A 115,343-nucleotide genomic window follows, 5' to 3' on the forward strand; every position below is an offset into this window, starting at 1 on the left:
TGCCGTCTCGATACCCTGTGGAATACTGCCTGCAATTCCTAGTGCTGTGCTTGCTTTTAGTAATCGGCGCCGTGTGATTTCATCCATTATTCATATCATTATTATTGACTATTTACCGGTCCCCCCGGACAATTCGATTCTAGCCGAAATCACGGCCAGGTTACTGGCCGTGATCCGGCTTGAGGAATCTGATACCGCTTCCGATGTCGCTTACTACGACGAACCCACGTGCCCGAACCGCTGTCCAAAATGACGATCCATCTGGATCGTAGCGATACCGTTGCTCAGGGGTTGATGGATCCGTGATATCGAACACCGTTGCTCCCCCGTCGTACCATGAGGTGTACAGCCGATTTGCCGTGACATCGAAGTTGTGCGATGTCTTCCCGAAGATGCCTTCGTTGACATCCGGTGGCTCAACCTCCGCGACCTGTTTTGGTGCATCGAAGTCAGTTACATCGAAGACCTTGATCTTACCCGACTCGATAATGTACGTCTCAGCACCGACATAGACGTGATCTCCGTCGGGCGATGGTTGGACATAGTGGGCATTGCCGGGCGGACCATAGATTCGATCATTGACATTCCCGCTAGTTCCTTGATCAGCACCTGGTGCCTCACCAAATGCGCTGACTTCCACAGGGTCGGTTGGATCACTCACATCGAGGACGCGCGTCCCAGCGTCCCAGTACGCGAGGTAGGCGTAGCCGTCCTGGGCGTAAACATCATGGACGAAGTTCGTCGGCGAATCGAGTTCGGGATGTGCATCTTCAACTCGCCATTCAGAAAGAAGAGTCGGATCAGTTGGGTCGCTGATATCCACTATGAGAAGTGCACTATCATCGAACGGCGCCTCCTTGCAGATATAGGCAACGCCATCCACGAGGTGGGCGTTGTGAACTCCAGCCGGGAGCACTTGGAATGTGCCCTGATACTGAGGATCGGTCGGGTCACTGACGTCGTAGAAATGTGTCCCAATCTCACTGTCTGGAACCGTGTTCCCGCCGTTGCCATCGTGATCGTGTTCCTCGCTTCCCTGACTACATACCGCAAGGACATCGTTTTCCACTTTCACGTCTGCGATACCGACGCCCGGTGCGTGCATATCGACGACTTTCTCGGGGCGGTTCGGGTTTCGCCAGTCGATAACAGCGAAGCCATCGCCGGTGGCGACGTATGCCCACGTGTTCTGTGTGACGACTTCTTGTGCACCGGCAACGTCCACTTCGCTGAACAGGCGCATGGTGTCTGTCTTGGAAGTACGATTCCGGCCTTTTGCGACCGCTGAACCGGCGCTGGCGAGGGTAGCTGTACCGGCTCCGAGGTACTTCAAAACTGTTCGTCGAGACGGAGTCATTATTACTGACCCTCCATTCCTGGTTCATTCGGTCGCTCACTACCATCGAATGCTGGCGGTTCTCCCCTTCCGCGATCTGCGTGTAAGAAGACAACACCTCCGCCAATGTCGCCAGCGACGGTGAAGCCACGACTTCGAACGGCCGTCCAGAATGACGATCCTTCAGCAGCGTAATGGCCGAGTTCGGTTGGCTCACTGGGGTCGGTGATATCATGGACTGTGACGCCGCCGTTGTACCACGATGCGTGCAATCGGTTGTTGGTCACGTCGAAGTTGTGTGATGTCCGGAAGACATCGATTTCGGGGGGCTCAATCCGTGCCACCTGTTCTGGCATTTCGTAGTCGGAAACATCGAACACCCTGATTCCACCGTAGTCGTCGTTATCCGGATTCTCCACAAAGCCGCCAGGGAATGTCTCTGCCCCGACGTACACGTGTTGGCCATCAGGTGATGGCTGGACGTAATGAGCGTTTCCAGGTAGCGTGAGATAGCGTTCAGACCGAGTGGAATCTGGCAGTGGTGTGTCGGCTCCAGGGGCGTCGCCAAACTGTGAGACTAATGTTGGGTTCGCTGGGTCGCTAACGTCGGCAATGACGACACCTGCGTCCCAGAACACTTGATACAGGAGGTCATCTTGGACATAGATATCGTGACATGGGTTGACGCCAGCCGCTGCAAAATCGGGGAAATGGTCCGAAAGTCGGAATTCTCCGACTTTTTCCGGGCTCATTGGATCGCTAACGTCGACAATGTCAGTCCGGGCTTCGCTAAAGGGCGCCTCATCGGATTCATTGATCGTCAGATAGGCGTACCCATCAGCCAAGAAATTATTATGAACGGAATGGCCCGCATTATGGAACGCCACCTCTTGTGGATCAGCTGGGTCATTAATATCCACCAGCGTCACTCCCGGCCCACCGTTGCTCGCTAAACTAGCGAGGTCACCATCGACTTTGACATCGAGGATGCCTCCTGCCGGCTCGTTCGCGTCAAGGGTTGCAACGAGTTCGGGTCGGCGTGGATTGCGTCCGTCGACAACCGCCATTCCCGATCCAGTCGCAGCATAGACATAATTTTCCTGTGTGACAACCTCCAACGTCCCGTTTACAGCCTGTTCGCTGAACAGGCGCAATCCTTCGGAATGGTTTTCGCTACCACCACCTGGAGAGGGATGTGCACTGGCAGTTCCGAGGATACCAGACGCTGCGAGGCCGCCGGTTACTTTCAGCATTGTACGCCGCGTTGATTGTCTCGTTGGTTTTCGTGTCATTGATTGAAATTGTCATTTGGTAATGGTTACTTCGAGCGGGCTGGTGTCACTTTGAACACGTAAAGACCGGTCTGCATGTCACTCGTGACTACGAGATCGCGCTCTTCGCTGTAATCGGCTCCCCAGGCCATTGGGGGCTCACCGACGAAGCCAGCACCGTCAGCCTGGTCTGCCTTGTCATCGGTTCGGTACTGATCCGTCGGCGTCGGGTCGGTCGGATCACTGATGTCATAGACAACAGTGCCTTCGTGATAGTCGCCGCTGACCAGCAACGAGTTGCTGCCTTTCGAAATGACCGTGTGGTTATGGGTGGTCCAGTCGAACAGTTCCTCATTTTCGTCCATCACTTGGGCATTCGGTGAATGGGTAAACCCGATATGCTGTGGGTTTTCGACGGATCCGTCTCCCCAGCCAATGTCAAGAATGTGTTTGCCGCCGGGAATCCCAAATCCAATCTCATCGCCGAGGATGACGAGATCACGCTCGGGATCGTGGCTCGCGTAGTGACAACTCTCGAATCCAGCTGTGCCGATTTCAGTGTAATTCGGGCGTCCCGCATAATCGAATCGCCCGGCTTCTGTCGGACTCAGTGGATCGCTGATGTCCAGCGCGACATAGCCAGTGAATCCACCGCCAATAAACGCACAATGGAGGAGGTCACGGCCAGCGTCTACGACAATGTCGTGACAGTCGCCGCCGATATGAACCATTGCTGCCTCTTCTACGTTCGAGGGATCGCTGGTGTTCCACACGCCGACACCGTCATGTTCGGTCGTGTAGAGCACGTCACCTTCCGGATGCGCATCGACGTTGTGCGTCGAGCCAGCAGGGATACGATCTATCTGGACAGGATTCTCGGGAGTTCCCTCTCCGTAGCCGTAGTCGATAACGTCAACACCGTTTTCTTCTCCGTTTTCCCGACCCCGATAGTAGAGCCCGTTTCGGCGGTCGAATTCAACATCTGCGTGGGTGACATCATCAGTCGTCGGAAACTCGTGTACTTCCGTTGGATTCGTTGGATTACTGATGTCGACGAGGAATGAGCCACCGGGAGAGGAGAAGTGGCCAACAAGCGCGTACTGACCGTCCGCCCGAATGTCTTCTTCTGCGTAGCCACCACCGGGATCCGACAATAGCGAATGACCCATCTTGCGGATGCGTCCTTTTTTAGGTGGCCCCGCCCAGTCGGGCTTCGCGCTTGCAGCACTTGTTCCTCCAATGGTTGCGGCTGCACCAAGCAGTTTTAGTAACGTTCTCCGTTTATTGTTTGTCATTATCTACTCTTCAGATTAACAATTATGTTATTCACATTTATTATTTTCTAGGTTAAAGTGATACATACTAACATTACTTGAATATTTAAGCAATTTGTTTAAAGTCTCTCGAACCAGTGTTCGGCTCTTCAGCGCTTGATGGCACTGGCTGGGACGTGAACAGCCTCGATTATATGTAGGGTTCTCTCAAAATCGGAGCTAGACTGTGGCCATAGTACAGAATTGTGTTTTCTACTATTACGGGGGTACAAAAATATCCGCAAGGAGACTATCTATTGACTCCTCAGGTTGCACTTGGCTCGCTCGATTCAATCGTCAAGATGGTACTGCCATGAGGTGTGACTCTACAGAAACCACAATAGACTACTCGAGGACACGAGCGTACTGCTTACCCTGTTTTGACAGGACCCTCATTTATACACTACTTCGATCTCCCTTCTTTCCGACCACAGACGCGGTGGCCGGTAGAATCTCTCCCCCTCTCGCCGGTTTCGAGCCGATAGACGCCGATACAACTACCGTACTTACGAGTAACCGTACCACGTCCGTCCCGAACTGTGTCAATTCGGGACGTCCAGTTCCGTTTGTATGGGGTATCGTGTTAGAGTCGTGTCCCTCTCGGGTGTGTTTTCGTCCCGACCACGCTACTCTCCGGCAACCCCGTCTGTGGTCGGGTTATCGTCAGCGTCGGTGCTCGTGATCTCACCGGGAAGTTCCACATCGGCCTTGAGCACGAGACGCGTCTTTTGGTAGCTTAGTCCGTCTTTGGATCGCTGGCGTTTGACTTTCCCGAGGCGATTCTTCGAGAGTTCGTGCATCGCGTCCATCGTCCGCCGAGCGAGTTCCTGTGAGTATTTCTTACTCACCCCGGACTCTTTCAGACGAATCCACTCGGCGAGGTCTGAAGCATCGAGGTAGGCACGGATCTCTCCACTGTCCTTCGACCAAAGTGAATACCGACCAGCCTCATCGCGTTCACGCCACACCTTCCCTGCGAGTTCGTCGGGTTTGCGATTCGTGACGGACGCCAGCATCTCGTCGTCATAGCGGGCGAGTCGTTGCAGTGGGAGGAGATCCGCAGTCGAGTGAGCGACGGCACCCCCGCGACCGAGCGCATCGTCCTCACCGGGGAGTCGGAAGTAGGTATTACCGTCGTCTTTCGTAATACGGTCATGTTTATTTCTATCACAACCAATATAAATTTTTTAATATCTAACCAAGGTGCAAACTGCAATTTTTGCTGAATTATGAAGAGTATTAATCCTAATTGTCTTTATATTCTCATGAAGCAACGGCTCTAACTGCAGTGCGGAACCACGAGAATTCCGTTCTATCCATAATCCCGTGTATTAGATGCTAGTACAATATATTTTATCTATAAAAAACAGAATATCGCGTAAGAAGAGGCTATTCGCCGCTGATAGCGTGCCGGAGTTTCTCCGTAGAGAGGTTTCGCCCAGAAACAGGTACGACCACGGTGCTGTCGGAAACGTCCATCTCACGTATTGCACCGAGTGCAGCGGCCGAGGCTCCCTCTACTATCAGTCGCTCGTCGGTGAGCATATCTCCGATTGTTTGTTGAATGGTAGTCTCGCTCACGAGTCGCATATCGGTGAGACGCTCGCGCATGATCTTCATAGGGAGTGCAAACGGAACTCGTGAAGCAATACCTTCGGCCATTGTTGTGACTCGTTCGCCCGGGTCAAGATGCCCTTCGTGGAAGGCACGGTAGGTAGCATCCGCGGCTTCCGATTGGACGCCGATGACTTCCGCACCGCCGATTGCACCGATAGTGAGACAATAGCCTGCAACACTACTTCCACCTCCTACAGGACAAACGACCGTGTCCACTTCGGGAAGATTTTCAAATACCTCTATTCCGGCGGTTCCGACACCAGCAATGAGATCCGGTTCATTTGCCGAGTGAACGTACCGATATCCTTTCTGGGCTGCTTGCTTCTCGGCCCACTCCCGAGCGTCGTCATAGTCGTCTCCATGTTTGATTACAGTTGCCCCCAGCGTTTCCATCGCCGCGACTTTTTCTGGGTTTGGATCTTCTGGAACGGCGATTGTCACTGGGACGTCAAACTCCCGACCAGCATAGGCGACGGATTGACCGTGATTTCCTGTCGAAGCAGCGATGAGGCCAGTATCGTAGAATTCGTTGCTAAGCCGTTGACCGAGAGTTACGCCACCGCGAACTTTGAATGCACCCGTTGGGAGCGTATCTTCACGTTTTAGATACACATCCGCGTCCGTCTCGTTGGAGAGCATTTCGCTCCGGACGAGCGGAGTTCGTGGGAGATATCGACTTACAACGCTCCGAGCCTTGTATACGTCCGCGGGTGTCGGCGGTGTGAGGTCGTGGTATGGAAAGACAGTCGTTGCATCTGGGGATTCAATAGGCTCGTATTTTGTCATAGTTTGTTATTGGCTTTGTATTATGTATTAAATACATACAAATAATTTCAGGTGAATCATAGCGTGCACCGCGCTGTGTATTTCCCGCTGTTGTATCGCACTCTATATTCCTATTTTCTATAACCAGATAGGAAAACTCACTACCTTACATGAACGGGCAATTCCCAATCAAAATTTTATCCGACAATATAATTATAATAATTATATTATTTATATAGAGATAAAAAATCCACTTCTACTTTACGAAGGTGATTTAAGCCCTATTAGATGGGAAAATTTGTCTACACTCACGGATACAGAAATCTCACGGGATAAGTGTAGTATCCTCTGCTGAGCCAATTCGAGAACTTTCCTCTGCGCTCTTTTCGTCGCCTGTGTTTGGTATTACGAGGATTCGATTAGTGTCGTAGTCGACCTACAAGGGAATAACACACACGAGAGTCATTCCGCTATCAGCGTAGCGCCATATTCAAAGGTGGCCTGTTCGAAGGGATCGCAGTATCCCTTATGAATAGCTAATACAAAGTAACTTCATGCTTCTCAAGATTATATCAATAGCTACGGTGGCCACAAATTCCATAAGAATTTTGTGGCGCTCTTGCAGTCTGATCAAAATTTTCATTGCTACCTTGATCGACCAACACATATTTACTGGACAAAATGCCATGAGATGGCATGGCACACGCAGGTGAAGATACTGGACGTATTGACCCCCATTCATCACAGTTGACGTTACGTATCTGGCATCCTAATTGCTGGACCCTTCAAACAACGGCAGCAACTGACGCGGGTCTTATTGCACACGGAGTATATCATACTGGAGGCGTGACGAACGCACGCTGTACCGCGTATGCTGACTCTCGAAAGCAAATCAATAGTCTGATAGACGAGATCAAGTCGTCACCGCTTACAACTGAGATCCAGCGTGTGCAGGAATATTTCAATCTGCGTGCTCGGGGAAATGCTGCCGCGGGAAACACCACTGAAGAACTCCTTGTCAAGTATGAAAGCTGTAACAGCATTCATGATGCGTTCATTAAACGTGGATTTATTCCAGAAGAAGAAATTCGCGTCCACGACGGTAGGGAGTATTGGACAGTAATCATTACGCAAGATCGTGCAGAAATCAGCCGTCGACTCGACGAGATACGCTCAGAGATGAACGCTGAAATAACAATTGAGGGAATGAAGTCACCAGACACTCATACTCAAAATAGTTCCCCGGCAGTAGAACTTTCCGAGCGCCAGCGCGAAGTGTTCGAACTCGCACAGCGGCGGGGGTATTACTCGTGGCCACGAGAAACGTCCGCAAGTGAACTTGCCGACGAAATCGACATCTCGAAGACTACCCTCCTCGAACATCTCCGGAAGGCCGAGGTAAAGCTGCTAGGCTCGGTCTGACCCTCGTCAGTCGAAGTTCGAACAATTCCATATTGAAACAGTTGTATCAACACTCATGCCTTGGTTCTCTGTTTGTCTCAAATACGACAGTAGTCGACTTTCTAGAGTGAGAACGAACCCGTAGAAAACCGAAATTATGGTAACAGAGGTAGTTTACTATGCTCGTCGTGCGGTATTTCGATTACTGGATGTAACGGTCACATTTGAGCCTAACGTCTGGTTACATAGTCATGGTGTGTTCACCATCCGAATGGCCTCATACTCTACACCAGCCACCAAAGGTTTTCATAAAATTTTAGACTAACCTACGGATTAGAACTCAGGTATTCGGTGAGATAGATCACCCACGACGAACCAACGCGCATTCGAGACGACGTCAAGCAGCAGTCACTGATCATCCACCACAACAGGGTATAGGTGGGCGATCTACTTGACTAAATTTGTTTTGAGATGGACACCAAAATTGAAGTCGAGAAGCTTTCGTAGGTTGACCGCTTCGTGATTACTGATTCACGTCCTCAGCTGACTCTCAGTTCGCCAGTGCGGGGATTTCATCCTCGCCTAGTAGAACGTACTCTTGTGGCTCCATGAATCCACGGCACGGAATTTCACTACAATATTTAGTGTTTCAAAATAGCGTATCTCGAACACCTCCAGAAAGATGGAGCTGAACTTCTCAACAGTGTTTTGTGCGCCTGTTCCGAGCGACGGATTGCGCGAGTATCCGCTCATGGGAGGGTGTAGTTATACTGTGAGACGGAGACGTACTTATAGTATGGATCACGTCACAACGCTCGCATGTACGCTCTGTGGAGAAACATATGATCCTGAACAGATAATCTATACTTGTCCGAACCACAAAGGGGTAAAGGGGATTCTGGAGGTTGAGTATGACTATGACGTTGTCCTTGACCAATTCGATGCAAATCTCGACGGAAAGATTACTGACCAGTGGAAGTACCGCGCCTTCCTCCCTGTCAGCGAGAATGACGAGGTGGTCAGCCTTGGCGAAGGCGGCACCGACCTACTTGACACACCCCGTCTCGGCGCGGAACTCGGTGTCGAGATGCGAGTCAAAGATGACGGCCGGAACCCGACAGGCGTACTGAAGGATCGCGCTACTAGCGTCGCGGTCACAAAAGCGAAGGCCGCCAACAGGGATGTCATCACCTGTGCTTCAACCGGCAACGCAGCGGCGTCACTAGGTGGTTACGCTGCCTGTAGCGGTCTCGCATGCCGAATATTCGTGCCTGAAAACGCCCCAGAAGAGAAGCTCGCTCAACCGCTTGTCTACGGTGCCGACGTGTTAGGAGTCGATGGAAGTTACGACGAGGCATACGACCTCTCACTCGAAGTGAGTGATGAGTTTGGCTGGTATAATCGTAACGCCGCCATCAATCCATTTCAGGTCGAAGGCAAACGAACCGTCGGCCATGAACTTGCTGAACAAACCCGCGGCAACTGCCCCGACTGGGTGGTGTTCTCGATGGGTGACGGCTGTACGATATACGGCGGCTGGAAAGGATTTAGGGAGTTCTACGATCTTGACTTCGTTGATAATACACCAAAGATGCTCGGCGTTCAAGCCAAAGGGGCCTCGGCCATCCACGACGTATTCCACAACCACGATGATACAGCGGCCGTCGCTCATACGCTAGCCGACAGCATTGCAGTTAGTCGTCCGCGAAATACGGTCAAGGCGTGCAAGGCTCTTGAAGAGAGTGGTGGCGACTCGGTTCTCGTAAGCGACGAAGCGATTCTAGAGGCGGCAGTGACTCTCGGACATACTGAAGGGATCTACGCCGAGCCAGCCGGTGCCGCGCCTATTGCTGGCATTCGCCAAGCCCGGGAAGCAGGCATCATCAAAGAGGGAGAATCCGTTGTAGCCGTCGTCACGGGCAACGGCCTGAAGGACACCAAGAGCGCTATGCGTGCAACTAGAGAGATCAAGAGAATCAACGCAAACCTTGAAGACGTGGTTTCGCTCTACAACAGCTAATTCATCCCTTGTGGGGCCGAACAGATTATCACCCAAACAAGTCGGGTCAGATTTGTCTGTTCTACTAAGCGGCAGATTGGAGCGCTTGTCAGGAGTATTCGTCCGTTGACTTGCTGGCCTCAACAACCGGAATGCTGTAGACGATAACAAGTTCTCTCCGTCTAAAAGTCGGAGTAAGTTCTTGTAGGTCTCATTTTCACGGATTCTGTTGAAATCAAACAGCACGCGGTTAGCGATATATACCTCATCGATGCGCCCGTCTGCAACCGCCATGCACTGTTGCGTGCTGAAACTCGATACTGTCATCCTATTCTCCCATACGAAAGCTGCCAAAAATCACGTCCTCCCATAGGAGGGCACAGATTGAATGGCCAACACACGAGTCAACATGTATGAAACAAACGGTCAATTCCGAACGATTGCGCCACCGATTTGAGATTTTCAACGAGATCGGTGCGACTGAACGTGGCGGCGTGAACCGTCCGTCGCTCTCGGAGGCAAATCAGGAAGCGCGTGACCAGCTTGTCAAGTGGTTTACGGACACAGGCTTAGATGTGGCGATCGACGAAATGGGTAACGTGTTCGGTCGGCGCGACGGTACGGATGACTCGCTCGCCCCCGTGTTGGTCGGATCGCACATCGACAGCCAGTACAACGGCGGACGGTTCGACGGAGTCGTCGGTGTTCTCGGCGCGCTTGAAGTCACCGAAACACTAAACGACCAGGGCGTCGATACCAAGCGTCCGATCGAGATCGTCGCGTGGAGCAACGAGGAAGGTGTGCGTTTTCAGCCAGATATGCTGGGAAGCGGAGTATTCGCTGACATCTTCGACCTGGATTACGCTCGCTCGCGGGAGGACAAGGACGGTCGCACGTTCGGGGATGAATTGCGGCGCATCGGCTATGATGGCGAAAGGTCGTGTAAACCTCGTGACCTTCACTGCTACTTCGAGCTGCACGTCGAGCAAGGCCCATACCTCCACGAGATAGGGCGGAGTGTCAGCGTTGTTGAGGGTGTGTACGGTTTCTCGTGGATGAACGTTGTGTTCGAGGGGAGCGCCGATCACGCTGGCCCAACGCCCATGAACCTGCGCTATGACGCATTGGTCGCGACCAGTGATGTTGTTGAGTCGGTTCGGCGCATTGCTGGAACGGAGGGCGAAGACCTCGTCGGTACAGTCGGATCGCTCGACGTTTTCCCCAATTCTATTAACGTCATCCCCGAGCGCGTCGAGTTCACAATTGACTTCCGATCGTATGACAATGATGTGGTCGACGCAGCCGTCGAGCGAGTTCAACGCGAAATAGAGTGGGCCGCCGAACGAGAAGGAGTGGACTGGGAGTTCGAGGAGATCATGCGCGTGGATGCCGACCCCTTCGCCGATGAATGTATCGAGACAGTTGAGCGGGCAGCACGGGCGGTTGTTGGTGAAGATGACTATATACGCCTCGTTAGCGGTGCTGGCCATGATGCGAACTACCTGAACACAATTTGCCCGACGAGTATGATATTCGTCCCAAGCGTCGATGGTATCAGCCACGTTGAAGAAGAATACACTGAGTGGGAGGACATCGTGGCTGGTGTGAACGTCCTCTACAACGCAGTGCTAGAGAAGGCTAATGAGTAGGCTACGGTGGGCAATCCGCGGTTCGTAACTCCCTCTTATTATCGGGGGCGTGTTTTTCGTTCTGCTCAATAAATACCGCGTATGACTATTGACCTTCTCTTAGAGAGAGCGAAAATAGTGGACGGTACGGGCGCCCCATGGTTTCGCGGTGCGGTCGGCGTTACGGACGATGAAATCTCACACATAGTCCGCGAAGTTGATCATGATCTCGACGCCGACGAGATTATCAATCTTGAGGGCGCGGTGGTTGCGCCCGGTTTCATCGACACTCACAGCCACTCTGATATCGAACTGTTCGAGGATCCCACGCTCGCACCCAAACTCCGACAAGGGATTACGACTGAGATTCTGGGACAGGACGGTTTTTCAATGGCGCCGATGCACCGCGACGGCGGCGCCGAAGAATGGCAGAAACAACTCGGCGCGCTCGCTGGGCGCTCTGATAGGGAATGGACATGGGGTTCGACTGGAGATTACCTCGACGCGGTTGAGGAGAACGGCGTCGCTCCGAACGTCGCGATGTTGGTGGGTCACGGCACGGTACGATACAACGTGCTGGGGATGTCTGACCGCGCCCCTACCGAGGGAGAACTAAACGAAATGGCCGACTTGGTGACCGCCGCACTCGACAATGGTGCTATTGGCCTCTCAACGGGTCTCATTTACACGCCCTGTACGTACGCCTCCACCCATGAAGTCCAGACGCTTGCGTCCCAACTCGCTCCGTACGGACGCCCGTTCGTAGCACACATCCGAAGTGAAGGTCGGTGGATTTGGGAGGCGCTAGACGAATTCATCGATATCGGTGCCGAGGAAGACGTTCCGCTTCATCTCTCGCATTTCAAGATGGGTGGGCCGGTTCAGCACGGCAAAACGGAGCGGGCGTTCGGTATCATCGAGGCTGCCCGTGAGCGGGGAGTGGATTTCACTGCCGAGCAGTATCCCTATACCGCGGGGAGCACTATGCTCTCGGCGGTGTTACCGCCGTGGGTTCACGCCGAAGGCCCTGAAGGGATCCTCGAATACTTGCAGGATGAGGACGCTTGTGATCGGATCCGAAAGGACATCGAAGAGTGGCGTATCGACGGCTGGGAGAACATCGGCGCGCTCTCGGGATGGAATAACGTGGTCATCGCTAACGTACCAAGTGAAGAAAACAACCAATACGAGGGGATGAGCGTCATCGAAATTGCGGCTGACCGCGGCACCGATGCGATAACAGCCATTGCCGAACTACTGGTTGAGGAGAATCTAGGCGTGAGCATGACGCTTCACATGCTCGACGAGGACGACGTGCAAGACATCCTCAGATACGAACGAGTCTGTATCGGGTCGGATGGCCTATTCGGCGGTAAGCCCCATCCCCGCGTCTACGGCACCTATCCCAGAATCCTCGGCAAGTACGTTCGTGAAGAAAACGTTATGACATTGGAAGAAGCAATCCGGAAAATGACCTCGCTCCCGGCCCGCGCGATGGGTTTGGACGAAAAAGGAATCATCAAACGCGGCATGGACGCCGATCTCGTTGTCTTCCAGCCCGAGGTCGTTGAAAGTCGCGCGACGTTCGAAAATCCCTCTCGCCATCCGAAAGGTATTGATCACGTTCTCGTTAATGGTGAATTCGCGGTACGAGACAAGGAGACAACTGATGATCTGCCCGGGAAGGCGGTCACGAAGTAGCCGGTCGGGCGAGAACTCGAGCAGTCAAAATCGTCTCTCAGAGCAAATTAGTGTTTAGGAAAGCGGATTCTATCTAATTGCCTTAGGCTGCGTTTTCTTCTACTGCCTCACCCAAATCGACAGTACCGCCGAAACGGAATATCATTGTAATCTGTTATGCCCGAATTACATCACCGGGAGTTGCGCTGGTGGTCTCGCTGTCCCTGACTACGAACTCACCGTTAACAATCACGTGTTGGACACCACGTGGATGCTGTCGCGGACGGTCATACGTTGCAGTATCGGTGATAAATGCGGGATCGAACACCACGAGGTCAGCATCCATGCCGGGTCGGATTACTCCCTTCGAGTCGAGATCCATAACTCGTGCAGGCAGTGAAGTCATCTTTCGGATCGCCTCCTCAAGCAAGAGGACCCCCTCCTCACGGACGTACTTGCCGAGGACGCGAGGGTACGTGCCGTATGTTCGCGGATGCGGTTCGGTCCCGAACAGACCATCGGTGGCGATACCCACTCGCTCGTACTGCATGATTTTACGCACATCGTCCTCATTCAATGTGTGTAAAATCATCGAGGGTGTGAGGTTCTCATCGTACAGCAGATCACAAACCGTCTCGACTGGGTTCTGGTCGAGCTCGTCGGCGATAGCGGCGACGCTTGCGCCTTCGTAGTCCGTCCATATGTCTGTGTTGAGGTTCCGAACGTCGATATTTTCCCAGCCAGTGCGGGGTCCCTGATTCTCCCAGCTGTCGATACGCCACTCTTCGATGTCCTTTCGGATACGCTCCCGACTCTTGTCATCGGCGAGATATTCAAGCGCTCTGTCTGGCCCGTCGGCGTGAACCCATGGTGGCAGAACCGCTGAGAGGAGCGTGTTACCGGCGAGATACGGATATTGCTCGGCGGTGATGTCGACGCCGCGATCGCGCGCCGACTCAAGCAGATGGTTTGCGCGGTCAGCGTGCCCCTTTTTCGCGCCTCCAATGACCTTATAGTGTGAGAGATGAAGCGGAACGTCTTCCTCGGCACCGATATCGATGAATTCATCGAGTGCTTTCCACATCTCGTTCCCTTCGCTTCGAATGTGCGCCACGAACGGACGTCCGTACGGAGCGAGTTGGGCGGCCAGCGTCTGAACCTCATGGGTAGAGGCGTTCACCTGCGGCGAATACACCAGTCCGGTTGAGAAACCAATGGCACCGTCGTTGAGCGCGGCGGTCACCAAGTCGGCCATTTCGTTTAGTTCTGCTTCGTTAGGAGTGCAGTTAGACATCCCCAGCACGTTGTATCGTACCGTGCCGTGACCCACCAGCATCGCGACGTTCGGAGCGACGCCGTTCTCCTCAACCGCGTCGAGATATGAGGCGGTATCGTCCCACGACCAGTCAAGCGTCACGTCGCCGGCGAGACCCGAGAGGTGGCGTTGCCATTCTTCGGCACCGCCGTCGCGGTGCATCGGCGCCATTGAAAAACCGTCCTGTCCCAGAATCTCAGTCGTAATCCCTTGGTGTACCTTTGGTGCAAGTAAGGGGCTTTCGAATAACTGAAGGTCGGAATGACTATGAGTGTCGATGAAACCGGGCGCAACTACTTTGCCCTTGACATCAATTATTTTTTGTGCTTTCACGTCACCCGTGTCGCCCCGGACGATACTCGATATTTTGCCGTTCCGCACCGTTACGCTCCCGCGGAACCACGGTGCTCCCGTCCCGTCCACGATGTGGGCGTTCTTTAGTAGTAGGTCGATATTCATTGGGATACCTCGAAGAACGTCGTTTGTGTCTTTCGCATATGCCTTTTATTCGCGTAGGGTATGTTAACAACACACCTTCTCATTCGAGGTATTCGTTGGTACGCAACAATGATCTGAAAAGAAATTAGCTCAGTCCCAACTGAGCATGAACGGGTGTTACTTTAAAGAGGTTTAGTTGGTACTTGTTCACATGACAGACAAAACCGTTCTCGTGGGGAACTTCGCTCATGAAACAAACACGTTCGTAACTTCTAAGACTGGCAGAGATTTGTTTAAGGAGCGCCGCGAGTACTTCGGCGACGAGATCCCCAAAAAGCTCCAGGGAACTAATACGCAAGTTGGCGGTGTCATCGATGTAGCCGAAAACAACTCCGTGGAACTGATTCATACGGTCGCGGCCACTGCGACACCGAGTGGGCTCGTCGAAGCCGACATCTATGAGTTTTATTGTGAGCAGATTCTCGACGGAGTTCGAGAGCACGCCGCCGACCTAGATGGCGTGATGTTGTGTCTTCATGGCGCTATGGTGCCCGAAGGACTGGATGACGGCGAGGGACCGTTGATTTCGAGCGTACGAGAAATCATCGGTGAGGAGGTTCCCATCGCGGTGACGCTTGATCTCCACGGAAACATCACCGACGAAATGGTTTCTAAGTCAGATGTGCTCATTGGCTTTGAGTCATACCCTCATACGGATATGGCCGACACCGGTCGCACTGGGATGCGTGAACTCATCCGGACGATTCAGAGCGACATTGACCCAGTGAGCCACATCGAGCGCCCGCCCGTTCTCGCTATGGGACCCAAGCAAAATACCCGGGAGGGACCGATGGCAGATGTAATGGCGAAAGCCCGTGAGTACGAGGAGCGCGACAACATCGTGAAGGTTAGTGTCTTTCCTGGTTTTCACCAGGCCGACATCCCTTCAATGGGATGGTCAATTCCGGTCATCGCCGACTCCAATTCCGATGCGGCACGGGAGGTCTCACGCGAACTCGCCGAGTATATTTGGGATCGCCGCGAAGACTTTGTCAGCGACTATCCTGAACCACCGGAGGCCGTCGCAGAGGCAAAGCGGCTTGCCGCCGATCTTGACCCAGACGACGGCTTCGTCCTGATGGCCGACGTGGGTGATAACCCCGGTGGCGGCGGTGCGGCGGACGGTACGACGGTTCTCCGTGAGATGATCGACCAAGAACTTACGAATGCTGGGTTCGCTATTGTTCGCGACCCGGAAACGGTAGCTCAATGCGTCGATGCGGGTGTCGGCGAGCGCACGAATGTGAATCTCGGGGGCAAGACCGACGACTTCCATGGCGACCCCATCGCCGATCTCAACGTATACGTGAAAGCCGTCACCGATGGTGAGTTCCGCAACACCGGACCGATGGGAACCGGCGGCGAGAATCACCTCGGTCGGACAGTGCTTATTGAGTGCGGCCAGGACGATGGCGTCAGCGTCATTATGACTGAGAACCGGATGCAACCTCTTGACGCTGAAATTTGGCGGCACGTGGGTATCCAGCCCGAACGCCTCAACGTATTGGTTGTCAAGTCCACGAACCACTACCGGGCTGACTACGAGCCAATGTGCTCGACAAACATACCTATCAACAGCATTGGTCTCGTAGCGATGGACCCACGAAAGTACGAGTTCGAGCGGATTCCGCGGCCTCAGTTCCCGCTTGACAAGATGACAGATGAAATGTACCCAAACTGGTGAATTTCGGAAGAAACGATGATCAAGTTCAGTAGATTGGCAGTCTTTTCTACTTCTATCTACCTAGATTGATATGTCAGACAAAAATTATGCGGAGAAATGTTCTAACCTGCTTGGGGTCGTTGACCGAAACATCCGCGCATTGTCACAGTATTTCCTTTCTGACAATGTGGGGGAATGTCGCTGAAACGACTACATCTTTAGAGGCGACTGAGAAGCCTCTTACAATTCTGCGATTGCTATTGTCGATGATCGCTTTCAGTGGATTATGTTCTCGGAATATGACTCTGCAACACGGTTTAAAAGTGAATCGCAGTTTTTCTACCGTGTTACTTCGGCGTACGTATTCCGAATAATATAACTAATAAAAGTTCCCATGAGGAGGAGTGTCATCGCCAACAGCGCGAACAGGAATGTTTTGCGTAGCCCAGACAAATATAGCGATCGCTGAATAAGGACGGCGTTGTACCATCCGACGAGCGCTGGAAAAGTGTAGACAACGAACCCGGTGACGAAGGCTATAAGCGACGCGGCAAAGACAACGAGCAGGCGATCGAGCATCGACCGAGTGATGTAATCGATATATGCGCCGAGGAGAATGACACCTACCAGAGTGTACCGAGGAAGCGGAAGCGATGAAATAGGGTAGATAAGTATATACCCGATCCAACAGCCGGTGATGAATCCTACGAGAAGTGCGATGAATGCACTTCTGCGACGTCCCGTGAGCAGGTGGTTCCGCGTGACGTCGTCGCCCACGTCAGTCGCTTTCCGCGTTATGGCTGACCTCTTTGTCGGGTTCCTCGTTGAGGCTTACCTTTCGGTGGGGATTCTGTTTTACGTCGTCGCGCACGTCTTCGCGCTCGCGTAGTTGCTGTTCGAACTTCTTGGCATCGTCGGACTCGTAGTAGGCGTGACACGCGACATCGCGGGGCTCGCCCTCATACTCAACTTCACAGAGAGGTGGATCGATATAGTCGCAGATGGCTTCACGCTCGGGACATCGACCCTTAAACCGGCAGCCAGACGGGAGATTTATCGGATCGGGAATAGATCCCTGAATCTCGACGTGCTCGCGCTCGCGAAAGGGGTCAGGCTCGGGAGCTGCCCCGAGCAGCGCCTTTGCGTAGGGGTGCGTTGGGGTTTGGATGACCGTCTCGGTCTCCCCGAACTCAATAATGCGACCTAGATACATGATGCCGATACGGTCGCACACTTGTCGAAGTAGAGATAAGTCATGGCTAATGAACAGGATGGTAAGGTCGAGTTCCTCGTTGAGCCGTTGGAGCAGGCTCAGCACGCCCGCTCGGATCGACACATCAAGCATCGAAACTGGTTCGTCGGCCAGCAGGAAGTCGGGTTCGAGCACCAGAGCTCGCGCGATGGCGACCCGCTGTTTTTCGCCACCTGACAGTTGATGAGGGTAGTTTTCCAGATATGCCTCGACCGGTTCGAGTTCGGCGCGTTCGAGCGCCTCAACCACCCGAATATACCGCTCGTCGGGGTCACCGATGCCGTGAATCTTGAGGGGTTCGACCACAGTATCATACACTGTCATTCGGGGATTGAGGCTTTCAAAGGGATCTTGGAAGATTATCTGAACGTTCCTGCGGAACTCCTGTAGTTCTGCTCCAGTGATGTCGGTCACCTCTTTGCCTTCGAACCGAATCGTACCATCGGTCGGTTCGAGGAGTCGGATGAGCGTCTTGCCTGTCGTGGTCTTTCCACATCCAGACTCGCCAGCAAGGCCGACAATTTCACCCCGCTCTATTTTGAGGTCGATGCCGTCTACCGCACGGACATATTCGGGTTCGCCGAATAGGCTATCGAAAAGTCCCTGTTGCTGGCCGAAATACTGTTTCAGCCCTTCACATTCCATAATAATGTTACGATCAGTCATGAGTCATTCCTCCAGTAGCCGCTGATTCCTTGCCAGTGTCCTGCAGTTGCGCCCACGTTTCCCGTTCTTTCGCATCCTGTCGCATCTGTTCGACGCGTTCGTGATGATAGCACGCCGAGAAGTGGTCGTCGCCCACCGACTCTAACGGCGGATGCTGCGTCGCACATTCTTGACTGGCGAACGGACACCGCTGCATGAACCGACAGCCGCTTGGGAGGTCCACAATAGACGGCGGACTACCGGGGATGGAAATAAGGTCTTGTTGCTTTCCTCGGAGTGATGGGAACGCGTTCTGTAGCCCGAGGGTGTAGGGATTGTACGGACTCGCGAAAATTTCTCTAAGATCGCCGTACTCCATCAATTTTCCCGAATACATCACGCCCAGTCGATTGCATGTTTCGGCGATGACGCTGATATCGTGAGAAATAATGACAACTGAAATACCGAGTTGGTCTCGAAGCTCTTTAAGCCGCTTGAGAATTTGATCTTGGACGATTACGTCGAGCGCAGTTGTCGGTTCGTCGGCGATTATAAGATCAGGGTCAAGTGCGAGCGACATCGCGATATATGCCCGCTGTTTCATCCCTCCAGAAAACTGGTGAGGGTAATCATCCATTCGATCAGGATCGAGACCGACGATTGTGAAGAGTTCGGCTACGCGCTCTCGCGCCTCGGCTGTCGATGTGTCCCGATGGGCCTGAATCGCCTCGATTATCTGTGAGGAAATACGATGGACAGGGTTGAGCGCATTCATCGCGCCCTGACTGATGAGTGAGATGTTCTCCCAGCGAAGGGCGTCCATCTCACGCTTGTCGAGGTTGTTGAGTTCGACACCCCGAAATTGAATTGATCCAGAGGCAACCTCACCGTTCTGTGGTAGGAGACCAAGGATAGCTTGAGCCACAGTCGATTTCCCACAGCCAGATTCACCGACGAGACCGAAGATTTCGTCCTCGCCGATTTCAAAGCTGATTCCATCAACTGCGGTAAGATATCCGTCGCTTGTCCGATAGTTCACGACGGCGTCCTTGACCGCCAACAGCGGTGCATCTTCGTCGAAGTTCGAGTTTGATTGATTCATTTACTGCTCCTGAAGCTGTGGGTTGACAACTTCCTCGTAGCCCCGTCCCACGAGGTAGGCTCCTGTCACAACGAGCGTAATAGACAGTCCTGGTGGAATCACCCACCACCACGCGGTACCGAACGACTGGGTGACGAACGCCCGCTGAAGCATCACGCCCCACGAGGGAACCGACGGGTCGCCGAATCCGAGGAAGGCGATGCTTGCCTGCGCGACGATAGAGTATCCCACTGCGATGGCAGCGTAGAGCGCCGACAGCGGGATAACGTTCGGGAGAATGTGGACTGTCATGATGCGGAAGTCGCTTGCTCCCGCAGCCCGCGCGGCCTCGACATACGGGCGCTCGCGCACCGTCAACACTTCAGACCGGATGACACGGGCGGTTGAAAGCCAGTACAGAAGGGCAATGCCAAGGATGATGTTCCACACACTCGCGCCAAGTACCGTCACTAGAACGATAACGAACGGGATGAATGGAAGGCCATAGAGGATGTCCACGGATCGCATCACCACTTCGTCGACCCAGCCGCCATAATACCCCGCAATAACACCGATAGTCGTTCCGATAACTGCGACCATGAACGCACCCAGTAGACCGACGAACATTGCGATCCGAGCACCCAGCAACAGTTGTGAAAGCACATCATGGGCGGCCTCAGTCGTCCCAAGCGGGTTAGCCAGCGTTGGCGGCTGGAGACTAGCCCATGACCCGTCTGCAGCGTAAATGCGCTCATACGGCGCGTACGGCACGATGTAGGGTGCTGCCAAGGCGACCAGAATGTAGAAGGTGATGATAATTAGACCCGCAACTGCCATCTTTGACTGGACAAAGACACTGGCTTGCTCGCGGGCAGTTCGGCGGAGGTTCTGGAGAAATCGCCGCCATCCTTTCTTAGTCTCAATGCGTTTCTGTGTCGATCGTGAAGTTTCCTCATTCATCTTAGGTTCCTCCAAGTTCAACCCGTGGATCAAGGTACGTATATGCGATGTCGGCTATGAAGTTCATCGTGATCACGATAAAAGACATAAGTGCGAACGCGCCTTGCGCGACTGGGTAATCGCTCCGAAGCGCTGCTTGTACCATCTCACGGCCGAGGCCAGGCCAAGAGAATACAGTCTCGATAAGCACCTGTCCACCGACTGCGAATCCGACCGCAATGGCGAACGCCGTTACCACTGGAAGAATCGCATTCCGAACCGCGTGCTGGAACAAGATGCGTCGATTCGTCAGTCCCTTGGCACGCGCTGTGTCGATGTAATCTTCCGAAAGTACTTCGAGCAGATTATTTCGCATTAGCAGGAGTGGTAGTCCGGTATAGTAGGTACACAGTGTGAAGACCGGGAGTGCGAGGTGATAGAGGAAGTCGACACTCAGGAATTTATCGGCAGTCCCTGAGTAATTCGCGGTGACTCCGCGCATCCCACCGAGCGGGAACATTCCTAATTCGAACGAAAATATATAAAGGACAATCATTCCGGTCCAGAATACAGGTGTTGAACGGAGCAAGAGAACAACCAGCATGCCAGCGCGCTCTTTGGTCGTTCCGCGGATCCACCCAAGTTGGGCGCCGAAGTAAATGCCGAAAGCGTACGAAATAGTGAACGCAGTCAACATTAGTGCCATTGTGTTGATGAACCGGTCGCCAATGATGCTGGTCACTGGTCGGCTATAATAGAATGATTGGCCGAAGTCTAACTGGACAACCTGAGCCATGTACAAGAGATACTGTTTCCAGAGTGGTTCGTTGAGTCCGAACTCCTCTATGACGCGACGTTGAGCTTCTGGCGACATACGTGGACTCATGATTGCTGACATTGGTCCACCAGGTACCATCCGGAAGAGGAAGAACAGGATAGTGACCACTGTAAATAGTGACACCACCATCAGTGCTAAGCGTCGAGCGACGTATCGTTTATTGACCATTTTTATTTTTAGATTATATTAATGGAGGAATTGTGGAATACGTTAGCTATGCACCAGTTTTCCCTTCAGGATAGTAGAGATTTCCGTCATTGTCCCACACATACCCGGCATCTTTTAGGATTTCAATGGCTCCATTAACACCGTTCTCAAAGTACGGCGTGTCGGGATTATGCCAGAAGTTAAGGGTTTCATTGATCGGTGAATGTGCCTTGTTGCCAAAGCCGTCGTTGAGTTCCTCTATAATGACTGTTTGGGCACCAGTGATGAGCGCATTTGCAGCTTGTCGGAACGCAACGTCATCGAACGGTGGCTTTTTGGTATTGACCCACGTCGCCTGTCGGCAGTCGTCGGAGTTTTCAACAAGCGTGAGGTGTCCGCTATTTTTGACTGCGTCTTGGAGCGATGCAGGACTACCGAACCAGTAGTCAAGCAAGTCGTAGTCACCGTTTCGCATTGCTTCGAGTTCGGCGTCGCGAGTTGAAAGTGGCCGCTGGATGCGGGTATCGATATTTGGTGCAGCGAACGAATGATTTTTGAATGCAGGCATCTCAAAGCGTGAACCTTGATCCCAGTTGCCCCACTGGAACGGACCACTTCCCACAACAGGTGTGCCATTGGTTATTGACACCTTCCATGGTTCGGACTCATTGCCTGTCTCAGAGAGTATTTTCTCCCAATAATGCTGGGGCAGGATTGGCGTTAACCCAAGCGTGATCGCGATGTATGGTGCGTACGGTTCGGTTAGATTGAATCGAACCGAATGGTTACCGGTTTTCTCGACGCTCTCGGTCGTGTCGACCACATAGTTGACGTAGGCTGGTGGCTCAGTCTCTAAGATGAGGTTAAATGTGTACACTACGTCATCGGCGGTCACCGATTCACCGTCGTGGAATGTCATACCCTGCTTAAGATTCACGTTGAGCGTGGTATCGTCGGCCCATTCGAAGTCCTTCGCAGCCCACGGCTTCATTTGTTGCTTGGGGTCTGCTCGGAATAGGAAATCATGCATAAACCGAGTTGGCGTCCAATTTCTACTCGGACCGACCGCGTTGATGTGGAGCGGGTTCAGCTGATCCGAGGGATCCCAATTATTAGTGACAATAGTTTTACCCTTATTATTCTTAGGTTTGATTTGGGTATAATTCCATATATTGCGTAACCCCGTGACGTTCACTACAATTGAATCTTCCTCAAATCGGTCACTGTTGTAGGCGTACGGGTAGACATTGTAGAGATACTGATTCTCAACTCGCTGCTCACCCAAAATTTTCTGGGCCTCATGAACCAGTTTTTGTCGAGCATCTTTGTCAGTCTCTTTTCGCTGATTTCTGGCGACCTCGTTATAGCGGTCGTGGTTGAATCCGTAGTCGTTTTCCGCTCCTCCTTTGGCAAAGCGGTTGATGAGGATAGTATCAGGATCCCCGTTGTTTGCGCACCAGTTGTAGGTGGTTAGATGGAAATCTCCCTTGTCCTCACGAGAGGTAAGCACCGTGATTTCGACCGCATCGGTCACGACGTTCGCGCCAAGTTGTTCCCGAAACCGCTTGTCCACTAGGCGATTTGCTTGATAACGTGCGGGGTGGTACTGTTCAGTATTGCTAACATGATTGATTTTGCCAATTTTTCGCTCCTGAGGCAAGTTTTCTTCTATCTTCTTATTAGCGGAATTACCGCTTCCGTTTGGATTATTTTGGTTTGCACAGCCGGCTATACTCAGGGTAGCAATAGACGCTCCAGCAGCGCCCATTTGTCGCATGAATTCACGACGTTCTGTCTCCATGTCTAACCTTTTCGAATTTTATAGCTTATAGACACCCCCTATCTATGTGGGGGGTTAACACAACACTTCTCGATAGTCCAAAATTTTGTGACTGAGTGAAATTTTCTTCATGACTCAGACTATATATGCATTCAGAATAGTCATGTTCGTGCCGAGGCCTTCAACCGCCTCGTTATGCTTTTTAAGCGCCTCTCCCGCCCGCTCGAAGTGTGGCTGGGGATTCCCACATACTGCCTCCCTTCCATTGGCCTCCAACGTATCGAGGTTAGTTTCGACAATGTCGAGCGCTCGAATCATCTCAGCATGGAACGTCCGGAGATGTTTGTTGTGCTTTCCGAGCTTATCGACAGTCTCTTCACGATGTTCAACCGCCTGCTCAACAGTCAGAAATTCCGTGTACTCAACTAGTTCCTCGATGTTTCCTTCCTCACTGTCAAGCTCACGTTTGAGTTCATTGAGAGTCTCACGCTCGGCGGCAAGGGTATCATTGGTTTCAGTGAATGACTCGATTTCTCCGTCGTCGTACTGTTGTAGCTCCCGGCGAAACGCCGCCCGACGAGCCTCATCGTCCTCACCGACTTGTTCGGCAATTTGAATAATGGTCTCTAATCCCATGGAGGGGAAGGTCTATCGATGTGCTTGAATCTTCCCCCTCCTGAAATCAGGAGATGTTTAGGTGAAGGCGCCAGCGAAGATCGGTAGTGCGTGAACTTCACCGTATTTGAGCGACGGTGATGACTGCATTCCTTCAGTCGCGTACGTCGCGATCGCTGATGTGAAAGTTTTAAATTTCATAGCAATGACCACCCTGAATCGCTACCCACGGAGATAATTGAACAAACGCGGCAGGTAGTACCTTTTTCAGTTCCATTCAGTAGTGGTGTGATTGGGTTTGTACATGATCACTCACCACAGCACCTCTGACCCGAAAATATTTGTTAGTGCGCGGATGTCAATATTGTAAAATAATATTTGACTACCGTATATTTGAGGTGGATAATGTTTTACGCACTCCCTCAAAGGGTATGATGTGCGTTTCCATAACCCACGCTATACTGGCACGAACCGCTGTTGGCCTTGCACCGCAGTCAACGTGGTATTGCTTGGATTAGGAACAGCGGCACTCTATGCGGTCGGTGGCACCATTCTCGCAATTGCAGTGTTCACCCTCGGTGGGGCAGTCATTATGCTACACGGATACCTAATTCCCGGGACCCCGCAGCTAACACGCGCGCTCCCCGAGTCGATACTTGTTGCATTCGGCAAGAACGAGACCGATGTGTTTTCGTCCAATTTACCGGCGACCAAGGCACTACTCGCAGTGGGACTCCTTGATGAGGATTACCGGCTTCCGGATGAGATTGAAGAGCGAATTCAAGCCACCGCGGCTAAGGGTGTCAACGACTCCGACGTCCTTGAACGAGCAATTGTAAAGAAGTTCGACGGTGTAGTCGAGGTATCGGCGCGGCGGAACCTTGGTGGTGGCGAAAACTGGTTCGCCTTCGACACCGACGAGGTTGCAGTTCGCCAGTGGGAGGCCCGGGCAGTGGCCGCACTCGACATGGCAGTGATCGATCTCCTTGCCGAGCGTATTCCCGACTGGGACGACCGTTCCTCCGCGGATCGGACGGCGATGGCCGCGCTTTTGCGGTATGGACTACAGATGTGTCCGGTCTGTGGCAACGAGTTTGCTGAACCAGAGGGGCAACATAGGACCTGCTGTGGTGGCCGGTCGCTCGTCGGTGAGCGGCGATGTTCGGCATGCGACTACGCGCTAGTCGATCAAAACGACTTGCCGACTAACGTGGAGGATTTAGCGTGAGTCGGCGGGTCGTAGCGTCTCTTCTAGTTATTGCCTTGCTTTCGGGAGTAGTTATCGCCGAGGCTGAACAAAACTACGCTTCAGTCACCAGCCGCGACGAGACGTCCGCCGGGATCGCGGACACCCATATTGAGAACGGCGCTATTGTGGTCAACCTCCGAGTGAACAGCTCGATGAACGAACCCCTCCGAATTCAGTATGTCCATCTGACGGTTGCTCATCCCGGTTACAATGACAGCGCGAGCACACCCTTTAAAGGCCAGCGGTCACTTTTACCTGGTGAGAACGACCTTGCAGTTCACATTCCTGCACGACAAGTTTCTGGCAATTTATCGGCTGGTGACGCCGCGACCGTCTATGGCGAAATCGTGGTCTCGGTATACAACGGCTACGAGTTCGACATTCCTATCGAGAAGACAGAGGTGACGCTATGAGTGACCGAAATAAGCCGCGTGATGGACGCAAAGAAAGAAGCGTGCGCGATGTTGGTGCTGAATGGGACGAATGGACCCACCCCGCAATCAGCCATGGCGATGAACATGAGCGACCGGGGGAGGATGATGGCACCAGCGATAATAGAACAAGTGGTTACGTTTCATGGAAATCTCCTCCTTCTGAGCGTTCGCGAACGCCCCGTGAGGCGGTACGCACTCGCCTCAATCTCACCGACCGACAGTGGTACGTGGTCGAGACGCTTCTGCTGTTTGCGCCCTACCCTCTGTTCGTGATCGTATATATAAATATTCAGATAGATGGGGCTGTCTTTCTTGTCAGTACTCTGTTGTACTCGTTGTTCGCCATGTACGTAGGCATCTTCTCGTGAGCAAGGTCGGACCCTCTTGTGACCGACCTTGTGAGGTTCCGGACTTTAGGTAGGGGCCCGCGATTGGCGAGCCATGGGACACGATATCCTACTCAGAGACGGCCGAATCGTGGATGGTACAGGGTCACCGTGGTATCGCGGCGACGTGGCTATCACGGACGGTCGCATCGTTGAGATCGGACATTTCGAAGCCGACGCCGACGAGATTATCAATCTTGACGGCGCGGCAGTCGCACCGGGATTCATAGATATTCATACTCACTCCGACTTCACCCTTCCAGCGAACCGCGAAGCTCACAGTAAGGTTCGTCAAGGTGTGACCCTCGAAGTCGTAGGGAACTGTGGCACTAGTGCGGCCCCGCGGTACGGTGCGGCCGCCCAAGGTGTCGACGACTGGTTCGAGAGCAACGCCCTTGGCGATACTGTAGACGCCGACAATTGGGAATCGATGGCGGAATATCTCGACTACCTCGCGGCGGACATCTCACTCAACGTTGCATCACTCATCGGTCATGGCAACGTCCGGGCGGCGGTCGTTGGCTATGACGACCGAGTGCCGACCGAAAATGAACTTGTCGAAATGCGAGATATCGTCGCCGAGGCGATGGAGGACGGCGCAGTCGGCCTCTCATCAGGGCTGTTCTACCCTCCTGGATGTTACGCCGACACCGCTGAAGTGATTGCACTGGCGGAGGTGGCCACTGAGTACGGCGGCTTCTACGCTACCCACATGCGCTCAGAAAGCGACGATCTTATTGAGAGCGTTAAAGAGACGCTGGAAATCGGTCGTTGTGCAGACATCCCCGTTCAGATATCCCATCACAAGGCAATCGGTCCAAATAACTGGGGGAAAATACGCTACACGCTCCGGCAAATGGAGCTTGCGCGCGAACGCGACGGCGTGGACGTGCAGTGCGATCAGTACCCATACGTTGCTTCCTCAACTACGCTCGGGGCACTCCTTCCCAACTGGGCCCACGACGGCGGCGACGACGCGTTGCTCGAACGATTACAAGACGACAGGGATCGTGAGAAAATTCGTGATGAATTGGTAGCCGACGAAAAGAGCACGTGGGGCGGCATCCTCGTGACGAGCGTCCGGAATTCCAACCTGAAACACACCGAAGGGAAGACTATCGCCGAGCTCGCGGCTCAGGACGATAATAATCGTGACCCTGCGGATATCCTGCTTGATATAGTACTCCATGACGAGAACCGCACGATGCACGTCAACTTCGGCATGGACGAAGACGACGTGCGAACCGTCATGCGCCACGAGCTCACGATGGTCGGAAGCGACGGATCATCGCTAAAACAGGATGGGCCACTTGGCGAGGGGGTCCCCCACCCGCGAAATTACGGAACCTTCCCACGTGTTCTCGGCCACTACGCTCGCAACGAAGGAGTCGTTTCGGTCGAGTCGGCGGTTCATAAGATGACTGGAATGCCAGCTTCGCGGATGGGACTCGCCGACCGAGGTGTGCTAAAGGCAAATGCGAAAGCCGATGTAACCGTCTTTGATCCCAAAACGGTCGCTCAATCGGGCGACTTCCTGGATCCAGCAAACTATCCTGACGGCATCTCTTACGTGCTAGTCAATGGCCAGTTCGTCGTCCGAGAAGGCGACCATACGGGTGCTCGACCTGGGGAGGTGGTGACACTATGAAGGTAACTGATGTTAAAGTCATCCCGGTCTCCGTTCCCTCAGAAACCACCTATGAAACTAGCCTTTCGCTAGCGACTGCCGGCGAACAGACCTATGATCACGTGATCGTCCAGGTCGAGACCGACGCAGGCGTGACCGGCCTGGGTGAAGTTGCGCCGCTTTCGTCGTGGCCCCACGGTCTCTCGCAGGGCGCGATCTGCGTCTTAATTGAAGACACACTTGCGCCATTGGTTGAGGGACGACGACTCAATCATATTCCCCGAATTGTCGAGGACTGCCGGCAGGTGCTCTCTGGCGAGCCGTTCCCGCTCTGTGGCATAGACATGGCACTTTGGGATGCCCTCGGGAAGGCTCGCGGCCTCCCCGTATACGATCTGCTCGGTGGGCCCACGCGTAGCGACCCAACTATCGACCTCCACTATTCCATTGGTATCAAATCGCCAGACGAGGTGCGTGCCGACGCGACTCGTGCAGCTGAGCAGGGATTTTTAGCATTCAAAATAAAGGTCGGTAACCCCGACTTTGAAGCTGAGCGCGACGCAATCATGGCCATCACTGACGCGGTTCCTGATGCTAGAATCCGAATCGACGCGAATCAGGGATGGTCCGTCCCCGAGGCACTCCGAAAAATTCCAATACTCGACGATGCGGCGAGTGGTCTCGTCCTCGTGGAACAACCCATCGACTACGATGATATTGCGGGTCTTATCCGGGTTCGAGACGCTGTTGCGCCGCCAATTCTAGCTGATGAAGCTTGTTTTGCCCCACGAGATGTTGCTGCGCTCGCACAGGCCGACGCCTGTGATATCGTCAACATCAAACTCGCGAAAACAGGGGGTCTCAATCGGGCTCGAGAAGTGGCGACCGTGGCCTCTGCCCACGGCATGCCGTGTTTTATGGGAAGCATGCTTGAACTCGGTGTCGGTGCCGCGGCCAACGCCCACTTTGCGGCGGCGTGTCCGACCGTCGCGTATCCGACGGGCATCCTCAACGTCCACGCTAAAGACTCGCTTATCAAGGAGCGCGAGCAGTGGACTCCCAGCGGCGCAACGTTTACGCTTCCGGATGATCCTGGATTCGGCGTGACCATCGACACTGACGCCATTGCTAAGTACCGTGTAGAGTGACCCACCATAGGAGGGTGTAGGGTTTTCGTAGGGTGTGATTTATTTTAGTCAAGCCATGAATTTACGAGACAAGTTTGACGTGCCAGTTCCGGCGATAGTGCTCGCTGAGGGTGAATTCGGACGAACTGGTGGAAAGACCGCGAACGGTGTGGTGATGCACAGCGAAGTGTTTGACACGCGGATCGTTGTTGACTCCGAGACCGCAGAAGAGACACCCGCCGACGTGCTTGGGAGAGCCGACGCACCTGACATTCCTATTGTGGAGTCGGTTGACGAAGCTGTCGAGCGAGCACCTGAGGTAGAGGTACTCGTAATCGGGGTCGCACCCGCTGGTGGTCAACTCCCCGAGGCGTGGGTGACTGAGATCGAGACAGCCATTGAATACGGTTGTGACCTCGTTTCAGGCCTCCATGTCTTCCTCAGCAACGACGAACAGTGGTCGTCTTTGGCCGCCGACCACGACGCGCGAATCTTCGATGTTCGAAAACCACCTGCTGACGATGACCTGCGCGTGGGCGACGGGTCGGTGGATGATGCCTGCGCAGATGTAGTGCTTACGCTCGGTACCGACTGTGCTGTAGGGAAGCGAACGACTACGTTTGAACTCTACAAGGCAGCTCAAAACGCAGGTCTCAATGCTGGATGGGTGGCAACCGGTCAAACAGGGATCATGGTCGGTGCGCACCAAGGCGTGGTCATCGATCGCGTCCCTGCTGATTTCACTGCAGGCACGGTCGAAGACCTTGTCTCGAAAGTCGCCGAGAACCACGATCTGGTGTTTGTCGAAGGGCAGGCGTCACTCACTCACCGAGCGTATTCGAGCGTGACGCTCGCCATTCTCCATGGCACGTGGCCTGATGTGGTGGTGCTTGCCGACCAGCCTGACCGCGTCCAGCGGAGTCACTTCGAGCGCTTCCACGTAGACGGCGTCGAAACCGAGAAACGTGCTATTGAGAGCCTCTCGGACGCGACCGTGGCCGCGGTCTCGACGTGGGGTGACCCAGCTACTGAGGAGACCGAATACGACCTCCCCGCTGCGAACATCTATCACAAGGGTGGAGCTGCGGAGCTACTGTCCATGGTCAAACAGAGCTTGGAAGGCAGCGCATGAGCGAGATTACTAACGTGGCGGTCGAACCTCTTGACTTGCCATTGTCGGAGCCGTTCGAAATCTCTCTCGGCACTCAGTATGAAGCGTCGAACGTTCTAGTCACCATCGAGACGGCTGATGGTGTTATGGGCTATGGCGAGGGCGCGCCTGTCCCGACGGTCACGGGCGAGACACAGGGTGCGGCACTCTTCACCGCCGATACAATGGCCGACCTCATAATCGGGGAAGATACCGTGCACTACCGAAGACTTGTGAATAAGATTCGATCGGCATTTCCGGGGATGGCGGCGGCGGCGTTCGCTGTCGAAACCGCAATTCTCGATGTTTATTGTCGCGAGCGTGACATCGCGCTCTCGGAGCTGTTCGGCGGTCCACCGACGTCGGTCGAGACCGACCTCACGATTCCCATCGTTGACGTCGATACAGCCCGTGCGAGTGCGACGAATGCCGCTGCCGACGGCTTTGATCATCTCAAGATTAAGACCGGAAACGACGTCCACGAGGATGTCGAGCGTGTAGTCGCGATTCATGAGAGCGCGCCTGACGTCCATCTGAAGGTGGACGCAAACCAGGGATGGACACCCAAGGAAACCGCGTGGTTCGCAAAGGAAGTTGAAAAGCGCGACGTCCATCTCGACCTCATCGAACAGCCAGTTCTGAAAGACGACGTTGCGGGACTTGCACGCATTCGTGACCGCGTGGACACGCCTGTCGCGGCTGACGAGGCGGTGTTCAACTCTGAGGACGCAATCGAAGTTGTACGCCGGAACGCTGCCGACATTATAAACGTCAAACTTGGTAAGGCGGGCGTGCTGCAGGTCGCCGATATCGTCTCTATCGCGAAGGCCGCGAATCTTGAACTCATGCTCGGGTGCATGCTCGAAAGCGCAATTGGCATCCACACCAGCGCCCACGTTGTCGCTGGGACCGGTGCGTTCTCATACGTGGATTTGGACGGGAATCTTCTGCTCGCAGATGACGTTGCCGAAGTGGATCACGGTCCGACCATCGACATCGACGGTCCCGGACACGGCATCACACCTGAGTGAGTCTACCCTCGCCACATCAGCCCGGGTATACAGGCTGTGGTTACACAATCCCTAATGAACGAACACTACTACAAAAATACAATATGGATGAAATATTGACGGAGAAAATAGAGACGTTTGTACACAACTGGCTTTCAGACAGTCAGGTTCCAGGTGCCGCGCTCACGATAGTCGATCAAAATGGCATCCGGTACTCGAATGGGTTCGGTGCCCGCGAACTGAAGACGAACGCGCCTGCCACCGACCGAACCCTGTTCGGAATCGGTTCGTGTACCAAGTCGTTCACGACGCTAGCGATTATGCAGCTAGTCGAAGCAGGACAACTGAGCGTTGAGGACCCGGTTTCCAAGTATCTTCCACTTGCCGACGATTATCCGGGACCACCCGTCACCGTCCGCGATCTAATGACCCACTCATCTGGGATCCCAAGCGATGGCATGGCGGTAGTTCTCATTCAGCGTTACTCCGGTAGCGATGAAGGGTCAACGGCGCCACCACTTAGTAGTCGGTTGGACTTCGAAGCACATGTCCGTGGGTCGGCCGCCGCCCGCGATGACGGTGACCGCTTCTTCTACTACAACTCTGGTTACACACTCCTCGGCGAAGTTATTGAAGCCGTCACTGGGCAGGAATACGCGGCGTACATCGAATCAGAGATTCTTGAACCGCTCGGGATGGAACGATCGACGTTCGAGAAGAACGCGTTTGAGTCTGAAGACGACCGGTTGACCCCGTACTACAAAGATGACGGAACTCCGACCCCTGCTTCGTTCCCGTTTGACGAGCGTATGTACGCCCCCGGTGGCCTATTGTCCTCGGTTCGAGATCTTAGCTCGTATCTCCAACTCCAGATGAGCGGTGGTTCGTTCAACGGTGAGACACTCGTAAATGAAAGTTCCATCGCCGAAATGCACGACCGACATGCGACGCGCCGCGTCACACTTGACGGCGCTCGGCAGAAATACGGCTATGGTTGGATGATTCAGGATTTCCTCGGGGACACGTTAGTCGGGCACGGTGGCTCGGTCGGCGTCTCAAACGCATATGTTGGATTCCTTGAAGACGCCGGTATTGGGATTGCACTACTGTGCAATGCCGACGCAAATCCGCATCCAATGTATGTAGCTCCTGCTATTCTTGCCATCCAACAGGGTGACGATGAGACCGCCGTTCCGCAGTTTGCGCTCCGAGAGAAGTTCGCGCCGCTAACTAGAACTTACGAATCGTATCGAGGGATTATGAGAGCAAAGGTCGAGAGCAACGGAGGAACTCTTTCGCTGTTGCTGTCGAGTGGTGGACGAACGCGAGAATTGGTCTTGGTTCCGGAGTCGCTCGACATTGCCGACGGTCAGTTTTACACTGTGACCGAACATGGTGACCGCGTTTCCGCGACGTTCGAAGAGACCCCGAATGGATATGACCTCTTTTTCGAACGCTGGCGCCTCCATAGCACGGAGTAGCGAGAATTTCGACCTGTTGCAGTTCGAAGGTGACCTCCTTGCAATTCTTGATACTGCATTTACTCTCGTACACCGAGCTATAATTTCTATTTATATTATATCAATTCTAAGATCGACAGGTCATCAACTATTCGTTCTCTAATTCCCGATCGACGACTTCGGCAAAAGCGACAGTCGGTGTCACGTCCGTAATTTCGATACCCACACGTTCGTGTTGTTCCGTATCGGGAACAATAACAATATAGCCCCGTTCAACCTTGGCGATCCCATCGCCTTGGTCCCCAATCCCTTCGATTTCAACATTTCGGCGCTCTCCTTCCTCGACAGGCGGCCCAGAATCGTCGTGGGGTTGGGTCGACTCTACACTGTCTGTTGCATTTGATGCGGGTTTGATCAGAGCCACCCGGTACGTGCCATTTTCTTGGATAACACCATCTGTTAGCTCCTCTTTTGGGACCATGATGGTATAGGTCTCTTTTTGTTCCTCGATGCATTCGCTGAACAAGCAGAGCAACTCATCGGGGATCTCCATGACTTGTTTCGCCGGTGCACTAGCATAAATGTGTGCATGAATATTGGAGATAATTCAATTGAGGCCTACTGACGGTGTGGCTAGACGGACGCTTGCCGCTATCCACGCATGCGACCCAATATCTACGGTTACGATCGTTATTCGTTTGCGATAACGATGAGTAGCGTGTCATCAAGGCTCTCGATTACGATCGCTCTCGCCTTCATCGAAAACTCGTCGAATCCTTCGAGCGTATCATGGATGTTCGCGTGCAAACTGTCGAAGGCTGTCTCTGTCTTTGCACCCCCGTACTCATAGGTGTCACGCTGGAGTTTGGTAACGTAGATGCGTCCGGCGTGGTTCCCTCGACAGTGATGCGGTCTTCTTCAACGTCGCCAGTGAGCAAGTTTGTGCCTTTCTCGAACTCGCGAGCTTGCAACTCATCGATGCATTCGCCAGCGGACTGCGTTTTGCGGGCAAGTGCTTTTCTGTGGGCTTTCGCTTGTCTTTCTCAGCAACTTCTGCTTCGAGGTCGTCAACACGGTCAGTGGGTGACTGGACGTGCTTGGCGAGGCCGCTGATCGAGACGTTTTTGAGCGCACTGGAAGCTCCAGAAGTGGTGGTCTACCACGAACGAGGCTATCTCCGAACACGCTTGTACCACTTATCGGGGATCACGACGCAATCAAAGCCAAGATTCGAGAGTCCTTGTGACTGAGAACTCCCGGAATTCTGTAGGCTGATATTTTAGTGAAACCTCAGCCCGATCGACCGACTGATGGCAAGAAGTGACCGTCGTTGAGCTCGGCGACAATCTTTGTCTCTGTACCGTTAAGTTGGACTTTCAGACTGGGAGCAAGCGTTCCGCCAAAGAGTTCCTTTTGCTCTTCTGATGGAAGATAACCCACTTCGTCGAGGCTGATCGAACCGCGGGACGTATTGTCGAGCCCACGGAAGTTCTCGAAGCTTTCGACCAAGATGTTGTCCCCTTGGGGCATCGCAAGCCACGAATACGCTTGAAATGGTGCTTCTTCGGGATTTGCAATAACTAGTCCACTCTCGTTGAGCGGTTTGTAGTCACCATACAGTGAATCGCCCACGAACCCGTACAGAGCGTCAGGACCGCTCAGACCAGGCGCGAAAGTGAACTTGTGACTAATAGTGAACAGATACCACTTGCCGTCGTTGAATACAAAGTGAGGGCGCTCGAGCTGTTGGTTGGTTCCGATCGCTTCCATCACTGGCGGCAATAGTTCCCACTCGGTCAACTCATCATTTGTTGCCCGCATGACGCCGATGTTTCCGTTGAAGCTTTTTGGGTCGCTTGGATCCTTACTCCCAGTTGGCGTGTTCGCCTCGAACACGGCAAGGTCTTCACCCGTTTCAGGATGCTTGAAATACCACGGATCACGGAACGCATAGACGATACCTTGATCCTTTGATTGTTCCAGTGTCTGGTACATCTCACCGTCAGGCGTTCCCATGATGAGATGTTCTTGGTCGCCGGTCAGTTCGACGCCCTTTGGACTCGTTTCAATCGAAGCACCGATGCCCAGTGCGGGCCGCTGTCGGAACTCCGGCTCGGGACTGACAGCCGTGTAGAAGTGATAAATCTGCTCTTCGGTCTGATCATACATCGCAGAGCCGGCCCATTGATGATGGCCGAGTGGAGCGTCGAATGCCTTACCACCTTCTTGCCAATTCTTACCGTTCCGCGAGTAGAAGTACCGAATGGTCGCTGCATTGTGGCGGGCACCTGGGACGAGGTCGTTGGGTGCTGTGAGTGAGAAGACGATTTGCCACCCGTTAATCTTCACAATCGAACCATCGCGCGTCCGAAGTGGCCACGTGTCCCAAATCCAATAATCATCAGAAATCGAGTTGGGATTGTCGCTGATTACCGGTGCAGTGGTATCATCAGTCAGTTTGATCTGCTCTGCTTCTGCGCGTGTCCATTGGTCGGTACTGTCTGTTTCAACGGCAGCCGCTGAGCCATTCATCGATGAGAGACCCAGACTGGCAACACCAAGGCCAGCGGCTGTTTTCATGAAACTTCGTCGGTTCGTTTTCAGCGAGTCGTTCTCGTCTACCATTGCGATCAAATCTTTAATCTACCACTTGAATAAGTTTCTGGCGAGAATTTTGATTATAGAGATAACGATGCTTACGATTGCTATCTAACAAATTTAGCAATCTTCTACTACTAATAAAATAAAAAATTATTGACCTCATCTCTAACTCTCATGTAGATGATTAATCAAAATATGTCACGAGATACTATCGATGTGTCTGCGTCAAGGATTTGAATGGACGTGAAAAGTACTTTGTCCCGTGAACAAATCAACTAATCAATTCAGTCGAAAAGTGACCGACGTCGCTTCGTAATCTTCCAAAATCGTATTTTGTCCCCCAACACTGACTTCGCCTGCATCGGTCTCAATGTAGAGACTTGTCTCCAACGTATGTTCGTTGGTCGGTGGTTCAACGAGTGCCTGGCGGATTTGGCTCACTGTCCCGGAGATCGTCTTCCCGTTGGTCGTTTTGATGTCTGCCCAGAGATCCATCCCTGACTTTTGATGAAGCCGTGCGTGAAGGACTGCCTGCCAAAACCACTCGAACGTTTTCGGGAGCGAATCTGGTTCAGTGACGAAGACTTCCTCCCCTGCTAGCCAATAGACGCCAAAGAACATTCCGCGAACAGAGCCTGCTAAGTGTCGTTCCGAGACTGCGACACCGTCGCCACGATCGTGAGTTCCAGACAATAATTGGGCATCACCTATCAAAACCGACTGTGTTGTTTGATGCTTTCTTGACTGGGTATCTGTGGCAAACAGGAATAGGACATTCTCGCTCCAACACCGAACAACATCTGCGGCACCCCTATACCGCTTTCGCGCTTCTTCAAGGTCATCTACGTCTTGGACCAGGAGGAAAACAAGAAGATCTCGCCCGACTGCAGCCTGTAGTTCTGACTCAATTTCTGGGTATATTTGTTTAGGAATTGCAACGATAACTTCTCTTTGTGCTTTCGAGATGGCGTCTCGCAATCGTTTGATTGCAGTCTTTTGAGACTTCACCATCTTCAGCTCCGGAGTCCGAGGTTCTGTGTCGTTAAACCGATCTTTGAGAACTGGTGTTATCGAATCTATTCGACTTGCGAGGGTTGCCATCGATTCCTCCGGCGGTATGGCACGAATTGTCTTCGGTGACGCGTGATCGTTAACATGGACTAAGCCACGGTCTTCCAGCCGGTCGGTGATGGTGTATACCGCTTGCTGTGTGACGTCAGCGTCTTCTGAAATGGCACCCGTGGTTGCTTCTCCTTGCTCTAAGAGAGTGAGATAGACATCGATCTCTTTGTTCGAGAATCCGAACTCGCCTAGCTCTTCCCTAAGCATCCCGTCGTTTGGCTTACCGTCCCGAGACATTATGCTGGTCGTTGAGGCTCAGGGATAATTTGGCTGTTCATTCGTGTGTAGTTGTCTGGAGAGTAAACGACCTCGTCTCTATCGGCGCATACTCTTGTGAAATCATGTGCCGTTGGTGAACTCCATAGCAATCGTCGGTCAGAAAAAATTGCTACTGTTGGTAGCAACGAACGATATTGACGAGGACAACGTCGACACGATCATGACGGGAGGTTGTCGCCCTTCGAAATCCTATTCTTGACCGGCGATAGCGAACAGATTACACTGTCGTAATCTCCTTCAGCCGCCCAGTGTAATCAGCTAAACTGCTTCTTTCCTTCTCTTCAACCCACGAAGAGAAGAAGAAGCAATTACACCCTCCAGTAGTCACCCGTTCATTCCGCCCTCAGAGGGGGTGCAAGTTGCACCCCCTCCTCATCTCTCGAAGGTCGTCGATTACGGTCGGTGGCTCGGTGGTGATTACGACACCGTAATCTCCTCCGTGATGCTCTCGTCTTCGTCGGACGTGATTACTGACGCTGACGAGAGAACATCGAACTCTTCGTCAACGTCTTCCGCCACTACGTCTGGGTTTTCCTGATCGTTACTGCCATCGTCGCTTCTCTGGTTGTTGGCATCCGTGTTCTTGTCTCCTGTACTGATGTGCTCCATCTGTGCTACAAAGAACGTCTCCCACTCATCCTCGTCAGCTACGAGGACGTTTTTTTCGTTGCGGTGTTTCAGTGTGACAAGATTGCTGTTGTCCTCTGGATCAGGCGTCTCACTCTGACTCGTTCCTCGTGCGACGAACTCCATGACACGGCGCACCGTGTTTGGGTTAGTGTCCAGATCGTGTTCGTCGAGGATCTGTTTAACGAGCCACGATGGCATTCGCATCTTACCGTGACCTCGTCGTGCGCGCTCGTGGAAGGCTGCCCAGACGAAGGTTGCACGCTCCTTGTTCTTCGAGAGGTCGTGACTGCCGGTCTTCCGAGCGGCTGTATCGCGTTGAATCTGCAGTTGGTTTCCTGTGCCATCAAGATCGAGGACGTCGCTCACGTCGACTTCACCGCGTTCAAGATCGTCGATGCGTTGGTCGTGGTCGTCCAGTCGTTCGCCGTGTCGTTCGACGGCTTTGCCGAGTGGGTATGGTCCAACCCAGAGATTCTCCGCTTTCTTTTCTTCTCCACGCCATTCGATGGTTGTCTGCGCTTCAAGCTCCTCAATTCGCTGGTCTTTTTCGGCGACTTCGTGTTCGAGATCGTCGATGCGGTCGGTCAGCGACTGAACGTGCTTGGCGAGATTCTCGATAGCAATAGGAGACTCGTTACCGACGCACTGAGTCTCCCACTGTGTCCCCGTCATCGTCGTTCACCCAGTGGTGTGAGACCGAGATCTTCGGGAGCTAATTTTTCGAGGTATTCAGCCAGTGCTGGTAGTCCATCGGTCGCTGGATCGTAGATGTCATACTGAATCAGCCACGTGCGAGCAGTCGATTCCGAGATCCCGAAGTGAGACGCCGTCCCAGCAATCGTTCTGATTCGGTCGTACACCGAACGGAGCTGGTCAGGATCTCGGTACGGGAAGCTCTCGGATTGTCCCGGTGTCGTTTGTGGGTGCTGTGGTGGGATTGATTCTTCTACCCACGATGCCGTTCCGTCGTGTGCTGAAGTCGTCCAATTCGGAGTTCCATCTTCTCTCTGAATGCAGCGACGGTTGTGTTTTGGCAGGGAAGCTTTACAACAGTCTCTCTCGAAGTTCTGATTGCTCTGGTGCATGATTGCAATGCTATTGCCAGAGGCGGCCGGTGTGTCTGCGAACGAGTGCTTAGAGTCCACTGATGTTCGCGCGGTTTGCACACCGGTGACTTCTCACCCGAGAGCCACGCAATTCGACACGGAGTCTATGTGTTGTCACGTGTTGAGCAACTCCGGTGGCAGGTATTGGCATCGACCTCTGGCGTGACTATCGCTACTCAGTGGGGTGTATTATTTGCACCGCCGTTTACACCGTAAAAGTGTGTGGAACACTGGAAAACGAGGAATCATATAATAGTTGATGTGTCAACATCAGGTGCATACTATTTGGCGTCTCACGTCAGCTATAGTCTCCCGATGTCTGTTTCCGTGGCGGGAGTAGCATCTGCACGATAAGATTCATACAAATCGATTCCCCACTCGACTAGTTTGTCATTCGAACTAACGATCATCGCGATATGATTTCCATCTCCGGACTCATTGTACGCTCCGACTGCGACTCGACGATTGTCGTAGATTCCGATACCAAGCGTATGTGGGTAATCGAGTGCATACACTTCGTAGTCACTGAAATCCAACGAATCGAGTATATACCGTGTTTCTGTTGCCTTCGTGATTTTCGCGAAGGTTGGCCAGTCGAATATCATTTCAGAGTCAATACTGTAATCGAAGAGCCGGTACGCGGCCCGATATGTATGAAACAGAACCGGGTTGTAAATTGAACATAGTCCGCGAAATTGGCTTGTATCCCAGTCATAAAGTGTGAGTGCTGCTGAAAGCACGGAAGCGGGGCGAGCAGGATCTGAAACGACTAATTTGGCATCAGAGAGTTCCTGTATGGGGAATGTAGCATCTTCTAACGGAAGACGCTGAAGCCACGGTGCTTTTTCGATGAGCTGTTGAACAGAAAGCGAGAGTTCATTGTATGCCTCTAATACTTGGCGTCCAAGCGCGGTGATTTGCTTCTCTCTATTGCTCTCTTCAATCCATCCATAGTTTTGGAGGTCACCAAGAATCCGTCTAATCGTTGATTGTGATGGTGTACCACCCATCGCTGCGTGTAGTTCAGCAATTCGATAGGGTTCTCCTTTGAATTCTCGCAGAATGGCGACCGGATGGTCGGATCTGGTCAGGAACGCTAATTCCTTAATCGATAATATTTGAAGACAAGATTCGAGTACATCCAGTAGTGCTATGCCGCCAGCCGTTAGCTTGATCCTTGCCTTCTGGCTACGGATGAATCCATGATTCTGAAGAACTGCGAGATGATTTGAGGCCGCCTGCCGAGTAATGTCCGCATTGCGGATGATCTCAGATTGTGTGACCGGATTTGAAATGGCGTCGAGGGTGCGTAGGGTGGCAAGACGTGCTGAATCAACCGTCTCGTTAATCACACTTTGTACAACGAATTCTTCATCAGTAATTGGGTTTTTCGCTCGTCGTTTTGCAGTCACGGTTTTTGATTCTGAGACTAGGTTCAGCCCACCTCATTTAGATAGTTGCTATTTTCTCCACAAAGTCTAGAAATCATAGAATATTCTATGGTATTTCCAATGCAATCAGATAATATAATATCAACACCTTCGTTCACAGTAACAGCGTAACACGTCCGACAACAAATGCCGCCACTGAAATATACATCCCGTACTTCAAAAGGGATTGGCTCTCCGCTGGATCGGTATAACTCAGATATCCAGCGTAAAGCGTCACAAGAATCGCGGGTGCTACGATAACGAGATACGCGACTCCAAACGTACCGAGTACATACGGGACAGGACTTGCGACTATCGCGACGAGTAACACTGCTGTTGCCATCGCAAGTGCTGATCGCTCTCCAATTGCGATGGGAAGTGTATTCAGGCCTTCTTCGCGGTCGCCTACAAGATCTTCAATATCCTTGATGACCTCTCGGGCAAACGTCGAAAGGGCTGCCAAGAGAAACAATACAACGATTGGTGTACTCAACTGACCAACTGCGGCAGCACCAAAGAGGAATGTACTCCCGCCAAGATAAGAGACAAGGACATTACCAACTCCGGGGAGTCCCTTGAAAAACTCCGTGTACGTCACGAGGGCAATTAGATTCACGACCGCAATGGCCGCTGCCAGCAACGGAAGCATAAACGCGAGTACACCAGCAATCGCGAAGAGCACGAAGCTAAAGACGAGTACCGTCTGAGGAGCGACAGCCCCGCGTGGAATCGGTCGCTCGGGGTTGTTGATCCGGTCAATATCCCGGTCGAAATAATCGTTGATTGCCATTCCTCCACCCGTTGCCAGAATGGTTGTTGCGACCGCTGCGCCAACAGTACCGCCGTCAGAAAGAATACTACCGCCGTCAGCAACGAATGCGCCAATGAACGTCAACACACCGGATGTGACAGCATTTCCTGGACGGGTGAGTTCGATGAGTCCACGAGCGCGCTCGACAAGCGACACGCCACGGAATATCTTCGGCTAGCCAATAAACCACTCGAAGTGAATAGTGTCGAAACACAGCAATACAGAAGCCGAAAAGTCGATTTGGGGATCATATCTCATATTGTCACCGAAACACTCCGACTGTATCCACCAGTGCATACACTTCCTCGACAGACGACACAGGCCGTTGAAGTCGATGGTTATCAGATTCCTCCGGATACGGAAGTTCATCTCCCGATGCTGGCCGTACATCGGGATGAACGCTTCTACGATGACCCAGAGTCGTTCCGTCCTGATCGGTGGACACCGGTGTTCGAAAAAGAACTTCCGGAGTATGCGTTCATCCCCTTCGGCGGTGGTCGACGGTCGTGTCTCGGTCGTGATTTTGCCCGACTCGAAGCGACGCTTGTTAGCGACGATTGGCCAACAATGGACGTTGGAGTGGGCGAACGACGAGACTCCGATTTCGTTCGGGCCGGAAATCACCATGCAAACGGAAGAGGGATTGCCGATGCGGCTTGAATCGCGGTAAGACCTCTAAGGAACAAACGATGTCCGCTGAAAGTGAATAGGATGGGAGTTTATTGCCATTGAGGCGGAGTGCATTCTCGTACTTACCCATCTTGTCTCCCGTGATTACGACGGTATAATTAGCGCCCTTCGTCCCCTCCCGCGTTGGCTTCGCGGGGTCGCATCCACCCTGCGAGGACGGGTTGGACGAACGTGATCTCAATGTGATGTCCGTCGACGCCCATTGCGCCGTCCACGGACAGCGTTCGCGACGGTTTGTAGCTCACATCAGGACACATCACCTTCGCCGTCACCGACGACTGATGCCAATGATGTTCACTAGTTGTGTTCACTACTGAATCTCACCACAGTCTCTCTTATTTTGGAGATATTGTTCATACTGATCGGATTCGACGGTCATGTATTAATCCTGATTTTGCTCGGCTCGAGGCGACGTTGGTACTTGCAACGATTGGTCAAGAGTGGACGATGGAGTGGGTTCAAGAAGAGACCGAAATCTCGTCTGGTCTAGTGATCACGATGCAGAGGACGGGTTACCGATGCGACTCATCTTGAGATACAGGACTGTCATGGAGGTGCTTAGGTCTCTACGCTATGCCAACCAAATACATTCATGTTGTAACCACCCAAATTCACGGAGATTTCGATGAAGATCCCCTGCTAATTGGATCACCGTATCTACTTGTTCTCTACTGGCAGCCTATATCCGATGCTTTTGCCACGTGGTTTAGTGAGTCGTTATCAACGTTCTCCTTGATAACGTACGCTTAGCCAAGGTTAATTACAAGCTGAAGTTATCTTGAATATCAAACCACACGAACTGGGATGTCAGTTTGGCCAAGAACACGTTTCGTCGTCGAACCAATGAGCGGCTTGTCAGGGTCTGACCGTCCTCGTCTTCCCATTACTACGAGATCGACATCATTTTCATGGACATACTCGACGATCTCGTTTTCCGGGATTCCTGATTTTACGACGGCAACGCAGTTGACTCCGCTTTCTTCGGCTTGTTCTTCTATTTCGTTTACAAATGCACGCCCCTTTTTCTCTAGTCGCTGCCGTGTCTCCTTGATGTCGCTCGGGATTGCAACAAAACTTGCGTCCCCCATGTCCATCACGTAGAGTGCGTGTACTGTTCCATTGCTCTCTTTTACGAGTTCTACTGCCTGTTCGGTTGCGCGCTTTGCCGCTTTGCTCCCATCCGTCGGCACCAAGACGTGTTTGTAAGATACTCCCCCCGTTTCGTCCATAGCTACTGCTTCAATCCGATGTCTAATGAAACAACACTCATTATTTCGAACGCCGTCTCCTTAATCGAACAGATGTGGCGTTTCAATAGCGGCGTGTCGGGTCACTCACCTGTCGTTCTTGTGGCTGTGTTTGTTTCAGTTTAAACATGGGCTGTTCTCGTCGGGAGTATTCGAACGAGAGTTTGTCCTTCACTGAATTATGCGGACTCGGCTGCGACACCGAAATTCAGAGGACCCTCACCATGGTTCCAAGGATTGTATCGTAGACACGTCCGAATGTATCGGTGTTTTCACGCCACCGCTGTCGGATGTTGTCGGTGGCGTCTTGGTTGGGGGTGGGATCGAACCCAGTCATTGATTTTAGAACTCACAAATATTTGCATCGGGTGGTGAGAGGAGTTCGACAGAATACGATCGAAGGGCGATCACTGTGATGTGTGGTTGGGTGTACGCCCCAAATAAGAGTGATATCACAAACAGTCGTGTTCTCGTCGTTCGAGTTTCTCCCACATTCGTCTGGGTGTAGGGACGAAACCGACGAAGAGAGACGGTTATTCTTCAACAACACGGAAGAAACACTACGGAAACTAGCAACTAAACAAAATTAACTCGCTTACAGTTAGAGAAAATACTAAGTGCCTATGTACTCTAGAAGTCCGTAGGACAGCGGTTGTAGTGAGGACGACTCATGGTCGTCCGGAACGCCGTGATTTGTCGGTGCTTCGTGTCCGTTCGTGGTTTGCGTGTCTTCGTGTTGCTATCCACCGTGAGAACCGTCTTCTGTTTCATCGACCGGACGGAGTTGCTGGAATCGTGTGGACGAGAAGAAGACCGACAATTGTGATATCACTCTGTTCGAGGGGTGGCTGGCGGCATCGGAGTCCGATTTTCTGAGGAATCGGGTTTCACGGCTGGACCACGATTCGCTGAGTGATATCACTTCTATCGAGTTGCCGGTAGGTGGATCGAGCACAGTCGAGGATTGGTCGGTACACAGCGATGGCTAGTCTCTTATTCTTTCCTCCGTTCGAGTGCGAACGGGCTGTTCATTCGCACTGACCGCCACGAAACCGTGGTCGCACGAGCGTAGAACCGCTTCGAGAACAAATCGGAAGTCTATTCGTAGTAGGCTTTTCGTTCGACGACCTCCGCGAAGGCGACACTGGGTGTGACGTTGTTGATCTCGACGGTGACCCGGTCACGTTGTTCTGTATCGGGCACGATAATCACGTAGCCACGGTCGATACGAGCAATGCCATCGCCTTGCTCGCCGATGTCTTCGATTTCGACTGTTCGGCGGTCGCCTTCCTCGACTGGGGTTGTTGTTGGGCTCGACTGGCGATCTGAATTCTGCTCGTCACGCGTGGGTGTCGATACTGTCTCTTGTGTTGGTTCTCGTTCCGTGCTATCCGCTGGCGACGGGTGTTTCAGTATCGCCACGCGGTATGTGGCATCCGGTTGGAGGTCACCGTCCACAATCTCTCGGGTCGGCACTGTAAGCGTGTATGATCCATTCTCTGCTTCGATTTCGCTGCTAAAGAGACAGCAGAGTTCGTCGGGGATTTCCATCTATCCGACTCATTGGTCTGAGAATACAAGAATCTGTGTTTGTACCCGCCACTAGAGACAGATGTACGGACGTGAGAAGTGACTCGACAATTAGCATGAGATAGCTATCGCTGCGACCGCAGGCGATCATCGCTGGAGTACTCGTTAGTCGAAACGCGCAGCGGCGAGCAACGCATCGTCGATGTCTTCGAGAACCTCGGCCTTTACCTCTGTTGGGAGAGTCCCGAAGGCCGTCCGCGCAGTACGGAGATGCTCATGGAGTGCGTCGAACGCCGTTGCCGGTGTGTCGTCATCATTGGCACCCGGCGCGCTCTTTCCAACGTTGTCGGCGTTCCAATCGGCCGTATCGTCTGTGTCTGGAGTGGGAATGTCGTACGCATCCCGCCGAAGTTCCATGGCATACGTGCGACCGATATATTTCGCTTGCAGAATCTCGGTCACCCAGTGGTGGAGATCATAGAACCACTGGTCACGCGTCACCTCGCCGCCTGCGTCGCTCTCACTCGTGTCACGCGTTTGTTCCCGTTCCCGTTTCCGTTCTTCTTCGTCCAGTTTCCACGTCTCGAAGTCGGTGATGGTGTCGGCCTGCTGGGCGAGCCGGTGAGCGGTATTCACTTCCGCCTGCAATCGCTTCGTGCGCTGTGTCCTCGTACAGAAGTATGAGTTGGCGACTGGTGACGGGTTTTCGTACAAGTGGTCGGTGATGAGCGTCGTGTACGTCTCACGGATATGTGCTTTCCCGCGTTCCTGCTCGTCGTCCATCACCCGATTGGTGAGATGCAGACAGTACTCATCAACGAGGTCGTCGATGGTCGCCTGCGGCACGATGCCGTTCTTGTAGGCGTTCGAACGAGCAACCCCCGTGAGAATGCGGGCCGCAGGACGGTAACTGGCTTTCAGCGTCGTCTCGTCAACGCGGCTCTCGTGGATTTCTAACTCGTCGTTCCAATAGCCACCCTCCTCGGGATTTTTCACGGCATCCCGCAGGGTTTCCCAGTCGAGTTCGGAACCGGGTTCAGCAAGGTCGTCGGGAGTGACTGTGAGATAGTACGAATCCGGTTCGTACTCCGTGACTGGCTCGGATGTGTTGGTAGTCAGATCGAGTTCCTCAACGGTGAGTTCGCCATTTGCGAGTGCTTGGAGATCCTCGACAGAAACCTGATTGTGTTCGATATGTGCTGGCTCGAGATCGTCGAATTGCTCGGTAAAGGCCTGGTCAACGAGTGACCGAAGGAGTGCGCCCTGCGAACAGTCGTTGAGTGCGGCGAGTGCATCGAGTTGTGCGTCACCCTGGCTGTCCGTCCAGAAGGTCTTTTGGACGTTTTTCGGACTCGGTTGGTGTGGCTGGGTGACAGAATCGGTTGTTACCGACATCTATCGATCACCTCCTGTACTCGGGTCTTCGAATTTCGATGGTTTCACAGCGGTTTTAGCAGCGAAGTCAGTGGAAATCGTGGTGTTACTCATTGGTAGACACCTCTGCTTTGGCCGTTCTGTCGTCTACTGGCGTTGAGAGCCGTGGAAGATGGGCGATGGTGGTGAGCGTACCGATACAGCGAATGGAGGTGTCTCTGGCGGTGTGGATGTACTCGATGACAGTCATGGCAGAATCGGCGTGGCTGGCAGTGCAGTGGAAGGTGGCTTGTTGCAGTTCGTCCTGTGCAGTCGTGGTGATTGGCGGTGCCGTCAGGACGAGTTGCGGTGCGTGGCTCGTCGGTGGATTCGTCTTTCTCACCGTCAGAATCGTCCGCGGCAAGTCGGTCGTCGTGATACGAACGCTGTCTCCTGGTGAGAGGCGTCGGGTAAGTATTTCCGGATCGCGTGGATTCAGTGGCTTTGGCACGATCGAATGTTCGGGGGAACTCACGCCTGCTCACCTCCCCTTGGGTTGGTAATGGCCCCGACACGCGCACCCGTCCGAAGCCAGGTGTATCGCCCACTCGGTGAGAGGTCGTAGTGTTCGAGTGTGGCTTCGGTGTGCTCGATATCCTCGTAGTAGGTGTACTGCAGGCGATAAAGGTCGTGAGTGGGTGTTGCGACGTACAGCACGTGCTCGCCGGGTTCGGGGCCACGGCAGGTGAGTTCGGGTTCATGGTGGTCACACTGATAGACGACACCCGTGAGCGTGCGATGCTTGGTGCGGATCTGGATTGGATCCGTACACGCCAGTCCGAGAACGGTGTCTCGGTCGGTCATTGGTTTGCCTCCCGTTTTTGGCGAATGCGTTCACAGCGCTGGCAGGGCGATTGAAGCTGGTCGTGTGCCTCTGCTCGTGAGAGGGTGTCAAATGTGCCGTCAGTGTGGGGCCAACAGAGTGGTTTGTTCTCGTTGTTGGGTTCGTGGTAGGCGTAGGCCCTGCTCGTCGGCTGATTGAGGATGAGCACTGTCTCATCGTCGGGGAAGGGGCTGGCCTCAATGCGACGGCGGCGTTCCGGCTCGTCTGCATGGGGCTGGTAGTCGGCTGGAATGCAGGAGTGTGACCCATCGCATTGAACGATGTACGTGCCACAGTGGGGGCACTGGTCGAATGTTTCTTCGATTTCGGCTGCCGTGATTTCGTCGTCTGGTGACCACTCGCTGTGGTCGTCTGTGGTAGGAGTGCGCGGTGGCTCACGATTGTGGGCCATTACGCTCGCCTCCAGTGGAATGGTTGCTCGTCGGGTGTGGGGAGGGTCGTGTGTTTGCTGGGGTTGTGGACGGGCTGGAGTCGTCGTCGCTTGCTGGGGTTCCGTGGTGTGTGTTTCATAGGTGGGAACCAAGTGTGGAGTTGGCGGTGGCTGGTGCTCTTAGAGTACGGTACGTTCTGGCCGCGTTTGGGTCGATAAGGATACGCCCGCTGGCGATTCAGGCTCGTATGCCTTGGTTGCTGGTTCCCGACGAGGGATAAATACCTTACGCACATAAGTGCTAATTCTGATAAGAATTCGTCCTGCCTCACAGACTGGTACTCGTCGTGGGGTTGTGTGCCGACAGCTAGCGCTCTTCGGGAAGGGCGTTCGGTGGGGAGCATCTACGCGCGCACCTCAGTTGGAGTGGTGTGGGTGGTGGCGTCGATGTCATAACAGCATTTGAGGATGCGTTGGTAGTGCCTGCGGGTTTCTGCGTGGGTTTCGCCTGGTGGTGTCGAAGGGAGGTTCGGATTGCCCGTTTTGGTGGTCGCGACCGAGCGATAGGTCTCGGTGTCCTCGGGAATCTGGAAGCTTTGTTTGTTGTAGTCGATCGGGCAGCGGCGTTCGAAGAACCGTTGGCAGTCCGGCGTGGCGTAGATGCAATACAGGAAGGGCGCTTGTCCGGTGGTCTTGGTGCGGGTTTGAAAGCCCACGCGGAGTTCGACGAGGTACGCGCGGGTGATTGGCTCGTCGGTAGTGGGCGTGGGTTGGTCGGGGTCTTGCGTGGTGGTTTCAGGAGTGGGTTCGAGGCGTTTGACTGGGTGGAAGGTTTTTGTGCCGAATTGGGCCTCAAGTGAGAGGAATCCGCCGTTGGTTTTCTCGTCGAAGGACGCCATTAGTGGAGTCCTCCGATACAGTGTGGTTGGTGGTCGATGCGTTTTTCTACGGAAAGGGTATTGCTAGTCATGCTTCTGGCAACCAGAAGCGCGGGCGGCGTTGCAGCGCCGTCCGGTTTTACACCGAAATTCCGCACTCCTTTCTCACTAGTCTATTGTCCAGCCACTAATAGATTACGAATGTATGGTCTAATGTATGGTCTATTGGACGGTCTTTAAGTAAGAAATTTACGATAGCAAAGACAAGCGTAAAGTAACGGTTAAACCGATGTCAAAATTAGTGAGCCTCAAACTCGACGGTGTCGATGGAGAGATCTTGGACGCACTCCAAAAAGGGCGAGCCGACAATCAACCATGGGGACGAAACACGCCAAAAAATCTCGGCGACGAGCTTGGATACTCTCGGCAGCATATATCTACGCGTTTGGGGATGCTCGAAGCTGCTGGATTGGTCAGAAATATTGGTGGGGGCGTCTACGAGTTTATTGACGATCCTCGAAAGAAAGAACATTGATTCCTGATTTGACCCACGCTTTAAGCTTGGAAGCTCATGTCCTACCGCTGCCACTTCGCGGCGATAGGCTGCGATTCTAGTGCTTTCTTACGGCTACTCACACATCAATCATACGGGTAATACAATGATATATTACAAAACCTCTACCCTGCTGAATTTAGATAATTAAGAATAATTATGGAGTTTCTTATTGGAACGTCGGACAGCCGAAGGACGTAACCCGTGGTCGGGTGAAAATGACAGGAAAGTACTGGGCCACACTACCTCAAAGGAATAAACACGCAGAGGGGAAAATAGAAAAGTAAAGTTATCCACATGATGGTGCACGTTGGTTACGATTTGGGCAACTCACGAAGATGTCTCTCCAGGTCAACTATATCAACTCAGAGGAGAACTTAGCACTACTCCCCCGTGGCATTCTACCACTGCACAGTTAGTTATCCGCCTCCTCCATTCCTTCTGTAGGAAAATCTTCCCGAAGATCCTTCTTAATCAACGCTTCTATTACGGCCGCCCGATACTCTTCGACTTTCTTATCAATGATGTCGCTCATTCGCATCCGGCCAACAATCGAGTGTACCGTTTCCTCTTCATCATAATTATCCGGGTTCGGGGCTGGTTTCACCATATCTAGCTCATACCACCATTCAATAAGATCCTGAGCGCGAGGCTTTGCTTCCTGTCTTGTTGGTTGGTCTGCAGACTCGGTAAGAAACTTTATGAGGTCCTCTTCGCTAAAGTATGAGTTTGTCTTGTCACGACCCGCATGCTGGTGAAATAGCCAAACATACAGATTCTTGAACAATTTCTCGTGATGGGAATCAGAGAATTGATCGATCTGAATATGCTTCGTGTCAATTAGAGGAAGACCCTTGTTCTCCAGTTTTGTGCCGAGTCCGCCTCCGGGAACGAAATTCAGCGGGTGGTCAGTATCATCCCATGTCGCCAGAGTCAGCCGCTCGCTATCGCCGCTGTCATCTCCACTTTGCAGTTCCCAAACAGACACCGGAGACCAATCGTCACCCCCTGCATCGTCAACAGCATTGCTGACGCGCTCACGGTCGACACCATAGAGGGCAATCGTACCCGCCACATCGTCATCAGCAAGAACCGTATCTAAGTCACCCTCGATACTGGAGATGTTGTCGGAGACATATTCACAGAGCCGTTGTACTCGATCGAAAACGTTCTCCTCTTCAGAGGTCATCGCAACGGCCAAAATTGCGATGCTTCCGTGGTTTTGACTTTCTGCAACGAGGAGGTCTGCAGGGCCAAATTCCATCTCACGGAACACAAACTGACCCTCAATGGTCCAGTCCGTACTGAAGAATGCACCTCCGTGTGCAAACGCAGTGATGAGCGTAGACCGAAGGATGAACCGGCGTTCGTGTGCGTCTCGCTCATCCGTATACTGTTTAAGGAGTTGTTCAGTGAACTCCTCATTGTCGGTTCGTATGTCAACCAGATCTTCGAACCTATCGGCATCTGCCTCGTTGGTATCTGTCTCAAACGTCTCTTTACTTTTTATCCAACCTCGTGCCTGGCCATTCATCGTCGTCATTCAGTAGTCACCTCCAACGGATTCTCAGTACCTTTCGCGTCCATACTTGTTGCCTGCTGGATTACATCTAGGACACCAAAAAATGCGCTCATGTCTTCACTTCCGTCACGGGGATACAGTCGAAGGGCCGACGCGTCCCCCCGGAGGTCAAAGTAAGACCGCCGTGTTACATCATAGAAATTTGATGTGAAATAGAGTGGATCAGACTCAATGTAGGGGTCGACTGGAATGTAGTTGTGGCTCGGGAGTAGATCAAACGCCGCATTGATATCCTCTCGTTCGAACTTCTCGCCGTCAACGGGAGTTATCAGTGCTGGACTGGACTGTGACACTTCTCTCTCGCCTAATCTGACTCGACCTACATCCGCGCTTTCGTATGCGTTCTTTCCATCAATCATCCGGTCAATCAGCGGCGTTACCATCTCTCTGAGAAGGTCAGAGACCGACCCGCTCTCGAGTTTCAGGACTCCAGCCTTATCGATCTTAAATCCGATTCGATGTGGAACGACAATTCGAATTGAGGTTGGATGGACGTCAAACGTCTCCCGAAAATAGTCGAGCATGTTCGCGGCGTCATTTGAATAATAGTTGATAGTCCGCTTAGCATCTGTGTCAAATCGGTCGGGAACCTCCTCGCTACTCGCTCCTCGCTTCCGCTTGAGAATAACCTCGTTTGAGTACGCAGACTCATGCTTAGACATAATATTAGAGGTAAGAGAGGTGATTTGGTATGAGGAGATTTGTAACGGGTACGTGTTCGGGGTTTTTTCCAAGTCGGGAATGAGATGGTCTTCGACAAAGCCTTTCTTGCGGTCGTCAGTATACATCGTGAACAATCCATTGTCCCCGTTGAGTGTGAGATAGGCCCCCTCTTCGGTGCGTCCATCAGTAATCAGCCGGACTACGGCATTATAATCATCCACTTCGCGCCAGCTGGATCCATACTCTGCTAGATTGGCTGTCAGTTCGTCTCTTGAGTACGTCGTGATTCCGGGGATTATTTGCAGGTCGTTCTTTGGGTAATAGTCGTAAAATCGATCTAGGTAGTCATGGAAAGCGGCTTCACTCTCAAACGATTCCGTATAGAAATCGTCCGGCCTGTCTTCCTCGGGTTCTTCGGGTTCTTCGGGCTCGATTTTAAATACCATGTGGACGCAATGAACTCCTATCATTTTAAACTTATATACTCAATAAGGGATTCAAGTAGCACCATTTATTGGTCATACAATAATTGCATTCAACTGAGTCAGTAGTGACCTACACTCCACGTTGCACGCATGATGGAAGCCGCGAACCAGACCGCGCAAAGAGCGCAGTCCCTCCACAGTCATGCAACCGGGAAGTGTGGATCGGTCATGATAATAACTACTGTTTTCTGCATTCCGACGAGTCAAACAAGTCGAACTCAAAGATTAAGTCCATGCTAGATGATGTCGATGGGATCATTACCGGAATCAAACTCCATCAAATCGATGACGGAACCGACCTCGATTTTGCCGATATGTCGATTCCGCGGGCAGATTTCGCTGAATCAAACCTCCGGGGCGTTTCATTCGATGGAGCAAATCTCGTCGGAGCAGATTTCGCCCACACGGATCTCAAATCAGCCACGTTTCAGGAGAGCCCAGACTCTGGAAACAAGCCAGCCCTTCGTAAGGCGCGATTCGATGGCTCCACTTGTAATCAAACGGAGTTCCAACTGACAAACTTAGACGGAACTACCTTCCATCGGGCGTCAATCGTAGATACGGAACTGTGGGGAATCGATGGAACAAATATTGACTTCACCGAGGCGTCTATCCGAAAGTCACGCCTGCATCAGAGCAATCTCGACTTGTCGATATTCGGTGGGGGGACGATTCGGGACTCATTCTTCACTGCCGCGGACCTCTCGGAGAGTGACTTTAGTGACTGCCGGATAATTAATTGCGATTTCACCGATGCTAACCTGAGTGACAGTCGTTTCTCAGGAGCAAATTTAGATGACGAAACAGAGTTCGGGAGTCGACTACTCTCTGAATATGAAGCGGATAAACTCGCTGAACCTGACTGCCTACACCAAAAATTTGACATCCCGAGCGTTTCGGACAGGGGGTTCGGCCGAGAAACTGAGCCAATAACCGAGACACCGCCTGAATCGCCATTTGAGTCTATTCCGAAGTGGCCAGCACGAATAAATCATATAGCTGGAACCCCGTTTCGGGTTTGGAACAGACATAGGAGTCGCAAGAAAGTATCTAATACGAGTACTGATAGTTGCGATAAGTCGTTACCACGTCAACTAGAAGCCCTTGATGAAGCAACAGAAGTCTATGGCAACCTCAAATCGGCGTACAGAGACGGTCCGTATGGGGGGAAGGCGCGGAAGTATAACGTTCGGGAGCGAGAGACCGAGCGGAAGCGACGTGTTCTCTCGACCGCGTCGATTCGGAACTCGCTGTTGAAATGGGGAATGTGGTACGGTGAGAGTCCTGGCCATGTGCTGAAGATGGTTGTTTTGATGTGGGCAGTTGCAGCTATTGTGTTGTTCTATAGTGGGATTCAGACGCCGACAGAAACCATTGTGTTCAGCTGGCAAGGATTGTTCCGGTTAGATATCGTGGATGATGTATTACTGTTCAGCTTCCGTCGGTTGTTTACGTTCTCCAACGGGAGCTATACTGTCTCTGGAGGGAGTGAAGTGCTTGGAATTGGCATTTCTGCGATCGGCAAAATACTGGAGGCAATGCTCATATTTACACTCGGTCGCCGAGCTGTCTCCTGACAAGCTATATCCGATCAAGCCACCGCTGATTGTGGCCACAATCAGTTGGCGACTCTAGCGCCACCGTTCGATGCCCTCGAAGCTGATCCGTTCAGACTGTTCCGTCGCCGAGGTGCTGGCAGCCGACGATATTGGGCGAGAACTTCTAAACTAAACAGCGCAACGATGATTCCTTTTCTCTAACTTACTCACCGTGAACGTTCTTTGATTCGCTCAAGAACGTTCCGCTTGATTTTCACCCCGTCCCACTTGTCCCGATCTTCTGGCGTAAGTTCGTCCTTTAATCGCCCTTCGTCTGCAAGAATGCTCTTGTACTGCTTGATGTATTTCCCCCAGACGACGCGAGAAACTGGCTCATCCAACTCTTGGTGCCACTCGATTACGTCCTTGCTCCCCTTCGATGAATTGCAGGACTTGCAGGCAGGAACCTGATTACTAATCGTATCAGCACCTCCATTGCTCAGTGGAATGACGTGGTCAAATGTCGTCTTGCCTTCTTCACCACAGTAGATGCACGTCCCGTAGTCTTCCTGTAGCTGGTACTTATCCTCCTTCGTAATCGACGACATACGGATTTCACCGTCTCGAAGCTCCTCGTACTTCGACCAGAGGAAAGAATTATCATCAATTCCCGTCGCGAGCTGGATGAGCCTCGCGTGCTGGTAGCAAATGAGTTGATGGTAGGTCTGGATGGTCTCAGGAAGTCCCCCGCTACGACGGCACAACCGTGGCTCTGGATATGCGTATCGTCTGACTCCGGCATTCTTAGCGACGCCCCACAGTTCATCAGCCGGTCGACTATCCCAGTCTGGAACCTTCTCTTCTAACTGGCCTTTGAATGCAACAATTGAGACCACCGCATCGGGTTCATATTCTGGATTGAAATCGGCGACCGTTTTGCCAGTTCCTGGAACGTCCCACTCCTCACAAACTGCATCTGGTTGGCGAATGACCACTGCAGGGGCTTGACCATCTTTAGCTCGGTCAATGACTTCCGTCCCCACAGAAATTCGGTCTCCATCTTCCGTATTCATTTCGTCCATGATTAATGTCTTTGACCCATACTTTCCATCAGTATATCGATATTACTCGAATGCCCTCGTACGTGAGTCAGGTACTCTCTGTCTTGACATGGTAAAATAATAAATCAAATACTTTTATCAGGGATTGTTTGGTGGAACCCACTATGGCAGTCATAATCTATGATAGAGAAGATGACAATGAAACATACGAGATTGACGAACTATCTCAACGCATTCTAGTGTATTTGATGACAGAGGGTGCAGCACGAATTGATGAAATACGCAATCCAGTTGGAGCAAATGCTAACAGCGAGGTTCAACAGCGAATAGACACTAAGATGGGTCGGAGCGGTTCCGGCTTCATAACTCGAATATCAAGTGATCAGGCAACTCTCGATGGGGAACTCATTGAACGGTATAGCTTGACGTCTGAAGGTGAGCGATTTGTCCATTCACACAAAGCAACACTCTCTCTTCCGACTACTCTGCAAGATCTGAGTGAGAAAGTAAGCCAGTTAGCAATTGATGTTGAGGAATTGTTTAGCTTAGTCGAGGAGTATAAAGAGCGGTAACTGTTGCTCTCGTCCTCGTACTCCATATTCCTCATCGCTGAGCGAACCCTCTCCGAAACCGTATGTCCACAGATTTGAATGGATTTTATATACTGTGGTGCTCCTGTATTCGACAATGAATAATTCGTCTGACGATGGCTACACAATAGAGGATGCAGAAAACGAAATTGGAATCCTACGTCGTGTAACAGACGACGTCGTCGATGCCATACACAACGCTGCGGACGAGCGAGTCCTAGAATACCTTGTTGAGGACGAGAAACTTGACGTCATCCACGACGGCAAACGAGGGCTTGGGCAGGTTCGGCGTGCTGTTCTTGAATCGTCACTCGCATCTGATCGGCTCAAACGTGTTGTGAGTCTGCGTGGTGATGAAACTCCTGAAGAGATACTTGTCCCCAACGATGTCGAGCGAAACGCGAAAGTCGCACTCGAAGCGGGCAAGCCAGTCGTCCTCTACGGCCCCACTGGAACAGGAAAGACAACCTTTGCAAAGCAACTGGCACGAGAGACGGGCATTGGCTATGCTCTCAATACAGCCACGCCTTCGTGGACGCCATCGGACATCATTGGGGGAATCAGCCCCGATTATACCGGCGACTCACTGAGCTATCGAACCAAACTCGGTTGTGTCTCCGAAGCCGTCCAACGCGCCCGGCGATTCGATGTCGAGTACGGCGTCATTCTAGACGAAATCACAAGGGCAGACATCTCGAAAATCTTCGGCCCGCTGTATACAGCTATCGAAAATCCCCACCAAACGATCTTCGAGACTGACGAGGGTGATACCATCGAGTTGGACGAACGGGTAAATATCATCTGTACGATGAATATGTCCGACCGGACGGTGAACGAACTTGACAACGCGATCACCCGTCGATTTGCAATGATTGAACTCGACGAGTACGAGGAAGACAAACGTCGTCAGTTATTCAAAGACTGGATCACCACTCACGTCACTGGGCAGACGGATCTCGGAGAGAGTGAAATTCTCCGACTCTTTGAACGCGACTACGAAGGAATCAATCACGGTCATGAATCGACGTCGCAGGGAGCGATTATGCGGTTTGGTCCGATGCACTACCGCGACATCGCCGTCTTCCTTGGCGTCGGCTGTCGGGAAGGCGGTGAGTACGAATACGACCAGACGGACGCAGTCGGACAAGCGTTCCGCACGTACATTGTCCCGCGATTATTGAACTCTGCGGCGTTCCCACAAATCGAACGAATCGCCGAACACTACCGGGCGCTGAACGGTGAGTTCGAGGAGTTCGACCTCACTCCTGCCGCCGAACTCGCTGAACGAGAACTCGAACAAGAACGGCGACAGATGGGCTCTTACGAGTAATGAGTACTGTTGACGAAGTCTACGAGTACGGGCAAGACACGTTCAACGTCCCCGAACGGGGCGAGATCCGAATAGAGGGCTGTCCGTCGTCCATTGGGAACCAACTTCGTCGTGCCTCGTTCACACAGAAGAGTCCCGGCGTGTTCACCAAGAGTCAGGCATCATTCGACTCCGATCGGGAGTACGAGGTCGTCACGGTTACCGTAGACGGCGACGAGAATGAGACGCTCCATGTCGAGGCGACGGACATCATCGGCGTCGTGAGCCTTACGCCATCATCGAAAGTGCAGGTCGATCCGAAAATCGACTGGGAGTACATCTTCGACATGCTACTGGCCGTCTACGACCAGAATCGATCTATCAAGTACCACGGCATTCCACTGCAGGACTTCCTCTCCGACGACATCCACCTCGACGATGTGTTTGTGGTGCTGGCGATCAACTATCTCGACGGACTAGAGACGATCCATCGACAGGGATACATCCGCGATTTGGTTATTCGGCGTCTCGACAGCCTCGACGGCCGGGGTGAGATAGACGTCGAACAGACGCTCCTGAACCACGCCCGAGGGACGCTGGAGCCACACTGGATTCGCAACGAGACGGAGTACAACAACGCCGCGAACTCGCTGCTCCACTACGCGGGAAAAACCCTGCTTCGACTCTTCCGACAGAACTCCGATGAGAACGATCACCCCGCGTACGACCGTATTTTCTCTGAGGTTCACCGCGAGGTGGAGCGGTTGGAGAGTATGGGCGTCGGGAGCGGACTGGATCGAATGGACGAGTATCGACGTATCTCGCTCAGTGATCTGCCGAAACAGCGTCGGTACTACCGCAAAGCGTTCGATGTCGCAAAGGCGGTGATGTCATCATCACTCGGCCAACAGCTCCGTGACGGACCGAGAGAGCTGGTCGTGGACTACGTCCTGAACATGGAGTCGCTGTTCGAACAGTACTCGCAGGTCGTCATCGAGCGCGAGCTCTCGTACATCAAGTCCTACGACTATCTCGACGACCTTGCTGACGTGACTCCTGTTCGCTCCCCATCGGTTAATCCGTTTGAGGGAGAGAACCAGATTTACCACGAGCCCGATCACGCGCTGCAAGAGGGTGACGAAACACTTGCCGTGTTGGACTCGAAGTACTACGCGGAGGGACACGATCCTGTGAAGGAGTCGCCTTCCCGATCCCGGCTGTTCAGTTATGCATATCTCCTCCACTCCGACCGGCTCGCGTTCTTGTGTCCACTGCTTGAACCGAAGCGTCGGAGAGTGGCCCAGACGGGAGCAGAACTGCGGATCGTTTCGCCGGAACAGCGGTTCTCACTGAAAAGATACGATGCTGTCGTACATGATTATCTGCACGACGTACTCGTCGAGAAATCCGCACAACTCGAAGCCTTTCGCGCCGTCGCGGAGAATCGACTATGCCTCGACGGCGTTGAGGAAGCGAACCTGAGTGAAGCCAAATCGATGAGTGGTCCGTTCACGTTCAGGGACGTTCGGGACTTCTCACTACGGGTTCTCAAGGCAGCTGCCGATGAGCACTCCTGGGAGGTTCGTAACCGGTACGACCTAGAGCAAGACGGCGACTGGACGCGGGAGCAGATCGAAACGCGTTGTGAGCAGCGCTACGTGCACACAACAACGTGTATCCCAGTGTTCTGTCGTGAACAGGGACAGGAATGGATCGATTTGTACTTTCTAGACGGATCTGGAAAAGTGGAGAAAGAAGGCCCATTGAAGCTGCTATAGTGGCTCAGAACGGTGCAACAAGCCACTCACCATCCTCTTTCCGTTCAAGTTGTGGGCCGAAGACCTGCTGGAGGGAATAAAGTTCGTCGTTATTCCGAAGGTCGTATGTTTTCCCGCTTCGGTGGAACGAACCCTCGACAACGAACTGTATAGTGGGGCTCTGGTACTCTAAATCGTTTGCGCGTCGATCCATCTCACGGGCGAGTTTAGTCGCCAGATTATTGTCCTCAAATGCCTTTGCAAGTCCAACAACGCTCACCTTGTCGGGCACGTCGTCCTCTTCGAGACGCTGGATGAACTCCTTCACGGGTATTTGGTGTTCGAATGTCTCGTACGCACCGTCAATAACTAGATTGTATCGTCCAGGTATCTGTCCGGGTCCTGCCATTATCTAAATAACAACTCCGGGGGGTCAAAAAGGGATACGGTAAGTCAGTCGTCGTGAAGCAAGTCGATATCTTCTCTACGATGTTGCGTTCGAGACCGGACTTGCCAAATCCGGCTCGGATTCCTCACCTACTGTTCGGCCCTCAGTAGCTTGTGATATCTCGATCTCCGAGCACACGCGTGTACGTGTCGTCACCACTTACGTCTGCCAGTCGTCCAGCGAGTTCCCGTAGATCGTCATCGACGTCCCACTTCTCGACGTAGTTCTGAACGGCTTGACCCTTCTCGTAGCGGTACCGCAGGAACTGTAGCTTGTCAAGGTTCGAAAGATGGTCACCGCCGTCGCCGTTGACGCGCTCCTGAATGTACGCTTGTCGCTTCTCGTTGTCCCAGGTTCCCAGTTCGAAGCCGTCGTCTTGGTTGTAGAGGCACATCTCCTTGAGTTCTTCAGGCTTGGCATTCGTTCCCCGGCAGAGCTTGTTCACGTCGTCGAACGAGGGATTCGACGTGTCGAGCAGGTCGATAAACACGTCCTCGACGCCGATGTCGCTGGCTTCCTGGATGATGCCGTAGATCTCCTGGACGACCTGTTTGGCGTTCATGATCTCGCCGTCACGTTGAACCTTCCCGTGGTGCTTGGAGTATTCACGGAAACACGCGCCCATCTCCATCACGCCGATATCGCCGCGAGAGAGGTCGCGGTTCTCTTCGAGTTGTTTGCGGGTGCGACGGGCGGTTCGGTAGATGTCGCGGCGGAGCGAGTTCCACGATGTCGAAGTGCGATTATCGGTCGGGCGTGCTACGACAATAATATCGAAAGAAACTGCTTCTCCAGTAGTGAGTTTCTGAAGATCAGCGGTAACGGGATAAGTCGCTGTGACTTCAAATCCAACTTCACATAGCGATTCAAGTAACTCACCCCACGACTCAGAACCACTGTGGTGATACGTGAAGGAAAGAACTCCATCCTCCTTTAGCGCGGTTTTAATCGTAGTGAAGGATTCTTTGAGCTCTTCCTCAAATTCCGATTCCCCCTTTCCTTCAGCCGGATTAGAGACAATACTCTTAGCCCGGGGAGTAGCATCTCCCTCAAACCAGGGGTAGTCAAGTGCCTGCTTTAACCATACATAGAAGAAATCAGACAGCTCAGAGTACATCACGTTGTGATAATACGGGGGGTCAGTAATCACTGCATCAAACTCGTTTACCGAGTCGATCTCCCGCATATCTCCCTGGAGTACTTTCGAATTATCTCCAACACTTTGGGCAAATCCTTCTGATTTCACCGTCTCGCTGTCTGAGACGTACCGCTCGGTTGGTGAATTAGCGTATTTCACGCCATCAATCACCATATCCCACACACTTTCGAATGTACCCATCCCGTATTCAGTTCCCCAGACGTTACCCTCGGTTGGTTGCTGAGGTGGGTCAAACGAGTTAGATTTGAATATGTGATTAGATTTATTTGCAGAGAATTGGTATGACGCCATCAAAGTGTTTGTTCGCAGACTATCCGAAAACGCCAAGATTAGGAACTCGCGTACGTTTTTATCCTCTATACCAGAGATCGCGCGAAGGAGTTTTGAAAGACAGAGTAGCTGACGCTCATTGAACATATCCCTCCAATCTTCAAGAGCATGGAGACTAACGTTACCACCACCAGGAGCAGATCCTTCAAAATTTGTCGAAGCAGTTTTCCAACCGGCACGGATCGGCTCAGATGGAATGTATTCATCTAATTCATCATTTGTAGCGAGCTCGTGCTTTGCCTGCTCAAATAAGTCAGTGTCTGCTTCTTCAGCCCGCTTATATCCTTTATACAAGGATTTATCTTCGCCAGTATGGTCGCATTCCGCACAATAATATTCAAGAGCGTAAAGACGAACATCGTATCCTCCTTGCTCCTGAATTGCGTCTGTAATCTTGTACTTCTGCCCGCAGTCAGGGCAATTATACTTACCGCCACGTGAGACGTTCCCCTCCTTCGGGACGAAGCCGTACCCGCAGTCATTACAGACGCTTTCGGACTGCCAGTCATCAACCAGCGTAACCGCGCCACAGTCCGGGCAGAGGACGTTGTACTTGTCGTCGTTTTCGTAGCGTCCCTTCGCCACCCGGTAGTCCTTGAAGAGCGGGACTGTGTGTCCGCAGGAGACGCAATCCAATTCCTTCACCCAAAAGTTGTACATCACGTCGGCGTCGTGGTCGCCGTTCGGACAGGGCGTTTTGTAATACTGCGTGATTTCGTCGGCGACATCCCCTTTCACCTGCTTGAAAGCCTCCTCAAGCTCTTCGACATCGGTTTGACCTGCTTCGAGTTCCTTCTTCGTGACGAACCACGCGACAGGGTTCAGGTCGTTACCGACGACCTCCGCGCCGAAGCGTGACGCCTCGACGAGCGACGTACCACCGCCCATGAACGGATCGAGCACCTTCTTGTCCTCGACGCGGACATCCTTCGGATAGAGGTCCCAGAGGCTCTCTGGGTCGGTCATGTCCACGCGTTCAAGCAGTGCGGCAACATCGAGGTCGGACTCGCCATCGGCGTCGTCACCGTAAGCCGCGAGTGTACTCCCCTCGTGGCCCGGTTCGAACACCGAGACCTTCTCCGGATCGTCCAACAGCGTGTAGAGAGAAATGGCGCGGAAGACGCAACCCAGTCGTCGCGCCCACCATTTGTGCATCGTGTAGATGGGACGATAGTACATCTTCGCTCGGCCTTCCTTCTCGGCGATCTCATTCACGCGCTCGATGGGGAACCCCCGTTCGATGGGGAGTTCCGTTCGCTGCTGCTTCTTCGAAGATCCAGATTGTTCAGACATTATTCAGTATGTGAAATAGATTACGTAGGAGACTTATAAGTGTAGGCACTCTGCCCCGAGTCAAAGAGTTTTGATGGTACTGCTAAGCGTAATGTCCCTGAGCATTTATATCAATTGAACTTGCAGGACAAGATAGAATGCAGATAGCAGAGCAGATTCGCCCGAAAGAGATGGGCGACCTATTCAGTCAGAATGAGCGACTGAAAATACCCTCGTACCAGAGGAGATATTCCTGGGAGAAAGAACAATTTGAGGATCTCTGGCGAGATTTAAATAAGACTGGTTCGGAGGGGGGTCACTTCTTCGGTACCATCGTCTTCATGTCGAATATTCACGTCGCGCAGGGAACAAACGAGATAGATATTGTAGATGGACAGCAGCGAATCACGACGGTTTCGATACTACTCTGCGCAATACGAGATCACCTTCGAGAATTCTACGATGAAGACGATACCAACCAACGTGTGGAGACTATCGAAGAGGCACTATGGATCGTCAATCGGGATGGAGAGAAACAGGGGATGCGGTTAACTCTCGGGAATCTCGATCACGATAGTTACGAGAATCTTGTCAACGGGTATGTTAACGAGGTTGAAAATGAAAAGATAGAATTGGCGTACAAGTTCTTCCAAGAACGGCTTGACACAGAGTGTAGAAATTTAAGTGAGGTGAAAGAATTACACGATCGGATTCTTGATCAGCTGATTTACGTCTCAATCACGGCGAAGGGACATTCTGAAGCATATCAACTGTTCGAAACGATGAACAATCGCGGTCTCTCACTATCCCCAATCGATTTGATGAAGAACTATCTCCTAATGAAGGCCTCCAAGCGCGGAGACACAAGCGAAAATCGTGTGGAAGATCTTTGGGGGGATATCATCCAAAACATCGATAGCCTGTCCGATATCCATGACTCAGGAGAGACGTTTTTCAGGCAGTATTTCATGTCTTCACACCTTCTCGGAATCAACCAAAAAATTACGAAGAGCAAACTGTACGACCCAACATTCACTGATACGATTGACGAATCCGAGAATGTCGAGGAATTGTTGGAAGACATCCGTGAGAAGTCCGCCCTTTTCCGCAGACTCCTCCAACAGGATATCAGTCGGTTCAGTGATAGTGAGAACTCCGAGATCAATCGATTACTCCGGGATGCAGAGATTGTTTCGATTACCCCGTTTACACTCTTTCTGAGAGCCTTTTCAGAGTCCGATGACGTGGATCTGTTGAAGGAAATCATTCGTAGATCGAATGCTCTCCTTATTCGACGACAGATCTGTGATCGTAATACTGGCCCTCACGACACCATATTCAATCACTTGGCACAGAACGCGTTCGAATCCGATAATCCAATACAGTATATTGTGGATTATCTAGAATCAGAGGGTCGCTTTCCGAACGACGACCAGTTCAGGCGGCACTTTGTACAGGAAGACTTCTCACGGACAGACCGAACCAAGTATATCCTCAGTAAGATAGAGGAAATCCACTTCGGTCATGGTGGAAAAGAAGTCGTAGAAAGTCGATACCGAGTCCATATTGAGCATATCCTTCCGGAGCGTCCAGGTAAAAATCTCACCAAACTTTGGTTAGAGCCGTTCGGTATCACTGAGGACGAACACGACGACTTCAAAAAGCGAATAGGGAATCTCACACTTCTGGAAGATGATCCGAACATTAGCGCCTCAAACCGGTCGTTAAAGAAGAAGCAAGAGTACTACACGGAGAACGCGACCGACTTCAAAATGACCCACGAGCTTGAAGACCAAGACCAATGGGGTATCTCCGAGATTGAAGCGCGAAGTGAGAGATTGGCACAAATCGCAGCAGAAGAAGTTTGGATACTCTAACTCTCGCTTAATATCGCTGTATTCGCCACGAAGTTATTTCTGGAAGCTGATCTCGACCTTTAGACTCGATGCTTCGTCGGGCATCCGCTCAAACAGATCCTGCACCTTCGTGTACTCCTGTTCGGACCGCAGCGTCAAGCTGACCTGCGTTCGATCGACATCCGCGGTTCCCTGAAGAGCACTGGGAACACCGTCCCTATCCGGAAGCATGAACGTGACGTCACCGTACTCGACGGTTCCTGTCTGGTGGTTGTTCCGCCACTTGCTTCGCATCGCGGCAACATCGTCGCCATTGTACTCGAATCGCCACGTCTCCACATCGGTGTCGGCCTTCCGGAATGGGTAGCCGGGTACCCAGTCAGATGCTTTTTCTGAACCAGTCGTATTGACAACGTACTTCGGATCCTCGTCCTTGCCAATGCTCTCCAGCAGGAACGTCCGCACCATGTACTCGGAGACACTGCTGTCGAACCGGTTGGTAACCTTGTTCACGGTGAACTGGTCGCCTGGTTCCAGCCCTTCGATGTACTCCAGAATCTGGTCACCGATCCGGTCGGATACCGTCGGGACGATCTTGACTGTCGTCGGCTCACGGTCGCCCAGTGACTCCAAGTAGCGACCACCGGCCTCCAACACGTAGTCGTCCACGAGGAACTCATTAACCGCCTCGCGGACGACGGATTCAGTCTCGTCCGGAGGCAGGAACACTGATTCATCAGCACGAATCTCACCGATGATGGTGTCAAGGTTCGCGTAGCCGTCTTCGTTGATCTTCTCCTCGATACGATCCACGAGGTAGGACGCGCCGATGGTCGTCGCATCACCAACGTCGCGGAGCGTCGCATCGGACTGTGGCTTGTCGAGAATTTCATTGCCGCGGACGATAACGTAGGGGTTCTCACGGTTCAGCCGACCGATGGCACGCATCACAATGTCTCGACTGTCGCCGTCAATCCAGATCTCGCCGTCTTCGACGAGTTCTATCTCGAAATCGCCAATGTCTAGCGCGGTTGTGCCACTCCCGAAGCGCTGACGAAGTTCCTGTTCGACGTCATCGACGCCCCACACGTCCACGTCCTTCTGCTGGACGAGTACGGTGTCTAGCGAGCTCCCGGAGAGATCGTCGCGGAACCCGCCGGTATCACGAGCGAGTACCGGTTTGTCTGAGAGCGCATCGACAGTCGCGTTCAACACGTCATTCGCGCTACCGGGAATCGGGAGCTCCGGGTCGCGGAGGAACTGTTCATAGATGTCTTCGACCGAAATTTCGCCCCGTCGCTTTAGAAGATCTTCTGTGATGTTCCAGACGTGCGATTGGAGGTCGAACGGATCGGCCGCAGCCGAGTCTGCGATGTTCGTCGCATCGAGTTCTGCTTCGTCAAGGACGAAGACATCGAGATCCATCGGAGCGGCGAGGTCAAATTCGTTGAGCAAATCGTCGCCGTCGAGTACTTCCCCGTACAGGAGTTGAAGTTCCTCGCGGAGTTCGTTCTCCTCCTGTTCCTTCATCTCGCGGATCGACGTGCGAATCTCGTCGTCAAGGGATTCGTCAGCAAGTACCTGTCGTGCACCCTCGATGTACCGTGCCTTGTCGATGTACCGCGTGCCTGATTCAATGGCCTTGTCGCCCGAGGGCTGAACGAATACAAGTGTGTTACGCCACTCTCGTCCACGTCCGCCGTTCGTGATAACCTGTTTGACCTCCTCCTGGGTCCACTGGTCATCCTTTACCACGACCTTCACCTCACGGTCGTCTGGGATGTCCCGCATATCGTTCGTGCGGAAGCCGACCGGATACGCGTTCGAACCGAAGATGTCGGTGATGAAGTCCGCGATCTCGGCCTTCGCCGACGTCTCGGAAACGTCAACGGCCGCGTTCCGGATAAGCGCGTTCGGGTTCTGTCGGTCGCGGATTGCGTACTTCCCGTTCAGCTTGTGGAGGTGCCACGCAACGCCGTGCAGACGTTCGAGGTTGAGCACCACGTCGGAGATTAAGTCTCCAGTTTGGTAGGCACCCATGACGATTTCCGAGACTTCTGCGCCTTCTCCTTCGCTGGGCTTCAGCGAGTACAGCAGAATGGTATTCAGGATGCGCCGGCCGTGAGGGACATTATCTGTGTCAACACGATTTTTGATGTCACCAGTTGCGGCATTCAGGCGTTCGTAGTTGATCTTCGCCAACTCGTCCTCGAACTCGATGGTGTCGATGTCCCCGTGGGTGATCAAATCCGTTTGGTCCTGCATCTCCAGGAGAACCTTCGAGAAGAGATAGATCATCCCCCGAGTGTTCTGGTTGCCCTCGTCAGCGTAGTACCGCGTTTCGAGCGCGTCCAAGAGCACGGGGTGGAACGGATAGAGGTCGTGCATCTCCGACAGCAGATTGTCGGGCAGATCGACGTGCCCCTCTGCCTGATCATACGCGTCGAAGTATCCGTTGACGATTTCGCGGGCGGCACTCTCGTCCACGGAGTCAATCAGGCGGTGGCGGAGAACCTCGCGCTTGTCCACCTGATTATTCATATTGACTTCAACCGCCTGCTCTCGATTCAGAATATCGTGGACTTCCGACCCTTCGCGGAGTACGGAGACGATAGTATAGAGTTCGAGATCTGAGAGTGCTGTCGATTCGAGGAGTGCCTGCAGGAACGCTTTGTTTGCACTCTTGCGGTCTCCTTGTAGTGTATCGAACCAGTCTTCCAGTTCGTCCACGAAGAACGCAACCGTCTCGTCGCCGACAGCCTCCTGAATCGTCTGCATATCGGGATATCCACCCGACTCAAACGTCCCAGGATCGTAATCGAGTGCCTCGAAGAACGGTTCCCAGAGGTACTCGTACTGTTCGTTCTGTATGGCAACCGTAATCGACGTAGCCGACTCCGGGAGCGCATCGTCGAACCCTTCGACCGAATCACTCGCCCACGCACCTGCTGCCGAGGGGTCGTCGAAACAGTGGTACAATGCTACCATCTGGTGGGACTTCCCACTGCCGTATGGGCCGTAGAGAATGTGTGTCCCTCGTGGGTCATCACCAGTCAGGGAATCGCGGAGAATTGAGAAAGCCTCTCGAAGGCCCTGCGTCATCAATGTCCGCTCGAAGAAGAGTTCAGCGTCCGATTCGAACTCATCGTCGTCGTCAACGTTGTAGAGTTTTACCTGACCGTCGATCTGTCCTTCTTCTCGAAGCTCACGGCTTAGTATGACCGTATCTTCAAGAGTATTTGACAAAGATCCTGTCTGTGCCATCTTGATAGTTGAATACACCTCAGTGGCACCCAATAAACACTATGGTCCTGGAAATTCAGATCGAATATTACTTCGGACACCGTGTGATGAGATTGAAAGAGCTTCTCTAGTCACAAAACGTATTTCACGCATACCTTATATTACAGATGTATGGGAAGTTACGACCTCGTCGATGTCGAGGTCAATCACGAGTCTGCTGAGGATCTCCTTGATTCGTTGTCGGAGGACGGAAACGATGGTGAGCACCTACAGAGTATTCAGGCGGCTCGACTCCAAGCAGGACAACCGGATTCAGAGCTTCGGTCGCTGAAAGAGCTGGACGAGAACTCCGTCAAGCTCCTCGAACATCAAGTGGATGCAGCCTACCGAGCCCTCTTCGAAATGGACGGGAAAGCCCTTCTTGCTGACGAGGTCGGACTCGGGAAGACAATTGAGGTTGGGATGATTCTCAAAGAGATGCACTTCCGGGAGACAGACGACTCCGTGCTCGTCCTTACGCCTGCACAGTTAGCAAAACAGTGGCAGGCCGAACTCCGTGAGAAATTCGGTCTCGACTTTGTCTGTAACTACGACGATGAGTTTGAGGATTTTGACGCCCACGACTACATCATCGCGAGCATCGACACTGCGAAGAGCGAAAGACACCGACAGACGGTGCTGGATCGTGACTGGGATGTTCTCGTCCTCGACGAAGCACACTACGTCAAGAACGAAGAGACGGATCGCTACGACCTGATCGACCGACTTTCGTACAACTACGCTTTCTTCCTGACAGCGACGCCGATTCAGAACGAACTGACGGATTTGTACAATGTCGTCTCATTACTTCGACCTGGGCTGTTTGGAACACGCGACGTGTTCCATCACTACTTCGTGAACACCAATCAGGAGACGCTCGTAAACAGGAATGAGCTCCAGGAGCGGCTGAACAAAGTAATGATTCGGAACCGGCGAGCGGACACAGATATTGACTTCACGGATCGAACCATCGATACACGAACGTTCGAACCCACACCCAAGGAACGCGAACTCTACCAAGTGGTTTCCGACTACGTCAAAGGTGCTTACAGCCAGGACCAGGGTCAAAAGTTGGTGCTGATGCTTCTCCAGAAGGAGGTTGTTAGCAGCCCAGTCGCACTCAAGGGAACTATCGAGAAACGACTCGATGAACAGTCCGTGCTCACGCACGCGGACGAATTGGAATCCATCTTAGACCTAATCGAAGAGGTCGATACGGTCACGAAACAAGAGCGATTGCTTGACATTGTTGAAGAGGCCCGTGAGAATGTCGAGATGGGGCGAGTCATTGTCTTTACCCAGTTCCGAGCGACTCAGCGGCAAGTTCTCGACCGACTTACTTCGGAAGGATACACAGTGCATGCATTCCACGGCGGACACTCCAGTAATGAAAAGGAACAGATCGTGAAAGACTTCGAAGAAGAGGGCGGAATCCTCGTTTCGACCGATGCGATGAGCGAGGGACGTAATCTTCAGTTCTGTAATATCCTGGTGAATATGGACCTGCCGTGGAATCCGATGCGCGTCGAACAACGCATTGGACGTGTTCACCGAATCGGACAGAAGCGGGACGTGTTCATATTCAATATGGCGTTGAAAGATACTATTGAGGAGTACGTACTAGAGCGGCTCTACCACAAAATCGATTTGTTCAAGCAGAGTGTTGGTGAACTGAGCTCGATTCTGAGTCGGTTGGAGGAATCCGGAACGAGCTTCGAAGACGAGATCTTCGAACGACTCGTCAACGCGAATTCCGAAGTCGATCTTGAGAACGACTTCGACGCGATGGCTGTTGACCTACAGGAACAACGTGACCTTGCTAACAAGCTGGAAGAGTTCAACAGCGGTGTCTTCGAGGGCTTCGATCTGGGGGCCAGCGATGACTGATGCTGAGGTCCCCGTTACACAATCTACAGTAGAGCGGTTTACCGAACGGTATCTCCGCTCTATTGGCTGTTCCATCAAAAGAAGCGAGAATCACTGGGTAGTTACGGTTCCCGATGGAACGGAGACCGATCTCTCTGCCGGAAGTCATACACTTGCCTGTGGTAAAGATTCAGATCAGGTTGATAACGCAGAGCATCTGAATCCAGAAAGCGAATTCTTCCAACGAATTCTTCGTGAAGCGATTGGACGGTCTCCAACCGGTAAACTGTCGATAGGGGGTGAAACGGATGTCGAACTCCCCGATTGGATTCAGAACAGTGCCGTCGAAGTGCGGAACGCGCAGTTCACTCCGTATTATGACCGCACAGCAGCCGTGTTTTTATTCCGAATAGGTATCGAAACCGTCAGTGAATATCAACAAGAATTCCTACGCGCTGTTGCTATGGACGCGCGGTCAGAAGAACATCTGCCGAAGTTGGAGGACACGTTCCTTGAAGTGACCTCGATAGACGCGGAGACAGACACTAATGATCGATCACACTTCACAGAGACGGATGTGCAGCCGCTCCTCGATATGGCTCGTGACCTGCTTCTCGATGGCATTGAGGAACGAATCGATGAAATCCATCGAGAGGCCTCACGTGCTGCTGATGCGGAAGTCGAAGAGTATCGTCAGATGCAACAGCAGCGGATTCAGGAATTGGAAGAAGAGCACTCGAATCTATCGTCCAAGATTAACGAACTGAGTGAGGCGATCAATACCGGGGACCCGGATGCACGTGTCCAGGCTCTCAAGAAACGAAAGGAACTCAAATCGGAATACGACGATATCGGGGATACGCTCAACGAGTTGCGAGAACGTCGTGACAAAGGATTTCCTGAACAACAGCGTGAGATCCGGAAGAGACATTCCCTTGATGTGCAGGTTACTCCCCTCACTGTGACAGAAGTCGAGTACGAGCAAGGCGAAGTAGATCTCGAACTGACTAAGGGTAAAACAAAACGAATCGAGACTATTGGATATGGAGTTGGAATCGGAATAACAGATACCGTAAGGTGTTCATCATGCGGCCAGGAGCTCACCAAGCAAAATCCACTTCATACGATAGAAGAAGGAGTTCGATGTATGGAGTGTATTGAAAACTTATGAGATAAAACAATAACAGTACGAATAATTCAGGCCTGTGTCAAGGAGGTAAAACCTGTTCGGATGTAATCGGTACTCTGGTTGTGGCTACTATTAATCGTCAATTTAAAAATTGCTAGCAATTCCAATCCGTAAAACTTCGGTCCAATCCATAGCTAGGGTGTATTTGGTACCTGATTTCTCGCTATCTCACTCGTTGGCGTGTGGATAACCATCTGTTCAATCATTCAACTGTAGATGGACCCAAGATTATGGCATCTTCGGTTCCTTAGATCCACTTGTGTCCTTGTACACTGCTAAGTTGTCTAAAACTCTGTTCGCAGAGCATTCAATAACTGCTTCAGCATCCAGCTGAACTATCGATTCCGATTGTAAAGATCCTGGAGGAAGATAATAAACCGTGTTTTGCTCTAGATCGGTATCTACACGTAAATAACACCACTTCTGGACATCTTCCCAATGTGGTTTGAATATATACGCTCCTAATTTGTGCTCCGATTCTATCTCTCCTATAACCGGGAGCTCGCTAGCCATTCTATCAAGAATATCTGTTACTCGATTTTTAATTTCTTTATATTCCTCTTCCGATAACCAGGATTGTCGATCGTGACCTAACATATTACGAACTGCTATCACATCTTCTTCCCCTACGAGTGGTTCATCAAACAGATTACAAACACTATTGATCCAGAGACAGTTTTCCATCGTCTCGGTATTCAGGAAATTTCTTAGTGCTCCGAATGAGAGCCGTCCTTCACTATTTTGTGAGTATTGATCTGCCCAATTTGGCCCAATTATCTTTTGACCATAATAGTCTGCGACAAATTCTAAAGTCTGTTCTAATAATTTTAGAAGTGCGAGGCCTCGATCTGAGAAATTATCTCTAGCTACTATTTCATCAGCCTCTATTTCCTGAAACCGTTTAACGACATGTATAGGGAATTTGAATTTCCACTGTTTGCTTAAGCCAATGTCATGAACTCCCCGCTCTTCTATCGTATGCTTTGCTTGGTCTGGAGCGAGGACATCCCGGAGAGATATTGCAATGAGATCATTTAGGAAAGAAGAATCAATGCCCAGCTTTTGAAGACGCTGAGCTGCAAGTATATTCGCTAGTGCTGGTCTGTATTCATGTCCGTAATTAAATGGAAATTCCTCGGCAGATTCTTCAACTTCTGGCAGAGACTCTAATTGTTCAAATACCTCTGGTGCACTAAGTTGCATGTTATTCTCGTAGCTATCAAGCACGTCCAAGAGGAGTTCAATATGATTGGCTTCTACACCTGCTATATTTTTACTATCAAGATGTGGTTGTATGAGTTTCCTTGCTTGTCCCCAATCAAGATCTACTAGTGCTTTTTTTGCCGCGCAAACTTCTGCTCGAGAGGTGTTAAAAGATTTAAAATATTTAGAATCTGCATTTTCAGCTACTGCTCTGTGAGCAATTTCTGCATCAGCAAATTCTCCCCGTTGTTCAGCTATCTGAGCGGAAATGAGTTTTTGTCGTCGAATCAAGTATGATTTCTTATCATTTCTTTTGATGGCAATATATTTGCCAATAGCTTGTCCATAGCTCCGTTTCGCAGCATCTAATTGATTTTTTGATAATAGTTGATCTCCTTCCGATTCATATTGAAGTGCTTCAAGATGAAGAATGCAATCCTGTCTAGTTTTCTCATCACGGACTACAGACAATGATTTTAAAAATGCTCTTCCCTCATTTGCGGTCTCTTTAGCGCTCTCATAGTTGTCGTCTCTTCTTGACCACTCAATACGAGTGAAAAACAATTGGAAAATTGCCCATTCTGGTGCAGTAAATCGTCTTTCTTCAATCTTCATACCTTCTTCTAAAGATAGCTCAAGAGCCTGTTTGAACTCATCGCAAGCATCTTCGTGGTAATTTTCTGCCCGATAGCGTCGTCCTCTTTTCATATGGTACTGATATTTCGCTGTTCTTGCGCGACCATAGCTGCCCACTCTCTCAGATAATTCTGATCTTGCTTTACACATCTCTTCATCAAGGTAGAGCGGGGGATTCTGTGAATCACGTGAATTCTGAAATTTATGAATATAGAGACTAGATACGAAATAGAGATCTTGCTCTGGTAGTGTTGCTGCCTTACGCAGGAGAAGTTGGCACGTGCGAATCGCTTTTTCTCCGCTCAAAGTTTTTGCATCCTCAATCTCGTCATTAATGTCATCTGCCTCTATCAAGGGACCTAGCCAATTAATTATAATCTGCTCAACTTTTTCAAGATCTTCTTCGATAAGTGCCCTTCCTAAAAGGGCCGTCATTTGTTCATCCCATAAGAATTCTCTCCAATAGTTACTAGCAAGTCCAAATCGCTGCTCAAGCTCCCAGAGCTGATTCATATCTCCATTTTTATGAACCATGCGGACTGTTTTCCTTATAATCTCGAATTTGTTAATGTGCGGAATGTATTGCAGCGATTCGCAAGTTGAGATTATCCGATCCAACTCTTTCTGAGACATTATATCAAAGGCCACTCTACTATCAGAATAAGCGAGTTGTGAAGCGAGGAAATCACCTATTCTATCCGCATTCAATTTTCGCTTAATATCATCTGAAATACGCGCGGCGGCATTCAGAATTTGGAAATTATTGGTAACGGTGATCCACTTCTCTAGATCCTCAAGTAAAGAAAAAGCAGCCCCCATGTCATTGTCCCTATCATATATCTCAGAAATACAATCTAATTCTTCACAACTATCTTCTCTACGAAGTAATTCTCCTGCTGTTTCTATTGCATCATATGGAGGAATAGGTATTGTGAAGGGTCCAACTATTGTTTGTTCTATTTCACAATAGACGCGAATATTTGTCGGGTCTATAGACGGTGAAATAATTGTAGATTTCTCAGTAATAACTTCCTTATTCTCTTGGAATTCGTTAATAATCGCAGGATCGATAGCGCCTCTATCGTCCTTCTCAAGTAGTATTTCGTTGAATTTCTCCTGATTTTCCATATGAATTGATAATTCAATAGAAAATCGAGATAGGTTAGAAAATATTACTTTATTATTACTATCGTCTGGATCAGGATGTTCAATTGAAGCACAAATCTTGGAAATAGAATCGATATTTGGATTCTGTTGGTGATAAAGCTGCATCAGTATTTTCCTCTTTACCACTCTCGTGTTATATGGTTTAACTTTGTTGCTGTAGGAAAAACTGAGTAAAACTAGGCTTCTATGTCTGGGTCCAGGCGCCCGATATTGACAAAGAATTCTATATTGTCTATTCCGTTGTGTTGGACACCCCCGGACAAATCGGCTGAACTCCCTCTTTGTGTGAGTCAACCAAAACCAGCGCTGGAGGTGATTAGGTTCAATCCGACAGATCTCACTGCCATATCAGCGGTGTCTTCACTCACTACCCACATTTGGTATCCAATGCAACAACGTGTACACGCTCCCGATGACAGGGACAATACAGAAACAAAACCACCGACTGACGTGCTTTCCGAGTTTCCCCCAAGTGCAAAACTGGTTGTAAAGACATTCGAATACAACAACGATGCGCTCACACAGGGTGGACTCGCCGAGAAAACCTTACTCCCAGTACGGACGGTTCGCTACGCACTCACCCAACTCGAAGACCACGATCTCGTCAACTCACGCTTCTCATTTACTGATGCACGAAAACGCTGCTATTCTCTTTCCTCGACAATAGTTAGCTTAGCTAACTATTGTACCTATTCCTCAGGAATCCACCAAATAACCACCCGCGGACTCAATATCCTGCGTTCTAACTCACCACGCTCATGCAGCTCCTCGAGCCGCTGATGGACTGGCCGCCGTTCCATTGCAACCGTATCTGCAACCCACCGAGCGGTCACTGCCGGAAACTCGGATTCACGAATCACTCGAAGAATCTCGTCATCAGTGATCCGAATTGCTGGCTCTTATTTCACCACTCAGACATTTATCTCCTGTAGTACTATCTCGTCTACGATCGCTGAGCCCGATCTTGAAACCAACATCCAAGAGTAAATTACATAACACAGACAAATAGCGAATATGTAATGTATCTCAACACCCCGGACGAAATCGACCACGAACGCGCCCATCACCAAGCGGTAATCCAAGGCTGCGATGACGTAGACGTCAAACGGATCGGGAACCTCGGTGAACTCGCGTTCGAACAGTTCTGCCGTGAATACCTTCCTGTCGAAATGTGGGAGTGGGAAAACGAAACAGCCATCCGGCGCTGTAATTCCGAGAGTTTCTCCGGCCACGACTTCGAGGTCTTCGGCTACAAAATCGACGTGAAAACATCACGGGATGTCTCTGCATTCCGGCCTGCGAACATCCTCGCAAACGACCCCGACGACGACATCATCGTCATGGTCTGGCATCGAGATAACGAAGATGCACTTATTCTCCTCGGCTGGGAGCGAACTGAAACGCTGAAATCGAAAGTCACGACGCAGGAAGCCTACTCGGGCGAGGAACCAGCGAAACTCGCACATCTTGCTGCTCGTCCGATGAATGAACTGCACGACCTGGGCCCGAACACCGCCCATCTGAACCAGAAGCCCGAAAACCCGTTCACGCCTGGCGACCGCGTGGTGAAAGCAGGTGACGAAGACGGGTCGGTTGCAGTGGTCGTCGAGGTACTCCCCCCAGAAAAAAACACCACCGCTTACGGGCAGGAGATGGATGGCGAAGCGGTGAATGTTGCGTTCCCGAACATGCTCGATGAGGGGCCGGGTAATTGGCGCGAAATCCATCCTGCGAAGCTCGCCTCCTACTGTGATGACCAGGATATCAAGCTCTACACGTACAAGCATACGAATCTGGAGGTTGCCGAGAATCCGTTTACGCCAGGTGACTACGTTATCAAGCCCGATTACGATGACCCGGATTTGGCGGTGGTTCTCACAGTCGCTAAGGAAAAAGACGATGATCGGAACATCAATATCGCGTTTCTCCACCATCTTGAAGGAGAGGTCGGTGACAATGCGTATATGTCTCCAACTGATCTCGAGTCATTTTGCGACGAGTCTGGTATCAAGTCGTACTCGTACAACTATGCCGAATTATGTTTTGAGCATCAATTTTAACATTATTTAGTCCCACGAACTTTTCGCTCAATATATAGATGGTTGCTCTTAGAACAGATTACCATCGAAAGCGAAAGTTTCAACCAGTGCCACACTTCTTTTCCTCTAAATGACGAAGCTCTATTTTCATCCAGTTAACGACCACTGGCTTCCTCACTTCGAGCGAACCGTCGAAACACCACTTAACCTATCTGAAGCAGTAGGATTGCCTGCTGAATTAGAGCATCTCGACAAAGCACGCGTCTGGGGGACGACGTATGAAATCAAAAAGGAACGCTACCACGAGGATATCGAACCAGAAGATCTCGTTCTCTTCTCGCAAGATGGCCGATTTTTCGCTGCAGGGCGTATCCAACACGCATTCCGAAGTCGAGAATTCGGAGAGTGGGCGTGGGATAATGCAGATAGCGAACTCGTATATACACTCATAGACTTCGAAGAAATGTCAATCCCAACAAATGCCATCACAGACCTGCTCGGCTATAGTGGTGGGTACAGAGTTCAGGGATTTACACGACCCACCAGTGAACGACTACAAAAATTACGTTCAGAATTCGGGTCTCTTGACAAGGCATTAAAAGCCCTCAAGACAGAGTACACTCCAACCAGCGTCGATGGGGGACAGGAGACGCTCGTCAGTGAATACGATACGCAGACAACCACCAAAGATCCACTCGATGACGACCCTATCACAGAGACTGCCCCGTACTACTGGGTAAACCAAAGCCACGAAGAACTCGAGGCGGGATATCTCCAAGCTCCTCGAACCAGCTTTCCGAACTACGACCTCCAGAAGCTCGAAATCGAGGATATCGTTTTTAATTATGTTGACGGCGAAGTCGTTGGTTACTCGGAGGTCACTAAACCAGCCTATCTCGTCGCAGATGAGAATGAAGAGAAACGACGAGTAGACATCGACGTCCATCCCTTCGATACCCCTCTCCAGTTCGTCGATGTCTTTCCCTACCTCTGGCGAGAAGATGTTCGACTCGAGAAGTACTACCCGATCAATCGAGCGGGCGTCAATCAGCAGTATCTGTTCAATTTGAGCAAAAAAGCGGGGGACTATCTCCTCGAGAAAGGCAACGAGGAAGAACCACTCTCCAACCCCGACCACCACCTCATCACACACCTCCAAAACACGCCCCACTCCGTCTACAAGGTCACCTCACCACCAGATTACTGGCTGACGGCATACGAACACGCTGCTGTGGGCTTAGAGGACAACGACCGACCGTCCTGGTCAGATATCGAAGCTGGCGACGTTCTTATTTTCCACTCACGGGAAAGTCCAAGTCGAAACGAACTCGCCGATCAGGGTAGTTGCATTCTCGGTGCTGGTATCGTCCGAGCAAAAACGACCAAACCTGAAGACGAAGCATGGTGGCACGACGAACACAAAACCGGGTCAGACGGCAAGAAACACTCCAACCTCATTACCTTCGAACGGCTGTACCTTGCTGGTGATTTCGACGCCATCGATCACACACAGCCCTTGACAGCAAAAGCACCCTCGACAATCGACAACGATCTCGAAGCTCTCACCGCAAATGCTCTCGATATCGCCGAAGCAGACTACCTCTGCAACCAAGTCGCTGACAGTGACTTTCCCCAGAACCACACTATCGAACCACTCGAGACATCCGATAACCATGCCAAAGCACTCGCGCTAGCAGATGCACTCGCTGACCACCTCGAAGAAGTCCCACCAGTTGCCCTGCATAAATCCTTCAATGGAGATATCGCCAACAACACTCTTGATGGTCTCTACTTCCCAAACAACCAGGGCGAAGCCATCCTCGCCCAAATCGAAGGCGCGCTTCGCTCCGGAAAACACATCGTCTTCACTGGCCCACCAGGAACAGGCAAGACCGAAATCGCTCGGCGAGTCGCCGATTACCTCGCAGCGTATTACCCCTATCTCTACACCGGCTCACAACTGACGACCGCGACCTCTGACTGGTCTACCTTCGATACCGTGGGTGGTTACATGCCCACTGAAGACGACACTGACTCGGGTAACAACCTCGAGTTCACACCTGGACTCGTTCTCAATCGCTTCAAATCCAGGAAAACGAATACCCAGAAGAACGACTCACTCGTTATCGACGAACTCAATCGCGCCGATATCGACAAAGCATTTGGCCAACTGTTCACAGTGCTCTCCGGACAGTCCGTCCAACTCCCATACACCAAGGATGGTGAGGAAGTCAACCTCGCACCAGCCAATAGAAACGCCCTCTCACAACCACACGAATACCGAATCCCAGAATCATGGACGCTGTTTGCGACGCTCAACACTTACGACAAAACCTCCCTCTACGAGATGAGCTACGCATTCATGCGGCGCTTTGCATTCATTCGTGTCCCTGAACCTGACCTTGTAGACCTCAATGACAGCGACCTCCGCCCACTTCTCAACGAGTACATGGACGCGTGGGGAGTCCACACGATCGATTTCGACGTCGACCACTCTAAACCCTTGCTGGACGTTGGACACGTTTGGCAGGCGGCTAACGGCGCTATCGACGACCGTGCTATTGGTCCCGCGGTCGTCAAAGACATCATCGCCTACCTCACCGAAACAACCGGTCTCGAGTGGGAACAAAGACTCACACAGGCTGTTATCAGCTACATCCTGCCACAACTCGAAGGCGTCCCGAAGCGCAAACAGGTGGTCACCGAACTCGCAGCAGTCGATCGAATCGACAGTCAACTGCTCGATACTGCAGCCCGTGATATGCTCCAAGTAAGCATCATCAAGAGCGATGGATAGAGACGATCTCCTCGATCAGCTGACTGAGGACATCCTCGCCTACGTCATGCACGGGGCGTTCCCAGAGCGGGAGTTCGCTAACGCGATCAAACCCGACGCACTTGACGAGCGTTTCACCGAATATGAGCTCTTGCTGGATCTCCACTTCATCCTCTCGCCAAGCGTGATTGAATTCGTCGAGCAACTTCCTCAACGCGTTCGGAACCTCCAGACCGACACCGAGTCGATCACCCGGACGAGACGGGGGACGATCGATGGGAAGATCAACTGGAGTGCCACCATCAAACAGCGCTACGCACAGAATCCCGGTGATCGGTCTGTCTTCGTCTGCGATAATCGAACCGAGGATTACGACACTGACGAAAATCTCGTGTTCAAGCGCGTCGTTGCCATCATCTACGAGACGCTTCGTGAGGCAGACGAGTATCTCCAGAAGGAATATGCGTGGGTGAACGACCGCTGGGATGCAACGCTCGTCAACCATCTCCGACGAATAGTAGAACAGAACGTCCACGTGCGTCGGATCCGAAAGCCGAAAGCATACGAACCAACTGATCGGATGGTCAATACCGCATCCGAATCACGCCATCCTATCTACCGTGATGCTGCAGCGCTGCTCGAACAGCGCCGCCGGTTGTTCGAGGGTGACCGCGAGCAACTTGAGACACTGCTCACCGAAACGGCGATTACACCCGATGACGACGAAACCCTGCTCGAACTCTTCGTTCTCTTTCGCTTTATCGCAACCCTCGAAGAACTCCACGAGACGAACGCACAGTTTGAGACGATCAAAACCGGCCGCCAAGAGGTCGCCCAACTCACGAACGATGATGGAACTGAAATCGCGGTCTATCACGACAACTCCGCTTCGAAGCGCGGTCTCTCCTTCCGAGCGTTTCCGGATGATCAAGACGACCTCTCTCGAACTGAGAAAGTGCACACGACCGGTTTCGACATTGCGAACGATTACTTCCAAGATCGCAATTTCCAAACGCACACTGGTCGGCCCGATATCATCGTTCTCGAAATTACCCACCCCGATGGTGAGCACGACTACCTCATCACCGAGGTCAAAAACAGCACGAACACGAAAACGATTCGACAAGGAATCAAAGAGACGCTCGAGTACCTTGCGTTTCTCCAGCAGGACGACAAATTCGTTTACGATGATAGAGAATCCACGGGAGAGTATTTCGGTGATGGATGGAACGGGCTCTTAGTCATTCAAGATCTCGTGGAAGAGACTGCCTCACTCGACGATCAGCAAGACAACGAAATCAAAATTTTGCAAGCATCCGAAATTGAACGAGAACTTGCGGACGCCCTCAAGCGATTCTTTTGATTCTCAGATAATTATATACACATCCTGTTACAATAATACTCTCACTTGTATGAATCAGAATCGAGTGACGGCAGTTGCAGAAGCCTTAGCTGCACTCGGCCATGATGGAATCGCTGCATTCGACCGTACGGAACCAGAATACGATACGCTCACAACCCTCTACGATGAGTACGACGACGAAACGTACGTCAAGTTACTCGGCATCGTCACTACGACTGAAGATTTTCAATTGAACGGCAACGCACAACGCTTTTGGAAGAAGCTCACAGAGGTCGCGCTTGACCACGGCGAGTTAGCGTCCATTCAGGACGTAGAAGGGATCATGGATGCCTTCATGAGTGCCTCCGTGAATGCCCGATTCAACAGCATGAAACGAGGTCGACTAACTACACTGTTCAACTCGGGGTTCCCACAATGGTTCGTCGAAAATCATCGCACTGTAGCTCCAGTCACAGTCTGGAACGAACTTGCCTATGGCCTAAATAACGAGCGACACAAGAAGACGGTTGTCCTCTCGATGAAGATCTTCGACATTGCGCATCTGATTCGTCACGGCGAGTACCTAGAATTCCCCCACGATATTCCGATCCCATGTGATCTTCAAGTGGAACGAGTCTCCCGAACGTCTGGCATCATCAATACTGATAAAACTACGAATATTCTCGAAGCTTGGGCCGAAGTAATGGCTTTAACAAGTGAATTATTGAACGAACATATCTCACTCCTTCGAATCGACTCGATCGTTTGGCAAGCAGGACAAATAATCGGCAAAGAGGAACCAGACCAGAGTGCAGCGAGAGAAGCACTAATAAGTCACTTCAAATCCGTCGGCATCGGTAGATCTGAACGAACTCGGCTGGCAGATGAACTCACTGCAGCAATGGTAGAATAACCAACTAAATGACGCCATTTTACTTATTGAAATTGAGCCATTGATCGATAGATCTCCTTCGCTCAATCAGCAGCTTGGTCACTGCTACTTGCGTTGTGAGAAATAGTCACAAGGACGAGTAAGTGTATTGACGGGGAAGTAGATACCGTCAGACGCGATGGGCTTGTACGATCACGTTCGGATCGAAGACGGACTCAAGATCAACCTTCCAGAGTTCGATGGCGACCCGACCGATGTTGATCTCATCCTCCGATGACAGTTTCACGAGACCCTCCTTCTCGAATTGTAGTCACACTGTGTCTGAGTCACGATCGGGTATTAAGTTGATTTTATTGACTCTTCGTCAAAAGCGATTCGTCGATGGTTTCAGAAGTACCCTTGTTGGGTTGGACCTCATCATCACACACCCCGAGACGAAACTTGACGGTTATATACGAAACCCCGAGGGACAATGATAGTTGGAGATACGTTCAACCCTGCGAGCGACCCCCTACCAACCGGGCGACGACGTACAGGTCTACGTCTCAGAGACTGACCCCGACAGCGAACACCACAGGAAGGAAGGCAACATCACGGATGTCCTGCAGGACACTCTTGGAGACAAAACTGGGCGCGAGCTAGACTCCCATAGTTACCGCATCGAAACCAATGGTGAGGAAATCGATGTCTGGTTCCGGCATCGCGACTTAGTGCCTGTATCACAGTAACCAATTACCGATACTCCACTGCAATGGGCGATAACAAAAGCAGACCAACGTGGCCACAATCCGAGATGCACTCGAAGCCAACGGGGATCGCCTTCTCAGTGCATGGCTCACGGGCAGTTTTGTGACCCCGACGAAGGAAGTCACACGAGAGAGCGATGTCGATGTTGTCCTCGCATTCGAGAGCTTCGATACTATGGACGAATTCGACTAGGATGGGCGCTATCTGGAGACGATTGCGATCGGTGGTATCAGCCGAGAGCTAGATCTCATCATCGGTGGTCCTGAGAGCAATTACGATGATGGTGAGAGCGAATTGCTCTATGCGCATCCCAACGACGAATTCGAACGACGTCACTCAATTGAGAGCGTACGAAGATCACGCTCTGAATGGCTTCTTTGCTATATTTGAGAAGGTTATCTCTCTCGTTAGCGTCATCCAATCAAGGAGTGACCGTTCCTCCGTCCGAATCCAAATCATACGATACGCTCTTGGCTTTCTACTCGTCAGAGATTAAGATTCAAAATAACCCACCGGTTCGCTGATTTCTTCTTGTAAATTATTCCGAGCAGATTCAACGGCATTAGCCATCTCTGTTTCGTTAAATAAGATATATTCGTCAGGGATTTCCTCACCCGGGCCCTTTTCGTCCGAATATCGCACATGCCAGCTAAAGAAGCCGTTAGCCCACTTGAATTCTTCCAGACCTTTGCCATTACTTTGACCTGATCCTCATCCAAGTAGATAGAGACGCGCCGCATTGCGTACTCGAAATCATAGAACCCTTCTAAGATGTCTGATTTGTACTCGTCTTCGTCCATCCGAGGTGTGTCTTCCCAGTTGAAACGATAGTTTTGATGGCACTTCTCTAATTGCATGTGTAACTCGGTCAGGCTCTCCACCTTTTGCTGTAAATAATAGTCTGCGCGCCGTCTCGTGGTATTCGCCTGTATTTGTTGCCTTGTCGATAGAAAGTGAAATGCTCCAGTTAGCAGCGAGCCGAGTAAGGCCCCGGTGACACCGATTGCCCCGCCGAGAACGGTCTCTGAAACCATGTACATTCGTGGAACTGTTGACATATAAATATAGTACCCCATCTCTCATCCATAGTAGTTCAAAGTAACAAACAATCATACAATAGATTTAATATTATTAAATTTCATTTCATCCTATGAGAATTCTTGGGGTCGTCCATGGTGGTAGCACTCAACAGAACGAAAAACTACCTGCCCGAGTGCAGTACAAGTCCGGTTATTATGGTCTCAAAGCCGAATATGCTGAGAAATGCTGTGATGATTGGGTCATCATTTCTGAAAAGCATGGTATAATTTCTCCAGAAAAAGAGATAAAACCGTATAATACTCATATAGACGATCTTAGCGGTCTAAATCTCCAAAACTGGAGGAAAGAAGTCCAAACAGGGATTGATCAAACACTCTTTGACAAAGATGGTTCTCTCCAATTTGACAAAATGGTCTTCCTCGCTAGTGGAAATTTTATTAAAAAAATCGAGCCAGTAATAAAGCAAACGAAGTCATATAATGTCGAGGTTGAGTCACCATTACCCGATCAAGGTCGTATTGGATATCAGCAACAATGGCTACGAAATCAGATTGATCGCACACGAAGAGCCTAGTTCGGAATCATATACTGACTCCATTCCCTGGAACTTCAACTACGACTGCAGGATCAAGATTGTCGTGTGAAGTCTTGATAACGTACTCACTAAGCATGAACATCTGCTATGCAAACACACAATTTGTGTTCGTAGACGTGTAGCGTGTGGTCTCTTGGTAGTACGATATGACGCTAACAATGCCGGATGAATTTCACACCAATCGTTTGATCCTCCATCAAGACTCCCAAGGAACGCTACACTGACCGCCTTACTGTCTATCGATTGCCCATAGAGATTCACATTTTTCTCTAGTGGCAGTACCTCGACGACGAATGGCACCTCTGTCTCGTCATCACCACTGTTCACAATTCGATTACCGGACGAGAATGAATTATACTAGTCCAAGACGCTCCAATGCAGGATACTGACCAAGCGTCTCAAACTCTCCAAACTCCTCTATGTCTATCCATAAGTGCGTAAAACCTCAACAATCGTACCGCTGTCAGATGGTTTTCCTATTTAGACAGTACTGATGCGCATGTCTTCAAAGTATATTATCTCATAGTTGTCCAGTTTACGTACTATTTGCGATCTAGGGGAGCGGACATGTCTAATAGCGTGGGAACATATTCTTCGGAAAAGTGCCTCTTAAGTGTTTGTAGCGCCTCTTTAATCTCCGGCCCAGTCTCAACAGGGAGATATACGATACCGGGAGCATGTTTCGCGTAGTGATGCCAGAGGTCGTCTCCGAATCGGAGTTCATCCCATCCATCTTGCGCCTCTGTGCGCTCTCTCACGGTCTCGAACCGGGATTCCGAGCCGTGCTGTATCTTGTACATTGCATAGCAGAGCGACCCTTCATAGGCTGCTTCTTCGTCTTGTTGTTCTGGCTTGACCCACTCGACTGCGATGTTCACCATCGGTCGATTACCGTTCTCGTTCTCGACGTTCATTTGGAACTCGGTGCGGATCGTTGCAAGCGTGCGGCTCTTTCCCGCTGCGAATACCTTTTCCTGTAAACTGGCGTCGTCGTCGACGAGTTTAGGATGGTCGTCGATAATTTCTTGACACGTCCCATTGATCACCTCCGTGATCTCTGACTCGAAGCGGTGAACGAGCTCTGTTGCTTTCAGGTATCGATTCGCGTTCAGTCCGTCGTTGATAAAGTTCTCATCCATGGGTGATCTCTTCCAGTAGGTTATCGAGATATGCAAGCTGGTCGTCGGGATCGATCGATTGGAACCGTTCGATGTCCGAAATACCGAACGACGATGCACGGTACGCCTCTAGTGAAGGGAGTGCGTAGAATCGGAGGATTTGCTCTTCGATTAGCGTAATGAACAGATAGGCGCTCCCAGCCCAGTGCGTGCTTGGTTCGACATCGGCGAGAAGTGTTCTCCGGAGGGCTTGAGCAACCTCTGACCAGTAGATAACCGTGATATCTCGCTCTTGCGCTGCTGTGGCGGTGATTCTTGGTCTGTGTTCGTCGCTATCCTTCAGCCGTTCCCCAAAAGCCCCCTGTAGTGCGTTCTCCTTGGAGCGGGGGAGAAGCAGATAGTGTGTCCAGTCCAGATCTCGTTGGTGATGTTTCTCAGTCAAGTATGCAGTTTGTGGCGTTTTCTCGTAGTGTTCATCTCCGATCTTGACCTCTATCGTCATACCTAGTTGCCCGAATTCAGCGAGGATGTCCACTCTTCGATCGTGGAGCTCTTCATCGTGGTAGGCGCGTTCGCGACGTACGTATGTTGGGCTCGTGTCGAACAGGGGGCCGAGGAGCTCGGCGCAGTAATCCCCCATAGAGTCTCGAAGGAGGTGTGCCAGCCATTGCGACCAATTTTCCTCTTGGTTCGTCCGCAGTGGCCCATCCTGGGGGTTCGTCTCTGTCCAGTCGCCGACGAGTGGATCGTCGTCATACGCACATGTGCTTTGCTCCCACTCCTTGTTAAGTGAATCCAGCCGCTCACGGAGTTCGATGAGACCGCTCTCCTGCTCGCGGACGTAACAGTCCCACCACGAGTCGATGTTATCCCATCGCGCGTCCAAATCCGGCATCAGAGACCACCATGCTCCATCCTGTTGATCAGCCGCATCGAAATTCTGCTTCGATGATTTACCATGGATTATGTTAAATGTTTACGCAAGACGACCCCTAATGGGCTTCTCACTGGGGTCGAGAATATCTCTTTGCAGTTCAATCATCACTCGAACAGATTCCCATCGAGACGACAGCCGTTGTATTTGCTGCTAAATCGAACCAGGATCTCGTTGAGGAGTGCATGTGGGTCCAGTCATCCGAGGCAGAGCGTGATCGTCTCGAAGCGACTCATATGGAGTTAAAAGGCCGCCAGTTGCTTGATCTGCCCCAACGTGCATCGACAGCTGTAGAACTCTCAGACGAACTCGGTCGGCGAAATAGCAGCAGCTAGTTTCTGAAACGTCTTTTCACTAAACCGTAGATTCAAGTGAGAATACTTTCTCTACAAACTCATGTCCCAACTTTGGCTTATCCCCGTAGATGAGCAGTCCTTCCAGCGGACGCTTGATCAACCAATCGATCTGAGTGACCGAGACGAGAAACCGGAGCGCTTTCCTGACCGAACTCGAGTGTGGGGCGTGCGGACTGATCAGGAGCAGGGCGATTGGAAACGAAACCGCCGTAATCTTGAGCGAATGGAGACAGGCGACCCACTGCTGGTGTATCGAAACGAAACGAGTCAGTACCACGCGAAAGGACGAATCGGTGAATTCTGGCAGACGGAATACGTTCGTGATGAATACTGGGGTGGTGGTCCAGCAATAGATGTCTTCTCTGTCGATCAGTACGAAGAGATAGACGTGCAACCAAACGAAGTCAATACAGTTCTAGATTACAACGAGCGATTTTGGCCGCAGGGACTCTGGCGTGTTGCGGATGATCGACCGACTGATCGACTCGTCCAAAAACTCGATATCTGATACTCTTGACCGAAGTATTCTCGTTACTGGTGACTCTGAGGAGACTACACCACTCGACGAACAGCAGAACAACGAAATCAAAATTCTACAAGCTTTCGAGATTGAGACCGAGCTTACAGACATCTTAGAGAAGTTTTTCTAGTATTATAATCTAATATTACTTATCCTAGGGTAGTCAGTGCCTTCATTAGGTTCCGTTGATGTGATAGTGATATGTCTGAGTGGCGTGAAACGATTCGTGCTGAAGTTGATCTCTACTGCCAGCAAAACAGTACTCAGGAGTTCGAACTACAGAGCTTTCTCGAATTTTCTCGACCGACGATTCGAGAGCAATTTCCGAAGAACAATAACTGGGAGGCAGCAGTTCGGGGAACACTGCAAGAATTACGTGACAGAGATGAGATTGAGTTTCTCAGCAACGGACGATATCGAGTCAGAAAAGAGAAATCATCACCGTCTGTATGGATTGAGAAGACCCAGGTGACAGACCGGCCATACAAGCAAGACGGAGAGTTACAGCTTGGTCGTGCAATTATGGCACCTAGCCGAGATACCGGTGGTGGCAAGCGGTATGAAGCACTTCGTGATGCCGATGTCGGCGATATTGTGGTTCATTACCTTCAAGACAAACAGACGATCGTCGGCGTTTCTACAATCGAGTCTGAATTAGAGGAGGACTTCGACGGGCCACCGACTGGTCGCTGGACTGAGAGGCAAGAACAAGAGGGTGGGTATCTACGGTGGCTCACAAATTATCAGGAACTCGACTCTCCAATCGCTATTTACGACGATATCCTCCATAATCCTGTATTTGAAGACCGGCTCCGGCAGATCCGCGAAGAGGAAGAGAAGATTCTGTATAGTAAAAATCTTTCAATCAATCAGGGTCACTACTTTACGAGATGCCCCAGTGACCTCGTTGAGATCCTTGCGGAAGCCTCGTCAGATCTTGCTGACCAATTGGCAGATCGAGGTGTCGAAGGGGTTGTCGACCAATCAACCGAGCCAGCGGATTCATACGATGGAATTGTTTCGGCTACAGAAGACATTCGAAGTCGTCTCGAACAACAAACAGGGGAACAGAATTGGCTTGGTGAACAGGTCGCCGAGACGATTGTCGCAGATTGGACCGAGGCACTCCGACGAAGTAACCTAATCAAAGGCAAAGTCACTGGAGCGGACGCCGTTAAATGCGACCAGATCATCCAGCTCTACGAAGACAATACTAACCGATTGGCTGAACAAGCAGCAACGATTGGCTCAGCAACAATTCAAAAGTCGAACCTCTCTGCGGATCAAGTGTTGTTTACCGTCCTCCTTCGTGACCTCCAAGAGGAGATCGTTGGCACGTCGAACATGAACCACGTGAAGTTCGACAAACTCCTCAAAGCCGTTCATAGAGGTGCGCAGGAGAGTGAGGAACTTCCATCGGTTGCTGAACAACCCGCGAATACAGAAACGATCACGCGCCAACTACAACGTGCAAAACAGGTCGTCTTCTACGGGCCACCTGGAACCGGCAAGACGTATACCGCACGGCAATTCGCTCGCTGGTGGCTCCACCAACACTCCCCACAATCCCCAACCACTGACCAGCTTGAAGTCGTAACGTTCCATCCGTCGTTCTCTTACGAAGATTTCATTGAAGGTCTAACCGCCGAGGCGAACGATGGCGCTGTCGAATACCGCATTGAGGAGGGCGTGTTCAAACGGATCTGCCAGCGTGCACAGACCGCATATGACTATGCGAACCAGCAGGAAGACACTGGCGAAGCACCACCCTACGTACTGATTATCGACGAGATTAACCGCGGGAATCTCGCTCAAATCTTCGGTGAAGTCATCACTCTTCTCGAGGCAGACAAACGCGGAAACTTCGAAATCGAGCTCGCACACTCCGGTGAGTCGTTCACCATCCCGCCGAATCTCTACGTCATCGGCACGATGAACACGGCTGATCAATCTATCGCACTGGTCGACACTGCACTTCGCCGTCGGTTTCGGTTCATCGACTTCCCACCAGATCTCGATATCATCTTCCAGCAGTACGAAACAGAATCACCCGACGCACAGGTCGCTGTCACTGGCCACTCAAGTGGAATCACCCGCCGGGAACGACTCTTGGGAGCGAGCGTACTCGCAACCTACGAACTCAACGAACGCATCCTCAACGCACCACAGCTTGGCAAAGGCAAACAACTCGGCCACACATACTTCCTCAACCACAATTCATCCGACGACATCGTCGATGCGTGGCGATACGACATTCTCCCGCAACTCGAAGAATACTACTTCGGACAGTTCGACCGTCTCCGCGATGAACTCCTCAACGAAACCGACACCCGCCTGATCGACTGGGAGACTGAACGGATTCAATCATTCGACGCCCAGGCACTCTATTCAGCTCTCTGTGATCTCGCCGGCGCTGAGAACCCGGCCTTACTCGTCGATGCAATGCAAGCCATGCCGGACGGAAACGGAACAGGAGCCATACAAAGACAACCAGACGATGCATGGGCTGCTGGAGACCGAACACCAGACACATTCCGCGAGCGAATACAATCTACCCTTGATGATGACTCGGTAGAAAGTATGGTTCGTGTCCTTGATGCCGGCGAAGAATTCGGGTTTCTTGATGCCGGGCGGGGCGACGGGGCATCGATAATGCTGAAGTCCGACTCAGTAGATCCTCGTGTTGGAATTATCAAACTCTCACAGGACGGTAAAATCGACTTCCGGTGGAATTGGCTTCTCGATGTGGATACGAATTCACTCACCCGCAAATTCATCGAAGATGCCTCGCGTGTCTTCACCGACGTCAGTGGCTACAAGCATCGATGGGACCCCAGTATGAGAGAAAACGGTGGATTCGTGGAACCACGATTCGATGTGGGTGACCTCTCTGACCAGGATATCACAGCCTTAATCGAGGGTCTTCGGTCGTTCACCGAACGGGCGGCAACGTTCCAGCATGACTGAGATCACACCGGTTGGGTATCTCGGTCCACCAATCAACCGAACAGATGCAGGCGAGACAGTTCCACCGTCAGATCCTATCTCGCTCGAAGAACACGATCGCACTGACCCCTTCGAGATCAGCCGAGAAGATGCAGTCTTCTTGGAATCACTCGAAGAACGATGTCGAGCGAACCCATTGAACATCTCGTTTACCAGCGACGGCAAAGCGATTATCAAAACCAGCAGTCACGTTGGCGTCCTCACGCTGCCGAGTGGCGTCCAAATCGAGGTCACACCCAAACAGACGGTGACACGCCTTCTGTGGGCGCTCAAATACGCGTTCGACACCCCCGTGGATTCACTTGAATTCGAGACCGAATTCACCGGTGCATCGTCCTTTTTCGATGCGATCGGCGTCCTCTTTCAGGCCGAGCTCCAGTCCGTGCTTGCGCAAGGACTTCATAGAGAATACGTTCGAACACACTCAGTCCGCGACCACGTCCAGGGTCGGATCGACGTCCAGCGACAACTTCAACGGCCGGCAGCTGTCACAACCGACTTTGCAGCCACTCACGACGATTTCACTGCAGATAATCTCCTGAATCAGGCTGTTCTCGCAGCAACTCGTATCCTTGTGACGCTTGTACGCGACAGCAGGCTCTCAAGCCGACTGCATTATCAAGAACAACGCCTTCGAGAGTTTGTGTCCGTCGAAAACGTCTCTCCGAGAGACGTCGATAGAATTGAGCTCTCACGATTGAACGACCACTACGAGGCCCTCCTCGGGCTCACACATCTCGTCCTCGACCGAGAGTTCTTCGATGACGTGCGCGCCGGTGATCGTCGATCCTTGGCGCTGTTCGTCAATATGAACGACGTATTCGAACGCATCGTCGAACGGGCGTTCACTGCAGCAGCACAGGAACTCGGGGATTTCACCGTCGAAGGACAGGCATCGATTCCAAACGTGGTTGAAGGACCGCATGCAGTTTCGATGCGACCAGACGTCTTCGTTACTCGGAGCGATGGCACACCCGTACTGGTAGTTGACGCCAAGTGGAAGACAGGATCGGCGTCGTCCAGTGATGTCTATCAGCTTACGTCGTACATCCTCGCACTCGAAGTGTCGGGAGTACTCATCTATCCCGGTCGAGATGATCGGATCGCAGAGGAATCCCGAGTAATGAATGAGTATCGTCTTCGCTCCGGTGCGTTGGCCACGAACGCAGCCGTCGAGTCCTATGATGACTACGCTGCAGCGATCGAATCGAGTGCACTCCAATTCTTGAAGGAATCAGCCAAACAATAGGGCAATTCACTATTATTGAGCTCTCTGTAGCTGCCCCACTAGTCTATCCATCACTGACTGTACTCATCCCGACCCGGCACCAGAGAGAATAGCATGTCCTCGTTAATATGCGTAGTCAATAGATATATTGCGTACTAACTCGTATTTCTGCGTATGAGCAATACAAACGAACGAGGCCCACCCAATACCGATTTTGCATCCGAGTTCGCCGACAGACTGGAGAACGCCCCTGCCGACGAACGAGTCTACAGAATCGCCCTCGAACTCACCGACCCAACCCGTGTTGCCGAGGTTGCAGACCGCGCAGACTGCTCTGCAAATGCGGCCCGTCGTCATCTCAAACGACTTGCCAAGATCGGTCTCTTGACCCGTGTGACAGAGAACCCGGCGACGTACAAACGAAACGAAGCGTATTTCAAATGGCGACGGCTGAATCGGTTGGCAAAGTTGAGCGAACAGGAGTACAAATCCCGTCTTGGTGATTTGCTTGCTGAGAACGAAGAGTACAAACAGACCTACGATGTCGAAAACCCCGACGATATCGATCCCCTAGAGTATGCAGAGTACGGAGATCCAGAACAGGTCTGGTTAGATATCACCAATTGGGAGGCAGTCAGACAGGAGATTCACGATCTCCGCCGTGTCAACCGCGATAGTGCGACGGATGAAGGGATCGTCTGAGTGTGGTGGACGGGAAGAGAAAGCGGACACCAAATCGTGCTTTACTACGGGAAATCGCATCGATTCTCGGATTTGAGGAGTGGATCGAGACGATTTCCGTCTTTCCATCGAATCGGCCGGATTCGATCGTCATCTCGCTTCGTGACGAACACTACCCAGAAGAGTATGTAAGAGATGCATACATCGAGATCCAATCGTATGTCAACGGTGATTTCCATATCACGTACTTGGAAGATCATTTCGGCGATGATTGGATGTGTCGGTGGGATCGCCACGAGAGTGAGGATTATTCAAGGGACCATTTTCACTCGCCACCAAACGCGACTCACGACGATGGGATGAATCGAGACTATCCACTGGAGTTGCCGTCGGTGTTCTCGCGTGTCGTTGTCCCTTGGGTCTATGATCGAATGGGAGACATTTGGACTGAATATGAGTGAACGAGGCCGCTGATTGAATCGGTGATGTCTACCTTTCTCGACGAAACGATTTTATAATCCGATTGTGACAATCGTCACGTGTCAATTACACGGTCGAAATCGATTACAACTATCTATGAAGAATGCAAGGATTTTGACCTTGTCCTCGTACCTGATGCCCCTCTCGCAAGCGCAATCAACCGCCGCCTTGACCGTCCACAATTCGGATCATTCGCAATCACCCCCCGCCGCCTTGCAGCAAAACGCCGAGAACAAGCTGAAGACCGACTCGCCTTTCTCCAACTAATTACCGAGACAGACCTCGAGTGGAAAGAGGCCGCCTATGCCGTCGAAAACATCCTCGCATGCTGGGAATTCCGCGGTCATATCGATGCCATTCTGGAATACGACGCGTTCGCAACCGATACCATCCGAACAGCGGTCGACGCCATTGCCGAGATGGACACCACAGTTCAGCGACTCACTGAGTACTCCATCGATGAAGACAAATCGGTCGCGGTTGTCGGTGAAAAACAACTCACGGAACTCGAACGCTCGATCCTCCCACCGGAATATACCACAATTGACCCCTTCACAGACGAATCGTTCGACCAACCTCCCTTCCATGTGCTCGACTCACCGGCTGCGATCATCGATACCGTTCTCGAGACGATCACCGCAGAGAATGCCGAGAATATCGCAGTCGTCCACGATCGAACGAGCGAGTACGGTTCGCTCATTCGGTCAGCTCTCGAAGCTGCAGAGATTCCCTATTATGGCGGGCTCGGATTCACCGATGAACCACATCATAGAGCCTTCTTACAGCTCCTCCGAAGTGCCCACGCTGGTCGTGATACTCGTGTCGGCGAGATCAAACCCCTACTCACTCAATTGGAGATCTCAATCGACCTGGAACATGACGAAAAACGTCTCTCCCATTTCGACAATCCAGCAATAGACTGGTTTCTTGATTTCAGCAACTCGATTAGCACCTATACATTCGAGGACGCGATCGAAGTCTACGAAGATGCTACGGATAGCCAGCTCACTATATTCCGAGACGAACTCTCGCAACTCGGCATCGAGAACGAGTTTGTCACCGAGGGTGCACTCGATCGACTCGAATTCTATCTTCAATCCTATGATGTACCTGTTGATCACGAGAATGAGGGTGTGCTACTCGCCGATGCCACATCCGCTGCATATGTAGATCGGCCACTCGTATTCTATCTGGGGCTTGATGAGCGGTGGACACACTCGACACCACACCGACCTTGGGTTGATCGCGAGCAGTATTTCGAACAGAATATCCGACAGTTCCAACTTCTCCTTCAAAATGGGCAAGACCAATACTACCTCGTTCAAGATTCCGCTGGTGGCACACCGGTCACACCGTGCCTGTACTTCGAGGAACTACTGGATGAGAAGTTCGAGCGATTCAGTGATCTTGACTCAATGTCACACGCACGAGCAACCCGGCCAACCCAGGATGGCTTCAAGAAAGAGTCCAACAACGCACCCACCAAAGAAATCGAGGCGATCAGCCAATCGAGTTTGAATACCTACGTCAATAGTCCACGGGACTATTTCTACAGCCGCCTTGTCCAGACGCCCGATAAGGAGCATTTCAAAGAAGGCAATATGTTCCACGATTTCGCGGAGTTCTACGTCAACCATCCCGACCAGATTACGCCAAGTACACTCGATGAGATTGCAATCATCATTCTTGAAGAGATGAAACCCTACCTTCGGAGCGTCGATCACAATGTTCGACGTACGAAGTACCGGATCGGACTGGAAACCATTACCGACTACCTCGATACCAATCCACTACAAACGGACGCGTTTCTCACACCTGATGGTGGCTACGGTCAAAATCACTTTGCGGAGTATTTCGACAAGCCAGTCCAGTCTCCTTACACCGAACAATGGTTCGAAAACACTGACCTAGGAGTGAAAGGGAAGATCGACCTTGTTCACGGCCCGACCCAGCTGCTCGATTACAAGAGCGGGTCGAAGAACTCCCCCAAGGATATCGTCAAAAATTCAGATATCGAATCACCCACAGACAGACCGAATTTCCAGGCACTCCTCTACCTCACCCAGCAGAGAAGCGAACACCCCGACCAACAACTCCAGTTCACATTCTTCCATTTCCTCGAGACACTCGATGATGTCGTCACTGGCAATGCGAACATCGACGACTGTCTCACGACGGTGACGTATTATCCGACAACGCACGAGGAGTACATCGCGACGGAAGTCATTTTCACTGAACTGCAAGAAGAAGCATATGGCGACTGCAAAAAGACGTTCTCGAAGATCGACTACGGTACCTACCAGGCGTTCCTCGACGAACACGACTTCCCCACCACGAGAGACAAGAACGAGCTCATCGAATCCGAGTTCGGCCACGCTCTCACTGACCGGATGGTGGACGCCGTTGGTGACTACAAGTACGTCAAAAATGGCTGTAAACAGGCGCTCAAATACCTGCTCGGCATCAGAAACCGGAACTACTTCGCCGAGGATCTCGATGCGTTCGAGACATACGTCCAGGACCGACTCACGGAACTCACCGATCGGCATAACGGTGGGGAACGCTTCCCCGTCGAAGGCCCTGGCGAGGAACCAAACTACCGATACGTGGATCACCGTGACTGCATTCTGGAGGAGGGATCACGATGACGGCACCAAATGACCAACAGCAAGACCTCATCGATAGTATAGAGGGAATTCATGTGGTCGACGCTGGTGCTGGTACCGGAAAGACGTTCACTGTCACACGACGGTATGCAGGCATCATTGATCAGGATGACGTCGAACCGGAGGACGTCCTACTGGTGACGTTCACCAATAACGCTGCGACCGAGATGAAAGACCGGATCGTATCCCAGTGTGAGTATGGGATGCGCGAATTCTCGGATGCACCCATCCAGACATTCCATAGCCTCTGTCACGACATTCTCATGGAACACGGGTTCGAGGCCCCGACATTGCTTGGAATTGATGACCGCATTACCCAATCGACACGCATCATCGAGGACGAGACCGTAGAGCAGGGGCTCTTTCGGGAGTTCATTCGTCGTTTCATGGACGACCATCCCGAGCATGATGACTTCTTCCGCGCGATTACCGACCCAACTGAACTCCTCGGCCTCATCAACCAACTCGCATCGAAAGGTGTGTTCCCAACTGCGGATGGTTGGTATCGGAATGGTGAACGCCATCTGGATGGGGACTTTGAGGCGTTCAAAAGCATGTTCGATGAGCTGAACGAGCCACAAAACGATGGGAACAAGCAATCGCGACTCCGGTACAAACTCGGTCGATACGGACACGAGAAATGCTTTCTTCCGGAGGCTCCGAAAAAGGCCGAACTACGAGGGAGCCGTGGCACGAAACAAGTCCCAGCAGACGTTGCCCGAGAGGCCTTCGAAGAGGATCGCGAGGACCTCAAACAATTCGTCCACGATGTTTACTATGAGTATCTCTCGTTCGCTCTCGGTCGGAACTACCTGAACTTCGGATCCCTCCAGCTGTTCGCCTTCGTCCTCCTCTGTGAGGATCACCAACTGCGAGAGACCATCGAGTTCGACTACGTGATGATCGACGAGTTCCAGGACTCCAGCGAAATTCAATTCAAACTTGCCCTCTTACTCGCCGGAACACACAACCTCTGTGTGGTCGGTGATTGGAAACAGAGCATCTACTCGTTCCAATATGCTGCCGTCGAGAACATCACGCAGTTTGAATCCCGACTCAATCGCTTCGTCCGGGAGTTGAATGCCGACTACGAGCGCATCTCCTTTTCGACGAGTCCAATTAGGGAGATCGAACTCATCGAGAACTATCGCTCGACACAGTCGATTCTCGACTTCTCCGAACAGAGTCTCGTCACACCTGCATCGAGTACGGATCGCATCGATACCGAGGCAGTCTACGACCGTGTCGTCTCCCTATCCTCGAATGCAACGCATGAGAACTCCCAAATCGAAGCGATTCAGCACGAAGACGAGGAAGGAGCTGTTCTCACCAAGATTCAGGAGATTGTTGGTAACGAAGCCTATCAGATCGAAGACGACGGTGAACTCCGACAGCCGGAGTACAAGGATATCGCCGTCCTCACGCGGACACGTGACTTCGGGCGAGAACTCCTCACTGTAGCTGAAGAGTATGACCTGCCGTTGGCCTACGAGGGCGGTATCGAACTGTTCCGCTCGGATCAAGCGAAGCTCCTCTTAGCGTGGCTTCGCATCCTCGAATCAGACTCAAGACGTGGCTGGGCAGCCGTCCTTGAGGAAGCAGGCTACTCCTTAGAGGAGGTTCGACATATTCTGGGCCACGAAGCATACCCATCGAACATGCAGGCGTTCAGAGCGGAGTTGCAGACAATGGAGACGATTGGAGGGATTGCCGAGCGTGTCTTTTCTCAGTATGGATACAACGGCTCGTATGCTGATGTTCTTTTGACGACGATTCAGTCAGTTCACAACTCGACAATTCAGACACGAGGTGACCTAATTCGATTTATCGAGACTGGTATTGATGAGGGGAGCAGACACGATGTACATGCGATTGCTGGCGTGAATTCAGTGACTGTCCAGACGATTCACGCGGCAAAGGGGCTCGAACATCCCATCGTCATCCTCGCCAATATGAACTCTCGTCGATTCCCGCCCTCTGGTGGAAGTAGTAGTGCAATCACGTTCGACGATCCGATTGGGTTACGCCAACGGAAACAGTATGCTGACGATTACGGCTATCCCCATATCCACGACAACTGGCGGACTGACGTCCTCCGCAAATGCTTGCCGCGTGGCTATGATGAAGAGCGTCGGTTGCTCTACGTCGCAACGACCCGTTCGAAGAGTCATCTCGTCTTTTCAGCAGGCGAGAACCCGAACACGTTCCTCGAAGAGATTCCTGTGGATATGGAAGCGTATTCTCCAGATGTCCAGGAATTCCATGACGGAGAGACGACACAATCTCATCTCCAGATTTCAATCCCAACTCCTGAGGGCCCAGTTGGCCACTCACCGCACTCGCTGATGAATGACGATGTGTTTGAGAAGGTAGAAGATGGTAGGGGTTCAGAGTTCGGAACACGGACACACGAATTCGCCGAGCGGTACGTACTTGGTGAAGCTGTGGAACCAGCGAACGACGATGAGCGTCATATCAAACGCTTCATCGACTCATTAGATGGTGACCTGCGAGTTGAACAAGATGCCTATCTACCGCTGACTGTTGATAGCGAACGAATTACCATTTATGGGATCGTTGATCTCGTCCATCTTCAACCCGAGACCGTGGATATCATCGACTTCAAAACAGATCGTAGTCGACTTGCCGAGTCAGAATATCGGAAGCAGTTGAGCATCTACTATCACGTACTCACAGAGTGGTTCCCAGAAAGAACCGTGACAGCGAGCATTTTCTACACAGCTAATGAACAGCAGGTTGAGATTGACCCACTCTCGAAGAATGAGCTCTGTGATCTTGTAAAACTCGCAGAGAGGTCTACTACCGAATCAGCACCTATACTTGACTAACTGCCCGTACCGCGGGCTACTCGGTCTTTTCAACGTTCCCGCAGTTCCGGCAGCGCTTCATCCCGCCGTGGACGTCGCCGTAGTTGTGTTTGATGCCCGTGATGCACAGCACGTCCTGGAGGAGTCCCATACCAGACAAGTACCGCGGCCGCCGGATTACGGTTTTCCGTTCTGCTTGTGGAGCCACTACCCATTGAGCGGTCACGGCAGGAAACTCGGACTCACGCATCGTCGTCAGAATATCGCCGTCAGTCGTTTCCTCTGTAAATTGACCACTCGTATCGCGTTCTCTCTCGCCTGTCATCGTAGCCATCAGTTCACAACACATGGTGGGCGTCGAAACCCCGTCGAGTGATGGTCGCTCGATGCCTTCCCACCGGGGAAAGCGACGAGTGTGAGTATCGGCGAGTCTGAGAGGGATTATGATGATAGTGAGAGCGAATTGCTCGAGCTCGTCAGTTCGCTCGTCTTTCTCGATTACTTCTGTTTCCAATTTGGTTTAATGTGGAAGTGAGCAAGCTTGGCGCTATTGGGTGACTCTCATTTCCGTTTCACAGTTTGAAATATTTCTATAGTTGGAATTATTCCGACCAATAAGTATAATTTGTCTTGGTTCTTATTTGACTATCTATATATAGGATTTGACGTACATAGAGACCAACATCATGACTACAACACCAGATAGAAACACACCGTTTGACAGTCAATCAACAGCTTGCGACACTTTTCCAGTCGACAGACGAACGCTCTTGAAAACTCTCGGGTTAAGTGTCACAACAAGCGTGGCAGGATGCAATGAAATACTTCATCCGACAGGTGGGGCCAATGATGAGCACGTCCCATTCGATATCTGGAAAGAAGTTCAGATAGCACTTCGGACAAGCCCGGATCATTTGCCCGCTCGCGCAAACCACTTGGTCACTAAGGGTGATCCCGAAGCACTCTTTCAGTTTGTGCGCGACGAAATTGTCACCTATCCGGACATGGTTGACCGGCTTAGCTACTCCGGAGATCAAATTCGGTGGGGCGTTCGTGGAACACTCCGTGGTGGAGCTGGGACACCTCGTGAAAAAGCCGAACTGTTAGCGACTTTGTATCGCCGTGCCGGCTGGGAAGCTGACATTCTAACCGGTGACGGACTACCAGACTCCGACCAGGTCAAGCGCCTGTTATGCCGGCCCGTTGACCGGCGCTTTGCCCCGGATATTGACAACGCACAGATCGGAGAATGGCAAGATCGGCTGAAACAACCCAAAAAAGAAAGTTCTGCTATCGAAGCGATCGATAAAAATGGTGATGAGAGCAAGCACCTCGGCAAACGACTCTATGAACAACTCCCAGACGAGGATCTATCACCGCAAGAATTTGACTGGGACAGTGGAAATTTGCCAATCGTACGTGTCGTCATTGACGGAACGGAACACTACGCCGATCTGTTTGCACTTAACGCAGCATTCGGCGAAACTCGTGAGTCAATCGAACGGCTAGACGAGGCTCCTGAAGCGTCCGAGACGCTGCCAGTTGAGGTCACGCTCTCGGCCGCGACAGCTGATGATCCCGAGGAACCAGTTGATCTCGTTTCAGGTTCGTGGAGTGCCGATGAACTCGTTGGCCGCCAACTGCTTGTCCAGACCCTCCCAGGAATCGATCCGTTTGACCAACCGACTGTTACCTTCCAGGACGTCCAAACTTTCATCCCCGCATTAACGGTGCAGGGGATGGATCTCAATCAAGAGAAGATGGCTGGTCTCTCAGTGATGGGTGACGCAGTGACTCGCGCTGGCGATCAGCTTCACATCGAGGAGGACGGCACAGTACTCCGTAATGGTGAGCCATTCGTTGCGCCTGATGGAGGAACCGGGGCGACTGCCGTCTCTGAACTCAGGGTGAGTGCTGATAGCGGACGATTCCCCGAAATTCAGCTTAATGTGCATGCACTCGATGATGCAGGCGATCCAGTGGAAGGACTTCCTGCAATGGCGTTCGAAGTCGAAGACGGGAAAGACCCAGTTGGTGTCGCGGTGACGGCGAACGAACAGGCTCCACGCGTGCTGATTCTCTCTGATACTTCAATCAGTATGCCAAGCGAGTACCGTAATGAGGGCATGGAAGCACTTGTAAAGACGCTCCGTGACAAAGTTGTTAGCGAGTATCCAAACGCAAAGGTCAAACAACAATATACCAGCTCAGATATTTGGACGTCACTCGGTAATAGTGCTGGCACTGACGCGAATCTTATCGTATACGCTACTGACGGTCATGTGAACGACGAACTCACTCCGGAAATCGAAACAGCACTCCGACAGGGACCACCTGCGGTAATGTTGAGTGTTACTGATGACCTCAAAGACGAAAATCTCCAGCAGATGGCGTCCCTCACCGACGGAACGCTGATTGCTGCGAGCGATCAGACCAACGCGAAAGACGCCATCATGGATTATCTTGAGACACTGGTCACTGACCTCCCGACCTACGTGTTAACCTATGGCTCTCCTGCACCCGAAGACGCATCGGGCAAGCGCCAGGTCTCCGTAGGTATCACTGATAGTAGGGCCAATGGAAGGGGTAGCTATCTGATTCCTGATTCCCCTGCACTCCCTCCCCATTTCGCTGGGCTCTATCTCACAGTAACTATCGGCAAACAGGAGGTCACACGAACCCTCGCCGGTTATGATCCTGTTCGACATAAAAATCAACCAGCCACACAGAAAATGGTTGACGAGGTCGCAGGCGCACTATTCGGAAACCATATGCTCGCATTCGAAGCCGCTGCACCATCATTTTCGGTCTGGTTCGACGACTTTCTCAGTGCAAAGCTCTCTGTGGCAGAGCTCGACAAAGTACTGCAGGACGGCGACAACAAAGCAGTACAACAGCAAAAGAGTGTAGGAATCGCGGCCCTGCCGCCAGAACTGTTCCAACTCGTGGCACCACTTCCAGACGCGGTCACTGATCAATCGCTCACCTTCCAAGATGGCCCTCGTGTGGTGTTACATCAACAGCGACCGGTCTTTGGCGCAGATCACATTGTTCGCCACGCCGATCTGTTACCCTTCTCGGGATTTGCCACAGCTGCCGACGATCCATCGGAGGCATTCCGTCTTACTCTTGAGCAGACTGCTCGATTAGCCATCGTTGAGAGCGCACTCTTTGAAACTAGTACGCGCTCGATGTTAGCAGGAGCCAGCCTCGGAGAGATTGGAGAGATAGACCGGGAGAAGTGGGATGATGAGAATTGGGACAAATGGGATCGGCTCCTTGATCCGTATTCTGGATCTGACTACCAGTTGTTACCTGAAAATGGGGCGTTCGACTCCGTCTTCGGCGCGTTCTGGAATATTGATCAAAATACAGGTGAACTAATGGGTATTCTTGGGGATGGGAGTGGTGGCGGGACGGCAAAAGATGGTATCCGCAAGCAAATCAAGGCAATCGATCGAGTCGTTAGCATGTTGAATATTCTCGTGATAGGTTCTGGGGCAGCGGGGATCGTCACAGGACCTGGTGCGCTCGCTCTGGGGATTGTCGCAGCATATGGCCAGACGCTCGCCCGTCTCTATGGTGCTGCTGCACTTGCAATTGCCATTATGGACGCTTCCAAGGTCAACAAGCAAGTCGATGCAGCACTAGCATTACTAGTTTGCAATGTCGCGAAGAAAATTACTTACGCTCTAACCGGGGCATGGGTCATAGCGATGGCCGAAAACCTCCTCGGTCTCGGTGCTGGAAATCCACTCTCTTGCACATAGTGATGAGTCCAGCCTCTAAAACATCAGGATGTTAAATAGTTAAACACACATATACCTAACATGGGATTCCCTTCCACGTTCTGCATAAGTGGTGTCACAGCAGAAAAGTCCATCTCTCCAATCGCATCCCGTTTGACATGTTCCGACAGGTTGAGATTAGTCCTGGTTCGGAAGCAACAGTCAGATGGAATAGTAGTTGATTCAGATCAGTAATTTATTTGTTGTCATCTCCAGGTTCTTGATTGAATAGTTCTACCAGGTATGTTGCCTACGTCATACCAGTGTACATGCGGTGCGATTCTCAAGTTCAAACAGAATCTTACGAGGGAACAAGGTGTGTTTATCCGACGTGGAAGTGTAAAAACTGTGGAACGCCAGTTCCTGAACAAATATACGAAGTTGGCGTTAGGAAGGCAGATGCTAGTGGTGCCTCACTCAATGGACGAGCCAGCAATTCAGCTTTCAAAGAAATTATCGTCAGTGGAATCGTCGAACATAATACGTCGTTTGATGTTGCCGAGGACAAATTGATTCCAACGTGTCGGTCGGTTCTTGATATTCTCGAAGAATCGAATGCTCCTGCCCCGCGAAAAGCAATTCTCGGTTCGGAAGTAACAGAACACGAATCAGGAATACACACAGCGGTCATGCTTCAAGAACCAAGCGTTTTCGAACCATTTGACCCTCATGTATTCGGAGGTCGTCGAGAATTACTGTTTGGCAAGGGTACCGGTGCCTCGGGTCCCTCAACGCTGTTACCTCGTGCTAGTATTGAACCGACGAAGCAACGAATTAAACGCTTTCTTGAGCTCTTCGCGGATGAAGGTCTGATGAATGAAGATGAGGCGCTTGTGCTTGCACAATCGATCATGTGAGCGCTATAGTTTTATTTTTAGTTAAATACAGGCGCTAAGCCCCTTTTGCAGTGATATATGACGAGTGAGGTTCTTCCCCGTCATTTTCTAAACTTATAATGAAATTTTCATTGGAATATCTGTTTCTCGGAAAGTCTATACGGTCTCTCCGACATCATATTGTATGGAACTGTTAGACCTTACACTACGTGAGGGTGAGCAACGATCCGGATATACGTACACCACCGAGCAAAAAATAGCTGTAGCAGAAAATCTTTCAGAATTAGGTGTAGAATATATCCAGCTTGGGTTTCCAGTTGTTGACTCCCAGACAAAGGAAGTCTGTACTGATCTTGATATTACGGCAAAAACGACTGGTATTGCGCGTGCAATTCAAAGTGATATCGATGCAGCAGCAGATGCAGGAGTTGATGTTATTGACCTATTCGCCCCGACGAGCGATTTGCAGCGTACTCATATTCTTGGAGTCGGTAAAGAAGAACTACTCTCACGTATCGAAGCCTCCCTTGATTACGCTCACGAGACTGGACGTGAGGTTCATTTCTCCGCAATGGACGGATTTCGAACAGAAATCGATTTCCTAAATGAAATTATCGAGCGTGTGAACGCAGATTACATTACAATTGCCGATACCGTAGGATCCCAAACTCCTAAAATGGTCGAACAAACGCTCACTGGTCTGACTACTGACTTGTCTGAGGTTGGGGTTCACTTTCATGATGACTTAGGCTTAGCAACAGCAAATGCACTTACAGCAAGTGATTGTGGTGTGGGTAAAATCGATGTGTCTGTTGCCGGCGTTGGAGAACGAGCAGGAAACACAGCACTTGAGGAGTACGTTATTGCCCAGTCTCGAGAAAGTGATCCTACCAAGCTTGGCGTCAACAAGAGTCAATTAATTTCTGCACTCGAATCAATTCTTGATATCCTTGATGAGGATATCGCACCACAGAAACCGATTTTAGGCAAGGGAGTATTCGAACATGAATCTGGCCTCCATACAGCTGCGATGCTAGATACTCCAGCAACATTCGAACCATTTGACCCTGCTGATTTTGGAGGACAACGGCACCTGCTATTCGGGCCATCAACGGGAACAGGGGCAGCGAAGAAATTACTAGAACGAGCAAATCGGGATCCAACTGACAATCGAATTGAACTCCTTCTTACCGAACTCGACAGTCAAAATGAAGATCTTCAACTCGAAGAGGCTGTTGCCCTCGCAAAGGATATCAGATAATCTGATCCGACGCCAGTTGTTCGATTGTTTCTGCTGAATATCCGAACTTGGTGAGAATCGCGATCGTATTTTCTCCTAACTGTGGAGGATCTCGATTTTTTCCCTGCTGAAATCCAGTGCTTTGTGCTGGAAATCGAGGTACTTGAATCGCTTTTTCGTTCCCTTCTACAGTGTTTATTTCTGTGAGTGCATCAGTCATGTTTAGATGAGGATCGTCGACAACCTCTTGGAGGTTCTGCACCGGCGCCACCGGGACGTTCACATCACGAAGTCGAGAAACAAGCTCCTCTCGATCGAACTGTTGAAATTCGGCCTGAAGTAATGTTACTAGCTCATCGTCATTTTGCCGTCGAGCCTCGATTGTAGCGAATCGGTCATCATCATCAAATGGAAGGTCAAATTCCGTGCAGAGCCATTTCCACTGACGTTCTGACGACGGTCCCACGAAAACCCATTCCTCGTCCTGGGTTTGGAAAACATCATATGGCGACCAATTTGGGTGCCCTGCACCGAGAGAATCCGGGATATCGTCATAGGCTTGTGTATATGCTAACCAATAACCCATCAGCGCAACCGTACTTTCGAACAGGGGAACCGTGATATGCTGTCCCGAGGCTGTTGTATCTCGCTGTAGAAGTGCGCCAAGGATAGAGATTACGCCATACAGCGATGCAGCCATGTCAGCAATACTTGTTCCGGCACGGACGGGTGGTTGTCCAGGATTACCTGTCATACTCATTAGGCCACTCATCGCCTCTGCAACCGGGTCAAGTGCTGGATAGTCCTCGTACGGTCCTGGATTAAAACCCTTAATGGAACAATAGATAAGCTGTTCATTGTGCTCTTTCAAATCAGTATATCCGATGTTAAGTCGATCAGTCGTGCCCGGCCCGAAATTTTCAACAATAACGTCTGCTTGCTTAACGAGATCAATAAATACGGCATGCCCGCGATCGGCCTTTAGATTCAGCGTTAGACTCTTTTTATCACGGTTGACGTAGTTGAACGAGCTATTTCCAGTTGGGCTTGAGTCACGAACAGCATCTCCCCCATTTGGATTCTCGATTTTGATCACCTCTGCACCGAGATCGGCGAGTGTGAGCGTACAGAAGGGGCCTGCAACGATATGGCCCAGCTCAAGCACGGTAATATCAGACAGTGGCAACTTTTCGGTTGTCATTGTTCTGACCCCCATTGTGCTTGTGACTGGTTTTCAGTAAGTTCCTCACCGAACAACCGCGTTGCTCCGTCCGCATCGAAGAAATATAGATGATCCTGGTCGAATGATGCTGTAATCGACTCCCCAGGTGAGAGATCATCGGCGGCATCAGAAACAATATCTAATCGTGTATCATCGAGTGTACGAGCATGAACTACAGACTCCGTTCCAAGAGGCTCAACGACCTCAACTGTCGCCTCAACTGAGTGGTCACCAGTTCCAAGCGAGAGATACTGTGGTCTAATACCGATTTTGATATCGTCACCAGTAGACGAGGATAGATCCTGGTTTGGTAATGGGATTTCTAATCCATGACCTGTGACCGTGGGTACCCCATCGATGATTTCTATCCGGCATTCAAGAACGTTCGTCGACGGTGTCCCAATAAATCGAGCAACGTATTCTGACTTCGGATAATCGAACAGGGTTTTCGGTGGATCGAACTGCTCAAGAGAACCCTCATTAAGCAAGACAACGTTATCACTCATTGTCATCGCTTCCGTTTGATCGTGTGTGACATAGACAACAGTCGTATCGAGTTCTTGGTGAAGTCGCTGAACTTCGACTCGCAACTCTGCTTTTAGTTTAGCATCGAGATCACTCATTGGCTCGTCTAAGAGAAGCACGTCGGGGTTCTGAACGAAGGCGCTTCCGAGGGCGACACGCTGCTGTTGACCACCAGAGAGCTCAGCTGGTTTTTTGTCAAGCTGATCTGTGATTTGCAGCGTCCGGGCGGCCTCTTTGATTGACTCGTTGCGCTTGGCTTGTGAAACCCCTGCGATCTTTAATCCGTAGCCAATGTTTTCACGAACACTCATGTGTGGATAAAGTGCGATACTTTGGAAAACCATTGCAATATTTCGCTCCTGTGGCCTGAGATTGGTCACCTCCTCCTCACCAAAGTGGATTTGCCCACTTGTTGGCGTCTCTAACCCTGCAAGCATTCGAAGTGTCGTCGTCTTCCCACAGCCGGAGGGCCCAACGATAGTCGTAAAGGACCCTGCCGGGATGTCGAGGGATAGGTTGTCGATTGCTTCGAACTCTTTGCCGCCAGATTTGAACACTTTGCGTACCTCTGTAAGGTGGATTGATTTTGCCATATTACTCAAGACCTCCAACGCTGAATCCCTGGAGCAGGTAATTTTGAAGGAACAATGCAATTAGGAAGGGTGGAATGCACATCAGAAACGAGACGGCCATCGTCTCGCTCCAACCGACAGATACCCGATCAAGGAACAAGCTCGCACCGACCGTAATCGTGTACATATTGTCGCTACTCATCACGACTCGAGCCATCGTGAAGTCATTCCACGCGACTGCGAACGAAAAAATCGCAGCTGAAATGTAGCCTGGCCGAGCCACCGGCAAGACAACATCTCGAACCGTGCGCCACCGACTCGCTCCGCGAACCCATGCCGACTCTTCGAGCGAAATTGGAATTGTCTGGAAGTACTGCCACATTAACCAAATCGCAAAGGGCGTTGAAATCGCCGTCAACGAGAGTGTGAGCGCAAAATAGCTATTCAACAGCCCAGCCGTATAGAAAAGCACGTACAACGGGATGGCGAGTACGATCGGGCTGAACATATACGAGAAAAGAACCGCACGTGCAGTGAGGCTCTTACCCCGGAAATCAAACCGAGTAAGCCCATACCCGGCCATGACAGCAATACTTGTCGAGAGAACCATTGAACTTCCAGTGACGATGATACTGTTGGTCATGTATCGAACCGTCTTTGTCGTAGTTAGCAACTCGTTGAAATTCTGGAATGTCAGCGTCTGTGGGATCAAATTCACTTGTCCTCCAGAGAATACCACCTCAGGCGGTTGGAACGATAACAAGAGCATGATGTAGACCGGAATCGTGACGAAGATAGAAACGAGAATCGCTGTAGTATAGACTCCAACTCGTTTGATTTGTTGCTGTCTCTTCTGAGAAACAATGCTTCCTGCACCTTTTGAGCTGGTAGCCATTAGGCACCCACCTCCTCACTTGGATTGAACACCCGAAAGTACACGGTTGCGACAACCGCGAGGAGGAAAAACATTATTCCAGCCAATGCTGTTGCAGCACCGAAGTTTACCTCGTTGAAGGCGAGCTGGTAAACCCGGATTGGGAGGGTTGTTGTTGCTTTTAGTGGCCCTCCGTTTGTTGAGAGGAAAATAATGTCGAATTTGTTGAACATCCATATCCCTCGGACGAGGAGTATGATAAGAATCGCACCTTTCAGATGCGGGAACGTGATATCACGGAATGCTTGCCACGTAGTGGCACCTTCAACCCGCGCTCGTTCATACAAATCGGGATCAATTGCCTGAAGACGGGCGAGAAGAATGAAAAAAGAGAACGAGCCAAATTTCCAGACACTCGTTACGACGACTCCTGCCATCGCCCACTTGAGAGACGAGAAAAACCCAATAGGCTGTGCAATGAGCCCAGCATCGACAAGAACCTGATTGAGGATTCCAACATTCGGATCAAGGATGAATTTCCATAGGAAGATCACCACTAATGTTGGGAGCAAATATGGGAATATCATCATCGTTCGTAGTATACTTCGACCTTTTATTCGCTGATTTACGACAAGTGCGAGCCCAAGCCCGACCAAGAGACTAAGAATTGTCGTGGAAAGGGCGTAGACAACGCTATTCCAAAGAAATGTCCAAAAGCCAGGACTCGATAATAATTCAGTATAGTTGGCGAGCCCAACAAACACAGCCTCCTGTGTGGGATTGGAGAAGAGACTCATATTAAGTGCATAAAGTATCGGAAGCACCCACACAACTGTGAAAAATATCACAAGTGGTAGAAAGCAGACTAACAGTAAGAACCGACGTCCGCCGAAAAACCGCCGAGAGTGGGCAGTTCGTGTTTCCATACTCATTAATTCTTCAACCCCTGTAGCTGCTTTGCGACCCAATCCACTGTCTGTTCAGGAGATTTTCCACCAACAAGAAGTTGGTCAGCCGATTGTCCGAGCAACTGTTGACCGTATGCATCAGCCGCAACGATATTTGGTGCCCCATCTTTTCCAGTTGCCAAGATCGTCGAGAACGAGTCCCAATTCTCTTTTACGAGTTTCATCACTGCTGGGTGGTTCTGAATCGTTTCATTGTTCTTGACCGCTTTGCTGTCGAGTCCTTTCCGTGTGGGAGGGAACTGAAACAGTGGTGCCGAAAGGACGAAATCCATGAATTTATCCGATCTTGAGAAAAAGTCGGCAAAGGCCTTTGCGCCCTCGGTTGCCTTTCCATCGTTCCGAACGACGTGCCCTTCCATATACGCCCACCACTTGCTCTGCTTTGTGCCCTGTGGATGTGGGTACGGTGATGGAGACAATTTTTCGACTAAGTCTGGGCGATTCTCAGCAATGGTTAAAATCGGTAGCCCGCCGACGCTTGCTATTGCTGCTGCATTTTCCTGCTGAAGCGCCTCAATTGCATCTCCCCATTCCCATCCGCTACCATTGGGGGAGTATTGGCTCATCGTTTTCAGCCACTGGTAGGTTTCGACTGCCTTCTGCCGATTAGCACCGTCGGCGATGGTAACTTGGATGTTATCGGATGGACCGTTATAGATATCTACATCATTTTGCCACAGATATTGTGTGATTTGCGTGTCTGCGTTGTTCGTCTGTCCAGATTGAATAACAAACCCTTTGATATTATTTGATTGGGAGACCTGTTTCGCCTCCGTTTCCCACTTAGACCAGGATTCTGGGTTCGAACTATAGAGATCGTTCCGATACCAGAACATCAGGGGCTCGACCATTGTCGGTGCGAAGTATGATTCCCCATCCACATTGACTGGGTCCGGGAGTTCACTATCTTGGACAACATTCGAAATCGCTGCCAAATCACCATCTCTTTGATATCGGTACGCATCGGCAGAAGTATCAAAAATAAGATCCGGTGGATTGCCAGCGGCCACCATTTTTTGTAATTGTTGATCTGTTGATGTCCCTTTTGATGTGTACGTAACGTTCACTTTGTAGTCATGATTCTTCTCGAATTCGCCAATGATTTCGTTAATGATTTGTTTCGAATCGCCGCGGTCGCTAAGATAGGAAATCGTTTTTCCTTTCCCATCACTATCGTTGTTATTTCCTGAAAGGATGCTTGAACATCCTGCTAGCCCAACAGCAGTTCCAGCGGTGGTCACTCGGAGAAACCCTCGTCTACCTATGTCACGAGTTGCCATGTCCTAAACTAACATATGTGAAGAGAGTCTACTTTGTCCCTACACACGTAGGGGCATTAAATACTATTATCGAGTATAAACTTACGTTCCGCTGGAGCGGTAGCAGATTGAGTCTTCTTTTCAAGTGCATCGATTAATAACTTTTTTTCTGCTTTCCGGAGATGCTCGAGGAATGTGGGATGCGCAATATCTAGCTTCGAAGCTAAATCTTGTGCTTCGATTTTTCGAGGCCAATCATAATATCCAGACACCAAAGCAAGTTCGATGACTTCTGCTTGTCTAGAAGAAAGTAGTCGTGATTGAGGTTCAAATGGGGATAATTTACCAAGACTTACTGAGCCAATTTCAGAGAGTTCCGCAATTATCCTTTTCAAGTCTTCACGTCGGAATACGACGATATCAAAAATCCGCTGACTACCGTTGACTTTATCCATCCCATCTAGCATCCCGTGGTTCTGACGGATGATTGGAAGCGCTCCACACGATTTTTTCGTTACAAGTAACCGGCTTTCATCAAGCGATTCGACCGATTTTACTTGCTCTGATGCTATCAATTTTCCTTTAAGTGATGTTTGTTCCTCACCCGCTTCAATTACGAAAGTGATAAAATAGTCATCCCGAACTTCTTCTTGTGTAACATTAAATGGTTGATCACTTAGTGATGTGATTTCGCTCAATATACAGTCCTTTTGTAAATCGAAATAAATCTTAGCCCGGAACATGTTCTGTGTCCCTCATCGTTATGTGCTCCAGCAAAATAGCCCTATCTTTTAAATTTCTGAACTATAGTTATTCAGCCGATAGAATGTAGATCACTGAATTACTGACATTCTCTCTTTTTCTTTGTTGAATTCGAAAAAAGCATGTCTTCATTGATTCCACTGTATGCCATCTAACAACCGCGAACATTCCTTATCGGTGCTAGTACAATTGTTGCTGGCGCAGGTGGCAACTGGATATCAATGCCGTTTGAAATATATGTACTTTCACCGACCGTCGTTAGACGGAAGTCAGACATACCTCAATAAAACTCGAAAATGAATATATTATTCAACCCAGTATAGTAATTATGCCTCGAAGTAACCCAACAAACTCGATCGGACAACCGATCTGTGGATACATTGATCACGTATCCGATGAACCATGCCAATGTGTCGTTCCCTCTCCTGGGAGAGTATGTCCACAACACAGAACGAAACGAGAGAATAATTGGTGATTTCCGACTCCTCCCGGAGATTTCGAACGTGGAGTTCGGTCGCCGTATTCCACACATATACACTGTTTCTCATTACCGTACAGGCGGTTCGGAGTGTCCCACTCCTACCAGATGGACACTCAGCCACCACGTCCGGTGCACGCTGTTTGTCGCGTTTGAACACCGGACGCATTGCAGTGAGTGTCTTACTACTGATTTCGACCGCCAAAGGAGTAAGGCTATGCCGTACAGTGAAAGTAACCAAAGACGGCGGGTAAGCCCCCTCCCTACTCGCTCGCGGTGCTCGCTCCTTGAGGAAGGGGGCTTACCCGCCTGCATTTCAGCTAAAGAAGGTTCTTGAACGGTTTTTCTGAGAGCCTTCTTCGTCTGAACGTGTATTCTATAGTTGGTCATCGTGTACTGATATCACTCATCTTGAATAGAAATCTCGGTGACTTTTTCCCATCGTTAAAACAGTTGATTGAATCAGCTTCTGGCTGCCAGTAGTTTGATCGCACTGACTGGACTAGCTGGCAGTATGCCACGACATTCGAACATAATTCGTTGCACCACCGAACATTGGACCGATACTTCGAATCCGCGAATCACTCATCCTCGACCCCTCTAGTTTTCACGGGCGCATCATCAGGCGTCCCACTCTTGTTCAACAACGTTTCTGGATATACGTCGTAGGCAAGCCCGATCAACAACGGTTCGACTTCAGCAAGTGTCGCTGGCACCCCATACGGACCATCGTTATCCTGACTCCAAGCATACACCCACAAATACGTCTGCTCTTTTAGCGTCCGACTCCCCGGCTCAAACAATGCATCCGCCCAGTGGGCCTTTCGCTCGTCCTCACCACGGAGTGCCATCGAGAGTTCACCACTGTGCCAGTAATTCCCGTCACCCCATCGTGCAAAACTTCGTGTCGCGTTTCGATTCTTCGAGATCTCGACGAAGTTCGAACTCAACTCGCGCTGTTTTCCGTACGCTTCCGCTTTGCCGATATACCGTGGAATCACATCGACTGGATCAACATCTTCGACTGGCGCATCGAGTTGGTACATCATGTACAGCAGACCCTCACAGCCATCCTCACGGACACCACCCGAATCGACGCAGTGTAATCCTGCTCGACGAATCTGCTCATCAATCGCTGCAGAGCGCTTCAGACTGCCGTCCTCCGTCAACTGCACCTCCAACCCATCCTCAGCGAAGATTGGAATCGGATCCGGACTCACATCTTCCTGTATGTCCGCGATGATCGTCCCACCGACCCACTGGTACCAACGATCGGCTTTCGAATCCGCTGCCTGAGGGGGTCTCTGTTCATTACTTGGCTGTGAGTCACCTACCGATTCACTATCCACTGCGACCCAGTCCGGACCGACTTGCCCGATCTCATAGAGGATACGATTCGGGACGAACTCCCGATTCGCACTCATCCGTTCGTACTGCGATTGTGCGTAAACGAGACCGACGAGTTTCGCTTCCAACTCCTGTCGATACGTTGGATAGCCGTATGGACCCGCATTCAGTTCGTCTACATCGATAATCCAGACGTATAGCGGCTGTTCGGTGTGTTCCTGAATCAGTGCAATGTGATCGTATTTCGAAAAACTCCCCCAATCTCCATCGTCTTCCCACGTCGACGTCGGCAGCGCAGCTCGAATCTTTCGCGAGTGATTACCGATTCGCGTACTGATGTTATTGGACTCGCCGATGTAAACCGGGGCGATCGCAGTCGCATCCTCAGCTGGTTTATCGAGGAGATAGAGCAAATAGAGATAGTCACCGTCGTTCTTCCCCCATTTGTATTTCCTTAGTGCCTAGCTGGTCTCAAGTTTGCCATCCATCGTCTCGAAGAAGGGAACTGGATCCGGTGTGTCACTTTCCCGGATATTATGGAGTACCGTCTCCGCGATCCAGTATTGCCATATGGTACTCTTATTGATCATCTAGGTACTGATATAAACAAGGTGTTGACAGGATTTATAGACACTTATCCAAACATGGTACGGTTATTAAGTGAGTATTTATCTATTTTCAGCAAGACTTTCACAGAGATCTCATTAACGGGTAGTTCATCGAATCACTATTTACTGCCCACCCCCTTCTGAAGGAGTCGTTGAGCGAGCAGGAATAGAAACCCCGACTTTCCTTGAAAAAGTAATGCTATATCGGAATACTGTATATGTATACAATATACATTTATCACATCCCTCGTGGTAAAATCTCGGTTTCAAATATATTCTACTCTAGCCCAATTTGATGAGTAAGTGTTTACCACCTTCAACGAAGGCTGGACCGTGATGGATGATACCTCACAAGAAGACACTGATCGCCGAGGAGAGGAGACACCAACAAGTTCCCGACGCGGATTTCTGGGTGCAATGGGGATCGGAAGTACCGCATTCTGGCCGTCATTTAACCAGGGCGATGATGACCCAGCTTCACACTACAACCGAAGGCATAGGCCATGGGCACCACGTGATCACGACCACAGCGGACAGAATGGATCGACGAGTCATCTGGGCAAATCATCTCCAGTACGATCGATCACGGTCAACGAACTCGAAGTAGCTCAACAGTCGAATATCGTGATCGTATCCGCGCTCCCAGTAGTATCTGGGAGTGGCACGCGCACTGATCCGTATGTCTCCCCCTCCCAAACCGGCGGCATGCAGGAGGCATTCGAACGACTAGATGCGATCGGAGGCGGTGTCATCTACTATCCGAGTGGCTACTATGGGAGCGGCACGTCTGCGTGGAAAATCGACCTTGCTGAATACGATAATTTGCGAAACAACTGGGCGATCTACGGTGATGGACTCGAATCGTCACGAATCCAATGTGGAACAGAGAGTGGAAACGGAATTCAGATCCACGATTCAGCTGGGACAGCGATGTTCTACACCGAAATAGTTGGAGTTCGATTCGAAGGCGATTGTGGTGACTTCACCTTCGTCTGGGGGTCAGATGATTTGGCTGATGCGTACAACAGCTGCTGGTCACGGTTCTCGACGTCGAACAGTAACCCAGATGGGACCGGTGCCTGCCAACTGAATTTCATCCTGAACTCCTACCATTATGGTGTTCACAATGCGGCAGGCGGCATCGGTGTAGAGATGCGCCGCGTTCAATTCTCTGGTATCGAAGGGAGTTTCAGTTCCGGCGAAAACGCTGATGACACCGCCCTCCGAGTTCGAGAGTATTCGTTTGCGAACCACTTCCGCTATCTGAATATCGAAGCAACCCACCACGGGATCCATATCGCCGACTCACGGGCGATCTACAACATCTTCCAAAACGCCTACTTCGCAAACGTGCGCGGAACAGCCGTTATCCAAGACATCGACGAGAATGGACCCCGATTCCCTGCATCAGCCGAACAGGGAACGTACTTCCACAACCCGTTCGTCGCGGGAGCAGTCGAGAACATCGTCGAGCATACCGGTGGTACACTCTACGTGGATGGATCGTCGAGAAAGTGGCCGTCTGCAACCCAACAAACCTTCGAAGGTGATCGATACGGCGGGAACTATCGCGATGCATCGTCTTTTGAATTCGAACCCCGATCTACCCCACCTGAACACCAACTCGGTCGTATCGCACTCGCTGATGGTCAGTCGTGGGATCCTGACGCCGATGGTTATCCGGAGCTTGTAATCTCGAACGGTACCGAATGGATCGAACTGACTGATCTCTCATCATCAGCCTCGTAGAAAACGACTATCTTATGCCTGCGAATCTGCTGATTGTGTCGCTTCTACGGTTATTTCGTGATCAGAACCAATGTGGAAGGCATCCTCACCGAGTCCTGCAGATTTGAGTGTAGTGCCATCGTCCGCAAAGAGATGGAGGTTCGATTCTTCGAAGAAGTAGGCTATTTGCTCTCCTTCCGTGAGATTCAGATCTTCATCCACGCGGGCAGTCCACGAATTTTGACCGACAAGAAGATAGAGGAAATCGTCACTCCCCATCGGCTCAACCACGTCAAGCATCGCGGTTTGCATATGATTGTTCGTCCCCTCGTCGTCTGCCACCGAGATATCTTCTGGTCGCACACCCACAGTCAACCTCTGACCAATCGTCAAATCACATCCCTGGACGATCGATTCGTCGATCGGGTACGCAAATGTGGGATCATCATCGTCGTCTGTTAGGACATACTGGCCGTCTGTCTCGCTAAGTCGAACAGCGAGGAAGTTCATCGATGGTTCGCCGAGGAACCCGGCGACGAACTGATTTACGGGATGATGGTAGACGTAATCCGGTGTTCCGATCTGCTGTAGCTCTCCGTTATTCATCACCGCAATACGATCGGACATCGTCATCGCCTCGGTCTGGTCGTGCGTGACATATATCGTCGTCACACCGAGTTTCCGATGGAGACGTTGAATCTCGGTTCGCATTTGGGCACGAAGTTTTGCGTCGAGATTCGATAGTGGTTCGTCCATCAAGAACACTTCCGGATCACGAACGATCGCACGTCCAAGGGCAATTCGTTGTTTCTGCCCACCGGATACTTGGGCTGGCTTTTTATCGAGAATACCTTCGATGTCCATGATCGTTGCTGCCTCGTGGACGCGAGAGGTGCGTTCCTCTTCCGAGAGGTCAGTGGTCATCTTCAGCCCGAAGCTCATGTTTTCCGCAGCCGTCATATGCGGATAGAGCGCAAAGTCTTGGAACACCATCGCCATATCCCGCTGTTGTGGCGAATTGTCCGTAATGTTAGTTTCGTCGAGTCTGATCGAACCAGACGTTGGTGTTTCAAGGCCCGCAATGCAGCGAAGCGTCGTTGACTTTCCACAGCCACTCGGGCCAAGCAAAACCAGGAACTCTCCCTCTTCGACGGTGATATCCAGGTTATCGACCGCGATGACTTCGTTGACACTATCCGCTGTTGTGAACGACTTGACTAATCGATCGATCCGAAGTATACCCATGATTAATTCTGTAATCTGTGAACGAGTACCAAAACGATTGGCCTCAAGATGGGGTGGTAACCAACATTTTTGGAAATAACCAAACAACCGTAGCGATTGACTAATTCGGCTTACCGAGTGCTCGCTGGGCCATATTCTCGATCGAAATAATCGATTTCATCAAACATCTTCGTCGCAGTGTCCCACTGGTCTGGCGTCAATCGACCGATGTTCGCCCCATCGGAGAAAAGCGAAACTCCGCAAGCGCCGCCATGTAGCGCGAGTTGAATCGCACTGACGAGTTCGTCGTCCTCCAACCGATTGAAGGGCCGTTCGCCTCGCCCGGTACGAATCGATGGTGTAATCGGCGTGTTCGTCTGTTGGCGAAGCGAGCGGACGACTTCACGGATCCATACCGGATGCATATCGAGGTCGATATGTGCTGTCCGCGGAGTAAGCATATCAGCGTATTCCGCAATATCACGTTGGTCAATGCCGAGAATTCTCCGGCTGTCGTTGATAGCAGTGTCAAGGTTGGAAAACGTCTCTAATTCGATATTGATGAGAAAATCCGGTCGGTCGTGGAACGGGTCACTGAGCTTTCTGAGGAGTGAATCGATCTGTTTGCACCGTCGATCAATCCACGCTGGGGATTGATCCGACACGCCCTGAGTCTCATCTTTATCTTGGCATTTCTCACAGTAGCAGGACAGATAGCTGGACTCTCCATTGACGATTGGCTGGAATTCGAAATGAGTGAACTGGATTCCATCGACCTCGTAGTCAGCGATCTCGTTGGTAATTGCTTGCAGGTGCTCCGAGACGATGTCGTGATTCGGGCACGCCCAGTGCATGTGCTCAGCCGAGACATTCGGATATCTGATCTCCGTTCCTTCCTTTGCTACCTGAACCGTTTCAGGGTACTGCTCGAGAAGGTACTTGTCGCAAAGGACGAAGATCGTCGGAACGATGTTGATGTCGTGTACCGCTGCTGCGTCGGCGAGCTCCCCGAGTAAATCACGACCAGGAACCTGGTTTGGTGCGACCTCAGAATCATAGAATACCCGACCGTCACTCTCCTTCGTAACAACGAAAATCGTATTCACACCGTTATTGGCGAGCCGTTTCAGTTCGACGTCGGGTTGCATCGTCGCCCACGGATAGAGGGTTACTGCACGTAGTAACTGAGCGTTCCACCATGGATCGACTGTGTTCCCTTTAGACATCGCAATATTCCATTCAAACACATACTGAAGTTTAACTCTGTGGCTCGTATCGACCGAAATATTCCATCTTTAGAACCATACGAATATGTTTGGCTATTATCGAACATCACCCCTAATTTCAATATATCCCGACTGAGACTCATTCACATGGCACGAGCTGGCCATCACTCACTATGAACAATTCACGCTTCACTCGGCAAGTCCCTAATGCACGGTCTCACCCTCGCCCCCAACGGACACTTGAGCCCGAGGAGTCCGAAATCCTCTCCGTTGCGACAGCGATGGGTTCCGAGACACGGTGGGAAATAATCAGAGCACTATCAACAGAGACACGAACGATTCACGAACTTACCGAACTCGTCGACTTATCGAAGGGGACGGTTTCGGTTCATGTAAAGCAACTCGAAGAGGCCGGACTCGCCGCATCACGGTTCAATGTGAGCGACAACGGTGGCGTCGAGAAAGAAATTTCACTCGCGGTTGACGAAATTACCGTCGATTTGCGTGATATCTAAGCCACCGTTTTGCTCAGGTTTCAAATCCCACCAAGTCTCCCATATACGTGAGAAACTCATCGAGAGGACGGAGAGCGTGAGCAGGAGGTTCGTCGCAGGTTTCGTTACTCTGGCTCCACTCTCGCCGAGAGATAGCGCGTCGCAAGGATCAGAATGGTCGCGATCATGCCTGGCCCGAGAAGCACAAAGCCAACTACGGTAAATCCAAACAAGACACCAACAGAGAGGCAGAAAGCTACTAATCCGATAGTTGGTATCAATCGCATGAATACGAGTTCTACCGATTGTCGAGCTGTCTTGCGAGCAGAACGGTTACCATCAACCAAGAGCGGATAATAATACAGCAACAACACCGAGAGAACGATCAGTATATCGACCGACAAAAAGGCGAGCAGACCGTATGCAAGCTCACCGGTTCGCAGAAACTGAAGCCACGAAAGGCCAGCGATGTCGATGAAAATCAACGTCGGAACGAGTGGAAGTTGACTCCGCCAGAAATACCTTCGGAATACAGACAACGCAGTGCGCAGTCTGAACCGATCTCCACGAAGTATGTTTCCAGCGGCGGCGACAGCGGTGGCGGTCGCTGGACCGAGGAGAACGATGGTTGGTGCTAGAAAACACCAGCAAACGCTTACGATGACGATGACCGGTAGCGATCGATACGCCGCAGCGACGGCTTCTTTCGAGAGGCCGATAAAGTTGACCCGATTTCGATGAGTGTCGACAACCATTGCTTTGGAACCTGTGTTGGATGATCGAACAACTATACCTTGAGTCCGGACATGGTGACTCCCTTGATGAAGTACCGCCGCAACAGTAGAAACAGCAGTATCGTTGGGAGTGCGAGGAGTGTTGCACCGGCCATCAACGGGCCCATGCTGTTACCATAGAGGCCCGTCTTGGCGAACAGGGTGATACTCACCGGCAGCGTGTACATGCTTTCGTTTTTGATCACGATGAGATCCCAGAGCATCTGGTTCCAGCGGTTCATAAAGGTGAAAATCGCGACCGTCGCGATAGCGGGCATCGAATTCGGCAATACGATACGAAAGACGATATCGAGTTCGCTACACCCGTCCATCCGTGCGGCGTCGATGAGGCTGTCGGGGAACTGTTTGAAGAATTGGGTCAATAGGAAAATGCCGAACGAACTAATCGCGAAGGGGGCGATCATCGCCTGATACGTGTTGACCCATCCGAGTTCGACGATAATGACGAATTGAGGAATCAACAGCAGGATTCCGGGAATCATCATTGTCGCGAGGATGAAGTTGTAGGTTACACCACGTCCATACCAGTCCAGCTTCGCGAGGGAGTAGGCGACGATGCACGACGTGATAACCACCGAGACGACTACAGCGCCGGTGACGATGATGCTATTGATCAACTGACGTACAATCGGGACGTTTTCGAGAAGGAATCGGTAGTTTTCCAGCGTGAATGTCGACGGGATTACCTGTAACGAGTAGATTTCACTTGCTGGTTTGAACGACATTGAAACCATCAGTGCGAACGGAAATACGGGGAGAATCACACCGATCGTCAATGCTACGTATACGAGCACCTTCTTGCCCGAAATCTCGGACAGTCGTTCCTGACCGTCGGCGAACACACCGGAATCGTCGGTTTCGATGCTCATTACATCGACACCTCCTGATCGACATAGTTACGTTCGACGTAGCTGATGACGAAGATCATCGCCGCGAGTACGACGCCGATCGTACTCGCATAGCCCATCTCGAGATACGAGAAGGCATTTCGGTAGATGACGAGAACGAACGTTTTGGTTGCGCCGT

At 51.4% G+C, this 115,343-nt stretch carries 90 protein-coding genes and 2 pseudogenes (2 of these 92 cut by a window edge); 41 read left to right on the top strand and 51 right to left on the bottom strand.

Translation table 11 applies throughout. From position 1 onward, the window contains the following. The 6 genes from BW974_RS20230 to BW974_RS20255 form a co-directional block, all read right to left on the bottom strand. Window positions 1-87: the 5' end (the start) of a multicopper oxidase family protein gene (locus BW974_RS20230; RefSeq protein ID WP_084186409.1), read on the bottom strand. Its footprint begins 1,593 nt before the window's first position; 87 of the gene's 1,680 nt are visible here — the first part of the coding sequence; the start codon lies at window positions 85-87; its stop codon lies beyond the left edge, outside the window. Between the two features lie 73 nt (window positions 88-160). Beyond that, on the bottom strand, window positions 161-1,333 hold the full coding sequence (locus BW974_RS20235) for an LVIVD repeat-containing protein (RefSeq protein ID WP_175609757.1): 1,173 nt from the start codon (window positions 1,331-1,333) through the stop codon (window positions 161-163). A 26-nt stretch (window positions 1,334-1,359) separates the two neighbouring features. Beyond that, a complete protein-coding gene (locus BW974_RS20240) occupies window positions 1,360-2,589 on the bottom strand; it encodes an LVIVD repeat-containing protein (RefSeq protein WP_076432398.1) in 1,230 nt (409 codons plus the stop codon). A gap of 65 nt (window positions 2,590-2,654) precedes the next feature. Further along, a complete protein-coding gene (locus BW974_RS20245) occupies window positions 2,655-3,776 on the bottom strand; it encodes an LVIVD repeat-containing protein (protein ID WP_076432400.1) in 1,122 nt (373 codons plus the stop codon). A 770-nt stretch (window positions 3,777-4,546) separates the two neighbouring features. After that, entirely contained in the window at window positions 4,547-4,936 is a 390-nt protein-coding gene (locus BW974_RS20250; RefSeq protein WP_076432402.1) for a DUF8008 family protein, read from the bottom strand. A gap of 373 nt (window positions 4,937-5,309) precedes the next feature. Next, window positions 5,310-6,323 (bottom strand): threonine ammonia-lyase, encoded by a 1,014-nt coding sequence (locus BW974_RS20255; RefSeq protein ID WP_076432404.1) that lies wholly within the window; start codon window positions 6,321-6,323, stop codon window positions 5,310-5,312. 675 nt (window positions 6,324-6,998) lie between these two features. Between BW974_RS20255 and BW974_RS20260 the strand changes: the two genes are divergently transcribed. The 4 genes from BW974_RS20260 to BW974_RS20275 all read left to right on the top strand — a co-directional run bounded on the left by BW974_RS20260 (window position 6,999) and on the right by BW974_RS20275 (window position 13,031). Continuing rightward, window positions 6,999-7,724 (top strand): helix-turn-helix domain-containing protein, encoded by a 726-nt coding sequence (locus BW974_RS20260; protein ID WP_076432406.1) that lies wholly within the window; start codon window positions 6,999-7,001, stop codon window positions 7,722-7,724. 775 nt (window positions 7,725-8,499) lie between these two features. Continuing rightward, window positions 8,500-9,723, top strand: a complete 1,224-nt coding sequence (gene thrC / locus BW974_RS20265) for a threonine synthase (RefSeq protein ID WP_076432408.1) — start codon at window positions 8,500-8,502, stop codon at window positions 9,721-9,723. Between the two features lie 392 nt (window positions 9,724-10,115). After that, complete coding sequence (locus BW974_RS20270; protein ID WP_076432410.1) at window positions 10,116-11,351, top strand: Zn-dependent hydrolase; 1,236 nt, start codon at window positions 10,116-10,118, stop codon at window positions 11,349-11,351. A gap of 81 nt (window positions 11,352-11,432) precedes the next feature. Next, the gene (locus BW974_RS20275; RefSeq protein ID WP_076432412.1) at window positions 11,433-13,031 is read left to right on the top strand and encodes an N-acyl-D-amino-acid deacylase family protein; all 1,599 of its coding nucleotides are present in this window, start codon (window positions 11,433-11,435) and stop codon (window positions 13,029-13,031) included. 154 nt (window positions 13,032-13,185) lie between these two features. Here BW974_RS20275 and BW974_RS20280 read toward each other — a convergent pair whose 3' ends face one another. Next, window positions 13,186-14,784 (bottom strand): N-acyl-D-amino-acid deacylase family protein, encoded by a 1,599-nt coding sequence (locus BW974_RS20280; RefSeq protein ID WP_076432414.1) that lies wholly within the window; start codon window positions 14,782-14,784, stop codon window positions 13,186-13,188. A 190-nt stretch (window positions 14,785-14,974) separates the two neighbouring features. Between BW974_RS20280 and BW974_RS20285 the strand changes: the two genes are divergently transcribed. Then, window positions 14,975-16,507, top strand: a complete 1,533-nt coding sequence (locus BW974_RS20285; RefSeq protein WP_076432416.1) for a M81 family metallopeptidase — start codon at window positions 14,975-14,977, stop codon at window positions 16,505-16,507. 318 nt (window positions 16,508-16,825) lie between these two features. Here BW974_RS20285 and BW974_RS20290 read toward each other — a convergent pair whose 3' ends face one another. From BW974_RS20290 to BW974_RS20320, 7 genes are all read right to left on the bottom strand, one after another. Then, a complete protein-coding gene (locus tag BW974_RS20290; RefSeq protein ID WP_076432418.1) occupies window positions 16,826-17,263 on the bottom strand; it encodes a hypothetical protein in 438 nt (145 codons plus the stop codon). A 1-nt stretch (window position 17,264) separates the two neighbouring features. After that, window positions 17,265-18,404, bottom strand: a complete 1,140-nt coding sequence (locus BW974_RS20295; protein ID WP_076432420.1) for an ABC transporter ATP-binding protein — start codon at window positions 18,402-18,404, stop codon at window positions 17,265-17,267. After that, window positions 18,397-19,485, bottom strand: a complete 1,089-nt coding sequence (locus BW974_RS20300) for an ABC transporter ATP-binding protein (protein WP_084186413.1) — start codon at window positions 19,483-19,485, stop codon at window positions 18,397-18,399. Before BW974_RS20300 ends, BW974_RS20295 begins: the two co-directional genes overlap by 8 nt. Then, entirely contained in the window at window positions 19,486-20,424 is a 939-nt protein-coding gene (locus tag BW974_RS20305) for an ABC transporter permease (protein WP_076432422.1), read from the bottom strand. 1 nt (window position 20,425) lies between these two features. Further along, entirely contained in the window at window positions 20,426-21,409 is a 984-nt protein-coding gene (locus BW974_RS20310; protein ID WP_076432424.1) for an ABC transporter permease, read from the bottom strand. Between the two features lie 46 nt (window positions 21,410-21,455). Then, window positions 21,456-23,189: an ABC transporter substrate-binding protein gene (locus BW974_RS20315; RefSeq protein ID WP_076432426.1), complete on the bottom strand. Its 1,734-nt coding sequence runs from the start codon at window positions 23,187-23,189 to the stop codon at window positions 21,456-21,458. Between the two features lie 114 nt (window positions 23,190-23,303). Next, complete coding sequence (locus tag BW974_RS20320) at window positions 23,304-23,804, bottom strand: hypothetical protein (protein WP_076432428.1); 501 nt, start codon at window positions 23,802-23,804, stop codon at window positions 23,304-23,306. Window positions 23,805-24,288: 484 nt separating this feature from the next. On the opposite strand from BW974_RS20320, the gene BW974_RS20325 reads away from it, so the two are divergent. From BW974_RS20325 to BW974_RS20360, 8 genes are all read left to right on the top strand, one after another. After that, a complete protein-coding gene (locus BW974_RS20325; protein WP_139328956.1) occupies window positions 24,289-25,011 on the top strand; it encodes a DUF8054 domain-containing protein in 723 nt (240 codons plus the stop codon). After that, on the top strand, window positions 25,008-25,445 hold the full coding sequence (locus tag BW974_RS20330) for a hypothetical protein (RefSeq protein WP_076432432.1): 438 nt from the start codon (window positions 25,008-25,010) through the stop codon (window positions 25,443-25,445). The genes BW974_RS20325 and BW974_RS20330 overlap by 4 nt, the downstream gene beginning before the upstream one ends. After that, window positions 25,442-25,834 (top strand): hypothetical protein, encoded by a 393-nt coding sequence (locus BW974_RS20335; protein WP_076432434.1) that lies wholly within the window; start codon window positions 25,442-25,444, stop codon window positions 25,832-25,834. Before BW974_RS20330 ends, BW974_RS20335 begins: the two co-directional genes overlap by 4 nt. Before the next feature lie 73 nt (window positions 25,835-25,907). Beyond that, entirely contained in the window at window positions 25,908-27,500 is a 1,593-nt protein-coding gene (locus tag BW974_RS20340; protein ID WP_076432436.1) for an N-acyl-D-amino-acid deacylase family protein, read from the top strand. Further along, a complete protein-coding gene (locus BW974_RS20345) occupies window positions 27,497-28,627 on the top strand; it encodes a mandelate racemase/muconate lactonizing enzyme family protein (RefSeq protein ID WP_076432438.1) in 1,131 nt (376 codons plus the stop codon). Before BW974_RS20340 ends, BW974_RS20345 begins: the two co-directional genes overlap by 4 nt. Window positions 28,628-28,682: 55 nt before the next feature. Further along, entirely contained in the window at window positions 28,683-29,738 is a 1,056-nt protein-coding gene (locus BW974_RS20350) for a DUF1611 domain-containing protein (RefSeq protein ID WP_076432440.1), read from the top strand. Further along, window positions 29,735-30,787 carry a dipeptide epimerase gene (locus BW974_RS20355; RefSeq protein WP_076432442.1) on the top strand — a complete coding sequence of 351 codons (1,053 nt, stop codon included), beginning with the start codon at window positions 29,735-29,737 and terminating at the stop codon, window positions 30,785-30,787. Before BW974_RS20350 ends, BW974_RS20355 begins: the two co-directional genes overlap by 4 nt. An 83-nt stretch (window positions 30,788-30,870) precedes the next feature. Next, entirely contained in the window at window positions 30,871-32,247 is a 1,377-nt protein-coding gene (locus BW974_RS20360; protein ID WP_076432444.1) for a serine hydrolase domain-containing protein, read from the top strand. A gap of 127 nt (window positions 32,248-32,374) precedes the next feature. Here BW974_RS20360 and BW974_RS20365 read toward each other — a convergent pair whose 3' ends face one another. The 6 genes from BW974_RS20365 to BW974_RS20395 form a co-directional block, all read right to left on the bottom strand. Next, a complete protein-coding gene (locus BW974_RS20365) occupies window positions 32,375-32,779 on the bottom strand; it encodes a TRAM domain-containing protein (protein ID WP_076432446.1) in 405 nt (134 codons plus the stop codon). A 737-nt stretch (window positions 32,780-33,516) separates the two neighbouring features. After that, on the bottom strand, window positions 33,517-34,806 hold the full coding sequence (locus tag BW974_RS20370) for a glycoside hydrolase family 68 protein (RefSeq protein ID WP_084186414.1): 1,290 nt from the start codon (window positions 34,804-34,806) through the stop codon (window positions 33,517-33,519). A gap of 300 nt (window positions 34,807-35,106) precedes the next feature. After that, window positions 35,107-36,186 (bottom strand): TrmB family transcriptional regulator, encoded by a 1,080-nt coding sequence (locus BW974_RS20375; RefSeq protein WP_076432450.1) that lies wholly within the window; start codon window positions 36,184-36,186, stop codon window positions 35,107-35,109. 459 nt (window positions 36,187-36,645) lie between these two features. Then, complete coding sequence (locus BW974_RS20380; RefSeq protein ID WP_076432452.1) at window positions 36,646-37,530, bottom strand: hypothetical protein; 885 nt, start codon at window positions 37,528-37,530, stop codon at window positions 36,646-36,648. A 736-nt stretch (window positions 37,531-38,266) separates the two neighbouring features. Further along, entirely contained in the window at window positions 38,267-39,376 is a 1,110-nt protein-coding gene (locus tag BW974_RS26685; RefSeq protein WP_245800223.1) for a transcriptional regulator FilR1 domain-containing protein, read from the bottom strand. Window positions 39,377-39,509: 133 nt separating this feature from the next. After that, window positions 39,510-40,361, bottom strand: a complete 852-nt coding sequence (locus tag BW974_RS20395) for a geranylgeranylglycerol-phosphate geranylgeranyltransferase (RefSeq protein ID WP_076432456.1) — start codon at window positions 40,359-40,361, stop codon at window positions 39,510-39,512. Window positions 40,362-40,496: 135 nt separating this feature from the next. Between BW974_RS20395 and BW974_RS26690 the strand changes: the two genes are divergently transcribed. Next, a complete protein-coding gene (locus BW974_RS26690) occupies window positions 40,497-40,865 on the top strand; it encodes a cytochrome P450 (protein WP_245800224.1) in 369 nt (122 codons plus the stop codon). A gap of 128 nt (window positions 40,866-40,993) precedes the next feature. Here BW974_RS26690 and BW974_RS24960 read toward each other — a convergent pair whose 3' ends face one another. From BW974_RS24960 to BW974_RS20440, 8 genes are all read right to left on the bottom strand, one after another. Then, complete coding sequence (locus BW974_RS24960; protein ID WP_139328957.1) at window positions 40,994-41,206, bottom strand: hypothetical protein; 213 nt, start codon at window positions 41,204-41,206, stop codon at window positions 40,994-40,996. 474 nt (window positions 41,207-41,680) lie between these two features. Next, window positions 41,681-42,124 carry a universal stress protein gene (locus BW974_RS20405; protein ID WP_076432460.1) on the bottom strand — a complete coding sequence of 148 codons (444 nt, stop codon included), beginning with the start codon at window positions 42,122-42,124 and terminating at the stop codon, window positions 41,681-41,683. Between the two features lie 1,116 nt (window positions 42,125-43,240). Then, entirely contained in the window at window positions 43,241-43,693 is a 453-nt protein-coding gene (locus BW974_RS20415) for a TRAM domain-containing protein (RefSeq protein ID WP_076432464.1), read from the bottom strand. 144 nt (window positions 43,694-43,837) lie between these two features. Beyond that, entirely contained in the window at window positions 43,838-45,067 is a 1,230-nt protein-coding gene (locus tag BW974_RS20420) for a hypothetical protein (RefSeq protein ID WP_076432466.1), read from the bottom strand. A gap of 85 nt (window positions 45,068-45,152) precedes the next feature. Then, window positions 45,153-45,560, bottom strand: a complete 408-nt coding sequence (locus tag BW974_RS20425) for a hypothetical protein (RefSeq protein ID WP_076432468.1) — start codon at window positions 45,558-45,560, stop codon at window positions 45,153-45,155. Then, window positions 45,557-45,889, bottom strand: coding sequence for a hypothetical protein (locus BW974_RS20430; RefSeq protein WP_076432470.1), 333 nt, complete (start codon window positions 45,887-45,889; stop codon window positions 45,557-45,559). Before BW974_RS20430 ends, BW974_RS20425 begins: the two co-directional genes overlap by 4 nt. Further along, complete coding sequence (locus BW974_RS20435) at window positions 45,886-46,320, bottom strand: hypothetical protein (protein ID WP_084186415.1); 435 nt, start codon at window positions 46,318-46,320, stop codon at window positions 45,886-45,888. The genes BW974_RS20430 and BW974_RS20435 overlap by 4 nt, the downstream gene beginning before the upstream one ends. Before the next feature lie 383 nt (window positions 46,321-46,703). Next, complete coding sequence (locus BW974_RS20440) at window positions 46,704-47,198, bottom strand: hypothetical protein (protein ID WP_076432472.1); 495 nt, start codon at window positions 47,196-47,198, stop codon at window positions 46,704-46,706. Window positions 47,199-47,478: 280 nt separating this feature from the next. Between BW974_RS20440 and BW974_RS24965 the strand changes: the two genes are divergently transcribed. Next, complete coding sequence (locus tag BW974_RS24965) at window positions 47,479-47,712, top strand: winged helix-turn-helix transcriptional regulator (protein ID WP_217694374.1); 234 nt, start codon at window positions 47,479-47,481, stop codon at window positions 47,710-47,712. Between the two features lie 433 nt (window positions 47,713-48,145). Here the strand turns inward: BW974_RS24965 and BW974_RS20450 are convergent, their stop codons facing one another. Both BW974_RS20450 and BW974_RS20455 read right to left on the bottom strand, forming a co-directional pair. Next, window positions 48,146-49,273 carry a hypothetical protein gene (locus BW974_RS20450; protein ID WP_076432476.1) on the bottom strand — a complete coding sequence of 376 codons (1,128 nt, stop codon included), beginning with the start codon at window positions 49,271-49,273 and terminating at the stop codon, window positions 48,146-48,148. Next, window positions 49,270-50,421, bottom strand: coding sequence for a hypothetical protein (locus tag BW974_RS20455; RefSeq protein ID WP_076432478.1), 1,152 nt, complete (start codon window positions 50,419-50,421; stop codon window positions 49,270-49,272). The genes BW974_RS20450 and BW974_RS20455 overlap by 4 nt, the downstream gene beginning before the upstream one ends. A gap of 272 nt (window positions 50,422-50,693) precedes the next feature. On the opposite strand from BW974_RS20455, the gene BW974_RS20460 reads away from it, so the two are divergent. Next, on the top strand, window positions 50,694-52,037 hold the full coding sequence (locus tag BW974_RS20460) for a pentapeptide repeat-containing protein (RefSeq protein WP_076432480.1): 1,344 nt from the start codon (window positions 50,694-50,696) through the stop codon (window positions 52,035-52,037). Window positions 52,038-52,225: 188 nt separating this feature from the next. Here BW974_RS20460 and BW974_RS26260 read toward each other — a convergent pair whose 3' ends face one another. Further along, complete coding sequence (locus BW974_RS26260; RefSeq protein ID WP_217694375.1) at window positions 52,226-53,080, bottom strand: HNH endonuclease; 855 nt, start codon at window positions 53,078-53,080, stop codon at window positions 52,226-52,228. A gap of 143 nt (window positions 53,081-53,223) precedes the next feature. Here BW974_RS26260 and BW974_RS20470 point away from each other — a divergent pair, with 143 nt between their 5' ends. From BW974_RS20470 to BW974_RS20480, 3 genes are all read left to right on the top strand, one after another. After that, entirely contained in the window at window positions 53,224-53,631 is a 408-nt protein-coding gene (locus BW974_RS20470) for a hypothetical protein (RefSeq protein WP_076432482.1), read from the top strand. 115 nt (window positions 53,632-53,746) lie between these two features. Then, window positions 53,747-54,979: an AAA family ATPase gene (locus BW974_RS20475; RefSeq protein ID WP_076432484.1), complete on the top strand. Its 1,233-nt coding sequence runs from the start codon at window positions 53,747-53,749 to the stop codon at window positions 54,977-54,979. Then, on the top strand, window positions 54,979-56,736 hold the full coding sequence (locus tag BW974_RS20480; protein ID WP_076432486.1) for a 5-methylcytosine restriction system specificity protein McrC: 1,758 nt from the start codon (window positions 54,979-54,981) through the stop codon (window positions 56,734-56,736). Before BW974_RS20475 ends, BW974_RS20480 begins: the two co-directional genes overlap by 1 nt. A gap of 4 nt (window positions 56,737-56,740) precedes the next feature. Here the strand turns inward: BW974_RS20480 and BW974_RS20485 are convergent, their stop codons facing one another. Beyond that, the gene (locus BW974_RS20485; protein WP_076432488.1) at window positions 56,741-57,124 is read right to left on the bottom strand and encodes a DUF8076 family protein; all 384 of its coding nucleotides are present in this window, start codon (window positions 57,122-57,124) and stop codon (window positions 56,741-56,743) included. Window positions 57,125-57,266: 142 nt separating this feature from the next. After that, the gene (locus BW974_RS20490) at window positions 57,267-59,945 is read right to left on the bottom strand and encodes a DUF1156 domain-containing protein (RefSeq protein WP_076432490.1); all 2,679 of its coding nucleotides are present in this window, start codon (window positions 59,943-59,945) and stop codon (window positions 57,267-57,269) included. 137 nt (window positions 59,946-60,082) lie between these two features. Here BW974_RS20490 and BW974_RS20495 point away from each other — a divergent pair, with 137 nt between their 5' ends. Beyond that, complete coding sequence (locus tag BW974_RS20495; protein WP_076432492.1) at window positions 60,083-61,801, top strand: DUF262 domain-containing protein; 1,719 nt, start codon at window positions 60,083-60,085, stop codon at window positions 61,799-61,801. Between the two features lie 33 nt (window positions 61,802-61,834). On the opposite strand, the gene BW974_RS20500 is transcribed toward BW974_RS20495, so the two are convergent. Then, window positions 61,835-65,044: a DUF499 domain-containing protein gene (locus BW974_RS20500; RefSeq protein ID WP_076432494.1), complete on the bottom strand. Its 3,210-nt coding sequence runs from the start codon at window positions 65,042-65,044 to the stop codon at window positions 61,835-61,837. Between the two features lie 150 nt (window positions 65,045-65,194). On the opposite strand from BW974_RS20500, the gene BW974_RS20505 reads away from it, so the two are divergent. Both BW974_RS20505 and BW974_RS20510 read left to right on the top strand, forming a co-directional pair. Beyond that, the gene (locus tag BW974_RS20505) at window positions 65,195-66,949 is read left to right on the top strand and encodes a DEAD/DEAH box helicase (RefSeq protein WP_076432496.1); all 1,755 of its coding nucleotides are present in this window, start codon (window positions 65,195-65,197) and stop codon (window positions 66,947-66,949) included. Continuing rightward, complete coding sequence (locus tag BW974_RS20510; protein WP_076432498.1) at window positions 66,942-68,099, top strand: hypothetical protein; 1,158 nt, start codon at window positions 66,942-66,944, stop codon at window positions 68,097-68,099. Before BW974_RS20505 ends, BW974_RS20510 begins: the two co-directional genes overlap by 8 nt. Before the next feature lie 246 nt (window positions 68,100-68,345). Here BW974_RS20510 and BW974_RS20515 read toward each other — a convergent pair whose 3' ends face one another. Beyond that, the gene (locus BW974_RS20515) at window positions 68,346-71,228 is read right to left on the bottom strand and encodes a BTB/POZ domain-containing protein (protein WP_139328958.1); all 2,883 of its coding nucleotides are present in this window, start codon (window positions 71,226-71,228) and stop codon (window positions 68,346-68,348) included. A gap of 282 nt (window positions 71,229-71,510) precedes the next feature. On the opposite strand from BW974_RS20515, the pseudogene BW974_RS26695 reads away from it, so the two are divergent. From BW974_RS26695 to BW974_RS20550, 6 genes and pseudogenes are all read left to right on the top strand, one after another. Further along, window positions 71,511-71,777, top strand: a pseudogene (locus BW974_RS26695) (hypothetical protein); the annotation flags it as partial. A gap of 365 nt (window positions 71,778-72,142) precedes the next feature. Then, window positions 72,143-73,183, top strand: coding sequence for a DUF7961 domain-containing protein (locus tag BW974_RS20525; protein WP_076432500.1), 1,041 nt, complete (start codon window positions 72,143-72,145; stop codon window positions 73,181-73,183). Window positions 73,184-73,292: 109 nt separating this feature from the next. Next, complete coding sequence (locus tag BW974_RS20530) at window positions 73,293-75,959, top strand: AAA family ATPase (RefSeq protein ID WP_076432502.1); 2,667 nt, start codon at window positions 73,293-73,295, stop codon at window positions 75,957-75,959. After that, window positions 75,952-77,301 (top strand): hypothetical protein, encoded by a 1,350-nt coding sequence (locus BW974_RS20535; RefSeq protein ID WP_076432504.1) that lies wholly within the window; start codon window positions 75,952-75,954, stop codon window positions 77,299-77,301. The genes BW974_RS20530 and BW974_RS20535 overlap by 8 nt, the downstream gene beginning before the upstream one ends. Before the next feature lie 49 nt (window positions 77,302-77,350). Then, window positions 77,351-78,193 (top strand): N-glycosylase/DNA lyase, encoded by an 843-nt coding sequence (locus tag BW974_RS20540; RefSeq protein WP_076432506.1) that lies wholly within the window; start codon window positions 77,351-77,353, stop codon window positions 78,191-78,193. A 756-nt stretch (window positions 78,194-78,949) separates the two neighbouring features. Beyond that, on the top strand, window positions 78,950-79,111 hold the full coding sequence (locus BW974_RS20550; RefSeq protein WP_245800225.1) for a nucleotidyltransferase family protein: 162 nt from the start codon (window positions 78,950-78,952) through the stop codon (window positions 79,109-79,111). Between the two features lie 293 nt (window positions 79,112-79,404). On the opposite strand, the gene BW974_RS20560 is transcribed toward BW974_RS20550, so the two are convergent. Next, window positions 79,405-79,953 (bottom strand): hypothetical protein, encoded by a 549-nt coding sequence (locus BW974_RS20560; RefSeq protein WP_076432511.1) that lies wholly within the window; start codon window positions 79,951-79,953, stop codon window positions 79,405-79,407. A 116-nt stretch (window positions 79,954-80,069) separates the two neighbouring features. Between BW974_RS20560 and BW974_RS20565 the strand changes: the two genes are divergently transcribed. After that, window positions 80,070-80,534: a DUF6884 domain-containing protein gene (locus BW974_RS20565; RefSeq protein ID WP_076432513.1), complete on the top strand. Its 465-nt coding sequence runs from the start codon at window positions 80,070-80,072 to the stop codon at window positions 80,532-80,534. Window positions 80,535-81,097: 563 nt separating this feature from the next. On the opposite strand, the gene BW974_RS20570 is transcribed toward BW974_RS20565, so the two are convergent. Both BW974_RS20570 and BW974_RS20575 read right to left on the bottom strand, forming a co-directional pair. Then, on the bottom strand, window positions 81,098-81,694 hold the full coding sequence (locus BW974_RS20570) for a hypothetical protein (RefSeq protein WP_076432514.1): 597 nt from the start codon (window positions 81,692-81,694) through the stop codon (window positions 81,098-81,100). Then, complete coding sequence (locus tag BW974_RS20575; RefSeq protein WP_076432515.1) at window positions 81,687-82,568, bottom strand: hypothetical protein; 882 nt, start codon at window positions 82,566-82,568, stop codon at window positions 81,687-81,689. Before BW974_RS20575 ends, BW974_RS20570 begins: the two co-directional genes overlap by 8 nt. 435 nt (window positions 82,569-83,003) lie before the next feature. Between BW974_RS20575 and BW974_RS20580 the strand changes: the two genes are divergently transcribed. The 7 genes and pseudogenes from BW974_RS20580 to BW974_RS20615 all read left to right on the top strand — a co-directional run bounded on the left by BW974_RS20580 (window position 83,004) and on the right by BW974_RS20615 (window position 94,393). Further along, entirely contained in the window at window positions 83,004-83,471 is a 468-nt protein-coding gene (locus BW974_RS20580; protein WP_076432517.1) for a hypothetical protein, read from the top strand. A 213-nt stretch (window positions 83,472-83,684) separates the two neighbouring features. Beyond that, a pseudogene (locus tag BW974_RS27300) lies at window positions 83,685-83,891 on the top strand (hypothetical protein); the annotation flags it as partial. A gap of 114 nt (window positions 83,892-84,005) precedes the next feature. Continuing rightward, window positions 84,006-86,450, top strand: a complete 2,445-nt coding sequence (locus tag BW974_RS20590; protein WP_245800226.1) for an McrB family protein — start codon at window positions 84,006-84,008, stop codon at window positions 86,448-86,450. Next, window positions 86,443-87,738 carry an McrC family protein gene (locus tag BW974_RS20595; protein ID WP_076432523.1) on the top strand — a complete coding sequence of 432 codons (1,296 nt, stop codon included), beginning with the start codon at window positions 86,443-86,445 and terminating at the stop codon, window positions 87,736-87,738. Before BW974_RS20590 ends, BW974_RS20595 begins: the two co-directional genes overlap by 8 nt. A 153-nt stretch (window positions 87,739-87,891) precedes the next feature. Continuing rightward, window positions 87,892-88,419: a DUF7342 family protein gene (locus BW974_RS20600; RefSeq protein ID WP_076432525.1), complete on the top strand. Its 528-nt coding sequence runs from the start codon at window positions 87,892-87,894 to the stop codon at window positions 88,417-88,419. A gap of 518 nt (window positions 88,420-88,937) precedes the next feature. Then, on the top strand, window positions 88,938-91,526 hold the full coding sequence (locus tag BW974_RS20610; RefSeq protein ID WP_076432527.1) for a PD-(D/E)XK nuclease family protein: 2,589 nt from the start codon (window positions 88,938-88,940) through the stop codon (window positions 91,524-91,526). Then, a complete protein-coding gene (locus tag BW974_RS20615; protein ID WP_076432529.1) occupies window positions 91,523-94,393 on the top strand; it encodes a UvrD-helicase domain-containing protein in 2,871 nt (956 codons plus the stop codon). Before BW974_RS20610 ends, BW974_RS20615 begins: the two co-directional genes overlap by 4 nt. Window positions 94,394-94,409: 16 nt before the next feature. Here BW974_RS20615 and BW974_RS24970 read toward each other — a convergent pair whose 3' ends face one another. Continuing rightward, on the bottom strand, window positions 94,410-94,706 hold the full coding sequence (locus BW974_RS24970) for a hypothetical protein (protein ID WP_139328959.1): 297 nt from the start codon (window positions 94,704-94,706) through the stop codon (window positions 94,410-94,412). Between the two features lie 469 nt (window positions 94,707-95,175). Between BW974_RS24970 and BW974_RS20625 the strand changes: the two genes are divergently transcribed. From BW974_RS20625 to BW974_RS20635, 3 genes are all read left to right on the top strand, one after another. Further along, window positions 95,176-98,142, top strand: coding sequence for a hypothetical protein (locus tag BW974_RS20625; protein WP_139328960.1), 2,967 nt, complete (start codon window positions 95,176-95,178; stop codon window positions 98,140-98,142). Between the two features lie 287 nt (window positions 98,143-98,429). Next, window positions 98,430-99,017, top strand: coding sequence for a homocitrate synthase/isopropylmalate synthase family protein (locus tag BW974_RS20630; protein WP_217694386.1), 588 nt, complete (start codon window positions 98,430-98,432; stop codon window positions 99,015-99,017). A gap of 163 nt (window positions 99,018-99,180) precedes the next feature. Further along, window positions 99,181-100,257 carry a LeuA family protein gene (locus BW974_RS20635; RefSeq protein WP_076432535.1) on the top strand — a complete coding sequence of 359 codons (1,077 nt, stop codon included), beginning with the start codon at window positions 99,181-99,183 and terminating at the stop codon, window positions 100,255-100,257. Here BW974_RS20635 and BW974_RS20640 read toward each other — a convergent pair. The 7 genes from BW974_RS20640 to BW974_RS20670 form a co-directional block, all read right to left on the bottom strand. Continuing rightward, window positions 100,250-101,437 (bottom strand): CaiB/BaiF CoA transferase family protein, encoded by a 1,188-nt coding sequence (locus tag BW974_RS20640; RefSeq protein ID WP_217694376.1) that lies wholly within the window; start codon window positions 101,435-101,437, stop codon window positions 100,250-100,252. The two genes, BW974_RS20635 and BW974_RS20640, sit on opposite strands and share 8 nt — an antisense overlap. Beyond that, window positions 101,434-102,576 carry an ABC transporter ATP-binding protein gene (locus BW974_RS20645; protein WP_076432539.1) on the bottom strand — a complete coding sequence of 381 codons (1,143 nt, stop codon included), beginning with the start codon at window positions 102,574-102,576 and terminating at the stop codon, window positions 101,434-101,436. The genes BW974_RS20640 and BW974_RS20645 overlap by 4 nt, the downstream gene beginning before the upstream one ends. A gap of 1 nt (window position 102,577) precedes the next feature. Next, on the bottom strand, window positions 102,578-103,450 hold the full coding sequence (locus BW974_RS20650; RefSeq protein ID WP_076432541.1) for a carbohydrate ABC transporter permease: 873 nt from the start codon (window positions 103,448-103,450) through the stop codon (window positions 102,578-102,580). Beyond that, complete coding sequence (locus BW974_RS20655; protein WP_076432543.1) at window positions 103,450-104,361, bottom strand: carbohydrate ABC transporter permease; 912 nt, start codon at window positions 104,359-104,361, stop codon at window positions 103,450-103,452. Before BW974_RS20655 ends, BW974_RS20650 begins: the two co-directional genes overlap by 1 nt. Further along, entirely contained in the window at window positions 104,361-105,677 is a 1,317-nt protein-coding gene (locus tag BW974_RS20660; RefSeq protein ID WP_084186418.1) for an ABC transporter substrate-binding protein, read from the bottom strand. Before BW974_RS20660 ends, BW974_RS20655 begins: the two co-directional genes overlap by 1 nt. A 56-nt stretch (window positions 105,678-105,733) precedes the next feature. Beyond that, entirely contained in the window at window positions 105,734-106,354 is a 621-nt protein-coding gene (locus tag BW974_RS20665) for a helix-turn-helix domain-containing protein (protein ID WP_217694379.1), read from the bottom strand. A gap of 1,123 nt (window positions 106,355-107,477) precedes the next feature. Beyond that, window positions 107,478-108,656 carry a GIY-YIG nuclease family protein gene (locus BW974_RS20670; RefSeq protein WP_217694380.1) on the bottom strand — a complete coding sequence of 393 codons (1,179 nt, stop codon included), beginning with the start codon at window positions 108,654-108,656 and terminating at the stop codon, window positions 107,478-107,480. 900 nt (window positions 108,657-109,556) lie between these two features. On the opposite strand from BW974_RS20670, the gene BW974_RS20675 reads away from it, so the two are divergent. Then, window positions 109,557-110,600 carry a hypothetical protein gene (locus tag BW974_RS20675; protein WP_076432547.1) on the top strand — a complete coding sequence of 348 codons (1,044 nt, stop codon included), beginning with the start codon at window positions 109,557-109,559 and terminating at the stop codon, window positions 110,598-110,600. A 12-nt stretch (window positions 110,601-110,612) separates the two neighbouring features. On the opposite strand, the gene BW974_RS20680 is transcribed toward BW974_RS20675, so the two are convergent. Continuing rightward, window positions 110,613-111,824 carry an ABC transporter ATP-binding protein gene (locus tag BW974_RS20680; protein ID WP_076432549.1) on the bottom strand — a complete coding sequence of 404 codons (1,212 nt, stop codon included), beginning with the start codon at window positions 111,822-111,824 and terminating at the stop codon, window positions 110,613-110,615. A gap of 110 nt (window positions 111,825-111,934) precedes the next feature. Beyond that, window positions 111,935-112,951 (bottom strand): family 10 glycosylhydrolase, encoded by a 1,017-nt coding sequence (locus BW974_RS20685; RefSeq protein ID WP_175609758.1) that lies wholly within the window; start codon window positions 112,949-112,951, stop codon window positions 111,935-111,937. 359 nt (window positions 112,952-113,310) lie between these two features. On the opposite strand from BW974_RS20685, the gene BW974_RS20690 reads away from it, so the two are divergent. After that, on the top strand, window positions 113,311-113,544 hold the full coding sequence (locus BW974_RS20690) for an ArsR/SmtB family transcription factor (protein WP_076432553.1): 234 nt from the start codon (window positions 113,311-113,313) through the stop codon (window positions 113,542-113,544). Between the two features lie 104 nt (window positions 113,545-113,648). On the opposite strand, the gene BW974_RS20695 is transcribed toward BW974_RS20690, so the two are convergent. The 3 genes in view from BW974_RS20695 to BW974_RS20705 are tightly spaced (at most 32 nt apart) and all read right to left on the bottom strand, a layout consistent with a single transcriptional unit that may run on beyond the window. After that, entirely contained in the window at window positions 113,649-114,278 is a 630-nt protein-coding gene (locus BW974_RS20695; protein ID WP_076432555.1) for a hypothetical protein, read from the bottom strand. A 32-nt stretch (window positions 114,279-114,310) separates the two neighbouring features. Continuing rightward, window positions 114,311-115,186 carry a carbohydrate ABC transporter permease gene (locus BW974_RS20700; RefSeq protein ID WP_084186420.1) on the bottom strand — a complete coding sequence of 292 codons (876 nt, stop codon included), beginning with the start codon at window positions 115,184-115,186 and terminating at the stop codon, window positions 114,311-114,313. Continuing rightward, a protein-coding gene (locus tag BW974_RS20705; RefSeq protein ID WP_084186421.1) for a carbohydrate ABC transporter permease crosses the window boundary here: on the bottom strand, window positions 115,186-115,343 show its final stretch. Its footprint extends 823 nt past the window's final position; only the last 158 of its 981 coding nucleotides appear in the window; its start codon lies off the right edge, out of view — the gene reads right to left on this strand; it ends in the stop codon at window positions 115,186-115,188. Before BW974_RS20705 ends, BW974_RS20700 begins: the two co-directional genes overlap by 1 nt.

It is taken from the genome of Haladaptatus litoreus, from assembly GCF_900156425.1.
Lineage (GTDB): Archaea > Halobacteriota > Halobacteria > Halobacteriales > Haladaptataceae > Haladaptatus > Haladaptatus litoreus.

Coding starts and splice junctions, on each gene's coding strand:
- BW974_RS20560 (WP_076432511.1), bottom strand. CDS start 79,953: ATGGTTTCAGAGACCGTTCTCGGCGGGGCAATCGGTGTCACCGGGGCC.
- BW974_RS20480 (WP_076432486.1), top strand. CDS start 54,979: ATGAGTACTGTTGACGAAGTCTACGAGTACGGGCAAGACACGTTCAAC.
- BW974_RS20470 (WP_076432482.1), top strand. CDS start 53,224: ATGGCAGTCATAATCTATGATAGAGAAGATGACAATGAAACATACGAG.
- BW974_RS20350 (WP_076432440.1), top strand. CDS start 28,683: ATGAATTTACGAGACAAGTTTGACGTGCCAGTTCCGGCGATAGTGCTC.
- BW974_RS20530 (WP_076432502.1), top strand. CDS start 73,293: ATGACGAAGCTCTATTTTCATCCAGTTAACGACCACTGGCTTCCTCAC.
- BW974_RS20700 (WP_084186420.1), bottom strand. CDS start 115,186: ATGAGCATCGAAACCGACGATTCCGGTGTGTTCGCCGACGGTCAGGAA.
- BW974_RS20335 (WP_076432434.1), top strand. CDS start 25,442: ATGAGTGACCGAAATAAGCCGCGTGATGGACGCAAAGAAAGAAGCGTG.
- BW974_RS20320 (WP_076432428.1), bottom strand. CDS start 23,804: ATGGGATTAGAGACCATTATTCAAATTGCCGAACAAGTCGGTGAGGAC.
- BW974_RS20295 (WP_076432420.1), bottom strand. CDS start 18,404: ATGACTGATCGTAACATTATTATGGAATGTGAAGGGCTGAAACAGTAT.
- BW974_RS20570 (WP_076432514.1), bottom strand. CDS start 81,694: ATGGATGAGAACTTTATCAACGACGGACTGAACGCGAATCGATACCTG.
- BW974_RS20255 (WP_076432404.1), bottom strand. CDS start 6,323: ATGACAAAATACGAGCCTATTGAATCCCCAGATGCAACGACTGTCTTT.
- BW974_RS20435 (WP_084186415.1), bottom strand. CDS start 46,320: ATGGCCCACAATCGTGAGCCACCGCGCACTCCTACCACAGACGACCAC.
- BW974_RS20305 (WP_076432422.1), bottom strand. CDS start 20,424: ATGAATGAGGAAACTTCACGATCGACACAGAAACGCATTGAGACTAAG.
- BW974_RS24970 (WP_139328959.1), bottom strand. CDS start 94,706: ATGGCTACGATGACAGGCGAGAGAGAACGCGATACGAGTGGTCAATTT.
- BW974_RS20370 (WP_084186414.1), bottom strand. CDS start 34,806: ATGAAAACAGCCGCTGGCCTTGGTGTTGCCAGTCTGGGTCTCTCATCG.
- BW974_RS20535 (WP_076432504.1), top strand. CDS start 75,952: ATGGATAGAGACGATCTCCTCGATCAGCTGACTGAGGACATCCTCGCC.
- BW974_RS20485 (WP_076432488.1), bottom strand. CDS start 57,124: ATGGCAGGACCCGGACAGATACCTGGACGATACAATCTAGTTATTGAC.
- BW974_RS20510 (WP_076432498.1), top strand. CDS start 66,942: ATGACTGATGCTGAGGTCCCCGTTACACAATCTACAGTAGAGCGGTTT.
- BW974_RS20660 (WP_084186418.1), bottom strand. CDS start 105,677: ATGGCAACTCGTGACATAGGTAGACGAGGGTTTCTCCGAGTGACCACC.
- BW974_RS26260 (WP_217694375.1), bottom strand. CDS start 53,080: ATGGACGAAATGAATACGGAAGATGGAGACCGAATTTCTGTGGGGACG.
- BW974_RS20595 (WP_076432523.1), top strand. CDS start 86,443: ATGACTGAGATCACACCGGTTGGGTATCTCGGTCCACCAATCAACCGA.
- BW974_RS20420 (WP_076432466.1), bottom strand. CDS start 45,067: ATGTCGGTAACAACCGATTCTGTCACCCAGCCACACCAACCGAGTCCG.
- BW974_RS20655 (WP_076432543.1), bottom strand. CDS start 104,361: ATGAGTATGGAAACACGAACTGCCCACTCTCGGCGGTTTTTCGGCGGA.
- BW974_RS20475 (WP_076432484.1), top strand. CDS start 53,747: ATGAATAATTCGTCTGACGATGGCTACACAATAGAGGATGCAGAAAAC.
- BW974_RS20565 (WP_076432513.1), top strand. CDS start 80,070: ATGAGAATTCTTGGGGTCGTCCATGGTGGTAGCACTCAACAGAACGAA.
- BW974_RS20455 (WP_076432478.1), bottom strand. CDS start 50,421: ATGGTATTTAAAATCGAGCCCGAAGAACCCGAAGAACCCGAGGAAGAC.
- BW974_RS20575 (WP_076432515.1), bottom strand. CDS start 82,568: ATGCCGGATTTGGACGCGCGATGGGATAACATCGACTCGTGGTGGGAC.
- BW974_RS20285 (WP_076432416.1), top strand. CDS start 14,975: ATGACAGACAAAACCGTTCTCGTGGGGAACTTCGCTCATGAAACAAAC.
- BW974_RS20580 (WP_076432517.1), top strand. CDS start 83,004: ATGTCCCAACTTTGGCTTATCCCCGTAGATGAGCAGTCCTTCCAGCGG.
- BW974_RS20495 (WP_076432492.1), top strand. CDS start 60,083: ATGCAGATAGCAGAGCAGATTCGCCCGAAAGAGATGGGCGACCTATTC.
- BW974_RS20630 (WP_217694386.1), top strand. CDS start 98,430: ATGCGGTGCGATTCTCAAGTTCAAACAGAATCTTACGAGGGAACAAGG.
- BW974_RS20355 (WP_076432442.1), top strand. CDS start 29,735: ATGAGCGAGATTACTAACGTGGCGGTCGAACCTCTTGACTTGCCATTG.
- BW974_RS20245 (WP_076432400.1), bottom strand. CDS start 3,776: ATGGGTCATTCGCTATTGTCGGATCCCGGTGGTGGCTACGCAGAAGAA.
- BW974_RS20650 (WP_076432541.1), bottom strand. CDS start 103,450: ATGGCTACCAGCTCAAAAGGTGCAGGAAGCATTGTTTCTCAGAAGAGA.
- BW974_RS20685 (WP_175609758.1), bottom strand. CDS start 112,951: ATGCAACCCGACGTCGAACTGAAACGGCTCGCCAATAACGGTGTGAAT.
- BW974_RS20675 (WP_076432547.1), top strand. CDS start 109,557: ATGCAGGAGGCATTCGAACGACTAGATGCGATCGGAGGCGGTGTCATC.
- BW974_RS20600 (WP_076432525.1), top strand. CDS start 87,892: ATGAGCAATACAAACGAACGAGGCCCACCCAATACCGATTTTGCATCC.
- BW974_RS20340 (WP_076432436.1), top strand. CDS start 25,908: ATGGGACACGATATCCTACTCAGAGACGGCCGAATCGTGGATGGTACA.
- BW974_RS20590 (WP_245800226.1), top strand. CDS start 84,006: ATGGCACCTAGCCGAGATACCGGTGGTGGCAAGCGGTATGAAGCACTT.
- BW974_RS20415 (WP_076432464.1), bottom strand. CDS start 43,693: ATGGAAATCCCCGACGAACTCTGCTGTCTCTTTAGCAGCGAAATCGAA.
- BW974_RS20315 (WP_076432426.1), bottom strand. CDS start 23,189: ATGGAGACAGAACGTCGTGAATTCATGCGACAAATGGGCGCTGCTGGA.
- BW974_RS20380 (WP_076432452.1), bottom strand. CDS start 37,530: ATGACGGGGACACAGTGGGAGACTCAGTGCGTCGGTAACGAGTCTCCT.
- BW974_RS20505 (WP_076432496.1), top strand. CDS start 65,195: ATGGGAAGTTACGACCTCGTCGATGTCGAGGTCAATCACGAGTCTGCT.
- thrC (WP_076432408.1), top strand. CDS start 8,500: ATGGATCACGTCACAACGCTCGCATGTACGCTCTGTGGAGAAACATAT.
- BW974_RS20645 (WP_076432539.1), bottom strand. CDS start 102,576: ATGGCAAAATCAATCCACCTTACAGAGGTACGCAAAGTGTTCAAATCT.
- BW974_RS20500 (WP_076432494.1), bottom strand. CDS start 65,044: ATGGCACAGACAGGATCTTTGTCAAATACTCTTGAAGATACGGTCATA.
- BW974_RS20300 (WP_084186413.1), bottom strand. CDS start 19,485: ATGAATCAATCAAACTCGAACTTCGACGAAGATGCACCGCTGTTGGCG.
- BW974_RS20375 (WP_076432450.1), bottom strand. CDS start 36,186: ATGTCTCGGGACGGTAAGCCAAACGACGGGATGCTTAGGGAAGAGCTA.
- BW974_RS20450 (WP_076432476.1), bottom strand. CDS start 49,273: ATGACGACGATGAATGGCCAGGCACGAGGTTGGATAAAAAGTAAAGAG.
- BW974_RS20460 (WP_076432480.1), top strand. CDS start 50,694: ATGCTAGATGATGTCGATGGGATCATTACCGGAATCAAACTCCATCAA.
- BW974_RS20615 (WP_076432529.1), top strand. CDS start 91,523: ATGACGGCACCAAATGACCAACAGCAAGACCTCATCGATAGTATAGAG.
- BW974_RS20310 (WP_076432424.1), bottom strand. CDS start 21,409: ATGGTCAATAAACGATACGTCGCTCGACGCTTAGCACTGATGGTGGTG.
- BW974_RS20525 (WP_076432500.1), top strand. CDS start 72,143: ATGTATCTCAACACCCCGGACGAAATCGACCACGAACGCGCCCATCAC.
- BW974_RS20695 (WP_076432555.1), bottom strand. CDS start 114,278: ATGGTTGTCGACACTCATCGAAATCGGGTCAACTTTATCGGCCTCTCG.
- BW974_RS20240 (WP_076432398.1), bottom strand. CDS start 2,589: ATGCTGAAAGTAACCGGCGGCCTCGCAGCGTCTGGTATCCTCGGAACT.
- BW974_RS20260 (WP_076432406.1), top strand. CDS start 6,999: ATGGCACACGCAGGTGAAGATACTGGACGTATTGACCCCCATTCATCA.
- BW974_RS20275 (WP_076432412.1), top strand. CDS start 11,433: ATGACTATTGACCTTCTCTTAGAGAGAGCGAAAATAGTGGACGGTACG.
- BW974_RS20440 (WP_076432472.1), bottom strand. CDS start 47,198: ATGGCGTCCTTCGACGAGAAAACCAACGGCGGATTCCTCTCACTTGAG.
- BW974_RS20540 (WP_076432506.1), top strand. CDS start 77,351: ATGAATCAGAATCGAGTGACGGCAGTTGCAGAAGCCTTAGCTGCACTC.
- BW974_RS20280 (WP_076432414.1), bottom strand. CDS start 14,784: ATGAATATCGACCTACTACTAAAGAACGCCCACATCGTGGACGGGACG.
- BW974_RS20490 (WP_076432490.1), bottom strand. CDS start 59,945: ATGTCTGAACAATCTGGATCTTCGAAGAAGCAGCAGCGAACGGAACTC.
- BW974_RS20515 (WP_139328958.1), bottom strand. CDS start 71,228: ATGCAGCTTTATCACCAACAGAATCCAAATATCGATTCTATTTCCAAG.
- BW974_RS20640 (WP_217694376.1), bottom strand. CDS start 101,437: ATGACAACCGAAAAGTTGCCACTGTCTGATATTACCGTGCTTGAGCTG.
- BW974_RS20250 (WP_076432402.1), bottom strand. CDS start 4,936: ATGCTGGCGTCCGTCACGAATCGCAAACCCGACGAACTCGCAGGGAAG.
- BW974_RS20635 (WP_076432535.1), top strand. CDS start 99,181: ATGGAACTGTTAGACCTTACACTACGTGAGGGTGAGCAACGATCCGGA.
- BW974_RS20405 (WP_076432460.1), bottom strand. CDS start 42,124: ATGGACGAAACGGGGGGAGTATCTTACAAACACGTCTTGGTGCCGACG.
- BW974_RS20690 (WP_076432553.1), top strand. CDS start 113,311: ATGGGTTCCGAGACACGGTGGGAAATAATCAGAGCACTATCAACAGAG.
- BW974_RS20360 (WP_076432444.1), top strand. CDS start 30,871: ATGGATGAAATATTGACGGAGAAAATAGAGACGTTTGTACACAACTGG.
- BW974_RS20430 (WP_076432470.1), bottom strand. CDS start 45,889: ATGACCGACCGAGACACCGTTCTCGGACTGGCGTGTACGGATCCAATC.
- BW974_RS20270 (WP_076432410.1), top strand. CDS start 10,116: ATGAAACAAACGGTCAATTCCGAACGATTGCGCCACCGATTTGAGATT.
- BW974_RS20345 (WP_076432438.1), top strand. CDS start 27,497: ATGAAGGTAACTGATGTTAAAGTCATCCCGGTCTCCGTTCCCTCAGAA.
- BW974_RS20365 (WP_076432446.1), bottom strand. CDS start 32,779: ATGGAGATCCCCGATGAGTTGCTCTGCTTGTTCAGCGAATGCATCGAG.
- BW974_RS20680 (WP_076432549.1), bottom strand. CDS start 111,824: ATGGGTATACTTCGGATCGATCGATTAGTCAAGTCGTTCACAACAGCG.